Source organism: Streptomyces sp. CAI-85 (genome assembly GCF_013363615.1).
Taxonomy (GTDB): Bacteria; Actinomycetota; Actinomycetes; order Streptomycetales; family Streptomycetaceae; genus Streptomyces; species Streptomyces antibioticus_B.
This window is the reverse complement of sequence record NZ_JAANNX010000014.1, coordinates 1-113,633: the sequence shown is the minus strand read 5'-3', so window position 1 is coordinate 113,633 and position 113,633 is coordinate 1. Positions and strand designations below refer to the sequence as shown.

General features: G+C 72.6%; 99 protein-coding genes, 1 other RNA gene, 1 pseudogene and 1 riboswitch. Of the genes and pseudogenes, 63 read left to right on the top strand and 38 right to left on the bottom strand.

What is annotated here, in order from left to right; genetic code table 11:
- Nucleotides 1–38: 38 nt before the first annotated feature.
- On the bottom strand, nt 39–1,313 hold the full coding sequence (locus G6W55_RS18570) for an extracellular solute-binding protein (protein ID WP_175521965.1): 1,275 nt from the start codon (nt 1,311–1,313) through the stop codon (nt 39–41).
- Nucleotides 1,314–1,707: 394 nt separating this feature from the next.
- Here G6W55_RS18570 and G6W55_RS18565 point away from each other — a divergent pair, with 394 nt between their 5' ends.
- Complete coding sequence (locus G6W55_RS18565) at nt 1,708–2,742, top strand: LacI family DNA-binding transcriptional regulator (protein ID WP_175521964.1); 1,035 nt, start codon at nt 1,708–1,710, stop codon at nt 2,740–2,742.
- Between the two features lie 131 nt (nt 2,743–2,873).
- A complete protein-coding gene (locus G6W55_RS18560) occupies nt 2,874–3,722 on the top strand; it encodes a phosphatase PAP2 family protein (RefSeq protein ID WP_175521963.1) in 849 nt (282 codons plus the stop codon).
- Between the two features lie 25 nt (nt 3,723–3,747).
- On the opposite strand, the gene G6W55_RS18555 is transcribed toward G6W55_RS18560, so the two are convergent.
- Nucleotides 3,748–6,774 carry a bifunctional [glutamine synthetase] adenylyltransferase/[glutamine synthetase]-adenylyl-L-tyrosine phosphorylase gene (locus tag G6W55_RS18555; protein ID WP_175521962.1) on the bottom strand — a complete coding sequence of 1,009 codons (3,027 nt, stop codon included), beginning with the start codon at nt 6,772–6,774 and terminating at the stop codon, nt 3,748–3,750.
- Between the two features lie 242 nt (nt 6,775–7,016).
- Between G6W55_RS18555 and G6W55_RS18550 the strand changes: the two genes are divergently transcribed.
- Nucleotides 7,017–7,457, top strand: a complete 441-nt coding sequence (locus tag G6W55_RS18550) for a VOC family protein (RefSeq protein WP_175521961.1) — start codon at nt 7,017–7,019, stop codon at nt 7,455–7,457.
- Between the two features lie 52 nt (nt 7,458–7,509).
- Here G6W55_RS18550 and glnA read toward each other — a convergent pair whose 3' ends face one another.
- Nucleotides 7,510–8,871 carry a type I glutamate--ammonia ligase gene (gene glnA / locus G6W55_RS18545; protein ID WP_030794319.1) on the bottom strand — a complete coding sequence of 454 codons (1,362 nt, stop codon included), beginning with the start codon at nt 8,869–8,871 and terminating at the stop codon, nt 7,510–7,512.
- A gap of 320 nt (nt 8,872–9,191) precedes the next feature.
- Here glnA and G6W55_RS18540 point away from each other — a divergent pair, with 320 nt between their 5' ends.
- Entirely contained in the window at nt 9,192–10,385 is a 1,194-nt protein-coding gene (locus tag G6W55_RS18540) for a globin domain-containing protein (protein WP_175521960.1), read from the top strand.
- A gap of 531 nt (nt 10,386–10,916) precedes the next feature.
- On the opposite strand, the gene G6W55_RS18535 is transcribed toward G6W55_RS18540, so the two are convergent.
- Nucleotides 10,917–11,351, bottom strand: a complete 435-nt coding sequence (locus G6W55_RS18535) for an Rrf2 family transcriptional regulator (RefSeq protein WP_175521959.1) — start codon at nt 11,349–11,351, stop codon at nt 10,917–10,919.
- A gap of 173 nt (nt 11,352–11,524) precedes the next feature.
- Between G6W55_RS18535 and G6W55_RS18530 the strand changes: the two genes are divergently transcribed.
- The 4 genes from G6W55_RS18530 to G6W55_RS18515 all read left to right on the top strand — a co-directional run bounded on the left by G6W55_RS18530 (nt 11,525) and on the right by G6W55_RS18515 (nt 17,041).
- Nucleotides 11,525–12,187, top strand: coding sequence for a DUF3105 domain-containing protein (locus G6W55_RS18530; RefSeq protein ID WP_175521958.1), 663 nt, complete (start codon nt 11,525–11,527; stop codon nt 12,185–12,187).
- Nucleotides 12,184–12,804, top strand: a complete 621-nt coding sequence (locus G6W55_RS18525) for a DUF305 domain-containing protein (protein WP_175521957.1) — start codon at nt 12,184–12,186, stop codon at nt 12,802–12,804. The genes G6W55_RS18530 and G6W55_RS18525 overlap by 4 nt, the downstream gene beginning before the upstream one ends.
- 167 nt (nt 12,805–12,971) lie before the next feature.
- The gene (locus G6W55_RS18520) at nt 12,972–14,915 is read left to right on the top strand and encodes a protease pro-enzyme activation domain-containing protein (RefSeq protein WP_175521956.1); all 1,944 of its coding nucleotides are present in this window, start codon (nt 12,972–12,974) and stop codon (nt 14,913–14,915) included.
- A gap of 86 nt (nt 14,916–15,001) precedes the next feature.
- Entirely contained in the window at nt 15,002–17,041 is a 2,040-nt protein-coding gene (locus tag G6W55_RS18515) for an NAD(+) synthase (RefSeq protein WP_175521955.1), read from the top strand.
- A gap of 279 nt (nt 17,042–17,320) precedes the next feature.
- Here the strand turns inward: G6W55_RS18515 and G6W55_RS18510 are convergent, their stop codons facing one another.
- The 4 genes from G6W55_RS18510 to G6W55_RS18495 all read right to left on the bottom strand — a co-directional run bounded on the left by G6W55_RS18510 (nt 17,321) and on the right by G6W55_RS18495 (nt 22,228).
- Complete coding sequence (locus G6W55_RS18510; protein WP_175521954.1) at nt 17,321–18,550, bottom strand: MFS transporter; 1,230 nt, start codon at nt 18,548–18,550, stop codon at nt 17,321–17,323.
- 75 nt (nt 18,551–18,625) lie between these two features.
- Nucleotides 18,626–19,693, bottom strand: a complete 1,068-nt coding sequence (locus G6W55_RS18505; protein WP_175521953.1) for an endonuclease/exonuclease/phosphatase family protein — start codon at nt 19,691–19,693, stop codon at nt 18,626–18,628.
- Between the two features lie 178 nt (nt 19,694–19,871).
- A complete protein-coding gene (locus G6W55_RS18500; protein ID WP_309243757.1) occupies nt 19,872–20,501 on the bottom strand; it encodes a TetR/AcrR family transcriptional regulator in 630 nt (209 codons plus the stop codon).
- A 122-nt stretch (nt 20,502–20,623) separates the two neighbouring features.
- Nucleotides 20,624–22,228: an MFS transporter gene (locus G6W55_RS18495; RefSeq protein ID WP_175521951.1), complete on the bottom strand. Its 1,605-nt coding sequence runs from the start codon at nt 22,226–22,228 to the stop codon at nt 20,624–20,626.
- Between the two features lie 198 nt (nt 22,229–22,426).
- On the opposite strand from G6W55_RS18495, the gene panB reads away from it, so the two are divergent.
- The 3 genes from panB (at nt 22,427) to G6W55_RS18480 (ending at nt 25,397) form a co-directional block, all read left to right on the top strand.
- Nucleotides 22,427–23,302, top strand: a complete 876-nt coding sequence (gene panB / locus G6W55_RS18490) for a 3-methyl-2-oxobutanoate hydroxymethyltransferase (RefSeq protein ID WP_175521950.1) — start codon at nt 22,427–22,429, stop codon at nt 23,300–23,302.
- Between the two features lie 221 nt (nt 23,303–23,523).
- Nucleotides 23,524–24,549 carry an ATP-binding cassette domain-containing protein gene (locus G6W55_RS18485; protein WP_078633262.1) on the top strand — a complete coding sequence of 342 codons (1,026 nt, stop codon included), beginning with the start codon at nt 23,524–23,526 and terminating at the stop codon, nt 24,547–24,549.
- Nucleotides 24,546–25,397: an ABC transporter permease gene (locus G6W55_RS18480; protein ID WP_254876326.1), complete on the top strand. Its 852-nt coding sequence runs from the start codon at nt 24,546–24,548 to the stop codon at nt 25,395–25,397. The genes G6W55_RS18485 and G6W55_RS18480 overlap by 4 nt, the downstream gene beginning before the upstream one ends.
- 30 nt (nt 25,398–25,427) lie before the next feature.
- Here G6W55_RS18480 and G6W55_RS18475 read toward each other — a convergent pair whose 3' ends face one another.
- Nucleotides 25,428–29,699 (bottom strand): BTAD domain-containing putative transcriptional regulator, encoded by a 4,272-nt coding sequence (locus G6W55_RS18475; protein WP_175521949.1) that lies wholly within the window; start codon nt 29,697–29,699, stop codon nt 25,428–25,430.
- Between the two features lie 205 nt (nt 29,700–29,904).
- Between G6W55_RS18475 and G6W55_RS18470 the strand changes: the two genes are divergently transcribed.
- Nucleotides 29,905–30,705: a site-2 protease family protein gene (locus G6W55_RS18470; protein WP_175521948.1), complete on the top strand. Its 801-nt coding sequence runs from the start codon at nt 29,905–29,907 to the stop codon at nt 30,703–30,705.
- Here G6W55_RS18470 and G6W55_RS18465 read toward each other — a convergent pair.
- Both G6W55_RS18465 and npdG read right to left on the bottom strand, forming a co-directional pair.
- Entirely contained in the window at nt 30,695–30,874 is a 180-nt protein-coding gene (locus G6W55_RS18465) for a hypothetical protein (RefSeq protein WP_175521947.1), read from the bottom strand. The two genes, G6W55_RS18470 and G6W55_RS18465, sit on opposite strands and share 11 nt — an antisense overlap.
- Nucleotides 30,875–30,951: 77 nt before the next feature.
- Nucleotides 30,952–31,668, bottom strand: coding sequence for an NADPH-dependent F420 reductase (gene npdG, locus G6W55_RS18460; protein ID WP_175521946.1), 717 nt, complete (start codon nt 31,666–31,668; stop codon nt 30,952–30,954).
- A gap of 103 nt (nt 31,669–31,771) precedes the next feature.
- Between npdG and G6W55_RS18455 the strand changes: the two genes are divergently transcribed.
- Nucleotides 31,772–32,368: a hypothetical protein gene (locus G6W55_RS18455; protein WP_175521945.1), complete on the top strand. Its 597-nt coding sequence runs from the start codon at nt 31,772–31,774 to the stop codon at nt 32,366–32,368.
- 832 nt (nt 32,369–33,200) lie between these two features.
- Here G6W55_RS18455 and G6W55_RS18450 read toward each other — a convergent pair.
- On the bottom strand, nt 33,201–33,431 hold the full coding sequence (locus G6W55_RS18450; RefSeq protein WP_030794251.1) for a hypothetical protein: 231 nt from the start codon (nt 33,429–33,431) through the stop codon (nt 33,201–33,203).
- Nucleotides 33,432–33,490: 59 nt separating this feature from the next.
- Here G6W55_RS18450 and map point away from each other — a divergent pair, with 59 nt between their 5' ends.
- Both map and G6W55_RS18440 read left to right on the top strand, forming a co-directional pair.
- Entirely contained in the window at nt 33,491–34,348 is an 858-nt protein-coding gene (gene map, locus G6W55_RS18445; protein WP_175521944.1) for a type I methionyl aminopeptidase, read from the top strand.
- Nucleotides 34,349–34,503: 155 nt separating this feature from the next.
- Nucleotides 34,504–35,151 carry a heme oxygenase (biliverdin-producing) gene (locus tag G6W55_RS18440; RefSeq protein ID WP_175521943.1) on the top strand — a complete coding sequence of 216 codons (648 nt, stop codon included), beginning with the start codon at nt 34,504–34,506 and terminating at the stop codon, nt 35,149–35,151.
- On the opposite strand, the gene G6W55_RS18435 is transcribed toward G6W55_RS18440, so the two are convergent.
- A complete protein-coding gene (locus G6W55_RS18435) occupies nt 35,152–35,796 on the bottom strand; it encodes a PhzF family phenazine biosynthesis protein (RefSeq protein ID WP_175521942.1) in 645 nt (214 codons plus the stop codon).
- A gap of 65 nt (nt 35,797–35,861) precedes the next feature.
- Here G6W55_RS18435 and G6W55_RS18430 point away from each other — a divergent pair, with 65 nt between their 5' ends.
- The 6 genes from G6W55_RS18430 (at nt 35,862) to G6W55_RS18405 (ending at nt 42,537) form a co-directional block, all read left to right on the top strand.
- Nucleotides 35,862–36,947 carry an iron ABC transporter permease gene (locus G6W55_RS18430; RefSeq protein ID WP_175521941.1) on the top strand — a complete coding sequence of 362 codons (1,086 nt, stop codon included), beginning with the start codon at nt 35,862–35,864 and terminating at the stop codon, nt 36,945–36,947.
- Between the two features lie 262 nt (nt 36,948–37,209).
- Nucleotides 37,210–38,040 (top strand): heme ABC transporter ATP-binding protein, encoded by an 831-nt coding sequence (locus tag G6W55_RS18425; RefSeq protein WP_175521940.1) that lies wholly within the window; start codon nt 37,210–37,212, stop codon nt 38,038–38,040.
- Between the two features lie 188 nt (nt 38,041–38,228).
- The gene (gene efeO, locus G6W55_RS18420) at nt 38,229–39,380 is read left to right on the top strand and encodes an iron uptake system protein EfeO (protein ID WP_175521939.1); all 1,152 of its coding nucleotides are present in this window, start codon (nt 38,229–38,231) and stop codon (nt 39,378–39,380) included.
- A 48-nt stretch (nt 39,381–39,428) separates the two neighbouring features.
- Complete coding sequence (gene efeB, locus G6W55_RS18415) at nt 39,429–40,676, top strand: iron uptake transporter deferrochelatase/peroxidase subunit (RefSeq protein ID WP_175521938.1); 1,248 nt, start codon at nt 39,429–39,431, stop codon at nt 40,674–40,676.
- A gap of 3 nt (nt 40,677–40,679) precedes the next feature.
- Nucleotides 40,680–41,579 (top strand): iron uptake transporter permease EfeU, encoded by a 900-nt coding sequence (gene efeU, locus G6W55_RS18410; protein WP_175521937.1) that lies wholly within the window; start codon nt 40,680–40,682, stop codon nt 41,577–41,579.
- Nucleotides 41,512–42,537: a hypothetical protein gene (locus G6W55_RS18405; RefSeq protein ID WP_175521936.1), complete on the top strand. Its 1,026-nt coding sequence runs from the start codon at nt 41,512–41,514 to the stop codon at nt 42,535–42,537. The genes efeU and G6W55_RS18405 overlap by 68 nt, the downstream gene beginning before the upstream one ends.
- Nucleotides 42,538–42,559: 22 nt before the next feature.
- Here the strand turns inward: G6W55_RS18405 and G6W55_RS18400 are convergent, their stop codons facing one another.
- The 3 genes from G6W55_RS18400 to G6W55_RS18390 all read right to left on the bottom strand — a co-directional run bounded on the left by G6W55_RS18400 (nt 42,560) and on the right by G6W55_RS18390 (nt 45,584).
- A complete protein-coding gene (locus G6W55_RS18400) occupies nt 42,560–43,351 on the bottom strand; it encodes a bifunctional DNA primase/polymerase (protein WP_175521935.1) in 792 nt (263 codons plus the stop codon).
- Between the two features lie 154 nt (nt 43,352–43,505).
- Complete coding sequence (locus G6W55_RS18395; RefSeq protein WP_175521934.1) at nt 43,506–44,117, bottom strand: TetR/AcrR family transcriptional regulator; 612 nt, start codon at nt 44,115–44,117, stop codon at nt 43,506–43,508.
- 465 nt (nt 44,118–44,582) lie between these two features.
- Nucleotides 44,583–45,584: a Gfo/Idh/MocA family protein gene (locus tag G6W55_RS18390; protein WP_175521933.1), complete on the bottom strand. Its 1,002-nt coding sequence runs from the start codon at nt 45,582–45,584 to the stop codon at nt 44,583–44,585.
- A gap of 95 nt (nt 45,585–45,679) precedes the next feature.
- Between G6W55_RS18390 and G6W55_RS18385 the strand changes: the two genes are divergently transcribed.
- The 6 genes from G6W55_RS18385 (at nt 45,680) to G6W55_RS18360 (ending at nt 52,599) form a co-directional block, all read left to right on the top strand.
- Nucleotides 45,680–46,963: a multidrug effflux MFS transporter gene (locus tag G6W55_RS18385; protein WP_175521932.1), complete on the top strand. Its 1,284-nt coding sequence runs from the start codon at nt 45,680–45,682 to the stop codon at nt 46,961–46,963.
- A gap of 56 nt (nt 46,964–47,019) precedes the next feature.
- Nucleotides 47,020–48,084 carry a serine hydrolase domain-containing protein gene (locus G6W55_RS18380; protein WP_244368991.1) on the top strand — a complete coding sequence of 355 codons (1,065 nt, stop codon included), beginning with the start codon at nt 47,020–47,022 and terminating at the stop codon, nt 48,082–48,084.
- Nucleotides 48,085–48,151: 67 nt separating this feature from the next.
- The gene (locus G6W55_RS18375) at nt 48,152–49,141 is read left to right on the top strand and encodes a small ribosomal subunit Rsm22 family protein (protein WP_175521930.1); all 990 of its coding nucleotides are present in this window, start codon (nt 48,152–48,154) and stop codon (nt 49,139–49,141) included.
- A 28-nt stretch (nt 49,142–49,169) separates the two neighbouring features.
- Entirely contained in the window at nt 49,170–49,931 is a 762-nt protein-coding gene (locus G6W55_RS18370) for an SDR family oxidoreductase (protein WP_175521929.1), read from the top strand.
- Nucleotides 49,932–50,350: 419 nt separating this feature from the next.
- The gene (locus G6W55_RS18365) at nt 50,351–51,823 is read left to right on the top strand and encodes an ABC transporter permease (RefSeq protein WP_175521928.1); all 1,473 of its coding nucleotides are present in this window, start codon (nt 50,351–50,353) and stop codon (nt 51,821–51,823) included.
- A gap of 56 nt (nt 51,824–51,879) precedes the next feature.
- Nucleotides 51,880–52,599 carry an ABC transporter ATP-binding protein gene (locus G6W55_RS18360; protein ID WP_175521927.1) on the top strand — a complete coding sequence of 240 codons (720 nt, stop codon included), beginning with the start codon at nt 51,880–51,882 and terminating at the stop codon, nt 52,597–52,599.
- Between the two features lie 6 nt (nt 52,600–52,605).
- Here G6W55_RS18360 and G6W55_RS18355 read toward each other — a convergent pair whose 3' ends face one another.
- Nucleotides 52,606–52,932 carry a nuclear transport factor 2 family protein gene (locus G6W55_RS18355; RefSeq protein WP_175521926.1) on the bottom strand — a complete coding sequence of 109 codons (327 nt, stop codon included), beginning with the start codon at nt 52,930–52,932 and terminating at the stop codon, nt 52,606–52,608.
- Between the two features lie 126 nt (nt 52,933–53,058).
- Here G6W55_RS18355 and G6W55_RS18350 point away from each other — a divergent pair, with 126 nt between their 5' ends.
- On the top strand, nt 53,059–53,601 hold the full coding sequence (locus tag G6W55_RS18350; RefSeq protein WP_175521925.1) for a DoxX family protein: 543 nt from the start codon (nt 53,059–53,061) through the stop codon (nt 53,599–53,601).
- Nucleotides 53,602–53,705: 104 nt separating this feature from the next.
- Nucleotides 53,706–54,041: a MazG-like family protein gene (locus G6W55_RS18345; protein WP_175521924.1), complete on the top strand. Its 336-nt coding sequence runs from the start codon at nt 53,706–53,708 to the stop codon at nt 54,039–54,041.
- Between the two features lie 440 nt (nt 54,042–54,481).
- On the opposite strand, the gene G6W55_RS18340 is transcribed toward G6W55_RS18345, so the two are convergent.
- The 3 genes from G6W55_RS18340 to G6W55_RS18330 form a co-directional block, all read right to left on the bottom strand.
- The gene (locus G6W55_RS18340; RefSeq protein WP_175521923.1) at nt 54,482–55,213 is read right to left on the bottom strand and encodes a hypothetical protein; all 732 of its coding nucleotides are present in this window, start codon (nt 55,211–55,213) and stop codon (nt 54,482–54,484) included.
- A gap of 78 nt (nt 55,214–55,291) precedes the next feature.
- Nucleotides 55,292–56,290 carry a hypothetical protein gene (locus G6W55_RS18335; RefSeq protein ID WP_254876325.1) on the bottom strand — a complete coding sequence of 333 codons (999 nt, stop codon included), beginning with the start codon at nt 56,288–56,290 and terminating at the stop codon, nt 55,292–55,294.
- 488 nt (nt 56,291–56,778) lie between these two features.
- The gene (locus tag G6W55_RS18330) at nt 56,779–57,000 is read right to left on the bottom strand and encodes a DUF397 domain-containing protein (protein WP_175521921.1); all 222 of its coding nucleotides are present in this window, start codon (nt 56,998–57,000) and stop codon (nt 56,779–56,781) included.
- A gap of 141 nt (nt 57,001–57,141) precedes the next feature.
- Between G6W55_RS18330 and G6W55_RS18325 the strand changes: the two genes are divergently transcribed.
- The 12 genes from G6W55_RS18325 (at nt 57,142) to G6W55_RS18270 (ending at nt 71,097) form a co-directional block, all read left to right on the top strand.
- Nucleotides 57,142–57,501 (top strand): ATP-binding protein, encoded by a 360-nt coding sequence (locus G6W55_RS18325; protein ID WP_175522003.1) that lies wholly within the window; start codon nt 57,142–57,144, stop codon nt 57,499–57,501.
- Nucleotides 57,502–57,522: 21 nt separating this feature from the next.
- Nucleotides 57,523–57,921 carry a hypothetical protein gene (locus G6W55_RS18320; RefSeq protein ID WP_175521920.1) on the top strand — a complete coding sequence of 133 codons (399 nt, stop codon included), beginning with the start codon at nt 57,523–57,525 and terminating at the stop codon, nt 57,919–57,921.
- Nucleotides 57,922–58,341: 420 nt separating this feature from the next.
- Nucleotides 58,342–58,674, top strand: coding sequence for a hypothetical protein (locus G6W55_RS18315; protein WP_175521919.1), 333 nt, complete (start codon nt 58,342–58,344; stop codon nt 58,672–58,674).
- Between the two features lie 66 nt (nt 58,675–58,740).
- A complete protein-coding gene (locus G6W55_RS18310; protein ID WP_175521918.1) occupies nt 58,741–59,052 on the top strand; it encodes a pore-forming ESAT-6 family protein in 312 nt (103 codons plus the stop codon).
- 56 nt (nt 59,053–59,108) lie between these two features.
- Nucleotides 59,109–59,501, top strand: a complete 393-nt coding sequence (locus G6W55_RS18305; protein ID WP_254876324.1) for a DUF6507 family protein — start codon at nt 59,109–59,111, stop codon at nt 59,499–59,501.
- A complete protein-coding gene (locus G6W55_RS18300) occupies nt 59,498–61,930 on the top strand; it encodes a hypothetical protein (protein WP_175521916.1) in 2,433 nt (810 codons plus the stop codon). Before G6W55_RS18305 ends, G6W55_RS18300 begins: the two co-directional genes overlap by 4 nt.
- Nucleotides 61,927–62,778 carry an immunity 49 family protein gene (locus tag G6W55_RS18295; RefSeq protein ID WP_175521915.1) on the top strand — a complete coding sequence of 284 codons (852 nt, stop codon included), beginning with the start codon at nt 61,927–61,929 and terminating at the stop codon, nt 62,776–62,778. The genes G6W55_RS18300 and G6W55_RS18295 overlap by 4 nt, the downstream gene beginning before the upstream one ends.
- 54 nt (nt 62,779–62,832) lie before the next feature.
- The gene (locus tag G6W55_RS38755; RefSeq protein ID WP_309243756.1) at nt 62,833–63,150 is read left to right on the top strand and encodes a hypothetical protein; all 318 of its coding nucleotides are present in this window, start codon (nt 62,833–62,835) and stop codon (nt 63,148–63,150) included.
- Nucleotides 63,151–63,181: 31 nt separating this feature from the next.
- Nucleotides 63,182–64,546, top strand: coding sequence for a type VII secretion integral membrane protein EccD (gene eccD / locus G6W55_RS18285; RefSeq protein WP_175521913.1), 1,365 nt, complete (start codon nt 63,182–63,184; stop codon nt 64,544–64,546).
- Between the two features lie 22 nt (nt 64,547–64,568).
- The gene (locus tag G6W55_RS18280) at nt 64,569–65,720 is read left to right on the top strand and encodes a hypothetical protein (protein WP_175521912.1); all 1,152 of its coding nucleotides are present in this window, start codon (nt 64,569–64,571) and stop codon (nt 65,718–65,720) included.
- On the top strand, nt 65,717–69,694 hold the full coding sequence (gene eccCb / locus G6W55_RS18275) for a type VII secretion protein EccCb (RefSeq protein WP_175521911.1): 3,978 nt from the start codon (nt 65,717–65,719) through the stop codon (nt 69,692–69,694). Before G6W55_RS18280 ends, eccCb begins: the two co-directional genes overlap by 4 nt.
- Nucleotides 69,691–71,097, top strand: coding sequence for a DUF6177 family protein (locus tag G6W55_RS18270; protein ID WP_175521910.1), 1,407 nt, complete (start codon nt 69,691–69,693; stop codon nt 71,095–71,097). The genes eccCb and G6W55_RS18270 overlap by 4 nt, the downstream gene beginning before the upstream one ends.
- 102 nt (nt 71,098–71,199) lie before the next feature.
- Here the strand turns inward: G6W55_RS18270 and rnpB are convergent.
- The 3 genes from rnpB to G6W55_RS18255 form a co-directional block, all read right to left on the bottom strand.
- An RNA gene (gene rnpB, locus G6W55_RS18265) (RNase P RNA component class A) lies at nt 71,200–71,601 on the bottom strand.
- A 68-nt stretch (nt 71,602–71,669) separates the two neighbouring features.
- Complete coding sequence (locus G6W55_RS18260) at nt 71,670–72,602, bottom strand: DMT family transporter (RefSeq protein ID WP_175521909.1); 933 nt, start codon at nt 72,600–72,602, stop codon at nt 71,670–71,672.
- Nucleotides 72,603–72,621: 19 nt separating this feature from the next.
- Entirely contained in the window at nt 72,622–73,533 is a 912-nt protein-coding gene (locus G6W55_RS18255) for an AraC family transcriptional regulator (RefSeq protein WP_175521908.1), read from the bottom strand.
- 119 nt (nt 73,534–73,652) lie between these two features.
- On the opposite strand from G6W55_RS18255, the gene G6W55_RS18250 reads away from it, so the two are divergent.
- Nucleotides 73,653–74,405, top strand: coding sequence for a MerR family transcriptional regulator (locus G6W55_RS18250; RefSeq protein ID WP_175521907.1), 753 nt, complete (start codon nt 73,653–73,655; stop codon nt 74,403–74,405).
- A gap of 136 nt (nt 74,406–74,541) precedes the next feature.
- Here G6W55_RS18250 and G6W55_RS18245 read toward each other — a convergent pair whose 3' ends face one another.
- Entirely contained in the window at nt 74,542–75,975 is a 1,434-nt protein-coding gene (locus G6W55_RS18245; RefSeq protein ID WP_175521906.1) for an RNB domain-containing ribonuclease, read from the bottom strand.
- Nucleotides 75,976–76,128: 153 nt separating this feature from the next.
- Here G6W55_RS18245 and yaaA point away from each other — a divergent pair, with 153 nt between their 5' ends.
- Together yaaA and eda are read left to right on the top strand one after the other, a co-directional pair.
- On the top strand, nt 76,129–76,911 hold the full coding sequence (gene yaaA, locus G6W55_RS18240) for a peroxide stress protein YaaA (RefSeq protein WP_175521905.1): 783 nt from the start codon (nt 76,129–76,131) through the stop codon (nt 76,909–76,911).
- Between the two features lie 80 nt (nt 76,912–76,991).
- Nucleotides 76,992–77,711, top strand: a complete 720-nt coding sequence (gene eda, locus G6W55_RS18235; RefSeq protein WP_175521904.1) for a bifunctional 4-hydroxy-2-oxoglutarate aldolase/2-dehydro-3-deoxy-phosphogluconate aldolase — start codon at nt 76,992–76,994, stop codon at nt 77,709–77,711.
- Here eda and G6W55_RS18230 read toward each other — a convergent pair.
- The 3 genes from G6W55_RS18230 to G6W55_RS18220 are packed head-to-tail and all read right to left on the bottom strand — an operon-like array spanning nt 77,683 to nt 80,663.
- Nucleotides 77,683–79,029 (bottom strand): bifunctional RNase H/acid phosphatase, encoded by a 1,347-nt coding sequence (locus G6W55_RS18230; protein WP_175521903.1) that lies wholly within the window; start codon nt 79,027–79,029, stop codon nt 77,683–77,685. The genes eda and G6W55_RS18230 overlap by 29 nt on opposite strands.
- 12 nt (nt 79,030–79,041) lie before the next feature.
- Nucleotides 79,042–79,785 (bottom strand): zinc ribbon domain-containing protein, encoded by a 744-nt coding sequence (locus tag G6W55_RS18225; RefSeq protein WP_175522002.1) that lies wholly within the window; start codon nt 79,783–79,785, stop codon nt 79,042–79,044.
- On the bottom strand, nt 79,782–80,663 hold the full coding sequence (locus G6W55_RS18220) for a Nif3-like dinuclear metal center hexameric protein (protein WP_175521902.1): 882 nt from the start codon (nt 80,661–80,663) through the stop codon (nt 79,782–79,784). The genes G6W55_RS18225 and G6W55_RS18220 overlap by 4 nt, the downstream gene beginning before the upstream one ends.
- Before the next feature lie 745 nt (nt 80,664–81,408).
- On the opposite strand from G6W55_RS18220, the gene G6W55_RS18215 reads away from it, so the two are divergent.
- Nucleotides 81,409–82,518, top strand: coding sequence for a hypothetical protein (locus G6W55_RS18215; RefSeq protein ID WP_175522001.1), 1,110 nt, complete (start codon nt 81,409–81,411; stop codon nt 82,516–82,518).
- Nucleotides 82,519–82,883: 365 nt separating this feature from the next.
- Here G6W55_RS18215 and G6W55_RS18210 read toward each other — a convergent pair whose 3' ends face one another.
- The 3 genes from G6W55_RS18210 to G6W55_RS18200 form a co-directional block, all read right to left on the bottom strand.
- Nucleotides 82,884–83,858, bottom strand: a complete 975-nt coding sequence (locus G6W55_RS18210) for a 3-oxoacyl-ACP reductase (protein WP_309243755.1) — start codon at nt 83,856–83,858, stop codon at nt 82,884–82,886.
- A gap of 21 nt (nt 83,859–83,879) precedes the next feature.
- Nucleotides 83,880–84,956, bottom strand: coding sequence for a Zn-dependent alcohol dehydrogenase (locus G6W55_RS18205; RefSeq protein WP_078633311.1), 1,077 nt, complete (start codon nt 84,954–84,956; stop codon nt 83,880–83,882).
- Between the two features lie 143 nt (nt 84,957–85,099).
- The gene (locus G6W55_RS18200) at nt 85,100–85,957 is read right to left on the bottom strand and encodes a MaoC/PaaZ C-terminal domain-containing protein (RefSeq protein ID WP_175521900.1); all 858 of its coding nucleotides are present in this window, start codon (nt 85,955–85,957) and stop codon (nt 85,100–85,102) included.
- 336 nt (nt 85,958–86,293) lie between these two features.
- Between G6W55_RS18200 and G6W55_RS18195 the strand changes: the two are divergent.
- Both G6W55_RS18195 and G6W55_RS18190 read left to right on the top strand, forming a co-directional pair.
- Nucleotides 86,294–87,622 (top strand): annotated as a pseudogene (locus tag G6W55_RS18195) (sensor histidine kinase); the annotation flags it as partial.
- Nucleotides 87,623–88,314: 692 nt separating this feature from the next.
- Complete coding sequence (locus tag G6W55_RS18190) at nt 88,315–88,947, top strand: response regulator transcription factor (protein ID WP_175522000.1); 633 nt, start codon at nt 88,315–88,317, stop codon at nt 88,945–88,947.
- Nucleotides 88,948–88,983: 36 nt separating this feature from the next.
- Here the strand turns inward: G6W55_RS18190 and G6W55_RS18185 are convergent, their stop codons facing one another.
- Both G6W55_RS18185 and G6W55_RS18180 read right to left on the bottom strand, forming a co-directional pair.
- On the bottom strand, nt 88,984–89,634 hold the full coding sequence (locus G6W55_RS18185) for a class I SAM-dependent methyltransferase (protein ID WP_030797945.1): 651 nt from the start codon (nt 89,632–89,634) through the stop codon (nt 88,984–88,986).
- A gap of 134 nt (nt 89,635–89,768) precedes the next feature.
- The gene (locus G6W55_RS18180; RefSeq protein ID WP_244368958.1) at nt 89,769–91,295 is read right to left on the bottom strand and encodes an MFS transporter; all 1,527 of its coding nucleotides are present in this window, start codon (nt 91,293–91,295) and stop codon (nt 89,769–89,771) included.
- Nucleotides 91,296–91,543: 248 nt separating this feature from the next.
- Between G6W55_RS18180 and G6W55_RS18175 the strand changes: the two genes are divergently transcribed.
- The 7 genes from G6W55_RS18175 to G6W55_RS18145 all read left to right on the top strand — a co-directional run bounded on the left by G6W55_RS18175 (nt 91,544) and on the right by G6W55_RS18145 (nt 98,021).
- The gene (locus G6W55_RS18175) at nt 91,544–93,118 is read left to right on the top strand and encodes an MFS transporter (protein WP_175521899.1); all 1,575 of its coding nucleotides are present in this window, start codon (nt 91,544–91,546) and stop codon (nt 93,116–93,118) included.
- Between the two features lie 37 nt (nt 93,119–93,155).
- Nucleotides 93,156–93,698 (top strand): SigE family RNA polymerase sigma factor, encoded by a 543-nt coding sequence (locus G6W55_RS18170; protein WP_175521898.1) that lies wholly within the window; start codon nt 93,156–93,158, stop codon nt 93,696–93,698.
- The gene (locus G6W55_RS18165; RefSeq protein WP_175521897.1) at nt 93,698–94,528 is read left to right on the top strand and encodes a hypothetical protein; all 831 of its coding nucleotides are present in this window, start codon (nt 93,698–93,700) and stop codon (nt 94,526–94,528) included. The genes G6W55_RS18170 and G6W55_RS18165 overlap by 1 nt, the downstream gene beginning before the upstream one ends.
- Nucleotides 94,529–94,538: 10 nt before the next feature.
- Nucleotides 94,539–95,531 carry an N-acetylmuramoyl-L-alanine amidase gene (locus G6W55_RS18160; protein WP_175521896.1) on the top strand — a complete coding sequence of 331 codons (993 nt, stop codon included), beginning with the start codon at nt 94,539–94,541 and terminating at the stop codon, nt 95,529–95,531.
- A gap of 193 nt (nt 95,532–95,724) precedes the next feature.
- Nucleotides 95,725–96,537, top strand: a complete 813-nt coding sequence (locus G6W55_RS18155; protein WP_175521895.1) for a DUF5336 domain-containing protein — start codon at nt 95,725–95,727, stop codon at nt 96,535–96,537.
- A gap of 112 nt (nt 96,538–96,649) precedes the next feature.
- The gene (locus G6W55_RS18150; RefSeq protein ID WP_175521894.1) at nt 96,650–97,663 is read left to right on the top strand and encodes an LLM class F420-dependent oxidoreductase; all 1,014 of its coding nucleotides are present in this window, start codon (nt 96,650–96,652) and stop codon (nt 97,661–97,663) included.
- A gap of 64 nt (nt 97,664–97,727) precedes the next feature.
- Nucleotides 97,728–98,021 (top strand): hypothetical protein, encoded by a 294-nt coding sequence (locus tag G6W55_RS18145; protein ID WP_175521893.1) that lies wholly within the window; start codon nt 97,728–97,730, stop codon nt 98,019–98,021.
- A 112-nt stretch (nt 98,022–98,133) separates the two neighbouring features.
- Here G6W55_RS18145 and G6W55_RS18140 read toward each other — a convergent pair whose 3' ends face one another.
- The 3 genes from G6W55_RS18140 to G6W55_RS18130 are packed head-to-tail and all read right to left on the bottom strand — an operon-like array spanning nt 98,134 to nt 101,320.
- Nucleotides 98,134–99,204 carry a prenyltransferase gene (locus G6W55_RS18140; protein WP_078633319.1) on the bottom strand — a complete coding sequence of 357 codons (1,071 nt, stop codon included), beginning with the start codon at nt 99,202–99,204 and terminating at the stop codon, nt 98,134–98,136.
- Nucleotides 99,201–99,935 carry a class I SAM-dependent methyltransferase gene (locus G6W55_RS18135; protein ID WP_078633320.1) on the bottom strand — a complete coding sequence of 245 codons (735 nt, stop codon included), beginning with the start codon at nt 99,933–99,935 and terminating at the stop codon, nt 99,201–99,203. The genes G6W55_RS18140 and G6W55_RS18135 overlap by 4 nt, the downstream gene beginning before the upstream one ends.
- Nucleotides 99,929–101,320, bottom strand: coding sequence for a glycosyltransferase family 4 protein (locus G6W55_RS18130; RefSeq protein WP_309243754.1), 1,392 nt, complete (start codon nt 101,318–101,320; stop codon nt 99,929–99,931). The genes G6W55_RS18135 and G6W55_RS18130 overlap by 7 nt, the downstream gene beginning before the upstream one ends.
- A 209-nt stretch (nt 101,321–101,529) precedes the next feature.
- Here G6W55_RS18130 and G6W55_RS18125 point away from each other — a divergent pair, with 209 nt between their 5' ends.
- Nucleotides 101,530–102,210 carry a TetR family transcriptional regulator gene (locus G6W55_RS18125; RefSeq protein WP_175521892.1) on the top strand — a complete coding sequence of 227 codons (681 nt, stop codon included), beginning with the start codon at nt 101,530–101,532 and terminating at the stop codon, nt 102,208–102,210.
- 15 nt (nt 102,211–102,225) lie between these two features.
- Here G6W55_RS18125 and G6W55_RS18120 read toward each other — a convergent pair whose 3' ends face one another.
- The gene (locus tag G6W55_RS18120; protein WP_085208814.1) at nt 102,226–102,498 is read right to left on the bottom strand and encodes a ferredoxin; all 273 of its coding nucleotides are present in this window, start codon (nt 102,496–102,498) and stop codon (nt 102,226–102,228) included.
- Nucleotides 102,499–102,501: 3 nt separating this feature from the next.
- A complete protein-coding gene (locus G6W55_RS18115; protein ID WP_175521891.1) occupies nt 102,502–103,959 on the bottom strand; it encodes an aldehyde dehydrogenase in 1,458 nt (485 codons plus the stop codon).
- Between the two features lie 152 nt (nt 103,960–104,111).
- On the opposite strand from G6W55_RS18115, the gene G6W55_RS18110 reads away from it, so the two are divergent.
- From G6W55_RS18110 to G6W55_RS18100, 3 genes are all read left to right on the top strand, one after another.
- Nucleotides 104,112–104,303, top strand: coding sequence for a hypothetical protein (locus tag G6W55_RS18110; RefSeq protein WP_175521890.1), 192 nt, complete (start codon nt 104,112–104,114; stop codon nt 104,301–104,303).
- A gap of 135 nt (nt 104,304–104,438) precedes the next feature.
- Nucleotides 104,439–105,482 carry an MBL fold metallo-hydrolase gene (locus G6W55_RS18105; protein ID WP_175521889.1) on the top strand — a complete coding sequence of 348 codons (1,044 nt, stop codon included), beginning with the start codon at nt 104,439–104,441 and terminating at the stop codon, nt 105,480–105,482.
- A 158-nt stretch (nt 105,483–105,640) separates the two neighbouring features.
- A complete protein-coding gene (locus G6W55_RS18100) occupies nt 105,641–106,144 on the top strand; it encodes a nuclear transport factor 2 family protein (protein WP_175521888.1) in 504 nt (167 codons plus the stop codon).
- Here G6W55_RS18100 and G6W55_RS18095 read toward each other — a convergent pair.
- Nucleotides 106,141–106,872 carry a phosphotransferase gene (locus G6W55_RS18095; RefSeq protein ID WP_175521887.1) on the bottom strand — a complete coding sequence of 244 codons (732 nt, stop codon included), beginning with the start codon at nt 106,870–106,872 and terminating at the stop codon, nt 106,141–106,143. The genes G6W55_RS18100 and G6W55_RS18095 overlap by 4 nt on opposite strands.
- A 100-nt stretch (nt 106,873–106,972) precedes the next feature.
- Nucleotides 106,973–107,036: riboswitch (cobalamin riboswitch) on the top strand.
- Between the two features lie 137 nt (nt 107,037–107,173).
- On the opposite strand from G6W55_RS18095, the gene G6W55_RS18090 reads away from it, so the two are divergent.
- From G6W55_RS18090 to G6W55_RS18070, 5 genes are all read left to right on the top strand, one after another.
- On the top strand, nt 107,174–108,430 hold the full coding sequence (locus tag G6W55_RS18090) for a prenyltransferase/squalene oxidase repeat-containing protein (RefSeq protein WP_175521886.1): 1,257 nt from the start codon (nt 107,174–107,176) through the stop codon (nt 108,428–108,430).
- 68 nt (nt 108,431–108,498) lie between these two features.
- Nucleotides 108,499–109,116 (top strand): SCO2322 family protein, encoded by a 618-nt coding sequence (locus tag G6W55_RS18085; protein ID WP_175521999.1) that lies wholly within the window; start codon nt 108,499–108,501, stop codon nt 109,114–109,116.
- Nucleotides 109,109–110,266 carry an energy-coupling factor transporter transmembrane component T gene (locus G6W55_RS18080; protein ID WP_175521885.1) on the top strand — a complete coding sequence of 386 codons (1,158 nt, stop codon included), beginning with the start codon at nt 109,109–109,111 and terminating at the stop codon, nt 110,264–110,266. Before G6W55_RS18085 ends, G6W55_RS18080 begins: the two co-directional genes overlap by 8 nt.
- On the top strand, nt 110,263–112,512 hold the full coding sequence (locus G6W55_RS38745; protein ID WP_175521884.1) for an ATP-binding cassette domain-containing protein: 2,250 nt from the start codon (nt 110,263–110,265) through the stop codon (nt 112,510–112,512). Before G6W55_RS18080 ends, G6W55_RS38745 begins: the two co-directional genes overlap by 4 nt.
- Nucleotides 112,509–113,309, top strand: a complete 801-nt coding sequence (locus tag G6W55_RS18070; RefSeq protein WP_037877226.1) for an ECF transporter S component — start codon at nt 112,509–112,511, stop codon at nt 113,307–113,309. The genes G6W55_RS38745 and G6W55_RS18070 overlap by 4 nt, the downstream gene beginning before the upstream one ends.
- Nucleotides 113,310–113,633: the final 324 nt, after the last annotated feature.

The window sequence follows — 113,633 nt, the reverse complement described above, 5'->3', positions numbered from 1 at the left end:
CCCCCCATGATCAGGGAGATCCGACGGCCACACCGGGCTTACTTGCTGAAGTCCGGCACCAGCTTGGCGATGGACGTCTCAGCGGTGCTCAGGCCCTTGTCGAGGGAGACCTTGCCGCCCGCGATCTTGGGCAGTTCGGTGTCCAGCGGACCCCACAGGGAGCTGTACTCGGGCAGCGCGGGGCGCGGCTGCGCGGCGGCCAGGACGGTGCCGTAGCCGGCGATGCCCGGGTCGGCCTTGACGGCGTCGGTGTAGGCGTCGTCACGGGTCGGCAGGGTGGAGTTCTTCTGCGCGATCGTGGCCTGGGACTTCGCGGAGGTCATGAAGTTGACGAACTTCAGCGCGGCGGCCTGGTGGGCCTTGTCCGAGCCGGCGTAGACCGAGAGGTTGTGGCCGCCGGTCGGGGCGCCCGCCTTGCCGGAGGAGCCGGCCGGGACGGTGGCGATGCCGAGGTTGTTCTTGTCGGCGAAGGCCGAGCCCTTGTAGAAGTTCGTGATCTCCCAGGGACCCTGGATGATCGCGGCGACCTTGCCGTTGACGAACGCGTCCTGGATGTGGGCGTAGGCGTCGGCGGTGGTGTCGGCCTTGTGCAGGCCCTTGCCGTCGAAGAGCTCCAGCCAGGTGCCGTACGCCTTCTGGGCCTCGGGCGAGTTGACCGTGATCTTCTTGGCGTCGGCGTCGACGGTGTCGGTGCCCTCGCCGTAGAGGAAGGACTGGGCGTAGTAGGCCTGGGTCGAGCCCCAGTAGCCGTCGACGCCCGTCTTCGCCTTGATGGTGGCGGCGGCGGACTTCAGGTCCTCCCAGGTCTTCGGGGCCTCGGCGATGCCGGCCTTCTCGAAGAGCGCCTTGTTGTAGACGAGCGCGAGGGTGTCGGTGACGATCGGCACGCCGTACGTCTTGCCCTCGTACTTCGCCTGCTCGATCAGGTTGGACTTGAACTTGTCCTGGTCGGCGAGGGCCTCGGTGCCGTCCAGCGGCAGGAAGTAGCCCTTCTTGGCGAAGGCGGGCGTCCAGCCGACCTCGGAGCGCAGGATGTCCGGGGCGCCGGAGGCACCGGCGGCCGTGTCGAACTTGTTCTGCGCCTGGTCGAACGGGACGTTGACGTACTTGACCTTGACGTCCTTGTTGGCGGCCTCGAACTCCTTGACCAGAGCCTGGTAGGTCGGCGCCTCATTCGTGGCGTTGGAGGTGTCCCACCAGGTGATGGTCACCGGGCCGTCAGACTTGTCACTGCCGCTGTCGTCTCCGCCGCAGGCCGTCGCCGCGAGGGCGAGGGACGCCACCAGCGCAGTGGCCGCTATGCCACGCCGCATGAGTTTCTCCTTGAGGGTGAAAGCCCGTATAGCTACAGGAGACGGCCCCGTCCGCCGTTCCTGTCGACTTGTGCCGACTGCGCCGTTGCCGCCGCCGGGCGACGTGAACGTAACAGCCATGTAAGCGTTGCGAAAGACCTTGCAGAAAAAAAGTGAAAGACGTCTCCGGTGTTACCCGCGCGTGACCGGAAGGCGACCGCCATGAGACGCTTGTTTACGCCCGTCGAACACGGGGGGACGGCCTGTGCAAGACTCTGCAAGCTCTTGCCATCACTTTCATGAGGGATCACGAGGGAGCGCGATGACACAGCAGACCGGGCGCGGCAGGCCGAAGAATCGTCCACGGCGCCCGATTGGTGTGCAAGGCGAGACCTGGCCGGTACAGTCCACCCCTGTGACCACACGGCTTGCCGACATCGCCGCCCAGGCGGGGGTGAGCGAAGCGACCGTCAGCCGCGTCCTCAACGGCAAGCCTGGCGTCGCCGCCACCACCCGTCAGTCCGTGCTCGCCGCGCTGGACGTCCTCGGGTACGAGCGCCCCGTCCGTCTGCGCCAGCGCAGCGCGGGCCTCGTCGGGCTCATCACGCCCGAGCTGGAGAACCCGATATTCCCCGCCCTGGCGCAGGTGATCGGGCAGGCGCTGACCCGCCAGGGCTATACGCCGGTCCTCGCCACCCAGACCCCGGGCGGCTCCACGGAGGACGAGCTGACCGAGATGCTGGTGGACCGCGGGGTCGCCGGCATCATCTACGTCTCCGGGCTGCACGCGGACACCACCGCCGACATGCAGCGCTACGAGCAGCTCCGCGCGCAGGGCGTCCCCTTCGTCCTCGTCGACGGCTTCTCCCCCAAGGTCCAGGCGCCGTTCATCTCCCCGGACGACCGCGCCGCGATGACCCTGGCGGTGACCCACCTCTCCTCGCTGGGCCACACCCGGATCGGCCTCGCGCTGGGTCCGAAGCGGTTCGTGCCGGTGCAGCGCAAGATCGAGGGCTTCGTGCGCACCATGCAGGAGCAGCTCGGGCTGAGCGCGGAGGTGATCGAGTCCGAGCTGGTCCAGCACTCGCTGTACACGCTGGAGGGCGGCCAGGCGGCCACCAACGCGCTCATCGACCGCGGCTGCACGGCGATCGTGTGCGCCAGCGACATGATGGCGCTCGGCGCGATAAGGGCGGCCCGGCAGCGCGACCTCGACGTCCCGCGGGACATCTCGGTCGTGGGCTTCGACGACTCCCCGCTGATCGCCTTCACCGACCCGCCGCTGACCACCGTCCGCAAGCCGGTCCCGGCGATGGGCCAGGCCGCGGTGCGCACCCTGCTGGAGGAGATCGGCGGTACTCCGGCCCCGCACAGCGAGTTCGTGTTCATGCCCGAACTGGTGGTGCGCGGTTCGACCGCTTCGGCCCCCGGGGACCGAAATCGTCCCTGAGGCGGAGAAGCGGGGCTTTCCTCCCCACCGCCGGTAGGAGACGATGGACTCCACCCGGTGGAGAACGTGCGGGGTGAACCCGCCCGGGGGATGATCGGGGGGAGATGGCTTTTCTGGCAAACTCTGTGCCTATGGGTGAGCAGACGGTGACGCCGAGGGAAGGCCGTGACCAGGTCGTTCGGCCCGCCGTCACGGCCGGGGCGGACGTTTCTCCACAGCCCCGCCCTCGTCGGCTGGACCGGCTGCGGACCCCGCGTCGGCCGCGTCTGTGGTTCGAGATCCTGCTGATCGCGGTCAGTTACTGGACGTACTCCCTGATCCGCAACGCGGTCCCGGAGCAGCGCACCGCCGCGCTCGACAACGCCGACTGGCTCTGGCGGACGGAGCACCGTCTCGGGCTCGCCTTCGAGGAGTCCGTCAACCACGCCGTGAACTCGGTGACCTGGCTGATCGTCGGCATGAACTACTACTACGCGACCCTGCACTTCGTGGTGACGCTGGGTGTCCTGGTGTGGCTCTTCCGCAGCCATCCGGGCCGGTACGCGGCCACCCGGCTCGTCCTGTTCGCGACGACGGCGGTGGCCCTGCTCGGCTACTACCTCTATCCCCTCGCGCCACCCCGTCTGATGAACGGCGGCGACTTCGTCGACACCGTGATGGTCCACCAGACCTGGGGCTCGATGGCCTCGGGCGATCTGAAACACATGTCGAACCAGTACGCCGCGATGCCGTCCATGCACATCGGCTGGTCCGTGTGGTGCGGCCTGACGATCTTCGCGCTGGCGAGTCTGCCGTGGGTGCGGATCCTGGGCCTGCTGTATCCGGTGGCGACGCTGGTGGTCATCGTGGCCACGGCCAACCACTTCTGGCTGGACGCGGTGGGCGGGCTGCTGTGCCTCGCCTTCGGCTTCGCGGTGGCGCGGCTGTGGTACGGGGTGCAGCCGTACGCGTTGCCGCGGACGGTGCCGGAGAAAACGTAGGTCTCTGTGGGGGGGGCCGCTGGTGTCACCCTCCGTAGAACAGCTCGTCCACGACTCCCCGGGCCAGCCGGGCCGTCCGCCGGTATCCGTCGAGCAGTTCGCCGACGTGTCCGGGGCCGTATCCCAGATAGCGGCCCACCGCCGCCAGCTCCCGGCTCTCGGAGGGGAACGTGTCCCCCGCCCGCCCGCGCACCAGCATCACCGCGTTGCGCACGCGGGTGGCCAGCACCCACGCCTCGTCCAGCGTGGCCGCGTCCTCCTCGGAGATCAGCCCGGCCGTCCGCGCCGAGGCCAGCGCCTCACGGGTGCGGGTGGTGCGCAGTCCCGGCTCCGCCGCCCCGTGCCGGAGCTGGAGGAGCTGCACGGTCCACTCGACGTCGGACAGTCCGCCCGGCCCGAGCTTGGTGTGCAGCTTGGGGTCGGCGCCGCGCGGCATCCGCTCGGACTCCATCCGCGCCTTCAGCCGCCGGATCTCCCGTACGGCCTCCTCGCCGAGCCCGTCCGCCGGGTACCGCAGCGGGTCGATCAACTCGATGAACCGGCGCCCCAGCTCCTCGTCCCCGGCGACCGCCTCGGCCCGCAGCAGCGCCTGCGACTCCCACCCGAGCGACCATCGCCGGTAGTAGGCCGCGTACGAGTTCAGGGTCCGCACCAGCGGCCCGGACTTACCCTCGGGCCGCAGGTCCGCGTCGATCAGCAGCGGTGGGTCGGCGCTCGGGATCTGGAGCAGCCGCCGCATCTCGCTGACGACCCGGTTCGCCGCCTGCGCGGCCTCCCGCTCGTCCACACCGTCGCGCGGTTCATGGACGAAGAGCACGTCCGCGTCGGAGCCGTAGCCCAGCTCGTGGCCCCCGAAGCGGCCCATGGCGATCACGGCGAACCGGGTGGGCAGCGTGTCCCCCCAGCCGTCGCGCACCACGGCGCGCAGGGTGCCGGCGAGGGTCGCCGCGGTCAGGTCGGACACGGCGGCGCCCACCCGGTCCACCAGCGCGCCCTGGTCGGCCTCGGCGGGCCGCGCCTCGGTCCCGTAGGAGCCGACGATGTCCCCGGCGGCCGTGCGGAACAGTTCGCGGCGGCGCACCCCGCGGACCGCGGTGACGGCCTTCTCCACGCTCTCGGCCCGGCCGACGGCGGCGAGGATCTCCTGTTCGAGCTGGGCGCGGCCGCGCGGCTGGAGCCCGCCGCCGCCACGGGTGCCGCCGTCACCGCCGCCGTCGCCGTCGCCGAGGAGGGCGACCGCCTCGGGGGCGCGCAGCAGCAGATCGGGGGCGAGGCGGCCGGCCGAGAGCACCCGGGCGAGGTTCTCCGCGGCGGCGCCCTCGTCCCTCAACAGCCGTAGATACCAAGGGGTCTTGCCGAGGGCGTCGGAGACCTTGCGGAAGTTGAGCAGTCCGGCGTCCGGATCGGCCGAGTCGGCGAACCAGCCCAACAGCACGGGCAGCAGGGTGCGTTGGATGGCGGCCTTGCGGGTGACGCCGGAGGCGAGCGCCTCCAGGTGGCGCAGCGCGGAGGCGGGGTCGGCGTATCCGAGGGCGACGAGCCGTTCCCGGGCCGCCTTCGCGCTCAACCGTGCTTCGCCGGGGGCGAGTTGGGCGACGGCATCCAGCAGGGGCCGGTAGAAGATCTTCTCGTGCAGGCGTCGTACGACGGCCGCGTGCCGTTTCCACTCGCGGTTCAGCTCGGTGATCGGATCGGCCCGCAGGCCCAACGACCGTCCCAGGCGCCGCTGGTCCTCCTCGGCGACGGGCACGAGATGCGTGCGCCGCAGCCGGTAGAGCTGGATGCGGTGCTCCATGGAGCGCAGGAAGCGGTAGGCGTCGTCGAGCTGGACGGCGTCGACCCGGCCCACGTATCCGCCGGCGGCGAGCGCCTGGAGGGCCTTCAGGGTGGTGCCGCTGCGCAGCGAGGCGTCCGCGCGGCCGTGCACCAACTGGAGGAGCTGTACGGCGAATTCGACGTCCCGCAGGCCGCCGGGGCCGAGCTTCAGCTCCCGTTCGATCTCGGAGACGGGGATGTTCTCCACCACCCGGCGGCGCATCTTCTGCACGTCGGCGACGAAGTTCTCCCGCTCGGCGGCCTGCCAGACCAGCGGCTCCACCGCCTCGACGTACGCGGCGCCCAGCTCCAGGTCGCCGGCCACCGGCCGCGCCTTGAGCAGCGCCTGGAACTCCCAGGTCTTGGCCCAGCGCTGGTAGTAGGCGAGATGGCTGCTGAGCGTGCGCACGAGCGGGCCGTTGCGTCCCTCGGGCCGCAGATTGGCGTCGACGGGCCAGATGGAGCCCTCGACGGTGGTCTCCGAGCAGATCCGCATCATGTGCGAGGCCAGTTTGGTGGCGGCGCGCAGGGCCTTGCCCTCGTCGGCGCCGTCGGCGGGCTCGGCGACGAAGATGACGTCGACGTCGGACACGTAGTTGAGTTCATGGCCGCCGCACTTGCCCATGGCGACGACGGCGAGCCGGCACAGCGCGGCGTCGTCCGGGGCGGCCGCGGCGGCCAGCCGGAGCGCGGCGCGCAGGGTCGCGGTGGCGAGGTCGGCCAGTTCGGCGGCGGTGTCGGCGACGTCGGTGGTACCGCACACGTCCCGGGCCGCGATGGACAGCAGGCAGCGCCGGTAGGCGACCCGCAGCGCGACCGGGTCGTCGGCCTCGGCGAGCCCCCGCTCGAACTCCTCCACCCCGGGGTGGAGGTCCCGGGGCTCGTACATGACGAGCGCCTCCCAGTCGCGGGGGTGGCGGGCCAGATGATCGGCGAGCGCGGCAGACGCCCCGAGGACGCCGAGCAGCCGGTCGCGCAGGGGCTTGGCCGCTATCAGCGTGTCGAGCAGCTCACGGCGTGCGGTGGCGGGGCCGGGCTGGGCCTCCAGGAGCCGTACGAGTCCGTGCAGCGCGAGATCGGGGTCGGCGGTGGCGCCCAGCGCCTCCAGCAGGAAGGGGTCGTCGCGGACCAGGGACAGCTCGGGCCCGTCGAGGAGGCGCTCGGCGGCCGAGGGATCGGTGAAGCCGTGCCGCAGCAGCCGTGTGAAGGTACTGCTCCTGCGCCCCGGAGCCATCATCCCCGGCCTCCCGTCGGCCCATCGGATCAAGGTCGTACTGACCGAGCCTAACCGGAGTACGGGGGTGCGGCTCCTGAGCGGGTGCCGAGGAGTTCACCGGGGCGGGTCGCTTCCATGCGGTGGCGCGCCGCCGGGTTTTCCGCTTCGGTGGGTCGGTAGGTTCGACGGATCGAGCACATTCGGCACACTCAGCAGATTCCGACAGATTCAGCAGGTTCGGAGACGACCGGGAGGACCGGCACATGCTCTACACGCTCGAAGTGATCCCGCTGCCCGTGAGCGACATCGACCGGGCGCGGGACTTCTACCGCGACCGGGTCGGTTTCCATGTGGACATCGACCAGGAGGTCATGCCGGGCATGCGCATCGTCCAGCTCACGCCCCCGGGCTCCGGCTGTTCGATCGCGCTCGGCGACACGATCTGGGACGCGATGGACGGCCCCCGTCCGGCCCCCGGCTCCTACCAGGGCCTGCAACTCTGCGTCACCGACATCAAGGCGGCCCACGCCGAACTGCTCGAACGCGGCCTGGAGGTCTCCGAGCCGGTCCAGTACACCCCGGACGACGGCGCCACCTTCATGTACTTCAAGGACCCCGACGGCAACGGCTGGGCCATCCAGGAATACCGCCGCCGCGCGACAGAACCCCTCCACCAGCTACTGGCGGACCTCGCGGCAAAGTGAACGACCCGGGCCGTCACGTCCCCCACGGGGGGGGTGACGGCCCGGCCGCGCGCTACAGCACCGGCAGGTTCTTCCGCAGTTCGAAGGCGGTCACCTCGGAGCGGTACTCCTCCCACTCGCTGCGCTTGTTGCGGAGGAAGAAGTCGAAGACGTGTTCGCCGAGGGTCTCGGCGACGAGGTCGCTGCGTTCCATGAGGGTGAGGGCCTCGCCGAGGTTCTGCGGGAGGGGCTCGATGCCCATCGCGCGGCGCTCGGCGTCGGAGAGGGCCCAGACGTCGTCCTCGGCGCCCGGGGGAAGCTCGTAGCCCTCCTCGACGCCCTTGAGGCCGGCGGCGAGGAGCATGGCGTAGGCCAGGTAGGGGTTGGCGCCGGAGTCGAGGGAGCGGACCTCGATACGGGCCGAGCCGGTCTTGCCGGGCTTGTACATCGGGACGCGGACCAGGGCCGAGCGGTTGTTGTGGCCCCAGCAGATGTACGAGGGGGCCTCGCCGCCGGCGCCCGCGGTGCGCTCGGAGCCGCCCCAGATGCGCTTGTAGGAGTTGACCCACTGGTTGGTGACGGCCGAGATCTCCGCGGCGTGCTTGAGCAGGCCCGCGATGAAGGACCGGCCGACCTTGGAGAGCTGGTACTCCGAGCCCGACTCGTAGAACGCGTTGCGGTCGCCCTCGAAGAGGGAGAGGTGGGTGTGCATGCCGGAGCCGGGGTGCTCGGAGAACGGCTTGGGCATGAAGGTCGCCTGGACCCCCTGCTCCAGCGCGACCTGCTTCATGACCAGCCGGAACGTCATGATGTTGTCGGCGGTGGAGAGCGCGTCGGCGTAGCGCAGGTCGATCTCCTGCTGGCCGGGGGCGCCCTCGTGGTGGGAGAACTCGACCGAGATGCCCATGGACTCCAGCATGGTGATCGCCTGGCGGCGGAAGTCCATGCCGACGTTGTGCGGGGTGTGGTCGAAGTAGCCGGAGTTGTCGGCGGGGGTGGGGCGGGAGCCGTCGACCGGCTTGTCCTTCAGCAGGAAGAACTCGATCTCGGGGTGGGTGTAGAAGGTGAAGCCCAGGTCGGAGGCGCGGGCCAGGGCGCGCTTGAGGACGTAGCGCGGGTCCGCGAAGGACGGGGAGCCGTCCGGCATGAGGATGTCGCAGAACATGCGGGCGGTGCCGGGGGCCTCGGCCCGCCAGGGCAGGACCTGGAAGGTGGACGGGTCCGGCTTGGCGATCATGTCGGACTCGTAGACACGGGCGAAGCCCTCGATCGCGGAGCCGTCGAAACCGATGCCCTCGTCGAACGCCTGTTCAAGCTCGGCCGGGGCCACGGCGACGGACTTCAGGAAGCCCAGCACGTCCGTGAACCACAGGCGTACGAACCGGATGTCGCGCTCCTCCAACGTCCGGAGCACGAACTCCTGCTGCTTGTCCATCTTCCGCTTCCCCATCCTTGCTGGTCAGGCCGCCTGCTTCCCGTCCCACGGAGAGGCGGTCGGGCACCTGAGCATCCCACCACAACACCGTTTCGTGCGCGTTGCGGACCATGATCGCCTCGGCGACCCCGGCCTGAACACCTCGCATCCGGCCGTGTACGGCTCTGCGCCCATCTTGCCTGCTCGGACCGACATCCGTAATGCCCGCCCCCCTCCGTCTCGTTCTCGCCCACTAAATTTGCATCTCAGATGCAAGTTTTATTAGCGTGCCGCCCAGTCGAACGTCGGCCCGAGTGCGCCGACGAGCCTGAGGAGGCACGATGCTGTCCGAGCAGTCCGCAGCCACCGTCCGCGCCACGCTGCCCGCCGTGGGCGCGGCCATCGGCGAGATCACCGAGCGCTTCTACGCCGGTCTCTTCGCCGCCCACCCCGAGCTGCTGCGGGACCTCTTCAACCGCGGCAACCAGGCCGCCGGCACCCAGCGGCAGGCCCTGGCCGGGTCCATCGCCGCGTTCGCCGTCCACCTCCTCGACCACCCGGACACCCGCCCCGACGCGATGCTCGGCCGCATCGCCCACAAACACGCCTCCCTGGGCATCACGCCCGAGCAGTACGGCGTCGTGCACGAGCACCTCTTCGCCGCCATCGCCGACGTCCTCGGCGAGGCGGTCACCCCCGAGGTCGCGGCCGCCTGGACGGAGGTCTATTGGCTGATGGCCAACGCCCTCGTCGCGATCGAGCGGCGGCTCTACGAGGAGAGCGGCGGCCCGCGCTGGCGGACCTGGCAGGTCGTGGAACGCGTCCCGGAGACCGCGAACGTCGTCACCCTGCGGCTGCGCCCGCTCGACGGCGACCCCCGCCCGGTGGGTGACTTCCGGGCCGGGCAGTACGTCTCCGTACGCGTCGAACTCCCCGACGGCGCCCGCCAGTCACGCCAGTACAGCCTGTCCGCGGCGCCGGGCTCGGACGTACGGCAGATCAGCGTCAAGCGGATCCCCGGCGACGCGGCGACACCGGCGGGCGAGGTCTCGCAGCACCTGCACACGCGCGTGCGGGTCGGCGACGAACTCCAGCTCTCCGAGCCCTACGGCGACCTCGTCCTCGACGACTCCGACGGCGCGCCGCTGCTGCTGGCCTCGGCGGGCATCGGTGTCACGCCGATCGTCGCGATGCTGGCCCACCTCGCGGACCGCGGCCACGGCGCCCCGGTGACCGTCGTGCACGCCGACCGCTCCCCCGCCGACCACGCCCTGCGCGCCGACCACGAGGCGTACGCGTCGAAGCTCCCGGAGGCGTCCGTCCACCTCTGGTACGAGCGCGAGGCCCCGGAGGGCGCGGCAACGGGCCTCGCCGACCTCACCGACGTACCGGTACGGCCCGGCACACGCGCGTACCTGTGCGGCCCGCTGCCCTTCATGCGCGCGGTCCGCGCCCAGCTCCTCACCAAGGGCGTCGCCCCGTCCGACATCCACTACGAGGTCTTCGGCCCTGACTTGTGGCTGGCCTCGGCCTGAACGACGCCGGCGCGCCCGGCACACCGCCGCGTCAGACGGGATTCGGGGCGCCCTGAAGGTTCGGGATGCCCAGGAGGAGGGGGCCGAGCCAGGGCGGGGCGGGCAGGGCTGAGGGGCGCCGAGGCAGGCCGGGCAGGCGTGGGCCGAGGCGCGGCAGGCGGGGCCGAGGCAAGGGCGGGGCCGAGGCGCGACGGCGCACGTCCCTGCGCGCGGGCGCGCGGGCGCCGCCGCCCCGAGTTCACCGCCCACCCCGTCCGCACGTCCCTGCGCGCGGGCGCGCGGGGCCGGGCAGGGGGCAGGGCTGCACGGGGGCGCCGGGCCGAGCGGCACCACACGGGCCGCCGGCAGCGCAGGGCCGCCCGATCCGCCCCGCGTCCGGGGGGACGCGTCTGGCTCCGCCGGGGCCGCCCGATCCGCCCCGCGTCGGGGGCGGACGCGTCTGGCTCCGCCGGGGCCGCCCGATCCGCCCTGCGTCGGGGCGCGCCCAGTGTTGCCGGGGCGGCGCGCGAAGCGGCTCGCCCGTCCCCGGGGTCAGGGGAGTTTGGGGATCCCCAGGAGGAGCGGGCCCGTCGGGGCGGCCGCGATGTCGGTGACCGTGAGCGGGTCCAGGGTGGCGAAGAACGCCTCCTGGGCCCGGCGCAGGGCTCCGCGCAGGCGGCAGGCGGAGTTCAGGGGGCAGGGGGTGGGGCCCTCGCAGTCGACCACGTCGCCGTCGCCCTCGAAGGTGCGGACGATGCCGCCCACGGAGGCCGTACGCCCCTTCTCGGTCAGGGCGAGGCCGCCGCCCCGGCCCCGGCGGGCGTCCAGCAGACCCAGGTGCTGGAGCTCGGCGACGACCTTGGCGGTGTGCGTGTAGGGGACCTCCATCGCGGCGGCCACGTCCCGGGTCGTGGGCGTGGTCCCGTCCGCCACCGCGAGCCGCATGAGGACGCGCAGGGCCAGGTCGGTGGATCGCAGCAGCCGCATGGGAGAAGCGTAGATAATACGCATCTGCCCTTCAAATTTGGCCAGGACGACGGCCTTGGCTGTGACCCGCCTACGACTTCCCCATCTCCCCCATTACGATCAGCTAACCCGAAGACCCCGAACGTCCCGACCGTCCCGACCGTTCCGCCCCTTTCCCCAGAAGGACAGGCCCCATGGGTTCCGCCGACCGGACCAGCAGTGCGGCGCGCAAGGCGCGCATAGAGGAGATGCGACGGGCCGAGAAGGCCCGTGAGCGGCGCAACCGGATCCTCGTGATCACCGGCAGTGCCGTCGCCGTGGCCGCGCTCGTCGCCGGCGGCGTGTTCGTCGTGAAGTCGCAGTCGGACGACAAGTCCACCGCGGCCGACGGCAAGACCGCGGGGAAGTTCGTCACCGGCGCGGACGGGGTGAAGACCTGGAAGGGCACGCTGGGCCGCACCCATGTCACCAAGACCGTGGACTACCCGGTGGAACCCCCGGTCGGCGGCGACCACGACCGCGCCTGGATGAACTGCAACGGCGACGTCTACACCGAGCCCCTGAACAACATGAACGCCGTGCACTCCCTGGAGCACGGCGCGGTCTGGGTGACGTACACCGACAAGGCCCCCGAGGCGGACGTCGAGGCACTCGCGGCGAAGGTGAAGAAGACGCCGTACACGCTGATGAGCCCGGACGACGGGCAGGCCGATCCGATCATGCTGACCGCGTGGGGGCACCAGCGGACGGTGACCGGGGCCGACGACCCGGCCGTGGACGCGTTCTTCGAGAAGTTCGTGCAGGGCGAGCAGACGCCCGAGATGGGCGCGACCTGCACGGGCGGTCTGCCGCAGTGAGGTACGCGGGCGTCGCCGTGGCCGTGGCGGGGGTGCTGGTCGCGGCCGGGGCGGTCACGTACTCCGTCGCCGAGGACGGCCGGCCGGGCACCGAACCGCCCGCCGCCGACTCGGCCGACGCCGGGTTCGCCCGGGACATGGCGGTCCACCACCAGCAGGCCGTGGAGATGGCGTACGTCGTGCGCGACCGCACGGACGACGAGGACGTCCGCCGGCTCGCCTACGACATCGCGCAGACGCAGGCCAACCAGCGCGGCATGATGCTGGGTTGGCTCGATCTGTGGGGGCTGCCGAAGGTGTCGTCCGACGGGCCCATGAGCTGGATGGGCATGGCCGGGATGGCCGGCGGCGAGGACGGCGCGCTGATGCCCGGCATGGCGACCGACGCCGAGATGAAGAAGCTCGGCACGCTCAACGGCAAGCAGGCGGAGGTGTTCTTCCTCCAGTTGATGACGGACCATCACAAGGGCGGCGTCCACATGGCCCAGGGGTGCGTCGAGAAGTGCACGGTCGGTGTGGAGAAGCGGCTCGCGCAGGGGATGGTCGAGGCGCAGGAGTCCGAAATCCTGCTGATGACGGACATGTTGAAGGAGCGGGGCGCCGCGCCGAGGCCGTGAGCCAGGCCAAGGCTCGGTGACGGATCATCAGTTCACCATTCCTAGAAGTTACTTGGCGGCCTCTTGAGGTCCCCATTCCCCTGACATGAACGGTTCAGGGCCAGAGTGGCCGGGGCGAGTGATCCACTCGCCCCGAATCACTCACAGGCCGAATCACAGGGGGCCCTATGAGATCCAACCGTGCCGCGCTGCGCGCCTCGGTGAGCATGGCGGCGACACTGCCCATGATCGCCGGGACGCTGGCGCTCGGCATACCCGCGGCGCACGCCGCGGACGGCCCGGCCCGGGACACGCTGGCCGGGACCCGGCCGGCGTGGGCCACGGCCGCGGCGGACCGGGGCGCGACCGCGGACGGCGCCCAGGTGCGGGCCCGGGTCTACCTCGCGGGCCGGGACGCCACCGGTCTCGCCGCGTACGCCAGGGCGGTCTCCGACCCGGGGTCCGCCGCGTACGGGAAGTACCTCTCCGCGCGCCAGGCACAGGCCCGTTTCGGTGCCACCGCGGCCCAGGTGGCGGCGGTGAAATCCTGGCTGACGGCGGCCGGTCTGAAGGTCACCGCCACGACGACGCACTATGTGTCCGTGAGCGGTGATGTGACCTCCGCCGAGCGGGCGTTCGGCACCCAGCTCCACAACTACACCAAGGGCGGCCGGACTTACCGCGCCCCCGCCAAGACCGCCTCCGCACCGGCGAGTCTCGACGGCGCCGTCCTCACCGTCACCGGTCTGGACAACGCCCCGCACAAGGCCGCCTCCAAGGACCAACTCCCGCCGCCGGACGCGGTGTTCAAGAACGCCGGGCCGTTCTCGTCGTACTACGGCTCCAGCGTGGCGCGGACGCTGCCGTCCGCGTACGGCGCGAAGATCCCGTACGCCGTGCGGGGGTACACCGGCAAGCAGCTCCGCGCCGCCTACGGTGCCGGCAAGCGCACCGGCAAGGGCGTGCGCATCGCGATCACCGACGCGTACGCCTCGCCGACGATCGCCTTCGACGCGGCCACCTACGCCAAGGCGCACGGCGACAAGGCGTGGAAGACCGGTCAGCTCACCCAGGTGCTGCCCTCGCAGTACACCAGGACCGAGGAGTGCGGGGCGGCCGGCTGGTACGGCGAGGAGACCCTCGACGTCGAGGCCGTGCACGCGGTCGCGCCCGACGCGAGCGTCACGTACGTGGGCGGCGCCTCCTGCTACGACGACGATCTGCTCGACGCGCTGAGCAAGATCGTCGACCGGCATCTGGCCGACATCGTCTCCAACTCCTGGGGCGACATCGAGGCCAACCAGACGCCGGATCTCGCGGCCGCCTACGACCAGGTCTTCCAGTTCGGCGCGGTCGAGGGCATCGGCTTCTACTTCTCCTCCGGCGACGACGGCGACGAGGTCGCGGCCACCGGCACCAAGCAGGTCGACACCCCGGCGAACTCGGCGTGGGTGACGGCGGTCGGCGGCACCTCGCTGGCGGTCGGCAAGGGCGACAGGTACCTCTGGGAGACCGGCTGGGGCACCGAGAAGGCGTCGCTGTCGGACGACGGGAAGAGCTGGACCGGCTTCCCCGGCGCGTTCACCTCCGGTGCGGGCGGCGGCACCAGCAGGACGGTTCCGGCGCCGTACTACCAGAAGGGGGTCGTCCCCAAGGCGCTGGCCACGGCCAACGGCGCGGCCGGCAACCGGGTCGTGCCGGACATCGCGGCGATCGCCGACCCCAACACCGGGTTCCGGGTGGGCCAGACCCAGACCTTCCCGGACGGGGTCCAGCGGTACTCCGAGTACCGCATCGGCGGCACCTCGCTGGCCGCGCCGGTCATCGCGGCCGTCCAGGCGCTGGCGCAGGAGGCGCGCGGCGGCAGGGCGATCGGCTTCGCCAACCCGGCGATCTACGCCAAGGCCGGCTCGCGGGTCTACCACGACGTCACGGACCGTCCGACGCACGCGCCCGGCCTGGCGGTCGCCCGCGTCGACTTCGCCAACGGCGTCGACGCATCCGAGGGCCTGCTGACCTCCGTCCGGAGCCTCGGCAAGGACAGTTCGCTGTCCGCGGTGAAGGGATACGACGACGTCACGGGCGTGGGGACGCCGGGGAACGGCTATGTCGAGTCGTACCGGCGGCGCTGAGCCGTAGAGCCAGGTGGGAGGGGGCGTGGGGGTGCGCGGCAGCCCCGCGCCCCCCATCGCGTCGCTCTGACGATTACAATGGCCTCGTGCCTTCGTCGAACTTCTGGTCGGTCTATCAGCACGGCTTCGCGCGCGTCGCCGCCTGCACCGGTCACACCGTCATCGCCGATCCGCCCGCCAACGCCGAGGCGGTCCTGCGCCAGGCGCGCCGGTGCGCCGAGGAGGGGGTGGCCGTCGCCGTCTTCCCGGAGCTGGGGCTGTGCGGCTACTCCATCGAGGACCTGCTGCTCCAGGACGCCCTCCTGGACGACGTCGAGTCGGCGCTGCGGGAGGTCGTGACCGGCTCGGCGGACCTGCTGCCGGTGCTGGTCGTCGGCGCCCCGCTGCGGCACCGCAACCGGCTCTACAACTGCGCGGTGATCGTGCACCGCGGCCGGATCCTCGGGGTCGTGCCCAAGTCGTACCCGCCGAACTACCGGGAGTTCTACGAGCGCCGGCAGATCGGCGACGGTGCCGACGAGCGCGGCGGGTCGATCCGGGTCGGCGGTACGTCCGTGCCGTTCGGGGTGGATCTGCTGTTCGCCGCGGACGACGTGCCCGGTCTCGTGCTGCACGCCGAGATCTGCGAGGACATGTGGGTGCCGGTGCCGCCCAGCGCGGAGGCGGCGCTCGCCGGGGCGACCGTCCTGGTCAACCTGTCCGGCAGTCCGATCACCGTCGGCCGTGCCGAGGACCGCAAGCTGCTGTGCCGTTCGGCGTCCTCGCGCTGTCTCGCGGCGTACGTGTACGCGGCGGCCGGGCTGGGCGAGTCGACGACCGACCTGTCCTGGGACGGGCAGGCCATGATCTACGAGAACGGCGCGCTGCTGGCGGAGACCGAGCGTTTCCCGCTGGACGACGAGCGTGCGGTGGCCGACGTGGACCTAGACCTGCTGCGGCAGGAGCGGATGCGGATGGGCACGTTCGACGACAACCGCCGTACGCACAAGGCGCGCACCGACGACTTCCGGACCGTGTCCTTCGAACTCGCCCCGCCCTCCACCGATCTGGGGCTGCGGCGCCGCCTCGAACGCTTCCCGTTCGTGCCGGCGGACGCCGCGCGGCTCGCCCAGGACTGCTTCGAGGCGTACAACATCCAGGTCGAGGGTCTTCAGCAGCGGCTGGCGGCGATCGGCGGCCCCAAGGTGGTCATCGGGGTGTCCGGCGGGCTGGACTCCACGCACGCGCTGATCGTCGCCGCACGGGCGATGGACCGGGCGGGGCGGCCGCGCAGCGACATCCTGGCCTGGACGCTGCCCGGCTTCGCCACCAGCGACCACACCAAGGGCAACGCCCACAAGCTGATGAACTCCCTCGGGGTCACCGCGGCCGAGCTGGACATCACACCGACCGCGCGCCTGATGCTCCAGGAGATGGGCCACCCCTTCGCCTCCGGCGAGCCTGTGTACGACGTCACCTTCGAGAACGTCCAGGCCGGGCTGCGCACCGACTATCTCTTCCGGCTCGCCAACCAGCGGGGCGGGATCGTGCTCGGCACGGGGGATCTGTCCGAGCTGGCGCTCGGGTGGTCGACGTACGGCGTGGGCGACCAGATGAGCCACTACAACGTCAACTCCGGTGTGCCGAAGACGCTGATGCAGCATCTGATCCGGTGGGTCATCAGCAGCGGGCAGTTCGACGCGGAGACCGGGCGGACGCTGGCGGCGATCCTCGACACGGAGATCAGTCCCGAGCTGGTGCCGGGTGAGGAGATGCAGTCCACGGAGTCGCGGATCGGGCCGTACGCCCTGCACGACTTCACGCTCTTCCATGTGCTGCGCTACGGGTTCCGGCCGTCGAAGATCGCGTTCCTGGCCTGGCACGCGTGGCACGACCCGAAGTCCGGCGCGTGGCCGCCGAACTTCCCCGAGGGGGAGCGGGTGGCGTACGACCTGCCGGAGATCCGACGCTGGCTGGAGGTCTTCTGCCGCCGCTTCTTCGCGTTCGCCCAGTTCAAACGCTCCGCGATGCCGAACGGGCCGAAGGTGTCGGCGGGGGGTTCGCTGTCCCCCCGGGGAGACTGGCGCGCACCGTCGGACAGCTCGGCGGAGGCGTGGCTGCGGGATTTGGAGCGGGTCGAGGTGTGAGGGGCTGGGGGGTGTGGGTGGGGTGCGGGTCCGGTGGGGGCGAATCGCGCAGTTCCCCGCGCCCCTAAATCGCTGGGCTGCGCCCAGACCATAGGCCCGTGGGGTCCGGGGAGCTGATCGCGCCCTTCCGCCCTGCCCACCCAGGGGCGCGGGGAACTGCGCGACAAGCCCCCACGGACCCGCACATAGCCACGGGGTTGGGGCCTGGGCGCAGCCCGGCCTTCAGGGGCGCGGGGAGCTGCGCGATCAGCCACCGCCGGGCCCGCACATGCCCATCCGTCAGGCCTGTGGCTGGTGCTGCGCCGTCGACGGGACGTGTGTCGCGATGATGCGGTCGGGTGTCGCCCCGGGCGGAGTCGCTCCGCGGCGGTCCACGACGTACGCCGCCGTGGCCACCCCCACCCCCAGCAGAGCCAGCGCCGCGCCCGCCAGGGCCGGGGACGTCGCGCCCAGCCCCGCCGCGAGGGCGAGGCCGCCGATCCAGGCGCCGCCCGCGTTGGCGAGGTTGAAGGCGGCCTGGTTGGCGGAGGAGGCCAAGGACGGGCCTGCCGTGGCGCGTTCCATGACCATGAGGTTGAGCGGGCTGCCCGCGACGAACGCCGCGACGCCGAGGAGGACGACCGCGAGCGCGCCGCCCGGCTGGGTGCGCATCAGCAGCGGGAAGAGGGCGAGTACCGCCGCCAGTGACAGAAGCCCGCCGAACAGCGTCGCGCGCATCGCGTGGTCGGCGAGGCGGCCGCCCAGCAGGTTGCCGACCGTCGCGCCGACGCCGAACAGGGCGAGCAGCAGCGTCACGCTGGAGTCGGCGTACCCGGCGGCGTCCGTCAGCATCGGCGCGATGTAGCTGTACGCCGAGAAGAGCGCGCCGAAGCCCGCGACCGTCGTGCCCAGGGCCAGCCAGACCGGGAGGGAGCGCAGGGCGGTCAGTTCGCCGCGGAGTCCGCCGGGGGCGGCCGCGCCCGGCAGGGTACGGGGGATCAGCAGGGCGAGCGAGACGATCGCCGCGACGCCGATCACGCTGACGCCGAGGAACGCGGCCCGCCAGCCGAGGTGCTGGCCCACGAGCGTGGCGGCGGGGACGCCCGCGATGTTGGCGACGGTCAGGCCGAGGAACATCAGCGACACCGAGCGTGCCTTGCGTTCCGGCGCCACCAGGTTGGTGGCCACGACCGCGCCCACGCCGAAGAACGCGCCGTGCGGCAGACCGCTGAGGAAGCGGGCCGCGAGCAGCCAGCCGTGGTCGGGGGCCAGCGCCGACAGGGCGTTGCCGGCCACGAACAGGCCCATCAGCGCCATCAGGACCGTACGGCGGGACCGCCGTGCCGTCACCGCGGCCAGCACCGGGGCGCCGATGACGACGCCGAGCGCGTACGCGGAGACGAGGTGTCCGGCGGTGGGGATCGAGGTGTGCAGGTCCGCCGCGACGTCGGGCAGCAGGCCCATCATCACGAACTCGGTGGTGCCGATGCCGAAGGCGCCCACGGCGAGGGCGAGCAGGGCCAGAGGCATGAGGGGCTCAGCATTCGGGTCGAGGGTCCCCCAGCATATGTTCACTGACGAAACAAACTCGGCCCGAGCCCTCGTTCAGGAGTCCGTTGTGGCGACTTTCACACGCGCCGCGACCGGCAGATGGTCACTGGTCGTCTGCGGCAGGGTCCACGAGGTGACCGGCTCCACGCCCTTCACCATGATCTGGTCGATCCGCGCCATCGGGAACGACGCCGGCCAACTGAACCCGAAGCCGTGCCCCGCCGCGCCCTGCGTGGAACGCATCTGGGACGTCACGGCGTTGAGCGAGCGGTCGTTCATCGTGCCGTTGAGGTCGCCGAGCAGCACCACCTGGTCGATCCGCTCGTCGGCGATGGCCTCGCCCAGCGCGTCCGCGCTCTTGTCCCGCTGACGGGCGGTGAAGCCGGCCTGGAGCTTGACCCGGACCGAGGGCAGATGCGCGACGTAGAAGGCGACGTCGCCCTCGGGCGTGGCCGCCGTGGCCCGCATCGCGCGCGTCCAGCCGAGCTTGATGTCGACGGGCTTCACGCCGCTCAGCGGGTACTTGCTCCACAGCCCCACCGTGCCCTGCACCGAGTGGTACCGGTACGTCGTCGCGAGCGCCTTCTCGTACACCGGCACGGCCGACGCGGTGAGTTCCTCCAGCGCCACCACGTCCGCGCCGGACGCGGCCACGTCCCGGGCGGTGCCGGACGGGTCGGGGTTGTCGGCGTTGACGTTGTGCGTGGCGACGGTGAGGTCCCCGCCGCCGCCGGTCTTCTCGGTGAGCAGCCCGCCGAAGAGGTTCAGCCACACCACCGCGGGCAGCACGACCGCGATCAGCGCCGTCGCCGACCTGCGCACCAGCGCGAGCACCAGCAGCAGCGGGATGAAGAGCCCGATCCAGGGCAGGAACGTCTCGGTCAGGGAGCCGAGGTTGCCGAACCGGTTGGGGATACGGGAGTGCACCAGCATCACCAGCGAGAACAGCAGCGCGAGCGCGGCGAGCACCAGTCCGCGCCGCCAGATCCGCGGGTCGCCGCGCCAGCCCGCCGACAGCCGGGCGGCCAGGTCCCCCACCAGGCGCCGGAGCCGGGCTCTCCGGCGCTCGGGTCCCGAGCCGCCGTCGCCGTCCGTCTCCGTCATGTACGCCTGCTGCGCCATACCGTCGCCTCACTGCCTGCCGTGCACACCGTACGTCCTCCGCGGGTACGACCCTAGGGGATGAACGGCTCGGTTCTCGCCGTCGCGTGACGGCCGTACGGGCACGAGGACGAAGGGCGCGGCGCAGGGGGTTCCGGCCCCGGCGGGGAAAGGGTGCTCTGTGACGCAACGCGCACATTCAGGCCGTTCCCTCGGCGGGACCCAGCCCTTCGAGGAGTGTGTCGACGATCCGTTCGGCGAGCCGGTCGTCGGTGAGGTCGGCGTCGGGGCGCAGCACGCTGCGCACCAGCATGGGGCCGACGAAGATGTCGTTGAGCAGTTCCAGGTCGACGTCGGCGCGCAGTTCGCCGTTCTCCCGGCCGCGGCGCAGGACTTCGAGGCCCATCCTGCGCCGGGGCGCTATCACCGAACTGTCGTACGCCGCCCAGATCTTGGGGCTGGACTTCATCTGGGCGTGGACGTTGTGCAGGATCGCCGAGGAGCGGTTGGCGAGGCCGCGCACCCGCAGGGCCTCCAGCAGGACGACGAGGTCGTCGCGCAGGGAGGTGCCGGGGAGTTCGGGGTCGTCGGGCTCGGCGGCGCGCAGGACGTCGACGAAGAGTTCCTCCTTGCCGCTCCAGCGCCGGTAGATGGTGGCCTTGCCGACGCCGGCGGTGCGGGCGATGCGCTCGATGGAGATCTCGGCGAGCGGGACGCCGTCCTCGAGGAGCTTCATCGTGCCCTCGATGATGGCCCGTTCCACGGCCTCGCTGCGGGGCCGGCCCCGGGTGGGCGGCTCCGCGGCGGTTCCACGGTCGGCGAGGCTCACGTCCATCGGTCCTTTCGTCGGTCGGCGCGGCACACCGGCCGTCGCGCCGTCGTCCCCTGGTGTGATTGTCGCCCGGCCGCCGCCGCGGCTCCACGCCGGCCGGCGGCCTTCGTCGGCTCCGGCTACGACTCCACGCGCGCCAGCGCCTCCTCCTCCCCCGCGTCGCCGGTGTCCCCGGCGGCCTCCGGGCCGGCCTTGGGGCGGCCCGGCAGGAACAGGGCGACGACGACCGCGCCGACCAGCGCGATCGCGGCGCCCCAGACGGCGGTGATGTGCATGGCGTGCAGGAACGCGTCGTCGGCGGGCCCGACGAGGGCCTTGCCCCGGTCGCCGAGCTTCGCCGCGACGCCGAGGGTGGCCTCGATGGACTCGCCCGCGGTGTCCCGCAGGCCGGGCGGCAGACCGCCGAGCTTGTCCTCGATGCCGTTGCGGTAGGCGGTGGAGAGCACCGAGCCGAGGACGGCGATGCCGAGCGCGCCGCCGACCTGGCGGAAGGTGTTGCTGAGCGCGGAGGCGGAGCCGGCCTTCTCGCGGGGCAGCGCCTGCATGATGACGACGCTGGTCGGGGTCATGACGTGGGCCATGCCGGCGCCCATGGCGAAGAAGACGATCTCCAGGACCCACAGCGGGGTGTCCTGGTCGAACAGGGCGAACGCCAGCAGGCTCGCGGCCAGCACCAGCATCGCGACCGTGGTCGTGGCCCGGACGCCGATCCGGTCGACGACCAGCCGGGCCCGCGGCGCGAAGATCATCTGCGCGACGGCCAGCGGCAGCAGGAGCAGACCGGTCTCCAGCGGTGAGTAGCCGCGCACGCTCTGGGTGTAGAAGACCGAGAAGAACGTCACGCCCATCAGCGCGAAGAAGACCAGGGTGATGACGGCCATGGCGGCCGAGAACACCTTGTTCTTGAAGTAGGTGACGTCGATGGACGGATGGTCGCTGCGCGCCTCGAAGATGACGAACGCGGCGAGCACCGCGAGACCGGCGCCGATGGTCAGCAGCACGGTCGGGTCGGTGAAGTCGGCCAGCTCGCCGCCCTTGATGATGCCGTAGACCAGCAGGACCAAGCCGACGACGGACAGGACGACGCCGATCGGGTCGATCCGGCCGGGCTTCGGGTCGCGGGAGTCGGGGACCAGCCAGATCATCAGCGCGATGGCGATGAGCACGATCGGGACGTTGACCAGGAAGACCGAGCCCCACCAGAAGTGGTCCAGGAGCAGACCGCCGGTGATCGGGCCGATCGCGATGGCGATGCCCACGCCGCCCGCCCAGACGCCGATCGCCTTGGGCTGCTCCTCGCGCTCGAAGACGTTCATCAGGACGGCGAGGGTGGCCGGCATGACGAACGCGGCGCCGACGGCCATCAGCGCGCGGAAGGCGATGAGCTGGGCCGGGGAGCCGGACTCGGCGGCGAGCGCGGAGCCGATGCCGAAGACGACCAGGCCGCCGAGGAGCACCTTCTTGCGGCCGAGGCGGTCGCCGAGCAGACCGGCGGAGAACAGCAGGCCCGCGAAGACGAGGGTGTAGGAGTTTATGGCCCACTCCAGCTCGCTCTGCGTGGCGCCGAGGCCGATGGGAGCCGGGGTGGAGATCGTCTTGATGGCGACGTTCAGGATCGAGTTGTCCAGCACCACGATCAGCAGGCTCAGCATCAGCACACCGAGGATGGCCCAGCGGCGCCGGTGCACCTCTTCCGGGATCCGGTGGACGGCAGGAGTAGTCATGACCACGAGCCTAGGCCACTTCCGATACGGAACCGTCTCGTATCGGAATCCTTTACGGAGACCTTACCCGGGTGGGTGCACCGGGGCGAGACCTTGGCCACAGGGGGCGGTCTGGTCCCCCGTGGCACGAGGTGCCACCATGGGAGGTGGTCCGGGGACGCCGTGAGGGCGCCTCGAGATGACGAAGGAGCCGTTGCCATGACGCAGCTTTCGGCTGCCCAGACTGCACCGCAGACACCCACCGACGGCAGCAAGGCGCTGTACGGGGGGAAGGGCACACGCCGTATCACCGTCCGGGACATCGCCCTCGCCAAGGAGCGCGGCGAGAAGTGGCCCATGCTCACCGCCTACGACGCGATGACCGCGTCCGTGTTCGACGAGTCCGGGATCCCGGTCATGCTCGTCGGCGACTCGGCGGGCAACTGCCATCTGGGGTACGAGACGACCGTCCCCGTCACCCTCGACGAGATGACCATGCTCGCGGCGGCCGTCGTACGCGGCACTCAGCGTGCCCTGATCGTCGGCGACCTGCCGTTCGGCTCCTACCAGGAGGGCCCGGTGCAGGCGCTGCGCTCGGCGACCCGGCTGGTCAAGGAGGCCGGGGTCGGCGCCGTGAAGCTGGAGGGCGGGGAGCGCTCGCACCGCCAGATCGAGCTGCTCGTCGAGTCCGGGATCCCGGTCATGGCCCACATCGGTCTGACCCCGCAGTCCGTGAACGCGATGGGCTACCGCGTGCAGGGGCGGGGCGAGGAGGCGGCCGCGCAGCTTCTGCGGGACGCGAAGGCCGTGCAGGACGCGGGCGCGTTCGCGGTGGTCCTGGAGCTGGTGCCGGCCGAGCTGGCCGCCGAGGTCACCCGGGTGCTGCACATCCCGACGGTCGGGATCGGCGCCGGGCCGGAGACGGACGCGCAGGTGCTGGTGTGGACCGACATGCTCGGTCTGACCGGCGGGCGGGTCCCGAAGTTCGTCAAGCAGTACGCCGACCTGCGCCGGGTCATGGGCGACGCGGCGAAGGCGTTCGCCGAGGACGTCGTCGGCGGCACGTTCCCGCTGGACGAGCACTCCGTCCACTGAGCCGTACCCCGATGGTGCGCTGAACCGTGTCCAGACGGTCCACTGAGCCATTTTCCGCGCACAGGGCAGCCCGCCGATCTTCCCCCGTCGGCGGGCTGCCGCGCGTTCCGGGCCTTTTCGGATCGTGTCGGTGATCTGTCGGCGGGATGTCGGTGATCTGTAGGCGGGGCTGTCGGCGGGATGTCGGTGGTTTGTCGGCGGGGCCCCGCATCGTTGTCGGCATGAAGCGAATCGACACGAACCCCAGTGGCGCCGGAAGCGCCGTGACCGTTCGGGGGCTGGTCAAGCACTACGGCGAGACCAGGGCACTGGACGGTGTCGACCTCGATGTGCGGGAGGGCACCGTGATGGGCGTGCTCGGCCCGAACGGCGCCGGCAAGACCACCCTGGTGCGCATCCTGTCCACCCTCCTCGCCCCCACCTCCGGCCAGGCCACCGTCGTCGGCTACGACGTCGTACGCCAGCCCCGCCAGCTCCGCCGGGTGATCGGTCTGACCGGGCAGTACGCCTCCGTCGACGAGAAGCTCCCCGGCTGGGAGAACCTGTACCTCATCGGGCGGCTGCTCGATCTGTCCCGCAAGGACGCGCGGGCCCGCGCCGACGAGCTGCTGGAGCGGTTCTCGCTGACCGAGGCGGCCCGTCGTCCCGCCGGCACCTACTCCGGCGGTATGCGGCGCCGGCTCGACCTCGCCGCCTCGATGATCGGCCGGCCCGCCGTGCTGTTCCTGGACGAGCCGACCACCGGCCTCGACCCCCGCACCCGCAACGAGGTGTGGAACGAGGTCAAGGCGATGGTCGGGGACGGCGTGACCGTCCTGCTGACCACCCAGTACATGGAGGAGGCCGAGCAGCTCGCCTCCGAGCTGACCGTCGTGGACCGCGGCCGGGTCATCGCCAAGGGCGGCATCGAGGAGCTGAAGGCGAAGGTCGGCGGCCGCACCCTGCGCATCCGCCCCGCGGACCCGCTCCAGCTCCGTCCGCTGGCCCGCGCGCTGGACGACCTCGGCATCACGGGCCTGGCCGCCACCGTCGTGGACACCGAGCGGGCCTCGGTGCTGGTGCCGGTGCTCAGCGACGAGCAGTTGACGGCCGTCGTCGGCGCGGTCACCGCGCGCGGCATCACGCTGTCCTCCCTCACCACCGAACTGCCCAGCCTGGACGAGGTGTTCCTGTCGCTGACCGGCCACCGCGCGAGCGGTCCGCAGGACACCGTCCCCTCCGAGACCCGCGAGGAGGTCGCCGTATGAGCGCCCCCACGATCACCCCCGAGAGCGCCCCCGCGGCCACCGGCACCGAGACCGCCGGTTTCGCCGACTCGCGCATCCCGCTGCGCAGCCATCTGCGCCACACCGGCGCGCTGATCCGCCGCAATCTGCTGTGGATACGGCAGGACCCGGAGTCGATGTTCGACGCCGTGCTGTTCCCGGTGATCTTCACCCTGCTGTTCGTGTACGTCTTCGGCGGCTCCATCGGGCAGTCGCTGGGCGGCGGCCAGGAGGCGTACGTGCAGTACGTCGTGCCCGGTCTGCTGGCCATGATGGGGATGAACATGGCCCAGGGCGTGGGCACCGGCTTCAACACCGACTTCAACTCCGGTGTGATGGACCGGTTCCGGTCGCTGCCGATCGGGCGCGGCTCGGTGCTGTTCGCCAAGATCGTGGTCGAGCTGATGCGCATGCTGGTCGCCTGCGTGATCCTCATGATCGTGGGCGTGCTGGTGGGCTTCGACATCACCCACTGGCCGGGGCTGTTCGCCGCCGTGGGTCTGGCGACCGTGTTCGGCTCGGCGCTGATGTGGGTGTTCCTCACCCTCGGTGTGACGATGAAGAACGCGCAGTCGGTGCAGGCGATGGGCTTCCTGGTGCTGATGCCGCTCCAGTTCGGCTCGTCGATCTTCGCGCCGACCGCGTCGATGCCGGGCTGGCTCCAGAACTTCACCGAGTACAACCCGCTGTCCTCGCTCGCCGACGCGGCGCGCGGACTGATGGTGGGCGGTCCGGTCGCGCACGGTCTGTGGGTGACCCTGGCCTGGTCGGTGGGGCTCACCGCGGTGATGGCGCCGGTCGCGATCCACAAGTTCCGCACCAAGACCTGAGTGTCCGGGGCCGGTTGTGCCCTTCCGCGCTCACACCAGGGCGGCGGCCTCGTCGTACGAGAGGCCGCCGCCCTCGGCGTACGCGGCGTCGAACGCCGTCTCGCCGAGCGCGGTCCTGGCCCGCTCGGTGGCCAGCCGGTGCGCCTCGCGCTCCAGCCGTACGGCGACGTGGTGGGGCGGGAGCAGGGTGTCGGCGGTGCCCAGGCAGCGGGCGGCGTCCACGGCCCGGCGGCCGCCGTCGGCACCGGCGAGGGCGGCCGCGGCGATGACGAGGTAGAAGGCGCGCATGTGCGGGGCGATGGTCATGGACAGCTTGTCGGCCGCCCGTTCCAGGGCCTTGCGGACGGCGGCCAGCGCGCTGTCGTAGCGGCCGTCGAGGACATCCAGCCATGCCTCGGCGCCGAGGATGAAGGCGTCGAAGACGACGAAGTGCGCGATGCCGAACTCCTCGCGCAGCAGCAGGAGTTGTTCGCGGGCCTCGGTCAGGCGGCCGTTGAGGCCGAGGCTGCCGGCGAGGAAGAGCCGGGCGATCGGCATCGCCTCGTTGGCCATGCCCCACCGGCTGTCGATGACGTCGCGCAGCAGCCGCTCGCCCCGCTCGGTCTCCCCCGCCTCCAGCAGCGCGCTGCCCAGCCGGGCGCCGAGGACCGCCAACTGGTGGCGGGCGCCGAGGTGTTCGGCGTGGTCCATGGCCGCCTGATAGTCGACGGCGGCCTCCCGGTAGGCGCCGAGCCGCTCGCTCGCCTCGGCCCGCGCCGAGTACGCCTCGGCGGCGCCCCAGGAGTCGCCCAGCCGGCCGAAGATCTCCAGGGCCTCGTCGGCGTCCCGGCCCGCGTCCCCGGCCCAGTCGGAGCGGTTGGCGAGGAGGTTGGCGCGCATCTGGAGGCAGGTGGCCAGCTCGTGCTCGTAGCCCGGAGTGGCGCGGCAGGTCTCGACGTTGGCGTCCACGATGACGCGGATGCGGTCCATGTCGCCGGTCAGCATCACGGCGTAGAACCAGAGCAGGCCGGGGGCGCGGCAGGTCTGCGGGAGGCCGGGGGCGTAGGTCTCGCCGACGACCCGCAGTTTGTTCTGCGCGGCCGGGTTGTCCCAGGCTTCCAACTCCATGTCCATACAGGCGAGATGGGAGAGGTGGACACCGCGGCGGGCCTCTTGGAGCACCTCGCCGGTCAGCGGCGGCGGGGTGGCGATGACGGGCTCGCGCACGGGGGCGGCGGGGCGGACCGGGTCGGTGAACGGGTCGGGCCCCAGCTCCATCACCGCGCGGGACCAGTTGCGGGCCTCGATGCGCAGATCGCGCATCTGCCAGTAGCCGACCAGGGACAGCGCGAGCACCAGCGCCTCCTGCTCGTCGCGGGCGTCGACGGCCCGGCGGAGCGCGGTGCGCAGGTTCTCGTACTCGGCCTGGAAGCGTTCGATGGCCTCCAGTTGCCGGGAGCCGCGCAGCAACGGCTCGGTGGTGCGGGCGAGTTCGCGGTAGTACGTGAGATGGGCGCGCTCGGCGGCGGGCCGGTGGCCGCGTTCGTCGAGCCGTTCGGCGGCGTACTCGGCGACGGTCTCCAGGAGCCGGTAGCGCATGGCGCCGTCGGCCGCGGGGGCGGCGACGACCAGGGACTTGTCGACCAGGGAGGCGAGGGAGGAGAGCGGGTCGAGGGCGTCGCCGCCGCCGCAGACCGCCTCGACGGCGGCGAGGTCGCAGCCGCGGGCGAAGACCGACAGCCGGGCCAGGACGTCGCGTTCGTCCTCGTCGAGCAGGTCCCAGGACCAGTCGACCACCGCGCGCAGCGTCTGCTGGCGGGGCAGGACGGTACGGCTGCCGGAGGTGAGGAGGCGGAAACGGTCGTCCAGCCGGTCGGCGATCTGCCGCGGGGTCAGTATCCGCAGCCGGGCGGCGGCCAGTTCGATGGCGAGCGGCAGTCCGTCGAGCCGCCGGCAGATCTCGGCGCACGCCTCCGGGTCGTCGCCGGTGCGGAAGCCCGGCCGGGCGGCGGCGCCCCGGTCGGCGAGCAGCCGCAGCGCGACCGGTTCCGGCAGCGGCTCCACGGGCCGCACCAACTCGCCCGGCACGCCGAGGGGTTCGCGGCTGGTGGCGAGGACGACGAGACCCGGGCAACGCTCCAGCAGCCGGGCGACGAGCCGTGCGGCGGCCTCGATGACATGCTCGCAGTTGTCGAGGACGATCAGCATGCGGCGGCGCGCGCAGTGCTCCACGAGCCGTTCCACGGGGTCGTCGTGGCGCTCGGCCACCGCCCGCATCTCCTCGGCACCGGCGCCGTACAGCACGGTCTCACGCGCTCCGACGGCGGTCAGGACGGCCTGCGGCACGGCGTCCGGGTCGGACACGGGGGCCAGCTCGGCGAGCCACACCCCGTCCCGCAGATGCCGCCGCACAGCCTCACCGACCTCCTGCGACAGCCGCGTCTTACCCGCCCCACCGGGCCCGAGCAACGTGACGAGCCGGGCCCCGGCCAGATCCCCCTGAATCACCTCGATATCGACCTCCCGCCCCACGAAGGAAGTGAGCCGGGCACGGAGATTGCCGGGGGCGGAGGCACCGTCCAGGGGCGCCCCGGCGGGGGCGGCACCGCCCGCAACCACGCCCGGCGCATCGGGTGGTAGGGCCACCGCAACGGGGGGCTCTGTGGGGCCGGGGTGGAGACCGGGGCCGGGGCCAGGTCCGGGGCCGGTGCCCCAGCCGGGACCAGGCTCGGGACCGTAGCCGGTACCAGTGCCGGAGTCCGAGCCGGGGGCAGGGGCGGCGGAGCCGGGACCTGTGCCCCAGCCGGGACCGGGGCTGGACCCCTGTCCGGGGCCGAGGCCAGAACCGGAACCGGACTCGGGACCGTAGCCGGAGCCTGGGCCGGTGCCAGTGCCTGGGCGGGAGCCTGGACCGGTTTCGGTGCCGGAACCAGTGCCAGTTCCGGAACCGGAGCTGGAGCGGAAGCCGGAACCCGGGCCGGTGCCCAAGCCCGGGTGGGTGTCCGAGCCCGGGACAGGCGCGGCGGAGCCGGGACCGGGACCGGAGTCTGGACCGGAACCGGGACTGAAACCGGAACCGGAGCCGAGGCCGGAACCAGAGCCTGGACCGGTGCCAGTGTCGGAGCCGGAGTCGGCTCCGGAGCTGGAGCCTGGGCCGGTGCCGAAGCCCGGGTCGGTGTCCGAGCCGGGACCGGAGTCAGACCCGTAGCTGGGCCCGCGGCCGGAACCGGGACCAAAGCCAGAACCGGAACCGGTGCCAGTGCCGGAGCCGAAGCGCGGGCCCGTGTGCGAGCCGGGGGCAGGTGCGGCCGAGCCGCGGCCGGAACCGGTTTCTCGGCGGGAACCGGAGCCTGGACCGGTGCCGAAGCGCGTGTCCGAGCCCGGGGCTTGAGCGGCCGAGCTGCGGCCGGAGCCGGTGCCGGCGCTGGCGCCGGGGCCGGTGCCAGTCCCGGGGCCAGCTCCGAAGCGTGGGTCCCTGTCCGGGCCGGAGGCAGGTGCGGCCGGGTCGGGGTCGGGGGTGTCCGGGGCTGTCCACCGGTGTGGGCGGGTCGGTGCTGTGGGCCGGGTCGTGCGCCACTCGGCCCGTGGGGGTTCCTCCGGGTTGAGGAGTTCTGCGTGCAGGGTGCGGAGGGCGGGGCCGGGGTCGGAGCCCAGGCGGTCGGCTAGCAGGCGGCGGACCTCGTCGTAGGCGGCCAGGGCCTCGGCGGGGCGGCCGGTGTCGCGTAGGGCGCGCAGTCGTAGGGTCTGGAGCGGCTCGTCCAGGGGGTGGGCGTCGCACAGGGCGGTGAGTTCGGGGAGCGACTGCGCGGCGTGGCCGAGGGCGAGCGCCGCAGTGTGCCGGGCCCGCAGGGCGTCCAGGCGACGCGTCTCGTGGCGGGCCGCCTCCGCCGTGCGGTCGGGCAGGTCGGCGAGGGCCGGGCCCTGCCAGAGGGCGAGCGCGTCGTCGAGGAGGCCGGCCGCCTTGGCGGGGTCGCCGTCGGCGAGGGCTCGCAGTCCGTCCGCGGTGAGCCGTTCGAAACGGTGCAGGTCGACCGCGTCGGGCCCGGCGGTGAGCCGGTAGCCGCCGGCCGTGGAGTCCACGGCGTCCGGGCCCAGCGCCCGGCGCAGCCGTCCGACCAGGGCCTGGAGCGCGCCCGTGGCGTCGGCGGGCGGGTCGCCGGCCCACACCTCGTCCACCAGCGTGCCGGCGGGCACGGTGCGTCCGGCCCGCAGCGCCAGCACGGTCAGCAGGGCACGCAGCCGCGCCCCGCCGACGGCGACGGGTGTGCCGTCCGGGCGGAGCGCCTGGGTGGTGCCGAGGATGCGGTAGCGCACGGGGTCCATTCTGTCCGGTGGCGTGGCGGGCGGTCACGGGGATCCGCCGGTGGGCGGCGGTTCGGTGCGGCGCGGTGCGGATCGGTGCGGTGCCGGCCGGTTCCCCAGCCTTGCATGGAACCCCGGGGGCACCGCGAGACGTTTTCCCGGTGCGCCCGGTGCCCGGTACGGTCGGGCCGTTCGGAGCGTGCGCACGAGTCCCCGGGGGAGCCCCATGACCACCGCCATCACCCGCCGCGGCGAGCGACGGATCAGTCCCGTCTTCCTCGGGATCCTGGCCGTCACGGCGGTCACCGGCTGGGCGACCTGGACCGGCTTCGCCGAGCAGCCCGGGGTCGCCGTGTTCCTGTTCGTGACGGCCGCCTGGATCGTCTCGCTCTGTCTGCACGAGTACGCGCACGCGCGCACCGCCCTGCACAGCGGGGACATCTCGGTGGGCGCGAAGGGGTACCTCACGCTGAACCCGCTGAAGTACACGCACGCGCTGCTGAGCATCGTGCTGCCCGTGGTGTTCGTGATCATGGGCGGGATCGGTCTGCCGGGCGGCGCGGTGTTCATCGAGCGCGGGCGGATCAGGGGCCGCTGGCGGCAGAGCCTGGTCTCGGCGGCGGGCCCGCTGACGAACGTGCTGTTCGCGGCGGTGTGCACGGCCCCGTTCTGGCTGGACGCGCTGGACGGCGTACCGCGCGACTTCCGGTACGCGCTCGCGTTCCTCGCGCTGCTCCAGGTGACGGCGGCGCTGCTGAACTTCCTGCCGGTGCCGGGGCTGGACGGCTACGGCGTGATCGAGCCCTGGCTGTCGTACTCGGTACGCCGCCAGGTGGCACCGTTCGCGCCGTTCGGACTGCTGTTCGTGTTCGCGCTGCTGATGGTGCCTGCGGTGAACCGGGAGTTCTTCCAGGCGATCTACGCGCTCCTCGACGGCCTGGGCGTGGACGACGTGAACCGCTACTGCGGCGAGAACCTCTACCGGTTCTGGGAGGAGTCGAACGAGTACTGCGCGGTCATCCGGTGACGGACTTCCGGGCCTTCTCGCGCTTGAGGTAGTACCAGGTCATGTTGGACGACAGCCCCGCCAGCAGCACCCATACGATCCCCAGGAAGCTGCCCCGCGCGAAGGAGATCACGGCGGCGGCCACGGCGAGGAGACAGACGACGAGGGTGAAGAGGGCGAGGCGGGGCATGGGGGTCTCTCCTGTCGGTCCTGCCTGCTGGGGACACCGGGTGGTGCCGTCCCAGTGTCCCCCATCCGCCCGTCCGCTCAGACGTCGGTGACGCGCAGGCCCGCGTGCGCCTTGTAGCGGCGGTTGACGGAGATCAGGTTGGCGACCAGGGACTCCACCTGGTGGGCGTTGCGCAGCCGGCCCGCGAAGACGCCGCGCATGCCGGGGATACGGCCGGCGAGCGCCTGCACGATCTCGACGTCCGCGCGCTCCTCGCCGAGCACCATCACATCGGTGTCGATCGCGTCGATCTCCGGGTCCTGGAGCAGGACCGCCGAGAGGTGGTGGAAGGCGGCGGTGACCCGGGAGCCGGGGAGCAGGGCGGCGGCCTGCTGGGCGGCGCTGCCCTCCTCCGGCTTGAGGGCGTAGGCGCCCTGCTTGTCGAAGCCGAGCGGGTTGACGCAGTCGACGACGATCTTGCCGGTGAGTTCCTCGCGCAGCGACTCCAGCGTCTTGCCGTGCCCGTCCCACGGTACGGCGACGATGACGAGGTCGCTGCGGCGGGCGGTCTCGGCGTTGTCGGCGCCCTCGACCCCGTGACCGATCTCCTCGGCGGCGGCCTGCGCGCGGTCGGCGGCCCGCGAGCCGATGATCACCTTCTGGCCGGCCTTGGCGAGGCGGTAGGCGAGCCCCTTGCCCTGCGGGCCGGTGCCGCCGAGCACGCCGACGACCAGTCCGGAGACGTCGGGCAGGTCCCAGGGGTCCTTGGCGGGGGCCTTCGCGGGAGCGTTCTGTGCACTGTCGGTAGAGGTCATGGGCCGACTTTACGTGGGGCACGCGGGGCCGCTTTCGCCGTGCCGGGTGAAGGTGCGGCGAACCGCCCACGGGCGGTGTCCGATTGGGGCAGGATGCGGCGGCATGGACGCCGTACGGGTCGCGCTGCTGCGCGAGGTGCTCGCCGGGACCGAGTGGCTGGGGGCCACCCGCGGGTTCGCCGCGGTGCTGCGGGGCTCGGTGGTCTCGCACGGGGGCGGGCTGCTGCTGGTGGGCACGGCGGAGTACGAGCCGTGGCATCTCGCGGCGCATCTGGTGGACGAGGCGGCCTGGTCCGGTACGCCGGAACTGGCGCCGACCCTGGTACGCCATCACGCGCGCCCCTCGGACCCGCCGCATCTGGCGGTGGGCCTGGGGCGGATCGGCGCGGCCCGGCGCGGGGAGACCCTGCTGGTGGCCTCACCGGCCGCGGACGCGCCGCTCCTGGACCGGGTGGCGGACGCCCGCCGCGCCGGTGTGACGGTCCTCGCCCTCGGCCCGCCCGAGCCCGACCTGACGTCCCTGGCCCACGAGTCGCTCCCGGTACCGGACGGCTCGGAACTGGACCTGGACACGGTCCAGCACCTGGTCAGCGCGGCCACAGGCGAGAACCCCCACCCCGGCCGCCCCCACCACACCCTACGCACCCGCCTGGCCGCCCTGGCCGAATCCCTGACGGCCCCACCACCACCGCCCTGGTAACAGGCCGGGACGGCCGACACGGGGGCCGGGCGGGCGCCCCCTCGACGACGGGGACTCAGCCCCTGCCGGCGTCCACCGCCGTCGGCGAAGCGGCCGACGGGAACCCCACAGCCCAGCCACGCACCGCGCCGGACGCCCCCCGGCGGGACTCCCCCTGTCCGGGCCCCCGCCCCACCGGCGAGGCGGCCGACGGAACCCCCACAACCCAGCCACGCACCGCGCCGGGCCCCTGGCGGAGCTCAGCCCCTGCCCGGGGCCACCACCCGCCGATGAAGCAGCCGGCGAGTAGCCCAGAACCCGGCCGGGCGCCGCGCCACACGCCCCCCGGAGGGGCTCAGTACACGTCCGGGCCAGGCCACGCCCACCGGCCACTGCCTGGCAGCCGCACCGCCCTGGCGGACTCACCGCGCCCCCAAGCCAAGGGGCGGCGGGGGCTCAGCCCCCGTCGGCGAGGCGGCCGGTGGAAACCCCGCAGTCCGGCCGGGCACCCCCGGAGGGGCTCGGTGCCCGTCCGGGCCAGGCCGCGCCCGCCAGCCGCTGCCCGGCAGCCGCACCGGCCTGGCGGACTCGCCGCGCCCCAGGCAAGGGGCTAGTACCCGGCGGGGACTCAGCCCCTGCTGGAGTCCACCGCCCACCGACGAGGCGGCCGACGGGAACCCCACGGCCCAGCTATACGCGCGCCGGACTCCCCGGTGGGGCTCAGCCTGTGGTGGGGCCGCTGCCTGCCGACGAAGCGGTCGGCGAGAACCCCACAGTCCGACCGTGCGCCGCACCCCGCGCCCCCGGCGGGGGCTCACCGCCCTGGCGGGCTCGCCTCGCCCCCGGCAAGGGGCTAGTCCTCCTCCTGGGTGCCCGTCGGGGTGTCGTGCCACTTGGGGTCGTTCTCCCACTGGAGGTTGCGTTCGCGGGCGGTGTCCATCGCGTGCTGGGCCTCCTCGCGGGACGCGTAGGGGCCGAAGCGGTCCTTGCCGGGGCAGTCCGGACCCTCCTCCACCTTCTTGTGCTCCAGGCAGTAGAACCACTCGCCCGGCTTTCCCGTGACGCGCTTCTTGAACAGCGGCATGACCTGCTCCTCTCGCCACCCCACATGTTCCCCCACCGCCGCTCGATAGACTCGCCGGCATGTCTGGCCAGTCGCTGCTCGTTCCAGGGGAGCTGTCCCCCACCCGTTCCGTGCCCGGAAACATCCGCCGTCCCGAGTACGTGGGCAAGCCCGCGCCGACGCCGTACACCGGACCGGAGGTGCAGACGCCCGAGACGATCGAGGCGATGCGTCGCGCCGGGCGGATCGCGGCGCGCGCCATGGCGGAGGCCGCGAAGCTGATCGCGCCGGGGGTGACCACCGACGAGCTGGACAAGGCGGCGCACGCGTACATGTGCGACCACGGCGCCTACCCCTCCACGCTCGGCTACCGCGGTTTCCCCAAGTCGCTGTGCACGAGCGTCAACGAGGTGATCTGCCACGGCATCCCGGACTCGACGGTGCTGCGGGACGGCGACATCGTCAACCTGGACGTGACCGCGTACATCGGCGGAGTGCACGGCGACAACAACGCCACGTATCTCGTGGGGGACGTCGACGACGAGAGCCGGCTGCTGGTCGAGCGGACCCGGGAGTCCCTGGACCGGGCGATCAAGGCCGTCAAGCCGGGCCGCCAGATCAACATCATCGGGCGGGTCATCGAGTCGTACGCCAAGCGCTTCGGATACGGCGTGGTGCGGGACTTCACCGGTCACGGCATCAACTCGTCGTTCCACTCGGGCCTGATCATCCCGCACTACGACAGCCCGCACGCGACGACCGTCATCCAGCCCGGGATGACGTTCACGATCGAGCCGATGCTGACGCTGGGTACGCACGAGTACGACATGTGGGACGACGGCTGGACCGTGGTGACCAAGGACCGCAGGCGGACCGCCCAGTTCGAGCACACGCTGGTGGTGACGGACACGGGCGCGGAGATCCTCACGCTGCCCTGACCCCGCTCCCGTGCCGCGAGAAGGCCCGCTCTCCCCCGGAGGGCGGGTCTTTCGGCGTCCGGGTACGTTTTTACCGACCGCTTGTCGGAAAGGTTACCGACAGAAGGTCGGCAAGGCATTGACTTAGGTAAGCCTAACCATAGAAAATCTGCCCCATGGACTCGTTCTCGACACTCATCCGCACCGCGTCCCACGAACAGCACGTGGAGGCGGAGACCTCGACGTTCATGAGCGACCTGCTCGGCGGCAAACTCGGCGTGGACGCGTACGCGCGCTACACCGAGCAGCTCTGGTTCGTGTACGAGGCGCTGGAGGCCGGCGCCGGCCCGCTGGCGTCGGACCCGGTGGCGGGCCCCTTCATACAGCCCCGGCTGTACCGGCTGCCCGCGCTGGAACGGGACCTGGCCCATCTGCGGGGCCCCGACTGGCGCGCGGGCCTGTCGGCGCTGCCCGCCACCCGGGTCTACGCCGACCGGGTGCGCGAGTGCGCCGAGCAGTGGCCGGCCGGCTACATCGCCCACCACTACACCCGCTACCTCGGCGACCTCTCCGGCGGCCAGATCATCCGCGACAAGGCGGAGAGGACCTGGGGGTTCGAGAAGAAGGGCGACGGCGTCCGCTTCTACGTCTTCGAGGAGATCGGCAACCCGGCCGCGTTCAAGCGCGACTACCGCGAACTGCTCGACGGGGTACGGGCGGACGACCTGGAGAAGCAGCGGATCGTGACCGAGTGCAAGCGCGCCTTCGCGCTGAACACGGCCGTCTTCCGGGCGCTGGGCGAGGAGTTCCCGCTCTCCGCGTGATCAGCGTTCCAGAAAAACGCGGCCGCCGATCTCCACCCATCCGTACGGCTGCGGGGCGGTGAGGATCTGGGAGCCGGCGCCCTGGGTGATGTTCAGGGCGCGGCCCAGTTGCTCGGTGAGCAGCAGGGCGGCCGCGCCGGTCGCCTCGTCCTCCTCGACGCCGTCGTCACGGCCGGGGAAGCCACGCGCGCGGATCCGGCCGGCCGGCTCGTCCTCCCACGCCCAGGCGTAGATCCACTCGCCGGGCGGCGGCACCGCCAGGTCGTCGACCTCGGCGGCGCTGCCGTACTGGCGCAGGGTGCGCGGCGGGGCCCACTCCGCCCGCGCCTCGATCCAACTGAACTCGCCGTCCAGCCGGACGCCGACCACCCCGGCCGGGGTGACCAGTTCGGGCACGTCGAGCAGCCAGGCCGTGCCCACGCAGGGGTGGCCGGCGAAGGGCAGCCGCAGGGTGGGCGTGTAGATGTCGATGACGCCCCGCTCGGGGTCGTCGACGAACACCGTCTCGCTGAAGCCGAGCTTCGCCGCGAACTCCTGGCGGTCCCGGCGGTCGGGCAGGACCGAACCGTCGCGGACCACGGCCAGTTCGTTGCCGTAGCCCCGGTTCGGCGCGCAGAACACGCGGAGCACGTCGTAATCAGTCACCCGGGCATTGAAACACCGCCCGCCCACCTGTCTTGATGTAGGTAAGCCTCACCTAAGGTTCCCTCATGACCGTCCTGGACAAGCAAGTCGATTCCGTGGCCCGTGCGACGGTGCCCCGCGGCTCGCGCGGCACCGCCTGGCTGCTCACCGCCGGGCTGGTGGTGGCGCTGGCCGTGCTGGTGCCGGTGGCCGGTGCGCTGGGCGCGTATCCGATCCCGGTCGGGGACGTGCTGTCCTCGGTGCAGCACCGGATCGGGCTGGGCGGCGGCGAGCTGGACCGGGTCGCCGAGTCGGTGCTGTGGAACGTGCGCTTCCCGCGGATCGTGCTCGCGCTGCTGGTGGGGGCGTCGCTGGGGTGTGCGGGGGCGCTCATGCAGGGCGTGTTCGGCAATCCGCTCGCCGAGCCGGGGGTCATCGGGATCTCCTCGGGCGCGGCGGTGGGGGCGGTCGCCTCGATCGCGTTCGGCTTCACGTTCCTCGGGAACTGGAGCGTGCCCGCGTTCGCGTTTCTCAGCGGGCTCGGGACGGTGCTGCTCGTGTACGTGCTGTCGCGGTCCGGGGGGCGGTCGGAGGTGGTGACGCTGATCCTCACCGGGATCGCCGTCAACGCCTTCGCGGGGGCGCTGATCGGGCTGTGCCTGTTCTTCGCGGACGCGGCGGCGATCCAGCAGATCACCTTCTGGCAGCTCGGGTCGCTCTCCCAGGCGACCTGGCCCAAGGTGCTCGCGGTGCTGCCGTGCGCGGTGATCGGGCTCGGGCTGGCGCCGCTGTACTCCCGGCGGCTGGACCTGCTGGCGCTCGGGGAGCGGCCGGCGCGGCATCTGGGGGTCGAGGTGGAGCGGCTGCGGATCGTGCTGATCCTGGTGATCGCTCTGCTGACGGCGGCGGCGGTGAGCGTGTCCGGGATCATCAGCTTCGTGGGGCTGGTCATCCCGCATCTGCTGCGGATGGCGGCGGGGCCCGGGCATCGGTTCCTGGTGCCGGGGAGTGCGTTGCTGGGGGCGCTGGTGCTGCTCACGGCGGATCTGGTGGCGCGGACGGTTGCCGTTCCGGCGGAGTTGCCGCTGGGGGTTCTCACGGCGCTGCTGGGGAGCCCGTTCTTCTTCTGGCTGCTGCGGAGGACGCGGCGGCGGCAGGGGGGTTGGGCGTGAGTGTTCGCCGTGCGGCGGGCGGTCCGGCGGCGGGTGCGGGTGCGTCGTGGCTCGTCGCGCAGTTCCCCGCGCCCCTAGGGGGCCTGCGGCCCCCAAACCCCCGGCGCGACCCCGCGGTTCGGGCTGCCGGGGGCGGACGGACGGCGGGTGCGGGTGCGTCGTGGCTGGTCGCGCAGTTCCCCGCGCCCCTGGGGGGCGGGCCCTTCGGGCCCTGCACCCCGTCTGCCGGTGTTTCCCTTCCCCTCTTTTCAGGAGCCGTTGTATGAGAGTTCTTCGTGGTCGGGCCGTGCCTCCCGAGGTCGTTGCCCGGGGGGAGGTCGTCGCTGAGGCCGATGGGGTGTGGGTGCGGCTCGGGGGGCGGGACGTGTTGTGCGGGGTCGATGTGCGGGTGCGGGCCGGGGAGGTGCTCGCGCTGGTCGGGCCCAACGGGGCCGGGAAGTCCACGCTGCTCGCCGCGCTCGCCGCCGATCTGCCCGCCGCGGCCGGCACCGTGCGGATCCACGGGCGGCCCGCCGCGGGGTGGTCCGCGCCGGAACTCGCCCTGCGGCGGGCCGTGTTGCCACAGGCGGCGGTGTTGTCGTTCCCGTTCACCGTGGCGGACGTGGTCCGGATGGGCCGGGCGCCGCACGACTCCTCGCCCGCCGAGGACGAGGCGGTGATCGCCGAGGCGATGGCGGCGACCGAGGTGACCCGCTTCGCCGCACGGCCGTTCTCCGCGCTGAGCGGCGGCGAGCGGGCCCGGGTGGCGCTCGCCCGGGTGCTCGCCCAGCGCGCGCCGCTGCTCCTGCTGGACGAGCCGACCGCCGCGCTCGACCTCAAGCACCAGGAGCTGGTGCTGCGGCTGTGCCGGGAACGGGCCCGGGAGGGCGACGCGGTCGTGGTCGTCCTGCACGATCTGGGGCTCGCGGCCGCCTACGCGCACCGGGTCGCCGTCCTGCACGAGGGACGGGTCGCGGCGGACGGGCCGCCGGCCGAAGTGTTCACCGGGGGGCTGCTGTCGGAGGTGTACGACCAACCGGTGGAGGTGCTTCCGCACCCGCGGACCGGAGCGCTTCTGGTGACCCCCGAACGGGACCTCGAACGGAACCTTTGAAGTTCCTTTGACCCGCCCTTGGGGTCCGCTTTCGGTCACCGTGATCCGGTCGTTCCCATACGGGTGTCTATGAGAGCTGAATCACTGCACGGCAGGGTACTTCGCAGGTAAGGCTTGGATAAGTTAGGTAAGCCTCACTCACCCCGGGTGGGCCCTGTCACTCGATTTTCAGCCAGCCGGGAGCGCGCATGCGAGCCGCCAGACTGTCCGCCGTCACCGCCGTCGCCGTCGTGTCGGCCCTCACCGCCGTCACCGGCTGCACCGAGAAGAGCGACGCGAAAAGCGGCGACCGGGTGATCACGGTGACCGCGACCGACAGTGAGTGTCAGACCTCGGCGAAGGAGATCTCCGCCGGACACGTCGAACTGGCCATCGAGAACAAGGGTTCCAAGGTCACCGAGGTCTACATCCTCTTCCCGGACGACCGGGTCGTCACCGAGCGCGAGAACATCGGCCCCGGCACCAAGCAGCGGGTCACCGCCGAGGTGAAGGCCGGTTCCTACCAGATCGCCTGCAAGCCCGGCATGAAGGGCGACGGCATCCGCCAGGACCTCAAGGTCACCGGCGGCAAGGTCGCCGCCCGCGACCCGCGCCTCGACGCGGCCGTCGCCGCCTACCGCAAGTACGCGCAGGAGCAGGCCGACGCCACCCTGCCGCTCGCCAAGACCTTCGCCGAGGCGGTCAAGGCCGGTGACCTGGAGGCCGCCAAGAAGGCGTACGCGCCCTCCCGGATCGGCTGGGAGCGCACCGAGCCGGTCGCCGAGTCCTTCGGTGACATCGACCCGAAGGTCGACGTCCGCGCGGACGGTCTGGAGGAGGGCCAGGACCCGGCCACCGACTGGACCGGCTGGCACCGGCTGGAGAAGTCCCTCTGGCAGGACAAGAAGATCACCGACCGGGACAAGCAGCTCGCCGACCAGCTCATCACCGACCTGACCGACTGGCAGAACCGGGTCGGCAAGGCCGAGATCACCCCGACCTCCATGGCCAACGGCGCCAAGGAGCTGCTCGACGAGGTCGCCACCGGCAAGGTCACCGGCGAGGAGGAGCGCTACTCGCACACCGACCTGGTCGACTTCAAGGCCAACGTCGAGGGCGCGCAGAAGTCGTACGAGCTGCTCAAGCCGGTCGCGAAGGAGAACGACGCGGCCCTGGTCACCGAGCTGGACAAGCAGTTCGCCGCGCTGAACACGCTGCTGGACAAGTACCGCCCGAACACGACGTCGTACGAGTTCACCTCCTACGACAAGGTCGGCGCCGCGGACCGCAAGGAGCTGTCGGACGCGGTCAACGCGCTCGCGGAGCCGCTGTCGAAGCTCGCCGCCGCCGTCGCGAAGTAGCGCGGGACGGGGACGAGAAGCGGCGAAGTACGGCAAGGGGTAAGTGACATGACGCAGAGTCAGGGCGACGGGCCGTCCCGGCGGGCGCTGATCGGCTGGGGCGGTGCCGGGCTCGCGCTCGGTGCCGCCGCGGCGGGCGGCGCGGTCGCGGTGACCCGCGGCGGCGAGGACTCCGGTCCCTCCGACGCCGGGGCGGGCGGCGCCGTCGCCTTCCACGGCCCGCACCAGGCCGGGATCGCCACCCCGGTCCAGGACCGGCTGCACTTCGCCGCGTTCGACGTGACGACCACCGATCGTGCCGCGTTCGTACGGCTGTTGAAGGACTGGACGGACGCGGCCCGGCGGATGGCGGCCGGAAAGGCCGTCGGGGAGGGCGCGTTCGGCGGTCTGCCCGAGGCGCCGCCGGACGACACCGGCGAGGCGCTGGGTCTCAAGCCGTCCCGGCTGACGCTGACGGTGGGCTTCGGACCGTCCCTGTTCAAGAAGTTCGGGCTGGACGCGCGGCGGCCGGACGCGCTGATCGACCTGCCCCGGTTCGCCGGGGACGCGCTCGACGCGGCCCGCTCCGACGGCGATCTGTGCGTCCAGGCGTGCGCGGACGATCCGCAGGTCGCCGTGCACGCGATCCGCAACCTGGCCAGGATCGGCATGGGCAAGGTCGTCATCCGCTGGTCGCAGCTCGGCTTCGGCAAGACCTCGTCCACGACGCCCGACGCGCAGACCCCGCGCAATCTCATGGGCTTCAAGGACGGCACCCGCAACATCGCGGGCACCGAGACCGGCCGGCTGGAGAAGTTCGTGTGGGTCGGCGAGAAGGACGGCCCCGCGTGGATGACCGGCGGCTCGTACCTGGTCGCCCGGCGGATCCGGATGCACATCGAGACCTGGGACCGCACCTCGCTCCAGGAGCAGGAGGACATCTTCGGCCGGGACAAGGGCGAGGGCGCCCCGGTCGGCAAGGCGAAGGAACGCGACGAGCCGTTCCTGAAGGCCATGCTGCCCGACGCGCACGTCCGGCTCGCCCACCCCGACTCCAACGGCGGCGCCACCCTCCTGCGGCGCGGCTACTCCTTCACCGACGGCACCGACGGCCTCGGCAGGCTGGAGGCGGGGCTGTTCTTCCTGGCCTACCAGCGCGATGTGCGCGAGGGGTTCGTGCGTGTGCAGCGCAACCTCGCCACCGACGCGCTCAACGAGTACATCCAGCACGTGGGTTCGGCGGTCTTCGCGATCCCGCCCGGCGTCCGCGACCAGGACGACTGGTGGGGCCGGACGCTGTTCTCCGAGGAGGCGTAGCCCGTGTTCTCCAACTACCTGATCGGACTGCGGGAGGGCCTGGAGGCCTCGCTCGTCGTCTGCATCCTCATCGCCTACCTGGTCAAGACCGACCGCAGGGACGCCCTGAAGCCCGTGTGGGGCGGTATCGCCATCGCGGTGCTGCTCGCGCTGGGCTTCGGCTCCGTCCTCGAATTCGGCTCCCAGGAACTGACGTTCAAGGCGCAGGAGGCGCTCGGCGGTTCGCTGTCGATCCTCGCGGTCGGCCTGGTGACGTGGATGGTGTTCTGGATGCGGCGCACCGCCCGGCATCTGAAGTCCGAACTCCACGGCAGGCTGGACGCGGCCCTCGCGATGGGCACCGGCGCGCTGGTGGCCACCGCCTTCCTCGCCGTCGGCCGGGAGGGGCTGGAGACCGCGCTGTTCGTGTGGGCGTCCGTGCACGCGGCCGGCGACGGCACCCCGCGCCCGCTGATCGGGGTGGCGCTGGGCCTGGCCACGGCGGTGCTGCTGGGCTGGCTGTTCTACCGCGGCGCCCTGCGGATCAACCTGGCGAAGTTCTTCACCTGGACGGGCGGCATGCTCGTCGTCGTGGCCGCGGGCGTGCTGGCGTACGGCGTCCACGACCTCCAGGAGGCCGACTGGGTGCCGGGGCTGACGGACAAGGCGTTCGACGTCAGCGGCACGATCCCGCCCGACAGTTGGTACGGGACGCTGCTGAAGGGCGTGTTCAACTTCCAGCCCGACCCGACCGTCGTCCAGGTCACGGTGTGGCTGCTGTACCTGGTCCCGACACTCGCCCTGTTCCTCGCCCCGGTAGGGTTCGGCTCCGGGAAGGGGAAGGTGAAGACACCTGATGAGGCACGTGGAGACGCATCCGGGGAGCAGGGGGCGGCGCGGCCCTCGGACACTCCGCGGCCGTGACCGGGGCGCGCTGCTGGCCGTCTCGGCGGCCGCCGTCCTGTCGTTGACGGCGAGCGGGTGCGTGGTGGTCCACGGGGAGCGCGAGGTGCTGCCGTCGGCGACCCGGGCCGAGGCGGCGAAGGCGCTGGAGCAGTTCACCGCCGCGTACAACAAGGCGGACGCGGCGTACGACGGTTCGCTCGACGCCGAGCACACCACCGGCGCGCTCGGGGCGATCGACGCGGCGCGGCTGAAGGCCGGGAAGGCCAACAACCCCGGCGGCAACCCCCAGCACACGCCGCTGGTGCTGTCGGACGTGACGTACACGATCCCCAAGAAGGCGGGCTGGCCGCGCTGGTTCGTCGCCGACGCCAAGTCCAACAAGGGCGGTTCGGCGCGCTGGGTGCTGGTGTTCACCCGCGACGACCTGTCCGAGCCGTGGCAGGCGGCCTATCTGACGCTGGTGGCGCCGGGCGCGCTGCCGGAGTTCAGCGAGGACGCGGACGGCTGGGCGCAGGACGTGCCCGCCGACGCCCCCGAACTCGCCGTTCCGCCGCGGGACATGAGCAAGGAGTACGCCACTTATCTCAAGTCGGGCGGCGACACGTTCAAGGACGGCGCGTACACCACGACGCTGCGGACCACCCGGGCGAAGAACTCCACGAAGCCGGGGCTGGTGCAGCAGTACATCGACGAGTCGCTGACCGAGGGCGACTTCGCGCCGCTGGCGCTGCGCACGGCGGACGGCGGGGCGCTGGTGTTCTTCTCCACGCACCACTACGTCAAGCAGACGGCCGCGGCGGGGGCGTCGGTGCCGGCCCCGAACCAGAGCGTGCGGGCGCTGACGACCGGGGAGATCAAGCAGTCGCTGACGATGGAGTTCGTCGCGAACGGCATCGCGCTGGACCCGGCGACGGTGGGCGGCGAGGTGACGGTCCTGAGCCGGCTGGAAGGGCTCACGGGCGCGAAGGGCGAGTAGCAGGGGGCCTCGGCCCGGCTTCTCAGCGGCGGCTGGGCCAGGAGGGGCCGGTGGCGTGGTCCTGGTCGTGCCCCTGCTCGGCCGCGTGCCGTGCGCAGGCGTCGGTGAGGGACTCCAGGAGGGTCAGGGGCTCGGGGAAGGGGTGCTCGGGGCCGCGTACCCAGCGCACCTGGCGGTCGCCGTCGCCGCCGGGGAGCCGGGCCGGGGGGACGAGGACGTAGGAGCCCCGGCAGTGCCAGCGCAGGCCGGGGTGCTCGTCCATGGTCTCGGGGTGGCAGTCCAGCTCGCAGGGCCACCACTCGTCCTCGTCCTCGGGGGTGCCCCGGGTGAGGGTGAAGAACAGCATGCGGCCGTCGTCGCTCTCGGCGACCGGGCCGACCTCGACACCGGCGGCGAGCATCCGCTCCAGGGCCTCGCGGCCGGCCTCCACGGGTACGTCCAGGACGTCGTGGGTCATGCCGGTGGCGGTGATGAAGTTGGCCGCCGGCTGGTGGCGGGCCCAGCGCTCGATCTGGGCGCGGTCGGTGGTGGACTGCGTCTGCCAGGCGAACGACACCGGGTGCCGGGCGGGGGTCGGACAGCCGACCCGGTCGCAGGAGCAGCCGTAGCCGGCGGCCGGGTGGGCGGCGGGCGCCAGCGGCAGTCCGGCCTCGGCGGCGGCGAGGAGCAGGGTCACACGGTCGTCCTCGGCGACGGTCCCGGCCGGGTCGCCGCCGCGCAGCCACCGGGTGAGTCTGCCGCGCAGACCGCCGTGGCCGCTCGGACCGCTCGGGCCGTTGCTCGGGTCTTTCGGGCCGCCGAACTCCGCGCTCATCTGTCCCCTCGGTCCCCTCTTGTCCCTCGTCCCGCCGTGATGCGGCCAGCATGCCTCATCGTCCCACCTTCCTGCGCATCGGGGGTGGGGAGCACCCAATCGGGGCAGGTGGGACGGAACACTCAGGCGGGACGGGATCGGGTCCCCGACCGGGTCACCGGGGAGCCAGCCCGTGCAGCGCGTAGTCGACGAGGGTGTCCGTGTACTCGTAGGAGATCGGCCCGGTGTGCTGGAGCCAGCGCTGGGCGAGCGGGGAGATGAAGAACTCCAGGGCGATCCGCGGATCGATGCCGGCACGGACCTGGCCGACCTCCTGGGCGGCGCGCAGCCGGTCGACGTAGAGCTGGATGTTCGGTTCCATCAGCGCGGCGGTGAATCTGCGTCCGGCCTCGGCGTCGACCAGGCCCTCGGCGGCCAGGGCCCGCGCGGGCGCGTCGAACCGGGGGTCGGTCATCTGGTCGACGGTGGCCCGCAGCACGCCCTTGATGTCGGCGGCGAGGTCCCCGGTGTCCGGGATCGCGTACGGCTCCGCCGCGGGCGCGGCGGCGAGATCGAGGAACGCCTCCAGCAGCACGTCGGCCTTGGACCCCCACCACCGGTAGATGGTCTGCTTCCCGACCCCGGCCCGCGCGGCGATCCCCTCGATGGTGGTCCGCGGATACCCCACCTCCCCCACGAGAGCGAGCGCGGCGTCATAGATGGCCCGCCGCGACCTCTCACTACGACGCGCGCTATCGGGTACGGCCTTGACCGGCTTGGTGACCATGGGACGACGGTACCAAGCGAATGAGACGGGGCGTCTCGCGTGGGGGTGGTTGTCCGGGCGGTGAGGGTGCGATGTCGCGCACGATGCGTGGTCCGGCGTGGGAGGCGTGTCGCGGGGGCGGCGCCTCGGAGCTCGCGGGCCGGTCCGGCGGGGCTGGCTCGGTTGACTCGGATGGATCGGGCGCCCCCGGGTGAGCGCGACCGGGCACGCGGCAAGGCGCCCCGGCCGCTGGCCGGTGCGGGCCGGACCAGCCGCAACGCGGGGCCGGTCCGGCGGAGCGAAGCAGACGACGGGGTCGGGCCGGGCCGGAAAGGATCAGCGGGCTCAGGTCCGCTTGTCTGCCCCCCCCGGGGCCCAGGTCGGCTCGTTCGGGCGCGGCACGGCGGCTAGGCAGGCTCAGGTGAGCCCGGGCTGTCCGGCAGCACCGCCGGGGGCCTCAGGCCGGGCGGCGGCGTCCGCCGGACCTCAGGCCGGTTCGCCCGGGTAGTGGACGCCTGTCTGGTGGCGGGCCGTGTCGAGGGTGCGCAGGACGGCGAGGGTGCCGTTCAGGGGGACGAGGGGGGACTCCGTCTCGCCGGCACGGAGGGCTCGCATGACCTCGTGGGCCTCGTGGCGCAGGGTGGTGCGGGGGCCGTCGGAGGGGTCGGCGGTGAACTCCTCGGGGTCGTGGCCGGTGCGGTGCAGGACGAAGCGGTCGGGGTGGAAGAAGCCGGCCGGGATGTCGATACGGCCGCGCGAACCGGTGACGGAGGCGGTCGTGCCCGTGCCGCCGGTCACCGAGCAGTGCAGGGCGGCCAGCGCGCCGGAGTCCCAGGACAGGGCGAGCGCGGTCTGGAGGTCGACGCCCTCGGCGGAGAGCACGGCCTGCGCGGAGATCCGGTCCGGCTCGCCGAGCAGCAGATGGGCGAAGGACACCGGGTAGACGCCCAGGTCGAGCAGCGCGCCGCCGCCCTGCGCGGGGTCGCGCAGCCGGTGCGAGGGCGGGAAGGGGCCCTCCAGACCGAAGTCGGCCTGGACGGTGCGGACCTCGCCGATGGCACCGTCGTCGATCAGGGCCTTGAGGCGGCGGACGACCGGGTTGCAGTACATCCACATCGCCTCCATCAGGAAGCGGCCCTCCTGCCGGGCCAGCGCGACGAGTTCCTCGGCCTCGCGCACGTTCAGCGTGAACGGCTTCTCGCACAGCACGGCCCGCCCCGCCTTGAGACAGAGCCCGGCGGCGGCCCGGTGCGCGGAGTGCGGGGTGGCGACGTAGACGACATCGATGTCCGGGTCCTCGGCCAGCGCCTCCCAGCCGCCGTACGCGCGGGGTATCCCGAACCGTTCGGCGAACGCCCGCGCGGAGGTCTCGGTGCGCGAGGCGACCGCGACGACCTCCGCGTCCGGCAGGTCGACCAGGTCCGCCGTGAACGCGGCGGCGATCCCGCCGGTCGCCAGGATCCCCCACCGCACCGTGTCCGTCGTCATGTCCCGCCCGTCCTCCCGCCCGTACCAGCACGCTGTCCGAGCTGAGAGCATAGGTGCCGCTGATGTCGGAGAGGGAGACAGGGAGGGGCGAGCGGATGCCCGAGGGCGGTGGGGTGATACCCGGGGCGACCCGTGCGGCCGTGGCGCCGCCGGCGCGTGCCGTACGGCGGACGGGGCTGCTGGTCACCCTGATCCTGGGCGGTCTGACCGCCACTCCCCCGCTGTCGATGGACATGTACCTCCCGGCGCTCCCGGAGGTCACCCGCCATCTGCACGCCCCCGCCGCGACCGTCCAGCTCACCCTGACCGCCTGTCTGGCCGGGATGGCGCTGGGCCAGCTCGTGGTCGGCCCGATGAGCGACCGGTGGGGGCGACGGCGGCCGCTGCTCGCCGGGCTGCTGGTGTACGTCCTGGCCACCGCCCTGTGCGCCCTCGCCCCGACCGTCGAGCTGCTCGTCGCGTGCCGGCTGGTGCAGGGCCTCGCGGGCGCCGCCGGCATCGTGATCGCGCGGGCCGTCGTCCGTGATCTCTACGACGGTGTGGCCATGGCCCGCTTCTTCTCCACCCTCATGCTGATCTCCGGCGTCGCGCCCGTCGTGGCCCCGCTGATCGGCGCGCAGATCCTCCGCGCGACGGACTGGCGGGGCGTGTTCGTGGTGCTCACCGCGGTGGGGCTGGCGCTGGCCGTCCTGGTGTGGGCGCGGCTGCCGGAGACCCTGGACGCCGGGGAGCGGCACGCGGGCGGGTTCGGGGAGACGCTGCGCGCGATGCGCCGTCTGCTGTCCGACGCCCGGTTCACCGGGTACATGCTGACCGGCGGTTTCTCCTTCGCGGCGCTCTTCGCGTACATCTCGGCCTCGCCGTTCGTGGTGCAGGAGATCTACGGCGCCTCCCCGCAGACGTTCGGCCTGCTGTTCGGCGCGAACTCGGTGGGCCTGGTCGTGGTCGGGCAGATCAACGGCAAGGTGCTGGTGGGCCGGGTCCGGCTCGACCGGGTGCTGGCGGGGGGCCTGACCGTGGTGGCGCTGGCCGCGGCGGCGCTGCTGCTGATGTCGGCGGGGGTGTTCGGCGAGGTCGGGCTGGCGCCGGTGGCGGCCGCGCTGTTCGTGCTGATGTCCGCGATGGGCGTGACGCTGCCCAACGCCCAGACGCTCGCCCTGATGCGGGTGCGGCACTCGGCCGGGTCCGCCTCCGCGCTCCTCGGCACGTCGTCGTTCCTCATCGGCGCGATCGCCTCGCCGATCGTCGGGATCGCCGGGGAGCGCACCGCCGTTCCGATGGCCGTGGTCCAACTGGTGGCCGCACTGGTGGCGCTGGCCTTCTTCGTGGTTATGTGCCGTCCCTGGACAGCGTCGGGGGCGGAAGGAGAAGGGAACTGAGCGCACCGAAACTACGGGTCGACACCCCGGAACGGGCCGGGCTCGACCCCGAGGAAATGCGCCTCCTGGTGCGCGACGTGACGGACCTGACGACCGGCGACCGGCCCTGGGCGCCCGGCGCCGTGGTGGTGGCCGGGCGCGGCCCGGTGATCGCCGTGCGCGAGGCGGTGGGCTGGGCCGTGCGGTACGCGGCCTACGACCCGGAGGCCGACGCCGGGGTGGAGCTGCCGAAGGAGGAGTGGGTGCCGATGACCGTCGACACCCCGTTCGACCTGGCGTCCCTGACCAAGCTGTTCACGTCCGTCGCGGCGGTGCAGCAGATCGAGCGCGGCACGCTCGGCATCGACGCGCGGATCGGCGCGTACCTGCCGGACTTCCGGGCCGCGGCGGCCGCCGGCATCACCGTACGGCAGCTCCTCACCCACACCTCCGGACTCCGCCCCGAGCTGCCGCTGTACACGTACGCGGACGACACGGAACGCCTGGACGCGCTGCGCGCGGAGGCACCGGTGTCCGCCCCGGGCACCTACCGGTACTCGGACCTGAACATGCTCCTGCTCCAGCAGCTCCTGGAACGCCTCACGGGCCGCACCCTGGACGTCCTGGTGCACGACGGCATCACCCGGCCGCTCGGTATGACGGCCACCGACTTCGGGCCCTGCCCCGGCGCGGCGGCCACCGAGGACCAGCGGCGGCCGTGGGCCAAGGCGGACCGGGGGATGCTGCGGGGCGAGGTGCACGACGAGAACGCCTGGGCGCTGGGCGGCGTCGCCGGACACGCGGGCCTGTTCTCCACCGGCCGCGACCTCGCGGTGTTCTGCCGCACCCTCCTCGCCGGCGGCTCCTACGGCCCCGCCCGCATCCTCGGCCCCGACTTCGTGGAACTCCTCCTGACCGCCCCGGGCCTCGGTTTCGCGGTGGACCAGCCGTGGTTCATGGGCGAACTCGCGGGCGAGGGCGCGGCGGGCCACACGGGCTTCACGGGAACGTCCCTGGTCCTCGACCCGGCCACGGACACCTACCTCATCCTCCTGTCCAACACGGTCCACCCGGTCCGCAGGGCCCCGGACAGCGCCCCACGGGCGTTGGCGGGGACCCGGATGGCGATGGCGGTGCGGTGAGGGCTGCGTCGGAGGGCGGTGCCGCCGTCGGCGTCGAGCCGGGGTGCGGGCCTCGTAAAATCGCCAGGTGAACGTCTCCCTCTCCGTCGCCGAGATTCTGCGTGCCGCTCTGGCGGAGTTGCTCGACGGGCTGCCGTCGCGGCAGGCCGCACAGGCCGTCGAGCGGCTCATCGCCAACTACCGGGGGGCGACGCCGACCGACGCCCCGATCCTGCGCGACCGGGCCGACGTCGCCGCGTACGCCGCGTACCGGATGCCGGCGACCTTCGAGGCGGTGCGGGCGGCGCTGGAGGCGTTCGCGGACGCGGTGCCGGAGTGGACCCCGGGCAGCCACGTGGACGTGGGCGGCGGCACCGGCGCGGCGACCTGGGCGGCCGGTGCGACCTGGCCGGGGACGCGCCCCGTGACCGTCCTGGACTGGGCGGAACCCGCGCTGGCCCTCGGCCGGGAGATCGCCGCCGCGAACCCGGCCCTGGCGGACGTCCGCTGGCAGCGGGCCCGGATCGGCTCGGCCCTGACCCTGGAGAGCACCGACCTGGTGACCGTCTCCTACGTGCTCAACGAACTCACCGCCCCCGACCGCGCCGCCCTCGTCGACGCGGCGGCGGCCGCCGCGCGGGCCGTGGTGATCGTGGAGCCCGGCACCCCCGACGGATACGCCCGGATCATCGAGGCCCGCGACCGGCTGATCGCGGCCGGCTTCCGGATCGCCGCGCCCTGTCCGCACAGCGCGGCCTGCCCGATCGTGCCCGGCACGGACTGGTGCCACTTCTCGGCGCGGGTCAGCCGTTCGTCCCTGCACCGGCAGGTCAAGGGCGGTTCCCTGCCGTACGAGGACGAGAAGTTCTCCTACGTCGCGGCCGCCCGCTTCCCCGTCTCCCCCGCCGCGTCCCGTGTGGTGCGGCGGCCGCAGATCCGCAAGGGCCAGGTCCTGCTCGACCTGTGCGAGGCCGGCGAACGGCTGGAGCGGACGACGGTGACGAAGAAGCACGGTCTCCTCTACCGGGCGGCCCGGGACGCGGACTGGGGCGACGCCTGGCCGCCGAACTCCCCCTGAGGACCGGGCCGGTTCTACGCTGCGGCCCATGGACGCCTCACAGAGCATGAAGGTCGCGGTGATCACCGGCGCGGGTTCCGGCATCGGCCGCGCCGTGGCCGCCGAACTGCTGCGCACGGGCTGGTCGGTGGCGCTCGCGGGCCGGCGCACCGGGCCCCTGGAGGAGACGGCCGCGATCGCGCCCGACGGCGCGTGTCTCGTCGTACGGACGGACGTCTCACAACCCGACGAGGTCACCGCGCTCTTCACCGCCGTACGCGACCGGTTCGGGCGGCTGGACCTGCTGTTCAACAACGCCGGGACGTTCGGCCCCGGCGGCGTGCCCTTCGAGGAACTCCCCTACGACGCCTGGCGGCACGTGGTGGACACCAACCTCAACGGGGCGTTCCTGTGCGCGCAGGCGGCGTTCCGGCAGATGAAGGAGCAGGATCCGCGCGGCGGACGCATCATCAACAACGGCTCCGTCTCCGCCCACACCCCCCGCCCGCACTCGGCGCCGTACACCGCGACCAAGCACGCCCTGACCGGCCTCACCAAGGCCCTCTCCCTGGACGGGCGGGCGTACGGCATCGCGGTCGGGCAGATCGACATCGGCAACGCGGCCACCGGGATGACGGCCGGGATGCGGACCGGCGCGCTCCAGGCCAACGGCGAGATCGCACCGGAGCCGGTGATGGACGTCGCCGATGTGGCGCGCACGGTACGGCACATGGCGGAGCTGCCGTTGGAGGCGAACGTGCAGTTCGCGACGGTGCTGGCGACGGGGATGCCGTACGTCGGCCGGGGCTGAACCGGACCCGTCCCGCGCCCACAGGTCGTCAACTGCTCAACCTGCACAACCGGAATTTTCCCATCCGCACCATTGCAGCCGGTAGCGGACTTATGCTCAACTCTCTCCACAAGAACTTCACACTTGGAGTGGAAGCGCCCGCTCAGCCCCGCTGAACGGACCACCGGGCCACCGGACCACACCGAGGGGGGAGGGGCAGCCGTCCCACGGCACCGGGTGGGGGTGGACCTCGCCGGGACCGCAAGGAACCGGGGGGTACGCACCGGGACCGTGGGACGGCTGCCGCACACACCGGCACGTCACCACGGTGACGTTCACATTCTCAGTTCGCACACATCCCTTACCCAGTCCTCCTCAAAGGTTCGTCCCTAGTTTTGGGCCGCGCCCACAGCGGGCGCCAAGAACCTTCGAGGAACGGGATGTTTGGCATCTATCTCAAGCGCGAGCTGGGCCGGCGCAAGAAGGCGGCCCTGGTCATCGCACTGGGTCTGGCGCTCGGTATCGCCCTGGTCATCACCGTCAACTCGGTGTCGGCCGGTATGACACAGGCGCAGGACAAGGTCCTCCAGTCGCTGTACGGCCTCGGCACCGACATGACCGTGACCAAGGCCCGCACGGCCCCCACGGGCGACAGCTCCGGCGGCCCGAGGTTCGAGTTCGACGCCTCCGCGGAGGACGACGACACCGAGCAGAGTTCCGACCGGGTGATGACCCAGGGCGGCCAGACCCTCAAGTCCTCGCTGGTGACGCAGGTCGCCGAGCAGCAGGGCGTGGCGAACGCGGTCGGCGCCCTCACCCTCAACGTCACCAAGGTCGACGGCTCCTTCACCCAGGGCCGCGCGGAAAGCTCGACCAGCGGCAGCGGCAGCAGCGGAAACGGCGGCCCCGGCGGAGGCGGCTCCTCCGCACCCCCGCAGGTGCAGGGCGGCGGCGCCTCCTTCGACGTGAACTCGTACTCCGTCGCCGGCGTCGACGTCACCGACCAGGACCTCGGCCCGCTGGCCGGCTCGAAGATCACCTCCGGCAAGACCTTCACCTCCGCGCAGACCAACGCGAAGGTCGCGGTCGTCTCCAAGTCGTACGCCAAGGAGAACGAGTACAAGGTCGGTTCGAAGCTGAAGATCTCCGGCACCACGTACAAGGTCATCGGCATCGCGACGCCCGACAGCAGCGAGTCCACCACCGACGTCTACCTGCCGCTGAAGCAGGCGCAGACCCTCGCCGACGCCAAGAACAAGGTCACCACGATCTACGTCAAGGCGACCGACTCCCAGCAGATCGACACCGTCAAGGCGACCATCCAGAAGAACATCTCCGGTACGACGGTGACGACCTCCGCCGACCTCGCCGAGACCGTCTCCGGCTCCCTGTCCACCGCCTCGAACCTCGCCACCAGCGTCGGCAAGTGGCTGTCGATCGCCGTGCTCGCCGCCGCGTTCCTGGTGGCCGCGCTGCTCACCTCCTCCGCGGTGTCCCGCCGGGTGCGCGAGTTCGGCACGCTGAAGGCGCTGGGCTGGCCGAGCCGCCGGGTGACCCGGCAGGTCGTCGGCGAGTCCATGGTCAACGGCCTGCTCGGCGGCGCCCTCGGCATCGCCCTCGGCCTGGCGGCCGCCTACACGGTGACCGCGATCAGCCCCACCCTCACGGCCCAGCTCGGCAACACCGGTGGCGGGGGCGGTATGGGCGGTGGCCCCGGCGGGGGCGGCGGTCCGGGCGGCGGCGGTCAGTCGACGTCCGGCGCCATGGAGATCGCCCTCTCCGCGCCGGTCTCCGTCACCACCATCGCCCTCGCGGTCGGCCTCGCGGTGGCCGGCGGTCTGATCGCCGGTGCGATGGGCGGCTGGCGGGCGTCCCGGATGCGCCCGGCGGACGCGCTGCGCAGCGTGTCGTAGCACTCCACTTGCCCCGCGTCTTTTACCCCACCTCTCCACTCTCCACGGAGTCCCCTATGTACAGACTGACCGGCGTCACCAAGCGCTACACGCGCGGCAAGGAGACCGTCGAGGCGCTGCGCGGCGTCGACCTGACCATCGAGGACGGTGACCAGCTCGTCATCCAGGGCCCCACCGGCGGCGGCAAGTCGACCCTGCTCCAGATGATCGGCGGCCTGGACCGCCCCACCGAGGGCAGCGTCGAGCTGGACGGAGTCGATCTGGCCCGGATCGGCGAGGCGAAGCTGACCCGGCTGCGCGCCGAGAAGATCGGCATCATCTTCCAGTCGTTCAACCTCATCCCGACGCTCACCGCGCAGGAGAACGTCGAGACCGCCCTCGTCCCGCTCGGTGTGAAGCCCGCGGAACGGCGCGAGCGGGCGGCGGAGGCGCTGCGTTCGGTGGGCCTGGGCGAGCGTCTGGGACACGCCCCGTCCGAACTCTCCGGCGGCCAGCAGCAGCGCGTCGCGATCGCCCGCGCGCTGGTGAAGAAGCCGAAGGTGCTCCTCGCCGACGAGCCCACCGGCAACCTCGACGAGGGCACGCGGGACGACATCATGGGCCTGCTGGAGGGCCTGTGGCACGAGTACCGGCTGACGTTCGTCATGGTCACGCACGACTCGTCGATCGCCCGGCGGGCCCCGCGGCTGGCCACCATCGAGGCGGGCCGGATCACCCTGACCGAGCAGGGGCGGCAGCCGTACGCGGAGCATGGCACGGCGCACCACCAGTATTGACCGTGACTACGCCTGCCCGGTCTCGAACCGGGAGATGTGCCCGTCGTCCGTGATGTCGAAGTGCCACCGGGTCCGCATCTCGCCCCAGGTGTCGTTGCGGTAGTCCACGACCAGGTCGCGGCCGGCGTTGGACTCCTTGACGACGTCCATGTGGCCCCGGGAGGCGAAGATCTCCCGGTCGATCCACTGGGTGAGGTCACGGTCGGAACCGTCGTCCGACATGGTCGCGTCCGGGGTCAGCAGCTCTCTGAAGCCGTTCTCGTCATGGGCGTTGACGGCACTGACGAAGGCCCGGACGGCCGGGTCGGTGAGTTTTCCGGTCTGGATCGTCATACGGGCCAGCGTCACACCGCGCCCCGGCGCCCGCCACCCGAACGGCGTCCAGAAGGGGCTGGTCCGGTGCGGGGAGTGGGACGGTGGGGACACGTGGGGGGTCCGTACCTCTGCCAGGGAGTCACCGTGACCTGTTACGACCGACGTGATCTGGGCCTGCTGCTGCTCCGGCTGGGCGCCGGGGGCGTACTGGCCGCGCACGGCACACAGAAGCTGTTCGGCTGGTTCGGCGGACACGGGCTTGAGGGGACCGGCCAGTTCATGGAGTCCGTCGGCTACGCCCCCGGCAAGGCCAGCGCCACCGCGGCGGGCCTCGCGGAGGCGGGCGGCGGCGTGCTGTTGGCGCTGGGCCTGGCGACCCCTGCGGCGGGCGCGGCGGCGGCCGGCGCGATGGCGGGCGCCTCCGCGGTCCACGCCCCCAACGGCTTCTTCAACCAGGGCGGCGGCTACGAGTACGCCGCCACCCTGGGCCTGACCGCCGCCGGCCTCGCCATCACGGGCCCGGGCCGCCTCTCCCTCGACCACGCCCTCGGCCACACGGTCAACCAGAACTGGATGGTCCCGACCGCCCTCGGCGTGACGGCGGCGGTCACGGCAGCGGTGGTGGGCATGCGCAACCGGCGCCTGCGGAAGCGGGAGGAGGGGGAGCAGGAGGCGTTGTTCGACTGAGGTGGGCGGGCGGGCGAGGAAGGGTGAGGAAGGGTGAGGGGGTGACTGAAGGTGGGGGCGAGGAAGGGTAAGGGGGTGTCAGCCGGTCATGGCAGGCTGCCCCCATGACCGCCACCACCCCCACGCCTGAGGCCCTCTGGCCGACCATCGACGCCCTGTGGACCTGGCTGGAGTCCGACCAGCCGATCTCCGGCCGCGAGGGCCTACTGCTGCGCGTACTGAAACTCTCGGAGGAGGTCGGCGAGGTCGCCCAGGCGGTCATCGGCGCCACCGGCCAGAACCCCCGCAAGGGCACGACCCACACCTGGGACGACGTCCAGTCCGAACTCTGCGACACGGCGATCACGGCCCTGGTGGCCCTCCGCACGCTGACGCCGGAGCCGGAGAGGGTGTTCACGGAGCACTTGGCTCGGGTGGCGGAGCGCTCGCTGAACCGCTAACTGCTAACCGCTGACCGCTGAGAGCGGACCCGGCGCCGCACCCGGACGTGACGGAGCCCGGGAGTCGTATCCAGCTCCCGGGCCCCTGGGGATGCCACCCAATGGCGCACGCCGGCGGCGTTTAAGAGGACGGATCAGTCATCAGGCCGTCGTGTTCTTCCTTTGAACTACCGCACCGTGCAGAGGTGCAGGCGAGAGTCGAACTCGCATCCGACGGCGTTCGTCCGTCCCCGGTCGCACCGGCGATCGGCGGCGATGCTGAAGCTTGAGCGAGAGTCTGAGATTGACGGCGCGGATCCTTCTGCGGCTCCGCGCCTTTCAGGCTGAACGTCAGTTTCAGCTTGCGCCCGTCGCGAGGACCGGTCCTCAGTCCGGCCCCCGCTGTTGCGCACCCCCGCGCTCGCACGCGGGGGCGATCATATGGGCCACCGCGCCCGGCGTCAGCCGAACAGGTAGCCGAACACCGCTTCCCCGGCCCGACGGTCGGTGACCTCGGCGCCGTTGGCCTCCTCGCGGGCGAACTTGACCGCCTGCTGAAGCTTCTCGACCCGCTCCACCAGCTCGTTCACCCGCCGCGCCGGAAGCGCCCCGGAGAACTTGACGGTCGTCCAGTACCCGATCGGCACGTCCTCGTAGTACACCTCGACCTGCGCTGGGTGCTTCTCGGTGGCCTCGGCCTTGACGTGGTTACGCGGCACCTTCTTGGTGCGGATCGTGCGGACCGCGTCCGTCTTCCACCAGTCCGTGGACGGGTCGAGGGACCAGGACTCGGCGGCGTCGAGCGTGGGCAGCTTCTTCACGAAGGCGTGCAGCTCGGTGAGTTGCTTCTCCAGGAAGAGCAGATAGGCGACCGGGACCTCGGTGAGGATCGTCCGCCCGTCGACGGTGACGTCCGCGCAGGCCGTGCGGTTGGCCCAGTCCTTGGTCGCGGTCACGTCGAACAGCCGGGTGAGCGAGGCGGACATCTCCCGCAGCACGTCCTCGGCCTGCACCTGCACGCGCGTGGACTCGGGCGGCAGTTGCTCGCCCTCCTCGTCCTTGGGCTGATAGGTGCGCGAGATCCCGGCGAGCAGCGCGGGCTTCTGCACCTTGTGGTGCGCGGCGGTGACGTCCTGGAGCGACTTGCTCTTGACGCCCTTCTCAACGGCGATGATCTGGTTCAGCTTTGCCACTTGGTCCCCCTTGGAAAACACCAGGACCGTAACGCAGGGCATCGAACGCCCGCACGCGAATTTCGTGTGGGCCCGGCGCTAACTCACTTTGGAGCATGTCGACTTACCCGACTTGGCGGGCGACAACCACACCTGCGCGGCCGGCACCTTCAGTGGCTTCCCGGCCACGGGGTCCCACAGGACGGCGGTCTCCCCGGATACACCGAACAGCAGATAGGTCGCTGCTGGCCGCAGCCGTGGCCCCGCCCCCGACAGGTCGCCGTCGGGGACGACGGGCCGGACACACGTCCACTCCGGCGCGACACCGAAGTACGACGGCGGATCGTCACCGCGTTCGGCGGCCGCGACAGTCCGGTTCACGGCCGTCTCGGCGGAGTTCCACGCCTGGATCCCCGCCCCGAGGAGCATCGCGAGGAAGAGCGCGATGTTCAGGAGGACGTTGGTGCCGTCGCCCGGGGTGGCGTACCGGTGGTGCCGGTGTTTGGCGAACCCCCACCAGGCGGGGACCACCATGACCAGGCTCAGCATCACCAGGAGTTTCACCGCGGCCACGGCCTGCCAGACGGGCGGGACACCGAGGTCGTCCGGGGTGAGCCCGAGGCCGTGGGCGTACAGGGCGTGCAGGACGGATCCCGCGGCGACGAACGCGGACACGGCCAGTGTCACCACCAGCGGCACCGCCCAGGCGACCCACTCCCCCCAGGTCCACTGCCGCACGAGCAGCCAGAGCCCGGCGAGGACGGCACACACGGCGGCGGTCATGAGGGTCTGCCCGGGGCTCCACGCCTCGCCGAGCAGCCCCGCCCCCAGCCCGGCGAACGCCACCAGGCACAGCACAGCGGCCCCGACCCCGACGAACCGCCGGTCCGCCCCTCCTAGGTGCCACCCGGTCCGTACGGCCCCGGCCGCGCCGACGAGGGCAAGGGGTATCAAGAACCACCAGGCGGAGGGCCGCGCGGCGAACGCCAGAGCAACGGCCCCGGCCGCGAGGACGGCCCACAGCACCAGCCGGATCACCCGCCCCTCGACCTGCTCCTCCCCCTGATACGGCGCAGCCTCACGCCACCGCCCGTCCAACGGCCTGACCGCATGCTCCCGACCCCCGGCCCCACCCACCCGCGCGAGCCGCAACGCCTGCCGAGGCCCGCCGGAAACGAACACCCCGACGTCGTGCCGCCCCAACACCATCCCGACACGAGCGAGCCGACGACGCGCCCCGGACACCCGGACGACCCTCCAGTACGGATACAACTCCCGATCTCTGGCGAGGTGTTCAGCTCTCCGGACATACCCCTCCAGCCGAGCCCCACGCAACGCCTTCCGCACCCGATCGGCGGCACCCCGATCACACTCCTTGGCCACACCAAAGAGCCGAACCTCTATCTCGTACACCCGGCTGTCAGGATCACCCTCCACAGCAGCCCCCAACGGCCCTTCCCCCGCGGCATGAGCGCCCCGCACGGGCCAACCAAGCCGCCCAAAAACCCGCTCGGCCTCCCCCCAGTCATGCTCCCCACCACACACCTCGACGAACACCCGAACCCGCTGGTCGTACCGCACCTGCGTCACGCCCGAACGTCCCACCCCTTCACCGCAGCGACGAACAACGCCCAGCCGCCCGAGGAGAAGACCAAGGCAGGGCTTTGAGGCGACTTGGAGTCCCGGACGGGAACACCGGCGGGGTAACCGTCGAGCACCTCCACACAACTCCCGCCCTCAGGACCGCTGTAGGACGACTTGCGCCAAGCGAGCGGCGCGGCATTGTCCGGGACGGTGTGCTCAGTCACGGCTTCCGTAGTCCTCTGCTATCGCCCACATCATGCCCAACGACTCCTTCAGCGACAGTGCGTCGGTCAGTGCCAGAGCGTAGACGCCCTGCAATCGTGTAACCACGGCAGGCGCTCAACTCCACCCGCCGAGGTGCGCGCCTGGCTCGCCTGCTCGTGGAACAGCAGTTGGAGGACTGGGGCCTTCCCCACACCTCCCCGGTCACCCGAGCCGCCGTCGCCGTCACCGCTGAACTCGCCGCGAACGCCGCCACCCATGGCCGTACCCCCGGTCGCGACTTCGAATTACGCCTCTCCCTCACCGCGGCCCACGCCCGTGTAGAGGTGAGCGACACCCGCCCGGACCGACTTCCGCCGTCGCCCGATGCCCCGCTTGCGCCACCCGACACCGCGACAACCGGCCGCGGTCTGCTCCTCGTCGACGCCTTCGCCACCCGCTGGGGCTGCGAGCAACGCACCCAACTCGTCAAGACCGTCTGGGCCGAGGTCGATCGGTGTTGAACCGGGCCGGATACTTCTGTGGTGATCGAGCACACCCTGCGGTCGAACTTCGTCTTCGCCCCCCCGGACGACCCGACCGCGTGGCAGGCCAGTACCGAGAGCTTTGGGGATGCGCTGACGCGGGACTTTCCCGACGCCTTCCTGGAGATCAACACCTCCGCGCTGCGCGATGTACCCGTCGTCGTCCTGGACTTCGAGCTCGAGGTGTCGCCGGACGTCTTCGTCGCGGGGAAGGCCGCCATGCCCGCCCCGGACTACGCCCACGTCAGCCTCGTCGACGTGACCGCACACACGGCGGCCCTGTTCGCCCGGTGGCTGCGTGACTCGTACGCGCCCTCCCCGGACACTGTGCGTTTCCTGAGCAGCTTCGTCATGGAGAACGGGGACGAGACGCCCTGGTCCCCTCCCGGCGACGCGTGACGCCACGGAGATCGAGACCGTCCTGCTCAGCCACCTGGCCACGGCCGCACCCGAATGTCGATGAACGCCGGGTTTCTGTGCACGAAGACCTCTCGCTGCCGGGCTGCGTCGGCATTGCATCTGCACGGTGCAACTCTCCACTGTTCGCAGGTGAGTTGCTCGACACCGATGACGTCTGCGTCGATACGGCGTACGTGCGCCACCGGATGCGTCGGGCCGGATCGCCGGCGACGGCGCGCAGAGGAAGCGCAATCGCGACCGTACATGAGCAGGATCACGCCCGAGGGCCCCTCCCCGCGTTGCGCCTGCAACACATGATGCGAGAGCATGTTCGATGTTCTGCACGTCGCGTGTGACACGCGAGGGCACCGTGGCGATCGAGCGAACCGCAGGACTCAACACACTTACGGGGGTGGGTGAATGAAGTTCGACGTGGGGTCGACGACCCTGTCGGATCTGGGAAAGAGCACCGCCGGGTCCGGTGAGGACCTGGGCACACTGATCACGTGGCTGATCCAGGCGGCGGAGCCGCTGGAGGGGAAGTTCAACGGGGCGGGCAAGGCCGCGTTCGACACCTTCAAGATCCACGCCGATGAGATCACGGACGCGTTGAACGGTTCACTGAGCGCGATCCTGGGCGGCCAGTCGGGCATGGACTCCGCATTCGGCACCGGTGACGTGGAGTTGGAGGACAACGCCACCCAGAACATGGGTGCCGCCAACTTCGACGCGGCCCGCTTCGGAGCACGCTGACCGCACGAGCGCGCACCCGCTCGTCCGCCCGAATCACCTTCATCGTCCTTCCAGGGGAACTTGACCATGCCTCAGAACCAGGACCGCCGTTCCTACGACACCGGCGCCTCCGGCGAAGTCCAGATCAGCCTGCAAAGCGTCATCGGCCAGTTGGAGCGCGTGCTGACCGACCGTGAGCGCGCGGTGAAGGCCGCGATGGCCGACTTCGCCGCGGACGGCGTCGCCGACGAGTACCACGGCAAGGAGATGCGCTGGCACCGCGCCGCCGGCGAGGTCCGCGAGATCATCCGGCTGGTGCGCACGACGATGGAACAGAACGACGGGACCGCGCAGTCGACCCTGGCCAGGGCGAAGGCGGCCGTCGACAACATCGGCTGACACCCGGCGGGCGGCAACAGCAGGAGCAACGGGGAGAGGGAAGCGGGGGCTGACGCATGCCGAGGTGGGACATATCTCCGTCCGGGGTCGGAAGTGTGGTCTCGAACGTCGCGGAGGTCATGAGAGTCCTGGACGACATCGTCCAGGCGTACGCCAAGGACGTGGAGGGCGCGGCCGGCGCGGCCGGGACGCTCGCGCCCGGCGGGGCGACCGGGGAGCACAAGGGGCAGACCGGCCTGGTGGCCGCCGCCCTCGCGGAGTTCATCGAGGGCACGGCCGACGAGTTGCGGTTCGTCGGCACACGCGTCGGCAAGACGGTCAACGGCGCGGTGGAGGCCACCGTCGCGTACCGGGAGGGCGACCTGGAGATGGCGGCCGAGGTGCAGCGGCGGGCGTCCGGGGTCGTCATGCCGGACATGCCGGCCGGCTGGAAGGCGGGCCGTCTGTGATTCAGCCGGAGTCCATTCCGCTGTTCACCGGCGATCTCGGCCAGTTGGAGCAGCACACCGGCGCGCTGCGGGTCGACGCGGACGGCGTCCGCCAGGCCGGCGCGGAGGCCCACCGCCGGTTCCAGGGGCTGTCGGCCTTCTACGAGGCACCGGAGGCGGAGACGCTGTTCGCTTCCACCGCGCCGGCACGTGATGGCGCCGACGCCTTCGCGGACAAGGTCGCCACGGTCGCGGACGCCTTGTCGACGTACGCGACCGAAGTCGCGCCGATCATCGCGCGGTTGGAGCATCTGCACAGCACGGCGACCGCGTTCGTGGCGGGGCTCAGGACGCCCGGCGGGGAGTTCGACGAGAACTGGACCGACGACGCGGACAAGGTCAGGGAGCACCAAGGGCTGATGCATGACGTGAACGTGGCGCAGGCCGCGTTCACGGCCGCCGAGATCGCCTGCAACAACAAGATCACCGCACTGGTGGGCGGCACCCAGTACGTGATGAGCACCGGCGCCAAGCAGTTCAGGCCGCGCGGTACGGAACTCTACGGTTACAGCGCCGAGGTACTGGACCAGGCCGAGGAACTCCCCTGGGGTACGCCGGTCACCCAGTCCCACGACTGGTGGGACCTGAACGACCTCGGCTACTACACCAAGAGCTTCGTCTGGGACGGGTTCATCGTCGACAACGTCTGGGGCACCGTCGACGGCCTCGCGACCCTGGTCGGCGTCCACGGCTCGGACAAGGCGGGACAGGCATGGGAAGGCGTGGTGCGGGCGATCGTCGGGGCCGAGACCTATCTCATGGAGTCCGGCGGCCAGAAGCCCACCGGCGTCTTCGCGACCGACTTCGCCCAGGAAAGCAAGGCGTACGCCAAGGAGTTCGGCAAGTCCTTCGTCGCCTGGGACATGTGGAAGGAAAACCCGGCCCGCGCGGCCGCCACTGTCGTCTTCAACGGCCTCACCTTGGGCGCCGGCCCGCTCAAGATCGCATCTGCGGGCAAGGCCGGCGCCGCCGCCAAGGTCGCCGCCACGATCGCGAAGGTCGGCGACGCGATCGACCCGATCAGCGCCACGGTCAAGGCGACAGGACACGCCATACCCACCATCGCCCAGGTGACGGAGAACCTGCGCGGCGTGCACAACGTCCCCGACCTGCGCGCCCCGCACAGCGTCCTCGAACTCTCCGACGGTTCCCGACTCGTCATCGAGGACGGCAAGTTCATCGCCTACGACAAACACGGCGACCTGGTCGGCGAGGCGCCGAGGCAGGAGCACTCCCTCGCCGAAGGGACCGCACCGGCGAGGGAACGGGAGTTCGCCGATGCCGGCGCGGTGTCGCGGGCATCGGGGGAGGCGTCCGGTGGGTCCGGGAGTACCCACGCCGCCGGTTCCGAGCCGTCCGGTCCGGGCGGCGCCGGGACGGTCGGCGACGGTCATGTCAGGTCCGGCTCCGGCGGCAGCGGTCCGAGCGGTGCGACCGGCCCGGACGGCGGCCTCCCCGGTCGGCACGCGCAGGTCCCGCGCCCCGACTTCATGCGGGACGGGGTCAACCCGTACGGACCCCGCGGAACGCTCACGCGGGAGCAGATCGAGGAGATCCAGGTCTACCGGGCCAACCACGAGCCCGGGTACCTCAGGCAGCACTACCGGAAGAACGGCACGCGCCTGGACCTGGCGCTCCACGACGAGAGCGGGTACACGCCGCCCCAGCTCACGCGGTTGTCGGAGAACGGTCCGTGGGTTCGCGTCAAGGACGTTCCCGAACCTCCCACGCCTCATTACTACGACGCCGACTACATCCGCGTGGGCGCGGACACCGTGACGAGTCCGGACAGGCTCCGGGTTCTCCAGGACTCAACGTGGAATCGTCATGCCGCTGTTCAGTACGACAACCTCGTCGCGGACTGGAAGGCGGAAACGGGCAAGGCCCACGAGCTTCACGGGACCGTCGACACGGCCGCGCAGTGGGGGGAGGCCAAGGGGGCGTACAAGGAATCGCATACGGCGATGGGAGAGGCCACCGAGACGTTCGGCGAGACGGTCGCCGAATACCACTACATAGCCGAGAATTACCCGGACTTCGAGAAGCAGACGTTGCTGGGACCGAAGAACGGCAACGACCAGTTCGACCAGGTATGGAAGCATGAGGACGGTCGAATAGTAGTGATCGAGGCCAAGAGCAGCCCCGGTACCGAGCTGGGCCGACGAACCCTTCCAGGCGGTAAGCAGGTCTCCCAGGGCAGCAGGGAGTATTTCGACGACATCCTGATCGCCATGGAAAGACGAGGCGAATACGATCTCGTCGACGACCTGGAAAAGGCGCTCGCCCAGAATCGGCTGGAGTACGTCGTCGTCAAGGGTGAGAGAAACGCCGGAACGTACACTGGTTACCGATATCGACGGTTCGACATTACTAGAGGGACTCTTCCATGACCGTACAGTTTCCCCGGCACGGACTCCCCGTGGAAGTCGACGCAGATCGGCTCAGCGAGCGGGTGGCCAGGCGAATCAACCGGCTGGAGGAGTCCGCGAGCGGGATCGACTTCGCCTTCAGCACCGCCGTCATGGCGTTGCGTGCTCACTGTGTGAACGACCCGCGAGCAGCCAAGGCCGAGACCTGGGAAGCCACAGTCACCGCAATGCAGTTGGGCTCCGCACTGTTTGCCGTGACCGGCACGAGCGAGGGGTCCGTCGAGTGCCGTATCAACGGCAAGGTGCGCAGCCTTCCGGCCATCGGCCCGCTTCCGACCGCCGACGCCGGTAACTGGCTCACCGCCTTCTGGCTGGCGGTCGTCTGCCGCGAACCCCGGCGCATGACACAGCTGTGCGAGATCCCGCTGGAGCGCCTGCGGTCGCCGGAGGGGCAGTACGACGAGTACATCTACCACTGGGTCGACACACTCCAGACGTACTGGCTTCGGCAGCCCGGGCTGGTCGAGAAGCTCACCACCACACTCCAGATGTCGCATCCCAACGTGGCCCGTGTCACCCCCCGCGACCTGCTCGACGGCGTCCTGTATCCGCCGATCCACCTCTTCTCCCGCCTGATCTCGAACGACTGGGACGGCTTCGCCGCGGGCCTGATCGAGGCACTGAAGCTGCACCAGGCGTACTGGACCCTGACCGAGGAACGGGCCGCGGACATCGACGGCAGCATCGCGCTGGGCCCGCTGGCGATGGCCTGCTGGGCCTTCGACGGGAAGGTCGCCCTCGGCGTGGAGTCGGACTACCTCCCCGAGCACCTCGTCGAGCACAGCTGGCTCGGCGAGTTCCCGACCTGACGCCGGCATGGACTCGGATGCTGAATTCTCTGCAAGGACAGGTGACCGAAAACCGTGACAGCCCAGGACTACGACGACCAGCTGCTGGAGTCGGTATCGGTACGCCGCCGCCGGTTGCGGGACGCTCTGCTGTTCGGTGCGCAGCGTCAACGACGCTCGCTCGACGAGCGGTTGGGGAAGGTGCTCGCCGGTGTGGTGATCGCGGCGGTGGTGTGCGCGGGGTGTGTGGGGTGGTCGTTCGTGTCGCATCGGGTCATCGGGAAGAGCCCGTACGGAGCGTCCGTACCGTCGTCCCGGCCCTCCGGATCGCCGTCGCCGCAGCCGTCCGGATCGCCCTCGTCCTCGCCCTCCGTGGCCTCTTCCACCCGGTGATAGGTTCGAACGCGTGATACCCACGGGGACTTTGAGCCGCTCGGCGACCGGCAACCGTACGGTGCTCAGCCGGGTCACCTTGGTGGGCGAGCGGCGCCGGGTCGACCTCGTGCTGCCCTCACAGGAGCCGGTCGGGGTTCTTCTGCCCGAGATCATGCGGCTGTTGGACGACCGCGTGGGCTCGCGCCCCGAGATGCGGCATCTGCTCACCGCGGACGGTTCCGCGCTGGCGCACGACGCTTCGTTGGAGTCGGCGGGCGTGCCGGACGGGGCCGTGCTGCGGCTGGTACGCGTGGAGGACGCCCCGTCGGCCCCGGTCGTGCATGACGTGAGCGACGAGGTCGCCGACGATCTCGACGTACGGGCGTGGCGGTGGCGACCCGCGGTGCGCAGGATCGTCGCCGGGCTCGCCACGGTGTTCTGGGCGGTGACCGCCGGGATCGTGGCGCGCCGCGAGTTCGATCCGTCGGCGGTCGGTGCCGGGCTGCTCGCCGTCGCCGGCGTGGGTGCGCTCGGCGGGGTGCTGTGCGGGCGCGCGCGGCGGCCGGGGCTTGCCACCACGTTGATCGTCACCGCCGGTGCGACGGCCGTTCTCGGTTCCTGGACCTGCGCCGACGCCTACGACTGGTCCGGCGCGCTGCGGCTGGCGGGGCTCGCGGTGTCCGCCACCGTCGCGTTGTTGCTCGCCGGATGGTGCACGCCGCTGGGACGCGGGGCGCTGATCGGGGCCGGCGCGGTCGGCGGATGCCTGGTGTTGTGGGAATCGGCCGTCGCCCTTCAGGGCGGGGCCGGGAGCCCGACCGGGCAGGCCCGGGTCGGCGCGCTGCTCGCCGTCGTCTGCGTCGTCGCGCTGGGTGTGCTGCCGCGGCTCGCGCTGATGGCATCGGGGCTGTCCGGACTGGACGACCGCCGATCGGGCGGAGCGTCGGTGAGCCGGTACCAGGTGGCCACCGCCCTGGCGGCCACCCATCGCGGGCTGGCGATCGCGACCGCCGTGCTGGCCGGTTCCGCGGCCGCCGCCGGGATTCTGGTGCTGCGCTCGGTGTCGGTGTGGACGGTGCTGCTCGGTGTCGTCGTCATGGTGGCGCTCGGGCTGCGGGCGCGAGCGTTTCCGCTCACCGCCGAGATCGTGGTGCTGCTCGTCGCCGCGTCCGTCGTCGCGGTGCGGCTCGTCGTGGTGTGGCTGGAACGGACCGCGGCGGCCGGGCCCGTCGTCGCAGTCGCCCTGCTCGCGGTCGTCCCCCTCGTGGTGCTGAGCGTGGAGCCCGCCGAGCATGTGCGGGTGAGACTGCGGCGGGTCGGCGATGTCCTGGAGTCGGTGTCCGTGATCGCCATGCTTCCGCTCGTCATCGGCGTGTTCGGGGTGTACGGGCGACTGCTGGGCACCTTCGCGTAGGCGCGGGAACGTGGGGATCGGCATGACCGGAGGAGGAGACTGGCAGCGCGACCTGCTGCGCGAGCTGGCCGCCGACGACGACCCCGGTCACACGTCGATCCGGTCTTCCGCAGCCGAGCCCGACGCACTCCCGCCGTCGCCCGCACGAGCGTCTTCGCCCTCACGAGCGGAAGCAGAAGCGGTCCCGGTTCCCGAGCCGTCCCCCACCGCCCGTCCGGTACCGCGCCAGATGCACAGCCCGGCCGTGTCCGCTCCGCCCCCCGAATCCCTCCCCACTGTCGACCCTCGCCTCGCCATCGCCCTCGGCAGCCCCCGGCACGGCGATTCCCTCAGCCGACGCACCGGGCGCACGCTGCGCCGGCTGACCGCCGCCGCCGGCCAGGACGTCGTCGAACAGACCCGCTTCGCCCAAGAGCTCCAGCAACCGGTCACGACCGGCCGGGTGATCGCGGTGACCTCGATCCGCGGCGGGGTCGGCAAGTCCACGGTGTCCGCCCTGTTGGGCCGCACGTTCAACCATTACCGGCACGACCCGGTGCTCACCCTGGAGGCGGACGCCGCCCTGGGCACCCTGCCGGTGCGGATGGGCGCGAACACCGTGCGCTGGTCCTGCGCCGACCTCGCCCGGATCCTCACCCCCACCATGCAACTGACTGATGTCACCGGCTACTTGGTACCTGTGACCGACGGCGGCTGGCTGCTGCCCGCAGGCCAGGGCAGGGTGGGCGCTCCGCTGGACACGCGTACCTACTTGACGGTGACGACGGCGCTCCGGCGCTATTTCTCGGTGACGGTCGTGGACTGCGAGACGCTGCCCGGCGAGGTGGCCCGCACCGCGATGGACACCGCCCACGCGCGGGTCGTGGTGGCGCCCATGACCGCGGAGGGTGTGCACGGCACCCGGCAAGTTCTCGACTGGCTCGGCCGGTTGCCGCATTCCGCCCTGGCCTCCACGGTCGTGGCGCTCAGCGCCGCCTCGCCCGACACCACGCTGGACGCGAAGACGGCCGCCGCCCACCTCCGTGAGCCCGGCGTGCCCGTGGTCCCGCTGCCCTACGACCGTCATCTCGCCCAAGGAGGCCCCATCCACACCGCCATGCTGGGCCGAGCCACCCGCGATGCGGCCGTCCGTCTGGCGGCCGAAGTGATGCAGTCGGCGGTTCGCGTCCGGTGACCCGGCAGATCGTCCATCGGCCCGCACGATCCACCCGCCCGCTCGTCCCGGCCGAGCCGCGCACCATCGAGGCGCCCCCGAACCTGCCCGAGGGCAAGATCGGCAACGCGGCGACCGCGCTGCTGCCCATGGCCGGCGTCCTCAGCTCGGTCGTGCTGATGACGGTCGTCCGCAACAGCCGTTTCGCCGCGATCGGCGCGGTCGTGCTCGTCGTGGCGCTCCTCGGCGCGGTGGCGCTGTTCCTGTCCCAGCGGGGCAGGGCCCAGCGCACGCGGCGCGTCCAGCGGGAGCGATATCTGGAGTATCTGGAGGAGCAGCGCGAGGAACTGGGCGCGGTCGAACGGGAACGCAGGCAACGGTCGAAGCTGCTCAATCCTCCGCCGGAGGCTCTGTACGACCTGGTACGCGATCCCGCCCGGCTGTGGGAGCGGCGACGGCAGGATGCCGACTTCCTGCGGGTGCGGGCCGGCACCGGGGAGATGCCGGCGCAGGAGCCGGCCATCGGTCTGAACAGTACGGGCGGGGTGCTGACCCCACCGGATCCGTTCATGCTCAACGAGGCCCGCGCCCTGCGGAACCGTTTCAGCACGGCCATCGACTTCCCGCTCACCGTGCCGCTGGACCGGGCCGGGAACGTCAGCGTCGTCGGCGACCGCGACGGTGTCCTCCGCGTCGCCCGCGCACTCCTGCTGCACACGGCCGTGACCCACGCGCCGGACGACGTCGCCGTCGCTGTCGCCACGGCCGACGAGTCCGAGTGGACGTGGGCGAAGTGGCTGCCCCATGTCCTCGACACCCAGGTGTACGACGGTCCCGTCGCCGCCCGCCGGATCGCACCGGACCCGGCCGGACTGTCCCGGCTGTGCGCCCCCGAACTGCGCCGGCGCGCCGGGTACGCGGCCGAGGTGCGCCGTGGTCTGTCCGGCCGGGGCACGGATGCCCTGCGCCTGATGTCGCGCATGCTCGTGATCAGCGACACCTACGGCGACACCGCGGCCGAACTGCCGCGTCCCGACTCGGCGATCGGCCTGCCGGACATGGGCGTCACGGTGCTGCACCTGCTTCAGCGGCAAGTGCACGAGCCCGACCAGGTCGGTGTGCGCATCACCGTCGACGGCGACCGGATCGTCGTCGACGACCTGCGCACCCCGAACGCGCCCACGGCGCACGGGATCTCCGATCCGGTGACCGTCCCCGGCGCGGAGAGCATCGCCCGTATGCTGGCCCCGCTTCGGCTCTCTGCGGAGTCCGCGGCCGAGGGCACGCCGGTGTCCGGCCCGGTCGCCTTCCCCGCCCTGCTCGGGATCGACGACCCGGCCGCCCTCGACCTGGCGCGGCTGTGGGCCCCGCGCGGTGAGCGCGACTTCCTGCGCGTCCCCATCGGACTCACCGACCGCCACGAACCGGTGCTGCTGGACCTCAAGGAGTCCTCTCAGCTCGGCATGGGCCCGCACGGGCTGTGCGTGGGCGCCACCGGCTCCGGCAAGAGCGAACTGCTGCGCACCCTCGTCCTCGCACTCGCGGTCACGCACTCCCCACAGGACCTGGCACTGGTCCTGATCGACTACAAGGGCGGTGCCACCTTCGCCCCGTTCGCCGAACTCCCGCACGTGGCCGGGGTGATCACCAACCTGGAGAACCAGGCCGGGCTCGTCGAACGCGTCCACTCCAGCCTGGCCGGCGAGGTCAAACGCCGCCAGCAGGTCCTCAAGGACGCCGGGAACATCGCCGACATCGGCCAGTACTCCATGCTGCGTGCCACGACCCGCCCCGACCTCGAGCCCCTTCCGCATCTGTTCGTCGTCATCGACGAGTTCGGCGAACTCATCACCGCCAAACCGGACTTCATCGACCTGTTCCTGTCCATCGGCCGCATCGGCCGGTCCATCGGCGTCCATCTGCTGCTGTCCAGCCAGCGCATCGAGGGCGGCAGACTCAAGGGCCTGGACACCTACTTGTCCTACCGTCTCGGCCTGCGCACCTTCTCCGCCGACGAGTCGCGCACCGTCCTGGACACCACCGACGCCTTCAATCTGCCGCCGTTGCCCGGCTTCGGCTATCTCAAGGTCGACACGTCCACGTACGAGCGGTTCAAGGCCGGGTACGTCTCCGGCGCCCACCACGGCCCCGTTGCGCGCGAGGAGCGGGACGACACCCCGCACGCCCGGCCGTATCCGACGTACCACACCCCTGACGAAACCGAGGCGGTGGCCGAGCCCGCCGCCACCAAGCGCGAGACCGGGCCGAGCGTCATGTCCGTGATGGTCGGCCAACTCGCCACCGCCGCACCCCCGGTACACCGGATCTGGCTGCCGCCGCTGCCCGACGCCATCACCCTGGACACAGCCGCGGGCCCCCTCCGGGCCGGTACGGACGGTCTCCGCCTCACCCACGGCCGAGGCCCGCTGCACATCCCGCTCGGCACTCTCGACGACCCGGCCCGGCAAAGGCAGCAGCCATGGCTGCTGGACCTGACCACGGCCGGCGGACACGCGGCGGTCATCGGCGGCCCGCAGTCCGGCAAGACCACTCTGTTGCGCACCCTCGCCCTGTCGCTGGCCCTCACCCACACCCCGTACGACGTCGCCGTGTACGGCCTCGACCTGGTCGGCGGCGGCCTGTCCGTGCTGGCCGGGCTGCCGCACGTCGGCGGCATCGCCGGCCGCGCCGACCACGAACGCGCCGCCCGCACCGTCGCCGAGGTGCGCGCCATGCTCGCCCGGCGCGAGGAGGCGTACCGCGAGCTGGGCATCGACTCCGTCGACCAGCTGCGCCGGCTGCGTGCCCAGGGCGAGCTCCCGGACCTGGGCGCCACCGACATCGTGCTGCTCATCGACGGATTCGGCGCTCTGCGCGAGGAGTTCGCCGATCTCGACGACGCGGTGGCCGACCTGCTCAGACGCGGCGGCGGCTACGGCGTCCACGTCGTGGCGGGCATGCTGCGCTGGAACGACGTCCGCATCGCCACCCAGTCGATGTTCGGCACCCGCATCGAGCTGCGCCTGAACGACCCGGCCGACTCCTCCGTCGACCGAAAGCTCTCCGAGACCCTCACCGCCGACACCCCCGGCCGAGCGCTGACCGACGGCAAGCTGTTCGCGCAGGTGGCCCTGCCCCGGATCGACAACCACCCGGCGACGGACGATCTGGGCCCGGCCCTGGAGCGTACGACCCGCACCGTCCGCGCCTCCTGGCACGGTGAACTCGCCCCGCCCGTAAGGGTTCTGCCCACCCGCCTCGCCGTCACCGAACTCCCCACCCCGGCAGCGGAGCCGACGCGGACACCGGTCGGCGTCGACCAGGACACCCTCTCGCCCGTGATGCTCGACCTCTTCGGCGCCGACCAGCACCTGCTGATCCTCGGCGACAACGAATGCGGCAAGACCAACCTGCTGAAGCTGATCGCCACCCGGCTCGTCGAGCGCTACGGGGACGAGGAACTCGTCTTCGGCGTCTTCGACCCGCGCCGCGGCCTGCGCGGCACGATCCCCGAGCCCTACCGCGGCGGCTACGCCCACAACGCCAAGCTCGCCGCCGCCCTGTCCACCGGCATCGCCGCGGAGCTGAAAAAGCGTCTGCCGGAGACGGCCGACCCGGATGCGCCGCTGACCGCCGAGCCCGCCTTCACCGGGCCGCGGATCGTCATCCTCGTCGACGACTACGACATCCTCACCACGGCCGGGCAGCAACCGCTGACGCCCTTCCTGCCGTACCTCTCCTCCGCCCAGGACATCGGCCTGCACTTCGTCCTCGCCCGCCGGACCGCCGGCGCCTCCCGTGCCCTGTACGAGCCGCTGCTGACCGCCCTGCGCGAGACAGGCGCCACCACTCTCCTCATGAGCGGAGAGCGCACCGAGGGCCAGCTCTTCCCCGGCCTGTACGCCACCCACCAGCCACCCGGCCGAGGCACCCTCGTCCGCCGCGCCCGCCCCCACCAGCTGATCCAGACCGCCCTCACCGACGAGGCCCCGTGACCAAGGACGTCATCGCCCTCACCCCCGAGATGCCGGACCTGCCCACCCTCCTCGCGGGCCTCTACGCCGGCGGCCCCGACCTCGGCGTGAACACCACCGCCGACGGCGCCGTCGTCCAGCTCTGCGCCCCCGACGGCCGCCCCCTGGTCTCGGTGGAGGCACCCATCCTCGTCCAGGTCCCGGGTGAGATCGCCCGTCTGCTGGGTGGCACGGTCGGGGAAGGGCCGGTGTGGTGGACCGAGGCCCGCGCCTCCACCGCCGTCGCCGAGGCCGAACGACTGGCCGGCTCCTTCGTCGGACGCCTGGCCACCGTCCTCGGCGGCACGGTCTGGCCCCCGGAGGCCGCCACCACGGACGTGGTGCCCCTCACCACCGACGTCCCGGCGATCCCGGTCCCGGCGACCGGCACCCCCGCAGTGGACGTCCTCACCACCACCACGGCCGTGGTCCTCCAGGACCGCCCCCTGGTCGCCATGACCAGCTGGCTCTCCGACGCCCTGCGCACCGCGACCGCCACCGACCGTGCCCTTCAGATCGTCACTCCGCCCACCACCCGACTCACCCTCCCCACCCGCACCGCCCTGCGCGGCCTGCCCAACCGCTGGGTCGTCCAGGACCCCGAACACGGCTGCTACGACGGCCTGTCCGGCGCCGTGCTCCACTGGGAGAACGGCACCTTCACCCCCGTACGCGACCAGGACGGGACGGCCTCCGTGGCCGAGGCGTTCAGGACGGCCTCCGAGACCGGTGAACGCCAGCTTCTCCTCACCCTGCGCACCCGACGGCCCGCAGCCACGGACCTCGTCCTCGGCCGCGCCCTGGAGACCGCCTTCCGGCATCTGACCGGCTCCGCACCAGCGGGCTGGAGCACCGCCGAACCGGTCAATCTCCCCTGGTCCACCCGCCAGTTGACCGACCTGGCCCGCGCCCGTGCGCCCCGCCCCAGCTGGCTGATCGCCGTCGGGCACCCCGACCGGCCCGCTCTCGCCACCCTCCGCGTGCTCCGGACGACGGCCGGCGTCGAAGAGGACATCACCCTCGCGCTCGGCTACGGCGAGAACGAGACGCCGCCTCTGCGGACCATCGAGGTTCTCGCGGCCGAACTCGACGCCGAGCACGGTCTCGTCACGCTGCTCACGGCCCTGCGAGCCGCCCGCCGCGACCTCACCGTCCCCCCACGGCTCGAACCCCCTCCGATCCCCGTGGCCTTCACGCTCGGCCACGAAGAGGCCCGGCGCATAGGCCGTCCGCCCCGCGCCGAGCAACCACCCCTCGGCCTCACCCCCACACGACTCGGCCCCCCGGCCGAACCGGCCCTCCACTACTCCCTGGGGGATGGAACCGACCCCAGCTCCTGGTCCACCTTCCAACGCCTCACCCGACACCTCAAGCGGCAGGCATGACCGCCGGCCGTCTTCCGGCCGAAGCGGCCGCCGACATGCACACGGGAAAGGGCCTCCGACACAGGCCGGAGGCCCTTTCCAAGGCAAAGCCGCAGGTGGCGGCAGACGAGTCAGGCTATACGCCGGGTTCTGTCGCCCGAGCGCCTTGCGGCGGTCGGGGAGACGGCCATCCATCTAGGGCCGGTGTTGCCACCGGCCTCGTGCGGTCTACCCGGGGACTCGGGCGGGCAGCCCTCGAACGTCTCCGCAGGAGCGCCGGGGCGCTCCCTTTTGACCTTGCTCCGGGTGGGGTTTACCTAGCTGCCCAGGTCACCCTGGGCACTGGTGGTCTCTTACACCACCGTTTCACCCTTACCGAGGACCGAGGTCCCCGGCGGTTTGTTTTCTGTGGCACTGTCCCGCGGGTCACCCCGGGTGGCCGTTAGCCACCACCCTGCCCTGTGGAGCCCGGACGTTCCTCGGGAAGCCCCCTGAGGGACTTCACGCGGCCGTCCGCCCGGCTCGTCTGCCGTGTCGACCATGGTACCGGGCGCGTGCCCCTCCCACGGCCCCCCATCTCCCCACGGCCCGTGTCACCCCGTCCGTGCCTCGTCAGGGGTCGCGCAGGCATCCGGGGCTGGCGTCAGGGGTGTGCGGGGCTTGCGGGGGCGAGGGGTCGTCGTTGCCAGGACCGAGCCTGCCAGGATCAGGGCGAAGGCCGCCAGGATGCCTGCCGTCAGGGGCTCGTTCAGGAACAGGGCGCCTGCCGCGACCGCGACCGCCGGGTTGACGTACGTGATGACCGTCGAACGCGTGGGGCCGATCTCCTTGATCAGTTCGAGGAAGGCGACGAAGGCCACCGCCGTGCAGACCACGCCGAGGGCGGCGAGGGCCGCCAGGACGGAGGGGGCGGGGGTCTGGGCGGGCCAGGTGGCGGCGGCCGAGGGGGCGTAGACCACGGCTGCCAGGAGCAGGCAGGGGACGATGAGCTGGAGCGTGGGTACGTCCTTCAGGCGGCGGGCCGCGATCAACGGCGCCGTGGCGTAGCCGACGACCGTCACGAACACCTCCGCCAGCGAGCGGGCGTCCCCGCCGGTGAGGTGCGGCAGGGTCAGGACGGCCACGCCGCCCAGGCCGAGGGCCAGGCCCACGATCCGCCGTACGCCGAGCGCCTCCGTGTCGCCGAGGAGCCGGGCCGCCAGGACGCCGACGATCGGGACGCCCGCGATCAGCAGGCCCGCCGTCGAGCTGGAGAGGTGGCGTTCGGCGTCGGTCAGGGTGAACCACGGGCCGATGATCTCGATGCACGCGAAGGCCAGCATGGGCGCCCAGTGCGCCCGCACGGTGCGTACCAGGCCGCCCTGGCGGATCGCGAAGGGGAGCAGGAGCAGGGCGCCCAGCGCACAGCGCGTGAACACCACCATGGACGTGGAGAGGTCGGCGTCCACCGCCACCTTGATCAGCAGGTAGGGGATGCCCCAGACCACTCCCATCAGGGAGAACAGGAACCAGCCGCGTGCAGTCATACGACGAGTGTCGGGCCGGTCAGCGCCCCGGGTCTTGAACGCTGTTGCGGTACGTCGCCGGCGTCACCGCCAGGACCTTCCGGAACCAGCGGGTCAGATGCGCCTGGTCCGCGAACCCCACCAGCGAGGCGACCTCGGCGGGGCGCAGCCCCGACTCCAGCAGCACCCGCGCGCGGGCCACGCGGTGCTGGGCCAGCCAGGCGTACGGCGGGATCCCCATCGTCGTACGGAAGGCGCGCAGCAGTTGGTAGCGGGACAGGCCCAGGTCCGCGGCGAGGTCGGCGAGGGCGGGCGGGGCGAGGAGTTCGTCGGCGAGGCGGTCACGGACCGTGAGGGCGATGCCGCGGGCGCCGGGGACGGGGTCGTCGGCGGCGGGGCGGGCGGTGGAGTGGCGGCGGGCCAGGGCGGTGAGCAGCCAGGGCAGCCGGGACTCGGCCTCCAGCGGGTCGGGGCAGGTGCTGAGGTCGGTGTGGGCGGCGCGGAGCGCGGCGGCGAGTTCCGGGTCGTCGATCAGCGGCTCGCGGAAGTGCGGCGGGCCGCCGAGCGTGCCCTCGGTGAGCAGGGCCGGGCCCGCGTACAGGGCACGGTAGGCGTAGCCGTCGGTGTCGTTGGCGGGGCCGCCGGTGTGCATCTCGCCGGGGGCGAGGACGACGATCGCGCCGGGGCCGTTGTGGATGCGGTCGCCGCGGTAGTCGATGACCTCCGCGCCGCCGACGCAGACGCCGACCGTGTACTCGTCGTGGGCGTGCGGGGCGTAGACGTGCCGGTCGAAGCAGGCGGTCAGCAGGTCGAGCGGCGGCCCGCAGCGGCCCAGCCGGGCCCGGGTCCACGACGCCTGTTCACGGTCCGTGCGGCCCGGCGTGCGCTTGTCCTCCGTGCGGCCCGACGCCTGCCCACGGCCCGTGCCGCCTCCACCGCCCGCACCCGTCATCGTCCGCCCTCCGTCGCGCGTCCTCGCGGGTTCAACACCGTGGGCCTCAGGTTTCATGCCCCGGCCCGCACGATCGTCACCCTTGACCCCTCCCCGACGTCAGCCTTTCTACTGGTGCCATGCGGATCGGAGAACTCGCCGAGGCCGTCGGCGTGACCACGCGGACCGTCCGGCACTACCACCATCTGGGGCTGCTGCCCGAGCCCGAGCGGCGTGCCAACGGGTACCGCGACTACTCGCTGCGGCACGCCGTCGTCCTCGCCCGGATCCGGCGGCTGACCGAGCTGGGTCTCGGCCTGGCGGAGGTGCGGGACGTGCTCGCGGACGACGCCGGCAAGGATCTCGTGGAGGTGCTGACCGAACTGGACGCGGATCTCGTCCGGCAGGAGGCGGCGATCCGGGCGCGCCGGGCCCGGCTGCGGGCGCTGCTGGCGGCGGAGGAGCTGCCCGCCGAGGGGCCGGTGTCGCCGGAGCTGACCGCTCTGTTCGCGCGGACCTCGGCCGAGCTGTCCGACTCGCCCATGGCCGCCCGGGACCGCGAGGTGCTCGCGCTGATCGACACGGCTGCGGCGCCCGCGGAACGGGAGCGGCTGCTGACGGCGGTCGGCGCGATCGTGGCCTCGCCGGAGGCGGTGGCCCGCGCCAACGAGGCGTACGCGCTGCTGGACGCGCTCGCCGACGCCGACCCGGCCGACCCCCGGGTGGAGACGGCCGCCCGCCGGCTCGCCGAGTGCACCCCGCGTGAACTGCTCCCCGATCCGCCCGCGTTCGACCACGACCACAGCTTCCTGCGGGCGCTGTACGCCGACTTCGCCCCGGCCCAGGCGGAGGCGATCCGCCGGGCGCTGCGCCTCCTCATGGAGGGGACGTGAGAACGGCCGCCGTCCTCGCCCGGCACGAACTCCGGCTGCTGGTCAGCCTGTTGCGCTGGCTCGCCCGGCGGCCGGACAGCGGCGGCGGCCGTGCGTTCGGGTACGCCTCGAACTCACCGCGCGCCGGCCGACGCCGTCACGCGGGTACGAAGCGGATCCTCGGTACGGTCGGATCGGCCTCGGTGAGGCGGACGCGGAGACGTTCGCCGAGGGGCAGGGGGGCGCCGTCGATGCGGCCGATGACCGCCGGGGACTCCAACTGGACGGTGCCGACGCCCGGTCGGCGTTCGTCGACGTCGACGACGCAGCCGTCGAACTCCTCGCCCACCCGGTCGCCGAGCAGCGCCGCCTCCACCGTGTCGACGCAGGCCCGTTCGACCGCGGCCGCGCGCCGCCCGCCCTCGGCCATCTCCCCCGGCAGGGCGTCCAGCGCGCCGAGCACCCAGTCGGGCGGGGTCTCGCCGGCGACGGCGGCCAGGCACAGCTCGGTGGTGTAGCGGTCGGCGAGCCGGCGCAGCGGGGCCGTGCAGTGGGTGTACGGGGCGGCGACGGCGGCGTGGGTGGTGATCGCGGGGAGCCGGCCGTCCCGGAAGACGGTGTAGCCGGCGCCGCGCAGCAGGGTCGTGCACTCCTGAAGGAAGGCCGCGTGCCGGGGTTCGCGCGGGTCGAGGGAGCGGATGAGGGTGGCGTACGAGACATGGTGCGGCCAGTCGATGCGCAGCGCGTGCGCGGTGTTCCGCAGCCGGCCGACGGCGCCGTCGGGGGCGGCGGGCAGGGTGCGCAGGACGCCGGTGCCGGAGGCCAGCATCAGATCGGCGGCGGCCATCCCGGTGAGCAGGGAGAGCTGGGCGTTCCAGCCCTCGGCGGGCAGCGGGGCGCGGTAGTCGAGCCGGTAGGTGTGGTCGTGCTCCACGACCTCCTGCTCGGGCACGTTCAGCGAGATCCCGCCGCGCGCCTCCTCCCGCAGCTCCCGCAGCCGTCCGACGGTGGCGAGGAGCCGCAGCGGTTCCTCAGCCGTCCCGTCGTCGATCCGCCGCTGTACGCCCGCGTAGTCGAGCTTGGCGCGGCTGCGGACGAGCGCGCGGTGGACGTCGACGGCGACGGTGGCGCCGTCCGCGTCCAGGTCGACGGTCCACAGCGCGGCGGGCCGGTCCCGGCCGGGCAGCAGGCTGGCGGCGCCCTCGCTGAGCACGGCCGGGTGCAGCGGGACCTTGCCGTCGGGGAAGTAGAGGGTCGTCACCCGCCGGTGCGCCTCGGCGTCCACCGGGCCTCCGGGTACGACGAAGGCGGCGACGTCCGCGACGGCGTACCGGACGCGGTAGCCGGTGCCCCTCCGGGACAGGTGCAGCGCCTGGTCGAGGTCGGTGGCGGTGGGCGGGTCGACGGTGACGAAGGGGATGTCGGTCGCGTCGCGTTCCGGCAGGGCGGGCGCCCTGGCGGCGCGTTCCGCCTCGGCCAGCACGCCGAGCGGGAAGGCGAGGGGCACGCCGAGTCCGGAGCGCAGCGCGGCGAGGGCGGCCCGCAGGGGCGCCTCGGGGGCACCGGTCACGCGGAGGGGGCGGCGGGGCATAGGGCGAGCGTAGGGCGCGGGCGGGGCGGGGGCACGCCGTACGCTGTCCCGTGCCCCGGTCCGCTGTCCCGCTCCGCCCCGGTCGCCGTCCTGGAGTGCTGTCCTTCGTGCTCCGGTCCGCCGTCCCGGAGCCTGTCCGTAAGGAGATTGCGCGTGCTCGTCCTGCTGCCCCCGTCCGAAGGCAAGGCCGCCTCGGGTCGCGGTGCCCCGTTGAAGCCCGAGTCCCTGTCGCTGCCGGGGCTGGCCGCCGCGCGCGAGGCGGTGCTCGACGAGCTGGTCGAGCTGTGCGCGGGCGACGAGGACAAGGCGCGCGAGGTGCTCGGGCTGAGCGAGGGGCTGCGCGGCGAGGTCGGCAAGAACGCCGCCCTGCGCACGGCGGGCGCGCGTCCGGCCGGCGAGATCTACACGGGTGTCCTGTACGACGCCCTGGGCCTGGCCTCCCTGGACGCGGCCGCGAAGAGGCGGGCCGCCCGCTCGCTGCTGGTGTTCTCGGGGCTGTGGGGCGCCGTCCGGGTGACGGACCGCATCCCGTCGTACCGCTGCTCGATGGGGGTGCGGCTGCCCGGGCTCGGGGCGTTGGGCGCGCACTGGCGGGCGCCGATGGCGGCCGTGCTGCCGGAGGCGGCCGGGGACGGGCTGGTCCTGGACCTGCGGTCGGCGGCGTACGCGGCGGCGTGGAAGCCGAAGGGCGGGACGGCCGGGCGTACGGCGACCGTGCGGGTGCTGCACGCGCCGACCCGGAAGGTCGTCAGCCACTTCAACAAGGCGACCAAGGGGCGGATCGTACGGAGCCTGCTGACGGCCGGGATCGCGCCGAAGGGCCCGGCGGAGCTGGTGGAGGCGCTCCGGGACCTCCGGTACGTGGTGGAGGCGGAGCCGCCGGCGCGGGCGGGGACGGCGTGGTCGGTGGACGTGTTGGTGGACGAGGTGCACTGACGGCCTGCCCGGAGAACGATGTGTTGCAGCATGCGCAATGAGCTTTGCGCATGCTGCGGGCCGCGGGCAGGATGACGCGCATGGCCTCTCCCCCGCACTCCTCCGCCCCGGGCGCCTCCGTGCTGGATCTCGCGCCCGTGCTGCCCGTGGTGGTCGTCCGGGACGCCGACGACGCCGTACCGCTGGCGCGGGCGCTGGTGGCGGGCGGGCTGCCCGCGATCGAGGTGACGCTGCGGACCCCGGCCGCCCTGGACGCCGTGCGGCGGATCTGCGCCGAGGTGCCGGAGGCGGTGGTCGGCGCCGGGACGGTCGTCACGCCGGAGCAGGTGACGGCGTGTGTGGCGGCGGGCGCGCGGTTCCTGGTGAGCCCGGGCTGGACGGACGGGCTGCTGGCGGCGCTGCGGGCGTCCGGGGTGCCGTTCCTGCCGGGGGTGTCGACCGCCACGGAGGTACTGGCGCTGCTGGAGCGCGGGGTGCGCGAGATGAAGTTCTTCCCGGCCCAGGCGGCGGGCGGCACCGCCTATCTGCGCTCCCTCGCCGGGCCCCTGCCCCAGGCCCGCTTCTGCCCGACCGGCGGGGTCGGCCCGGACAACGCGCCCGAGTACCTCTCCCTGCCCAACGTCGGCTGTGTCGGCGGCAGTTGGATGGTCCCGGCGGAGGCGGTGGCGGCGCGGGACTGGGCGCGGATCGAGGCGCTGGCGCGGGGTGCCGCCGCGCTCGCCGGGACATCCACCGAAACGTCCGCCAAAACGCCCGCCGGGACGTCCGCCGTCAGGGCCGCAAGTGGGACGTGTCGTTGAACAGCCGGACGCTGGCGTTGCCGTCGGCGTAGTACGCCACCGCCGACAGCGAGGCCGCCGACAGCTCCATCCGGAACAGCGACTCCGGCGGGGCGCCCAGGGCCAGCCGCACCAGGGTCTTGATCGGGGTCACATGGGTGACGAGCAGGACCGTGCGGCCCGCGTAGGCCGCGGTCAGCTTGTCGCGGGTGGCGGAGATCCGGGCCGCGGTGGCCGCGAAGCTCTCGCCGCCGCCGGTGGGTTCGGCCTCCGGGTCGGCGAGCCAGCGGTTCAGGTCCTCGGGGTGGCGCTCGCGGACCTCGCCGAACGTCAGCCCCTCCCAGGCGCCGAAGTCCGTCTCGATCAGCCCCTCCTCGACGACGACCTCCAGACCGAGCCGGGCGGCGACGGCCCCGGCGGTCTCCCGGGTCCGGGCCAGCGGGGAGGCGAGGATGTGCTGCACGGTCCCGCGCCGGGCCAGCGCGGCGGCGACCCGTTCGGCCTGCTCCCGGCCGACGGCGGAGAGGGACGGGTCGCTGCCGCCCCGCCCGGAGAACCGCTTCTGCGGGGTGAGGGGCGTCTCGCCGTGCCGCAGCAGTACGAAGGTGGCGGGGGCGCCGAGATCGGGGGCGGAGGCCCAGCCGACGGAGGGGCGGGTCTCGGGGGACGTCGGCGGGGTGGCGGCGAGGGTGCGGGCGGCGCGGGCATCGGCCTCGCCCGCACCGGTCGTGGCCTCGGCGTCGGCCGTGGCGGCCGTGTCCTCCGTGTCGCGGGCCCGCGCCAGCGCCTCGCGGGCCTTCGCGGCACCGGCCGTGGCGTCGCCGGGCGGACCGGACGGCTCGGGCAGGGCTCGGGAGGCCCGCGATCCGGCCGATCCCGACCCTGCCGCGTCCAGGGCGGCCCGCGACGCCCCCGCGTCCCACTGCTCGCCCCGCTTGCCGGCGTCCATGGCCTCGTTGGCCAGCCGGTCGGCGTGCTTGTTGCGCTCGCGCGGGATCCACTCGTAGCTGACCTGGCCGGCCGGCAGGATCCGGGCGGCCTCCGCGGCGAGCGGCTTCATGTCGGGGTGCTTGATCTTCCAGCGCCCCGACATCTGCTCGACGACGAGCTTGGAGTCCATGCGCACCCGTACGGTCGCCGCCGGGTCCAGCTCGCGCGCGGCCCGCAGACCGGCCAGCAACCCCCGGTACTCGGCGACGTTGTTGGTGGCCACACCGATGAACTCGGCGCGTTCCGCGAGGGTTTCGCCCGTCGCCGCGTCGATCACCACACTGCCGTAGCCCGCGGGTCCCGGATTGCCCCGTGACCCGCCGTCGGCCTCGACGATGAACTCCCGCACGCCGCAGACCCCTTACAGACCGGATTCCGACGTACGCACCAGGATCCGGCGGCAGTTCTCACACCGTACGACGGTGTCGCGCGCGGCCTGGCGGATCTCGTTCAGCTCGGTGATGGCCAGCTCCTGGCGGCAGCCCTGGCAGGTGCGGGCGTACAGCTTGGCCGCGCCGATGCCGCCCTGCTGCTCGCGCAGCTTGTCGTAGAGCTTGAGCAGGTCGGCGGGGACGGACCCGGCGACGACCTCGCGCTCCTTGGTGACGGTGGCGGCCTCGCCGTCGATCTCCTCGAAGGAGGCGTCACGGCGGGCGGTGGCGTCGTCGATCTTGCCCTGGACGGCGCCGACCCGCTCGGTCAGCTCGGCGACGCGCTCCTGCGCGGACTCGCGGCGCTCCATGACCTCCAGGACGACGTCCTCCAGGTCGCCCTGGCGCTTGGCGAGGGAGACGATCTCCTTCTGGAGGTTCTCCAGGTCCTTGGGGGAGGTGACGGCACCGGAGTCCAGGCGCTGCTGGTCGCGGGCGGCGCGCTGGCGCACCTGGTCCACGTCCTGCTCGGCCTTGGTCTGCTCGCGGGCGGTGTCGCTCTCCTCGGTCTGGGCGGCGACGAGGAGGTCGCGCAGTTGGGTCAGATCCTTGGTCAGCGCCTCGATCTCGGCGTGCTCGGGCAGCGACCTGCGCTTGTGCGCGAGCTGCTGGAGCCGGACGTCGAGGGCCTGGACGTCGAGGAGTCGGATCTGGTCGGCAGGCTCGGCGTTCAGTTGGGGGCTCCCTGAGCGGTAGTCGTGGCGGTGGCCACGGTGCTTGAGGTGGTGACGGACGCCGCGTGGGCGGTCCAGGGGTCGGTGACCGTGCGGGAGACGTGGACCCGGAGGCCCCATCCGTTGCGGTCGGAGATCTCGTCGAGCTGGCTTGCGGCCAGCTCGCACCAGGGCCATTCGGTGGCCCAGTGCGCCGCGTCGAGCAGCGCGAGAGGACTGTGGGCGCGGGCCTCGGACACCGGGTGGTGCCGCAGGTCCGCGGTGAGGAAGGCGTCGACACCGGCCGCGCGGACCCGGTCGAAGAGGCTGTCGCCGGAGCCGCCACTGACGGCGACGGTCCGTACGGGGGCGTCCGGGTCGCCGGCCACGCGGATGCCCTGGGCGGTGGCGGGCAGCCGTTCGGCGGCGCGGGCGGCCAGCTCGCGGACGGTGAGCGGATGGTCCAGCTCGCAGATCCGGCCGAGGCCGCGGCGTCCGTCGGGGTCGCTCGGGTCGGGCACCAGGGGGCCCACGACGCGCAGGTCGAGGGCGCCGGCGAGGGCGTCGCTCACGCCCGGGTCGGCGGTGTCGGCGTTGGTGTGGGCGACGTGGAGCGCGATGTCGTTCTTGATGAGGGTGTGCACCACGCGGCCCTTGAAGGTGGAGGCCGCGACGGTCGTGGTCCCGCGCAGATACAGCGGGTGGTGGGTGACCAGCAGGTCGGCGCCGAGGCGTACGGCCTCGTCGACGATCTCCTGGACCGGGTCCACGGCGAACAGCACCCGGGTGACGTCCTGACCGGGCTCCCCCACGACGGTTCCGACCGCGTCCCATGCCTCGGCCCGCTCGGGGGGCCACAGGTTCTCGAGCGCGGCGATGACTTCAGACAGACGGGGCACGGGGAAAGGCTACCTGGCCGCGTATGGGGTCCCCTACAGATGCGGCCCGGCTGGGGCGGTGGGGGCCCGGCGGAGGCACAGGCCCGGCGCCGACCTCAGGCGAATCGCTTCTGCACCACTCGTACGAGCGAAGTGGCCCGGCGCCCGCGCCCTCGCCCCGCCCCCGAAAACTAGCTTCGTCGCCGGAGGTGACCGAACCATGACGACCTGTGCGATCGAACCCACCGCGACGGACGGAGCGGACGGGACGGGGGCGATGCCCGAGACGACGGCGCCGGAGACGGCGTTGGGGGCGGGGGATGTGGGTGTCGGGGGCCCGGGTGGGGGCGAGGACGGCGAACCTGCCCGCGGGGACGAGGGTGACGTCGGTGGAGGCGACGCGTGTGCGCCCGGCGGCGACGGGGAGCTTGCCCTCGGGGGTGGCGATGAGCGCTACGCCCGCGGGGGCGACGGGGACGATGCGTGGGACGGGGAGCTTGCCGACGACGGCAAGGGCGGGGGCGGGGGCGGTGAGGACGGCACCGGCCGGGCTGACAGCCACGCGGTGGACCTCGGTCCGGTCAGCGCGCTCTGGGCGTACGTCCATGGCGCCGACAGCACAGCGGGGCACACCCCTGCGGTCGGCGGCGACGAGGCCGTCATCCCGGAGGACGACAGCCACGCGGACGGCGTCGGTCCGGCGGACGGTGTCCGGGACGACCGTGCGAACGGCTCCGGTCCGGCGGACGGCGTCCGGGGCGGCCGTATCGACGCTCGTGTCGCCGACGAGCGCACGGTCCTCCCGGACGCCCCCTGCGTGATCACCGCCGACGGCACCTACGCCGCCCGGCTCGCGCGCGACCCCCGTTCCGACGCCTGGTTCCCCGAACGGTGGACGTTGGGCGGGCCCGAGCCGTACGCCGTGCCGTTGCCCGTGCATCAGCCGGAGGAGCCGGGGACGGAGGTGCAGCCGATGACCGACGGGCGGGTGCTGGTGCGCCGGGTCACGCAGGGGCGGCACGCCTTCTCCCTGCTGTATCCGACCGGCCCCGGCACCGGCGAACTGCCGCTCGGTGCCGTGGAGTGCCCCGACGACGACACCCGGCTCCGGCTGCTCCCGCCCGCGCCGTGCGGACAGCGGGCCTACGCCCTGGCCGCCGGCCGGTACTCCACCGCCGTATGGCTCGTCGCGGGCGGCAGTTTCGGGCCCGAGCACGTGGCCGAGATCCCGGGCCGCTGCTCCGGCGGCGTCTGGCTGGACCGCACCGGCCGGATGCTCGCGCTGGACCGTGAGGTGGCCGGCCGCACCAAGTCACTGGTGGTGGACCTGGAACGCGGCGGCGAGGTCACGCCGTTGCTCCAGATCACCGCCGGCAGCGACGACCGTCTGCTGCTCGCCGACGTGGACAGCGGGCTGCTCCTCATCTCTTCCGACGCCCCCTCCCCCGGCACGCCCCGGCTGGGCTGGGGTGTCCTCGGCAGCACCCTGCCGGTGCGTTTCCCGGAGTCCCTGCGGCTGCCCGGCTGCACCCTCACGCCGTTCGCGATCCAGCCGGGACAGGTCCTGCTCCCGGAACTGTGCGCGGTGGCGCTGCGCATCGACGGCCCCTACGGCACCTGGGTCGGAAGCTGGCGCCCCGCGGAACGCCGCCTTCACCAACTCGCCGCACCTGACGGCTGGTTGGCGGGAAGCGGCCGCTGGACACCGGACGGCGTGCTGCGTCTGCCGTACGCCACCGAGACCGAACCCTGCGGCGTGGCGCACCTGAGCCCACCGATCGCGCCGCCACCGGACGAGCGTCCCCCCGTCACCACGCCCGCGGCCCGCCCCGTCCCCCTGCAACAGGCGCCGCTCGATCGACTTGTAACGAAGTAGCTGCGGTTGGCGTGGCCGCCTGGATTCGCCCCGTGGTGCGCCGGATAAAATCTTCCGGCGAAATAAAGATCATGTTGACGGGGTGAACTCAACCGATGAGCGACGCAAGCATCACGCAGCCGCCGTCCGCCGACTCCCAGGAGACGGCAGGGCACGGCCGACACCGGGGCCCGGTCTCGTCGTCCCACGACGGCGAGTCGGCGGCCCCTCGCGGCCGGCACCGTAAGCCGGCTGAGGAAACGGCCGAAGCGGCTGCCTGACAGTACGCCGAAGGGGCTCCGCCCGTCCACAGGACGGACGGAGCCCCTTCGCACATCCAGATCGCACATCCGGAACACATATGCGGACCGGGTCGCACCCGTGGGTCACACCGCCCCGCGCCGCAACCCCAGCACCTCCGCCGCAGCGAACGTCTCCCCGTCCGGCCGTTCCGCGAAGTGCGCGCCCAGCGTCGCGTCCAGCTCCTCGAAGCCGAAGACGTCCCCCTTGCAGTCGAACTGCGCCCGCACGCGCGGCCGTTCGACGACGGCGACCATCCCGCCGTGCACCACGAGCACCTGTCCGTTGATGCGCGCGGCGGCCGGTGACGCCAAGTAGCCGACGAGCGGGGCGACATGCTCGGGGGCGAGCGGGTCGAGCCCCTCGGCGGGGGGTCCGACGCCGGCGAAGACGTCCTCCGTCATCCGGGTCCGGGCGCGCGGACAGATCGCGTTGACGGTGACGCCGTACCGGGCGAGCGCGAGGGCCGTGGAGGTGGTCAGGCCGACGATCCCCCCTTTGGCGGCGGCGTAGTTGGGCTGTCCGGCCGAGCCCGCGAGGAACGCCTCCGAGGACGTGTTCACGATCCGCCCGTACACCGGACCGCCCGCCGCCTTGGACCGCTCGCGCCAGTGCGCGGCGGCGAACCGGGTGAGATTGAAATGGCCCTTGAGATGGACCCGGATCACCGCGTCCCACTCCTCCTCCGCCATGGAGAAGACCATCCGGTCGCGCAGGATGCCGGCGTTGTTGACGACGACGTCCAGCGTCCCGAACGTGTCGATCGCCAGGCCGACCAGCTCACGGGCCTCACGGAAGTCGGACACGTCCCCGGTGTGGACGAGCGCGGTGCCGCCGGCGGCCCGGATCTCCTCGGCGACCGTCTCGGCGGGCCCGGCGGACGACTCGCCGGAGCCGTCACGGCCGGATCGCCCGTAGTCGTTGACGACGACGGCCGCGCCCAGCCGGGCCAGTTCCAGCGCCTCCGCCCGGCCGAGGCCGCGCCCGGCCCCGGTGACGACGGCACAACGCCCCGCGAGCGGGCCCTCGTTCACCTCTCCATGCGGTCTCTCGGTCGGCACTGCCATATGATCCGCCGCCCCTCAGATCTCGATGCAGGTCCGCAGCGCGGTCCCGGTACGCATCTGGTCCAGCGCCTCGTTGATCTCGGCGAGCGGCACCCGGTGCGTGATCAGGCCCTCCAGGTCGATCCGGCCCGCCCGCCACAGAGCGATGGTCCGCTCGTAGGAACGCAGCACGTCACCGCCGCCGTACATCGAGGGCAGGATCCGCTTCTCGTCGAAGAACAGCTCGAACATGTTGAGTTGGAGGTGGTCGTCCATGGCGCCCGCGCCGACAACGACCAGGGTGCCGCCGCGCCGGGTGGTGTCGTAGGCGGTGCGGGCGGTGGCGGAGCGGCCGACGACCTCGAAGACGTAGTCGAAGCCCTCGCCGCCGGTGATCTGCTGCTTGGCGTCGGGCAGTTGGTCGGGCGAGACGGCCCGCGTGGCGCCGAAGCCGAGCGCGGCCTCGCGGCGGGAGGCGACCGGGTCGACGGCGACGATCTCGGCGGCGCCCTTGAGCCGCGCGCCCTGGATCGCGGAGATGCCGACCCCGCCGCAGCCGATGACGGCGACCGACGAACCCGCTTCCACGTCCGCGGTGTTGAGCGCGGCACCGAGGCCGGTCGTCACCCCGCAGCCGATCAGCGCGGCGATGTCGAAGGGCACGTCGTCGGGGATCGGGACGGCGCAGCCCGCGTCGACCACGACCTCCTCGGCGAAGGTGCCGGTCCCGGCGAAGCCGAACACATCGCCGCCGGGGCGGCGGAAGTTGGGGGTGCCCGCGTTCATGAACCCGGCCAGGCACAGTTCGGTCTGGCCGCGCCGGCAGGCGGGACACGCGCCGCAGGCGGGCAGCCAGCAGACGACGACCCGGTCGCCCGGCTTCACCCGGGTGACGCCCTCGCCGACCTCCAGGATCTCGCCGGCGCCCTCGTGGCCCGGCACGAAGGGCGCGGGCTGCGGCAGCACCCCGCCCATCGCCGACAGGTCCGAGTGACACAGGCCGGTGGCCCGGATCCGGACCCTGACCCGGCCCGGACCGAAGCCGACCGCCTCGACGTCGTCGAGGACCTCCAGTTTGTCCTGGCCGATCTCGTGCAGTACGGCTGCGCGCATGGTGCGGCTCCCTCGGGTCATCCAGGGTTCAGGCGGGGGTGAGGCAGGGCTGAGGCAGGGTTCGGGCGGGTCGTCCACGGTGCAGGCGGGTCGTCCAGGGCTCAGACGGGGATGAGGCAGGGTTCAGGCAGGTCGTCCAGGGTTCAGGAGTGTGCGACGACCGTGTCGGCGAGGACGGGCGCGTCGTCACGCTCGACCGCGCTCACGGCCACCCGCACCTCGCCCTCCCCCCGCCACAGCCGGATGCGCAGGGTCTCGCCGGGGAACACGACCCCGGCGAAGCGGGTGGCGTACGACCGCACCCGGGTGACGTCCCCGTCGAGCAGCGTGTCCACGACCGCCTTCAGGGTGATCCCGTAGGTGCACAGGCCGTGCAGGATGGGCCGGTCGAAACCGGCGAGCTTGGCGAACTCGGGGTCGGCGTGCAGCGGGTTGTAGTCGCCGGAGAGGCGGTACAGGAGGGCCTGGTCCTCGCGGACCGCGCGTTCGACGACCTTGTCGGGCGCGCCGGCGGACGGTTCGAGACGGGCCGACGGCCCCCGGTCGCCGCCCCAGCCGCCCTCTCCTCGTACGAAGATCTGGGCGTCGTTGGTCCACAGCGGCCCGTCCGCGTCGGCGACCTCGGTGCGCATGACGAGCACGGCCGCCTTGCCCTTGTCGTACACGGCGGCGATCCGGCCGGTGGCGGTCGCGCGGCCGCGCACCGGCAGCGGGCGGTGGATCTCCAGCCGCTGTCCGCCGTGCAGGACCCGGGCGAGATCGACGTCGACGCCGGGCATGGACAGCCCGCTGATCACGCCGGGCGAGCCGGAACCGGCGACGGTGGCGAAGCTGGGCAGGACGTGCAGCCGGGACTCCAGCGTGTAGCGCAGCTCGTCGGGGTCGGTGGCGGGGACGCCCGCGCCGATGCCGAGGTGGTAGAGCTGGACGTCCTTGTGGTCCCAGGAGATCTCGCCGGTCCGGGGTTCGGCGGCGAGCGCCTTGGCTGCGTCGATGGGCATGGGGCTCCTGACGGTGGCGGTACAGGGTGTGAGACCTCGATACGGCCGTCCGCACCGTCGGCCGCACCGAGGTCGTCACGGGGCCGCGGAACCCGTCCGGTTCTAGAACGCGTTCCAGTGCGGCGATCCTCTGTATAGCCGAGGCCCCCGCAGTTGTGAAGGCTCCTGACGGCATGTCAGATACGGCCGGCCGCGGGCCGTCGTCGGCGGGGCGATCGACCCATGACATTTGTCCCGGCGGACCGATGACATGCGGCCCTGCCGGACGGCGGGCGGGGAACGTAGCGTCGAAGAGGTAGGAGCGGGCGGAAGGACCGAACGGACGGGGGAAGGCACATGACGAGGACGAAGAGCGCGACGAGGACACCGAAGGCGGCGGGGACACCGAGGGCGACGGCTCAGTGGCGGCGGACGCTGGCATGCCGGTGGGCTGCCTGGCGGGCGCGCCACCGGGACGGGGAGGGCCAGGACCGTTGCGCGAACGGCGAGGACTGCGGTCCGGACGCCTTCGGCGAGCCGCCGGGTCCCCCGCCGACGCCCCTGGCACTGCTGCCCTGGCTGCTCCTGGGCCTGGGCTCCTTCTCGAACCTCTTCCAGGGCGAGACACCCAACCCGCTGCTCGGCGGCCTCGGGCTGCTGATCTTCAACTCCTGCTACATCTACGTCGCCGTGCGCTCCTTCGTGAAGGAGAAGCGCGAGGCCCGCTCCACGCGGGTGGCGCTGCTGATCATGACCCTGGTGACCTGCGGCCTCGCCGGGGGTTACGGCGGCACGTGGCTGCTGTTCTTCCCGCTGCTCGGCCTGGCCGCGGGCGCCGCCCTGCGCGGTCCCCGGCTGCGGGAGACCAGCGTGGGGCTGGGTCTGCTCGCCGGGGCGGTCGCCGTTCCGCATGACGGCTGGGGCGGCCTGGCGATCGCCTACGCCACGGGGATCTCCACGGTGGTGACGGCCGTGATCCTGACCCTGGCGGAGGCGGTGCGGGAGCTGCGCGCGGCCCGGGAGGAGCTGGCCCGGCGGGCGGTGGAGAAGGAGCGGCTGCGGTTCTCGCGGGACCTGCACGATCTGCTCGGGCACACGCTGTCGGTGATCGTGGTGAAGTCGGAGGCGGCGAGACGGCTGGCGCCGGGCGACCTGGACGCGGCCCTCGCGCAGATCACGGACATCGAGTCGGTGGGCCGGCAGGCGCTGACCGAGATCCGCGAGGCGGTCACCGGCTACCGCGAGGGCAGCCTCCCCACCGAACTGGACCGGGCCCGCTCGGCGCTCACCGCGGCGGGCGTGGAGCCCGCGGTCAGCCAGTCGGGCCCACCCGTGGCACCCGAGACGGCTGCCCTGCTCGGCTGGGTGGTCCGAGAAGCGGTCACCAACGTGGTCCGCCACAGCGCCGCCACCCACTGCACGATCACGGTGACAGGCACCCCGGACCGGGTCCGTTTGACGGTGACGGACGACGGACGGGGCGCCGACCAAGGGGCGGTGGGGGACGGCCTCGGCGCGGGAGGTGGCGGGGGTGCCGCCGGGCGCGGCAGTGCGGGCGCCGGCCAAGACGGGGCCCGGGTCCTGGGCCGGGGTGCCGCCGGGGGCGGTCGTGAGGGCGCCGACGCCGACCAGGACGAGGCCCGAGTCCTGGGCGAGGGTGCCACCGGGGGCGACGGTACAGGCACCGGCCACGGCGAAGCCCACGTCCGGGCCCGGGGCACCGCCGAGGGCGGCCGTGACGGCGCCGACGCCGACCAAGACGAGGCCCGAGTCCTGGGCGACGGTGCCACCGGGGGCGCCGGTACAGGCACCGGCCAGGGCGAGGCCCAGGTCAGGGCCCGGGGCACCGCCGGGGGCGGCCGTGCGGGCGCCGGTCAGGGCGAGGCCCAGTCCCTGGACTCGGGTGTTGGCCGCACCACGGCCGCTGTCCACCACTCGGCCAGTGGTCACGGGGCGGGAAGCGACCGGAGCACCGTCGATGAACAGGGTGCGGGCCGGCACCTAGGCACCGGCGGCCGATCCGGCGCGGACGCTTATCCGGGCCCGAGCGGTCAGCCGGACCGAGGCCGTCTCCCAGGCACAGGCGATCACCCGAACCGAGGCGGTCACCTGGACCCGGGCAATCACCCGAACTCCCACCTGCTCAGCCCCGGCGGGCGCCGCGGTACCGGGCTCACCGGACTGCGGGAGCGGCTCGCGGTGGCCGGAGGTTCGTTGACGGCGGGGCCGGGGGCGCGGGGTGGCTTCACGGTGACGGCGGAGCTGCCCGCAGAGCTGCCCGTGGAGGCGGCGCCCGCTCCGACGGCGTACGCCGTGCCGGAGTCCGCGCAGGCGGTGCCGCCCGTCCCGGCCGGACCTACGCTTGGCCCGTGAACGAGATGCCCGGTGACCACCGACCCGCCAAGTCCATCAGGGTGCTGCTGGCGGAGGACCAGGGGATGATGCGCGGCGCGCTGGCCCTGCTGCTCGGGATGGAGCCGGACATCGAGGTCGTCGCCCAGGTGGGCACGGGGGACGAGATCGTGGACGCGGCCCTGCTCCACCGTCCCGACGTCGCCCTCCTCGACATCGAGCTGCCCGGCATCAGCGGTCTGGAGGCCGCCGCCGAGCTGCGCGACCAGGCGCCCGACTGCCGGGTGCTGATCCTCACCACCTTCGGCCGGCCCGGCTATCTGCGGCGGGCCATGGAGGCGGGGGCGGCCGGTTTCCTGGTGAAGGACGGTCCCGTGGAGGAGCTGGCGGCGGCGATCCGCAAGGTGCTGACGGGCCAGACGGTCGTCGATCCGGCGCTCGCCGCGGCCGCCCTCGGCGCGGGCCCGAACCCGCTCACCGCCCGCGAGCGCGACGTACTGAAGGCGTCGGTGGACGGCGCGACGGTCGCGGACATCGCCGGACGGCTGCACCTGTCCGAGTCCACGGTCCGCAACTACCTCTCGTCCGCGATCGGCAAGACGGCCACCCGCAACCGTATGGAGGCGATGCGGGAGGCCCGCCGCCAGGGCTGGCTGTAGCGACAGGCCCGCTCCGGGGGAGAAAGGCCCGGCGTCCTAGAAGCCCGCCCCCGTGCGCCGCAGCACCCGCAGGGAACCGGTGTCGGAGATCTCCTCGAAGGCGCCGGAGGCGAGGGCGCGCAGGTACACGCGGTAGGGGGCCTGGCCGGTGAACTCGTCGGCCGGGTCCGGGAACACGTCGTGGATCAGGAGGAGGCCGCCCTCGGCGACATGGGGCGCCCAGCCCTCGTAGTCGGCGGTGGCGTGCTCGTCGGTGTGACCGCCGTCGATGAAGACGAGGCCCAGCGGGGTGCCCCAGATCTTCGCCACCTGCGGCGAGCGGCCGACGACGGCGACGACGTGCTCCTCCAGGCCGGCCCGGTGCAGGGTGCGGCGGAAGGTGGGCAGCGTGTCCATCAGGCCGATCTCGGGGTCGACGGTCTCGGGGTCGTGGTAGTCCCAGCCCGGCTGCTGCTCCTCGCTGCCCCGGTGGTGGTCGACGGTGAGCGCGGTGACACCGGAGGCGCGGGCCGCGTCGGCGAGCAGGATCGTGGAGCGCCCGCAGTAGGTGCCCACCTCCAGCAACGGCAGCCCGAGCCGGCCCGCCTCCACGGCGGCGGCGTACAGGGCGAGCCCCTCGTCCGCGGGCATGAACCCCTTGGCGGCCTCGAACGCGGCAAGGATCTCGGGCTTCGGTGCCGCGGTCATGGGGGCCTGCCTTCCAACACGACTGGTGGGTGTACGGCCGCCCATGCTGCCGTACGCCCGGCCGACGGCACGACAGGGGGTGCGGGAAGCTCCGTCACAGCCCGCAGCCCGCACCCCCAAGGGGCCCTGACGGACTAACCCCGCAGTACCTCACCCCGCACGACGGCCTCACTCCGCACCGTCTCCCCCCGCAGCGCCTCCTCCGCGCGCTCCAGGTTGGCGTCCTCCTCGCTGCTGGCGCGCAGGTGGGATTCGTTCGACGGGCGCTGCTGCCGGGGCAGGAGCAGGGCCAGCACCAGGCCGACGGCGACGGCGGCCGTGGCGATCAGGAAGGAGACCCGGAAGCCGTGCATGGTCGGGACGGCGACGCCGTTGACGTCGTTCGCGGTGTTGGCGAGGACCATGCCGATCACGGCGCTGGAGACGGAGGTGCCGATGGACCGCATCAGGGTGTTGAGGCCGTTGGCCGCACCGGTCTCCGAGGCGGGGACGGCGCCGATGATCAGGGCGGGCAGCGAGGAGTAGGCGAGTCCGATGCCGGCGCCCAGGACGATCGCGATGACCAGGCTCTGCCAGGCGGCGTCCATCAGGCCGAGGCCGGCGCCGTAGCCGATCCCGATGATCAGCATGCCGAGGATCAGGGTGACCTTGGGGCCGTACTTGGCGGACAGCCGGGCGTAGACGGGCGCGGTGACCATCATCGTCAGGCCGAGCGGGGCGACCAGCAGACCGGCGACGACCATCGACTGGCCGAGGCCGTAGCCGGTGCTCTTGGGGAGCTGGAGGAGCTGGGGCAGGACGAGGGAGACGACGTAGAAGCTGACGCCGACCATGATCGAGGCGAGGTTGGTGAAGAGGACGGCGGGGCGGGCGGTGGTGCGCAGGTCGACGAGGGGTGCCGGGGTGCGCAGTTCGTAGACGCCCCACAGCAGGAGCACCGCGGCGGACGCGCCGAACAGGCCGAGGGTGGTGCCGGAGGTCCAGCCCCAGGCGCTGCCCTTGGTGATCGGCAGGAGGAAGAGGACCAGGCCGGCGGAGAGGCCGAGGGCGCCCGGCAGGTCGAAGGTGCCCTTGGCGCGGGCCGGGGACTCGGGGACGGCGAGCAGGGTGAGGCCGATGGCGAGGACGCCGAGGGCGGCGGCGCCGTAGAACAGGGCGTGCCAGTCGGTGTGCTGGGCGACCAGGGCCGCCGCGGGCAGGGCGAGGCCGCCGCCGACGCCGATGGAGGAGCTCATCAGGGCCATCGCGGAGCCGAGCCGTTCGCGGGGCAGCATGTCGCGCATCAGGCCGATGCCGAGCGGTATCGCGCCCATGGCGAAGCCCTGGAGGGTACGGCCGACGATCATCGGCAGCAGTGCGCTGGTCACGGCGCTCACCAGGGCGCCGACGACCATCACGGCCAGGCTGAGGATCAGCAGACGGCGCTTGCCGTAGAGGTCGCCGAGGCGGCCCATGATCGGGGTGGCGACGGCCCCGGAGAGCAGGGTGGAGGTCAGGACCCAGGTGGCGTCGCCGGGCGAGGTGTCCAGCAGTTGCGGCAGGTCCTTGATGACCGGGACCAGCAGGGTCTGCATCACCGCGACCACGATGCCCGCGAAGGCGAGCACGGGGACGACGGCTCCGCTCGCCCGGCGGGTGGGCCGGTCGGTCGTGTGCGTCATGAAGGGGGCCTCCGGGGCGGCGCGGGAAGAGCTGCGCGTCAGGGGGTGATCAGGGTGCGGTCAGGGAGTGCGGTCAGGGATACATGGAGACCGAACCTGTATGCATGGGCAACTATTCCGGTCCTTCGGCGCCCTAACAATTTCTTTAGCTTCTCTTGGGAATCGGGCGTGCTCCCCAGGTCCGGACGCACCCCTCCTCCTGACCTAGGCCCAAATCCCGATGCAAGGGGCGCCGCCGGGTTGAGACCATGACGCCCATGCCGGAATCCGACGACACTCCTCGCCCCCGCCCCCGCCCCCACAGATCCGCCCGCTTTCCCGGGCCCGGCCGCGGCGCTCCCGCTCCCGCCGCCTGGCTGGTCGTGGCGCTGGCGTGCGCCGGTCAGTTCCTCGTCGTGCTGGACGTGTCCGTCGTCAACGTGGCCCTGCCCTCGATGCGGGCCGACCTGGACCTGAGCCCGTCCGGCCTCCAGTGGGTGGTGAACGCGTACGCCATCGCCTTCGCCGGTTTCATGCTGCTCGGCGGCCGCGCCGGCGACCTCTACGGCCGCAAGCGGATGTTCCTGACCGGGCTCGCCCTGTTCACCCTGGCCTCGCTGGCCGGCGGGCTCGCCCAGGACGACTGGCAACTGCTGCTCGCGCGGGCCGTGCAGGGGCTGGGCGCGGCGGTGCTGGCGCCGTCGACGCTGACGATCGTCACCTCGGCCGTGGCGGAGGGCGCGGCCCGGGCCCGCGCGATCGCCACCTGGACGGCGGTCGGCGCAGGCGGCGGCGCGGCGGGCGGGCTCGTCGGCGGGGTGCTGGTGGACGTCCTGTCCTGGCGCTGGGTGCTGCTGATCAACGTGCCGGTGGGGGCCGTCGTCCTGGCCGGGGCCGTGTGGTGGCTGCGCGAGAGCCGCGCCGGTGACGGCCGCCGGCTGGATCTGCCGGGCGCGCTGCTGGTCACGGCCGGGCTGGCCACGCTGGCGTACGGCATCTCCCAGACGGAGGCCGAGGGCTGGACGGCCCCGGCCACCCTGGTGCCGCTGGCGGCCGGGCTCGCGCTGATCGGGCTGTTCCTCGCCGTGGAGGCCCGGACGACGGCCCCGCTGATGCCGCTCGGACTGCTGCGGCGGCGGGCGGTGTCGGGGGCGAACGCGGCGATGTTCCTGTCCGGCTCGGCGATGTTCGCCATGTGGTTCTTCATGACGCTGTACGCGCAGAACGCCCTCGGCTACACCCCGCTGGAGGCCGGTCTCGCGCTGGTGCCCAGCTCGCTGGCCGTCGTCCTCGGCTCCAAGCTCGCGCCGCGCCTGATGCGGACGGCCGGGGCGCGCGCGGTGGCGGCGCTGGGCACGCTGGTCGCGGCGACCGGCTTCGGCTGGCAGTCGACGATGCGGATCGACGACCCGTACGTCACCGGGATCATGCTGCCGGGTGTGCTGATGATGCTGGGCGCCGGCCTGGCGACGACCCCGCTCGCGGCGCTGGCCACCTCGGGGGCGGCGCCCGGCGAGGCCGGTCTGGTCTCGGGCCTCGTCAACACCTCCCGCACGATGGGCGGCTCGCTGGGCCTGGCGGTCCTGTCGACCATCGCCGCCTCCCGGACCGGCGGACGGGCCACGCCGGAGGCGCTGACGGAGGGGTACGCGCTGGCGTTCCGCACGGGTACCGGGGTGCTGCTCGCCGGGGTCGTCCTGACCCTGCTCTGGCTGCCTCGCACGGCCACGGCCCCCGTCGTCGCGGAAGCGGGGACGGACACGGACGCGGAGACGGTCACAGGCACGGGCACGGACTCCCGGGCGGCCTCGGAAAAAGTCTCCGGAACGAGGCAACGATCCTGACCCCTCGCGGCCTCCTTTGAACATCTAGGAGGTGCGCATGGGGGACCGCAAACAGTCGGGGAACGAGGCGTTCCAGGCTTTCGTCATCGGCCGCTGGCCACGGCTGATCCGGACGGCATTTCTCCTCACGGGGGAGCAGCACGCCGCGGAGGACCTGGCCCAGACGACGCTCGAACAGGTCTATGTGGCCTGGAACCGCGTCGCCGCGGCCGACGAACCGGACGCGTATGTCCGGCGCGTGATGATCAACACGCACAGTCGCAGGTACCGCAAGAAACTCCGGGAGTTCCTGGCGCCGAGGGGCGAGGACCCGGGCCTGGCGCACGAGATCGCGGACACCGGTGACCGCATCGCCCAGGCCGACGACCGGCACACCCTGCTCAAGGCGCTGGCCGAGCTGCCGCCGCGGCAGCGGGAGGCGGTGGTCCTGCGGTACTGGGAGGACCTGACCGAGTCGCAGACGGCCCAGGCGATGGGCTGTTCGATCGGCGCGGTGAAGAGCAACGCGGCCAAGGGGATCGCGAAACTGCGCGCCATACCGGGACTGGCGGAGACGGTGACGTACGGGGGGCGGAAGTGATGAGCGCGGACCGGGAGAACCACGACATGACACGGCACGACATCGCCCTCCTGCTGGCCGACGCCGCGGACGAGGTGGAGATCGGTATAGCCCCCACCCAGGCCCTGATCCGCGGCGGCCGCCGCCGCAAGGCCCGGCGCTGGGCGGTGGCGGCCGCCGCGGCCCTGGTGGTGGCCGGCTCGACGGGAGCGCTGGCCGTCACGGGCCTGTCGGGCGACGAGGACCGGACGCTGCCGGCGGTCCTGCCCACGGTCCCGGAGACGCCGAACGCGGTCGAGCCCCAGGGCGGCATCCTGGCGACCGGCACCGACGAAGGCCGGCGGTGGACGGTCTCCATCGACTCGTGGCGCGCCCCGAAGGACACGGCGGACGCTCGGTCCGCGCTGGACGCGATGGCGGGATACGGCGACTACCCCGCCGACGTCCGCACGGAGGCCGACCTGGTGGGCAAGATCGCGTACTTCGTGTACCACACCACGAACAACGCCGTCGGGGAGGACAGTCGGTCCACACTGATCGCGCAGAACCTGGTGCCCGAGGGCGACACCCTGTCGGGCACCGATGTGGAGGCCGCCGCCGTCCCCCTCTTCCCCGAGGACGGCTCCCAGCGCCTTGTGGTCGGCCATGTGGCCAAGACCGCTCAGCAGGTCACCTGCTCCTGGAAGGACGGCACGACCACCACCGTGGAACGGGCCGTGTCCGACGAGATCAACGACAAAGAGACGGTGATCCGGGACCCGAAGGGCTCCCCGTACTCCTGGTTCGTCTGCCTCGCCCCCCGGGGCACCGCCTACCAGTCGGTGGAGGTGACCGGACAGACCTCCCGCTAGGGTGGCGGGCGTGTCGTACACAGGCCCGCCCCTCGATCCGTTCGACCCCTTCGGTGCTCCGCGGCCCCGGCGCTCGCCGCTGCGCCGCGGGCTGACGGTGGCGCTCGCCGTGCTCGTGCCGGGCGCGCTGGTGGGCTGGCTGGCGTACGCCACGTTCGGCCCGGACGGCGAGGGCGACGGGTCCGGCTCGGCCGGGGCCGCCACGGGATCGACGAGCGCGCCGCGCTGGCCGAACCCCGGCAACGGCAAGTCCGGCCTCGCGGCACCGTCCGGTTCCGGTACCGAGACGGACGAGACCACCCCGTCGGACCCCGCGTCCTCCGGTGACGGCTCGCTCGCCGGCAAGGTCGTCGTCATCGACCCGGGGCACAACCCGACCAACGTCGAGCACACGGCCGAGATCAACCGCACGGTCGACATCGGCACCCACTCCAAGGAGTGCGACACCACGGGGACGTCCACCAACTCGGGTTACAGCGAGGCCCGGTTCACGCTGGACGTGGCGCACCGGCTGCGGACGCTGCTGCAACAGCAGGGCGCCACCGTGAAACTGACCCAGGACGCCGACCGGCCCTACGGCCCGTGCGTGGACGAGCGGGCCCGGATCGGGAACGCGGCGCACGCCGACGCGGTGGTCTCGATCCACGCGGACGGATCGGGGGCGGGCAACCGCGGGTTCCATGTGATCCTGCCGGGCTCGGTGCGGGCGGGTGCCGCCGACACCCGTGCCATCGTGGGCCCGTCGAAGGATCTCGGGAAGCTGATCGCGGCCGACTTCGCGGAGGCGACGGGTACTTCCCCGTCCAACTACATCGGCGGCGGTACCGGTCTCGTCACACGTGAGGACCTGGGCGGTCTCAATCTGTCAACGGTTCCGAAGGTGTTCATCGAGTGCGGCAACATGCGCGATAGCAAGGACGCGGCACTGCTGACCAGTGGTGCCTGGCGGCAGAAGGCGGCGCAGGGGATCTCTGAGGGAATCGTGAGTTTCCTGCGCGGGTAGTGGTCAGCGCCCTGATCCGGGCGGACATACCGATCGTGCGGACGATAGTGTCGCCCATACGATGAGGGGCCACCCCCGCGCTTCACACAGGGGCCCGAGGGCGACAGGGTGACAGCGACGCCTCCAGCGACGCGTCTGTGCCGACGCGTAGTGATGACGTACTGATGACGAGACGACTGACGAAGGACCTGAAGTGAATATCCGCTCCCTCACTCGAGGCGACGGCGTGGTGATCGGAGCAGCGGTATTGCTGTTCATCGCGTCGTTCCTCGACAACTACTCGTACGACGGCGACAACGGTCTCGACATGCCCAGCCTCTGGTCGAGCGGACCGGTCCTGCTCGGTGTCGTACTGGCGGGACTGATCGGCGCGGCCCTCATCGTCGTCGCCCGGGGGCTGCCGCAGCCCCGTAAGGTCGCCGGCCTGGAACTGGGCCCGTTCGGCGTCGCGTTCACGCTGTTCGCGGCGTGGAGCGCGCTGGGCAACGTCATCGACCCGGTGGGCGGCCTGGACAACATCGGCAACGGCTTCGGCTCGGGCGGTCCCGACGCCGGTGTGGGCCTGATCCTCGCCCTGGTGGCCACGCTGATCATGGCGGGCGCCGCCATCGCCACCCCCCTGGTCCCCGCTCTCCAGGCCGGTCTGATCCCGGCCCCGTCGCCGGCCGCGCCGCAGCCCTACGGGGCGCAGCCGCCCGCCGGTTACGGCTACCCGGGTGCGCCGCAGCCGGGCGGGTTCGGCGGCGGTCAGCCGCAGGGGCAGCCGCCGTTCGGCGGTCAGCCGGGTCCGGCGCAGCCGCCGGCGCCGGACTTCTCGCCGTTCTGGTTCGCCGTTCCGGTGGCGCGCCCGCTGTTCGGGGAGGACGGCGGGGCGGCTCCGATCGCGGAGCTGGCGCCGGGCACCTGGTACCTCGCGGTCGAGCAGGGCGCCCAGGGTCTCATCGCGCAGACCCAGGACGGCCGTCGCGGTGTCCTGCGGGACACCTCGGGCATCCAGCGCGGCTGAGCAACCCCGCGCGGATCACGCGGACTCACGGCCCCTCGCCCTTCCGGGCGGGGGGCCGTTGTCGTACAGTCGCAGCCACCCCACCCATCTGACGGACCGTCAGGAGGCAGTGATGCGGCTTGGTCTGGCGCTCGGCTACTGGGGCCGCGGCCCCGACCCCCGTCATCTGGAGCTGGCGCGGGAGGCGGAGCGGCTCGGGTACGACTCGGTGTGGACGGCGGAGTCCTGGGGCTCGGACGCCTTCACCCCGCTCACCTGGATCGCCGCGCACACCACTCGGATCGGGCTGGGCACGGCGGTCGCGCAGATGGCGGCCCGCTCCCCCACCACCACGGCGATGCACGCCCTCACCCTGGACCATCTCTCCGGCGGGCGGATGACGCTCGGGCTCGGGCTGTCCGGCCCGCAGGTGGTCGAAGGCTGGTACGGGCGGCCGTTCCCGAAGTCGCCGCTGACCGCGACGCGCGAGTACGTGGACGTCGTACGGCAGGTGCTGCGGCGGGAGGCGCCGGTGGAGCTGGGCGAGGGGCGGTTCCATCCGCTGCCCTACCGGGGTGCCGACGCGACCGGTCTCGGCCGCCCGCTGCGGTCGATCACCCATCCGCTGCGGTCCGGGCTGCCCGTGCTGCTGGGGGCCGAGGGGCCGCGGAACGTGGCACAGACGGTGCGGATCGCGGACGGCTGGCTGCCGTTGTACTGGTCACCGAGCCGGCCGGACGCGTACGGGCCTGGGCTCGCGAGTCTGCCGCCGGGGTTCCGGGTGGCGCCGATGGCCCGCGTGCGGGTCTGCGACGACCTCGCCGAAGGGCTGCTGGCCGTCAAGACCATGCTCGGCTTCTACATCGGCGGCATGGGCCACGCCACCCGCAACTTCCACGCCGACCTGATGGCACGCATGGGGTACGAGGAGGAGGCCCGGCGGATCCAGGAACTGTTCCTGGCCGGCCGGCGCGAGGAGGCGGTGCTGGCCGTGCCGGACGCGTTCGCCGACGAGATCTCGCTGATCGGGCCGCGCGAACGGATCGCGGAGCGGCTGGAGTCGTGGCGCAAGGGCCCGGTGACGGACCTGCTGGCGCTGGCCCCGGACCCGCACACCCTGCGCGTGCTGGCGGAGCTGAACTCCTGACCGAAGGCCAGCACTTGGATTCGGCACTTGGTTTCAGCCGGGCGGGAGCGGCAACCCGACCCGTATGTCCCCTCGCTATCGCAACGGAGCGAACCAGGCCGGGACGGTCATCGCCGTCGTGGCCGATGTCATGGCCCTCATCCTGGGCCTCTGGATCCTCATGTACCTGCTGGACGCGAACCGCGGCAACGACTTCGTGCAGTTCGTGCACGACGTGGCCCGCTGGCTCGCCGGCTGGTCGCACGACCTGTTCACCTTCGACGAGGCATGGGCCAGGGTCGTGGCCGGCTACGGCCTGGCGGCGGTGGTCTACCTGTTCATAGGCCACGCCATAGCCAACAGGGTCCACCGCCACTAGCCCCACTTGTCAGGAGCGCCGCCCCACCCCACCCAGGGGCGCGGGGAACTGCGCGACCGGCCACGACGCACCCGCACGGGCCCTCCGGCCGTATCCCCCGAACCGCCGGAGGCTACCCGCAGCAGTCCGGATCCAGCCCCACCGGCAGCCGCTCCCCCCCGAACACCGCACACGTGGCCTCGTGGCCACCCAGCGCGGCGACGGCCAGGAGCAGCGAGCCCGCCGTCCAGGTCGTCAGTTCGCGGGGCCAGATCGCGTCGTCGTCGAAGACGTAGCCCGTCCAGTAGAGGCCGGACTCGTCGTCGCGCAGGTGCTGGATGGACTGGAGGATCTCCAGCGCCCGGTCGGACTCCCCCATCGCCCAGAGGGCGAGGGCGAGTTCGGCCGACTCGCCGCCCGTGACCCACGGGTTGGGCACGACGCACCGCACCCCGAGTCCGGGCACGACGAACCGCTCCCAGTCGCCCTCGATACGGGACTTGGCCTCGGCGCCCGTCAACGCCCCGCCGAGGACCGGGTAGTACCAGTCCATGGAGTAGCGGTCCTTGTCCAGGAACCGTTCGGGGTGGCTGCGGATCGCGTGCCGCAGCGCGCCCGCGGCCAGCTCCCAGTCCGGCTGCGGCTCCTCGCGCTGTTCGGCGATGGCGAGCGCACAGCGCAGCGCCTGGTGGATCGAGGAGGAGCCGGTGAGGAGGGCGTCCGCGGTGGGCGTGCCGTCGTCGTCACGGCGCCAGCCGATCTGGCCGCCGGGCTGCTGGAGCCGCAGGACGTACTCGACGGCCGCGTAGACGGCCGGCCACATGCGGTCCAGGAAGGTGTCGTCGCCGGTGGAGAGGTAGTGGTGCCAGACGCCGACGGCGAGGTAGGCGACGAAGTTCGTCTCGCGTCCCCGGTCGGTGACGTCGGCGAAGTCGCCGTCGCGGTAGGCGGCGTACCAGGAGCCGTCGTCGTTCTGGTGCCGGGCGAGCCAGGTGTAGGCCCGCTCGGCGGCCTCGTGCTCGCCCGCCGCGTCCAGCGCCATCGCGGCCTCGGTGTGGTCCCACGGGTCGAGGTGGTGGCCCCGGAACCAGGGGATCGCGCCGTCCTCCCGCTGCACGGCGAGGATGCCGGCGACGGTCGCGGCGGCCTGCTCGGCGGTGAGGACCCCGGGCAGGACGAGGTGTTCTGTCCGGGGGGTGGTCACTTGGCCGCCACCCGGGGCAGGTGCGGCTTGGTGGCGTAGGCGACGAAGCTCTTGCCGATCAGCGGGTTGAGCGCCTGTTCGGCGACCCGGGTGGCCAGCGGCTTCTTCATGATGTCCCAGACCAGCAGCTTGTGGTACGCGCGCACCGGCAGTGCCTTGTCGTTGTCGACGCCGAACGCGCACTTGAGCCACCAGTACGGCGAGTGCAGCGCGTGCGCGTGATGGGTGCCGTACGGCCGCAGGCCCGCCTCGCGGATCTTCCCCAGCAGCTCGTCCGCCCTGTAGATGCGGATGTGGCCGCCCTCGACCTCGTGGTAGGCGTCGGAGAGGGCCCAGCAGACCTTCTCGGGGCCGTAGCGCGGGACGGTGATGGCGATGCGGCCGCCGGGCTTGAGGACCCGGACCATCTCGGCGAGCACGCCCTTGTCGTCGGGGATGTGCTCCATGACCTCGGAGATGATGACGACGTCGAAGGACTCGTCGGGGAAGGGCAGCGCGAGCGCGTCGCCCTCCATGGCGGTGGCGGTGGCGCCCTCGGGGGCCTCGCCGGCCTCCTTCATCGCCGCGAACCACTTGGCGACCTCGCGGATCTCGTCGCCGTTCTGGTCGAGGGCCACGACCTGGGCGCCGCGCCGGTAGCACTCGAAGGCGTGCCGGCCGGCCCCGCAGCCGAGATCGAGGACCCGGTCCCCCGGGGCGAGCGGGAACCGGGAGAAGTCGACGGTCAGCACGTGGCCCTGCTTTCGCGATCGGATACAACGTCAACATCTTCGCGGGCCGGGTGCGCCGGTCCGGCGCCGCCCCCCGGCCGGGCCGCCGCGGCGATGGCCTCGCGGTAGCGGACGACGGTGCCCTCGGCGGCCTTGGCCCAGGTGAACCGCTCCAGCACGCGCCGTCGTCCGGCGGCGCCGAGCCGGGCGCGCAGCGCGGGGTCGCCGAGCAGCCGGGCCAGCGCGGCGGCCAGCGCTCCGGCGTCGCCGGGCGGTACGGCGAGGCAGGTCTCCCCGTCGGCTCCGGCGACCTCGGGGATCGCGCCGCCGGTGGTGGCGACCAGGGGGGTGCCGGTGGCCATGGCCTCGGCGGCCGGCAGCGAGAAGCCCTCGTAGAGGGAGGGCACGCAGGCGACCTCCGCCGAGCGCACCAGGTCGACCAGTTCGGCGTCCGAGATGCCCTTGACGAACTCGACGGCGCCTTCGAGGCCGTAGCGCTCGACCGCCTGGGCGACGGGCCCCTCCTCGGGACGCTTGCCGACGACGACGAGGTGGGCGTGCGGGTGCTCGGCGCGCGTCTTGGCCAGCGCCTCGACGAGGAAGACCAGGCCCTTGAGCGGGACGTCGGCGCTGGACGTCGTCACGATCCGGCCCGGGACGACGGGCACCGACGGATCGGGCGCGAACAGGTCGGTGTCGGCGCCGATGTGGACGACGTGGACACGGTCGTCGCGGACGCCGAGGTGGTCGACGATCTCCTGGCGGGAGGTGCCGGAGACGGTGAGCACGGACGGCAGCCGGCGCGCGACCCGCTTCTGCATCCGGGTGAACGCGTACCAGCGGCGCACGGAGTAGCGGCGCTGCCAGCCGTCGGCGGCGTCCAGCTCCAACTGCCGGTCGACGGTGATGGGGTGGTGGATGGTGGTGACGAGCGGGGCGCCGACGTCGCCCAACAGACCGTAGCCGAGCGTCTGGTTGTCGTGCACGACGTCGAACTGTCCGCGCCGGGCGCGCAGATGGCGGCGGGCGCGCAGGGAGAAGGTCAGCGGTTCGGGGAAGCCGCCGGTCCACATCGTCGCCACTTCGAGGGCGTCGATCCAGTCCCGGTACTCGCCGCGCGCGGGGGTGCGGAACGGGTCGGGCTGGCGGTAGAGGTCGAGGCTGGGCAGCTCAGTCAGGGACAGCCGGTCGTCGTGGCCCTCGTCGAGCACCGGATACGGCTGGGAGCCGATGACCTCGACGCGGTGTCCGAGGCGGGCCAGCTCGCGCGAGAGGTGCCGTACGTAGACGCCCTGGCCCCCGCAGAACGGGTTCCCCTTATAGGTGAGGAGCGCGATGTCGAGCGGTCGCTCGCCGTCCGCGGCGAGGTCATGCCGGGACCCCGCCTGACTGGCCTCAGCGGTCACTCCGGGCCCCCTTCTGCCTGCATTGTCCCGCGAGACTACGACGGGACGCTAATCTAGAACAAGTTTCAGACTTGATCGTTCGGGAGGCTCTGAATCTACCGGCAGGTAGGGACGCGGTGAGCAGTGGATCAGGTGATTCACGCCACGGCGGGCCGTGCCCTTCCGCTGTGTGATCACCGGCCCTCACCGACTGTCACGGAACAGGACCCATGCCTGCGGAAGACAGCACCCAGCGCCCCGCCACCGCTCCCTCCCCCGCGCCCGCCGCCACCCCCTCCCCGGCTCTCGGCGCCACCCGGTCCGGGGGCCCCTCCCCGCTCACCGAGCGGCAGGAGGCCCGCCGGCGGCGGATCCTGCACGCGAGCGCCCAGCTCGCCAGCCGGGGCGGTTTCGACGCGGTGCAGATGCGGGAGGTCGCCGAGTCCTCCCAGGTCGCGCTGGGCACGCTCTACCGCTACTTCCCCTCCAAGGTGCATCTCCTGGTCGCCACCATGCAGGACCAACTGGAGCACATGCACGGCACGTTGCGCCGCAAGCCGCCGACCGGCGAACGGGCGGCGGAGCGGGTCGCGGAGACGCTGATGCGCGCCTTCCGCGCCCTCCAGCGCGAACCGCATCTCGCCGACGCGATGGTCCGCGCGCTGACCTTCGCCGACCGCAGCGTCTCGCCCGAGGTCGACCAGGTCTCCCGGCAGACGACGGCGATCATCCTGGACGCGATGGGCCTGGAGGACCCGACGCCCGAGCAGCTCTCCGCCGTCCGCGTCATCGAGCACACCTGGCACTCGGCCCTGATCACCTGGCTCTCGGGGCGCGCCTCGATCGCGCAGGTCCGCGTGGACATCGAGACGGTGTGCCGCCTGATCGACGTGACGGACCCGGAGAAGTGACCGGTACCCGCCCTTCTACTCCTCCGGCGGGAACACGGGCTCGCCGCTCCCCGCCAGCGTCACCATGATCGCCTCCACCGGGCAGCCCTCGGCCGCCGCCAGCACCTGTTCGCTGGCGTCGGTGTCGGGGGCGACCGGGCGGGACTGACGGGCGCTGTCGAGGCGGAACCCGTCCGGGGCGTGATGGAGACACTGGGCGGAGCCGATGCACAGGGAGCGGTCGACCTCGACGTGCCAGCGGTCGCCCGCCCCCACGCCCGGCTGCTCGCGCAGGGGAGTCGCCCCCATGGGTCAGCCCTCCCAGCCCGCCGGGAGGTGGATCATCTTGTGCTCCAGGTACTCGGAGTACCCCTCGGGCCCGAACTCCCGCCCCAGACCGGAGTTCTTGTAGCCGCCGAACGGACCGAGCATGTCGAGACTGAAGGTGTTGACGGAGTACGTCCCGGTACGGACCCGGCGGGCCACGTCGACGCCGTGGGCCACGTCGGCCGTCCAGACGCTGCCGCTCAGCCCGTAGTCGGAGTCGTTGGCGATCTTCAGCGCCTCGTCCTCGTCGCCGTAGGGCAGGAGGCAGATCACCGGGCCGAAGATCTCCTCGCGGGCGATGCGCATGGAGTTGTCGACGTCGCCGAAGAGGGTGGGTTCGACGTACCAGCCGCGTTCCAGGCCGGGCGGACGGCCGCCGCCCGTGAGGATCTTGGCGCCCTCCTCCTGGCCGATGCGGATGTAGTCGAGGCTGCGGCGCCGCTGCCGTTCGGCGACCAGGGGGCCGACCTGGGTGGCGGGGTCCAGCGGGTCGCCGACCACGAGCGCGCTCGCCGCCGCGGCGAAGGCGTCGGCGAACTCGTCGTAGCGGGAGCGCGGGAGCAGGATGCGGGTCTGGGCGACGCACGCCTGGCCGTTGTTCATCCAGGCCGCGGAGACGATGTTGGGTACGGCCGTGGCGAGGTCCGCGTCCGGCAGGACGACGGCCGCCGACTTGCCGCCCAGCTCCAGGGTGACGCGGGTGAGGTTGCGGGCGGCGACCTCCATGACCCGCTTGCCGGCCGCGACCGAGCCGGTGAAGGAGACCTTGTCGACGCCGGGGTGCCCGACCAGGTACTCACTGACCTCGCGGTCGGCCGGGAGCACCGACAGCACGCCCTCGGGCAGCCCGGCCTCGCGGGCGATGTCGGCGAGGATGTAGGCGTCCAGGGGCGATTCGGGCGACGGCTTGAGGATCACGGTGCAGCCGGTGAGCAGCGCGGGGGCGAGCTTGGCGGCGGCGACGAACTGCGGGACGTTCCAGGGGACGACGGCCGCGACCACGCCCACGGGCTCGCGCCGCACGAGGATCTTCCCGAGGACACCGTCGCGCCGCTCCTCGTACGGGAACCCCTCCGCGACCTTGATCGCCGAGTCCCACACCATCATCGCGCCGAGGGCCTGGGCGAGGACGCTCCAGGAGTACGGGGAGCCGTTCTCGGAGGAGATCACCCGGGCGATCTCCTCGTGCCGCACGGCGATCGCGTCCTTGATCCGCCCGACGACGGCGATCCGCTCACCGAGGGACAGCCGGGGCCAGGGCCCTTCGTCGAAGGCCCGCCGCGCGACGGCCACGGCCCGGTCCACGTCCCCCTCGGAGGCATGCGGCACCCGCCCGATGACCTCCTCGGTATGCGGCGAGACCACCTCGATCACACCCTCACCCAGGGGTTCGGCCGGCTTCCCCCCGATGACCAACTGTCCGTGTTCCACGAGCTCGGCCATGTCCACTGCCTTCGCTTCTGACGGTGTTTCAGAACTGATACCAGTTCTAGTTCAAGGAGTCCACGGGTGGAGCGGGAATGCCCCTGACCAGGCGATCAGGGACAGGCGGAGCACATGGGCTCCCGGCCGACGCCTTCGAGTAGGGTCCGGCCATGAACGAGACCGATCCGTCGACGGAAGCCAGGAAGGGCCGAGTGCCCCTGTGGCTGGACCCGGACGACCTGCGCCGACTGGCCACCCACTGCTGCTGCCCCGCGGACGCCTCCGCCGAGGAGAAGGCCCACTGCGACCGGCTCCGCTTCCGCGCCAGCGCGGCACTCCACAAGCACGGGCATTCCCGCTGACCCGGGAAGCCCGCGGGCCACCAGGAGGCGTCCCGCCCGACTCCGACTGGCGTTCCTGCGGGGCAAGTTAGGCATCGAACCCGGTATCGGTCGACTCGGGCACCCATTGGAACTCGTTCTCGTTATAGTGGGCGGATGGTGAGCAGTCGGGGTCAGGTCCGGGCGTACGACCATGGTGGTGGGGTGCGTTCGCTGCGGGTGCCCATTCCGGACAATCCCCTTGGGTTCACCCTCGTGTACGTCGTCGAGACCGACCGCGGGCCCGTGCTGGTCGACACCGGGTGGGACGATCCGGGGGCCTGGGATGTCCTGGCCGACGGGCTCGAAGCGTGTGGTGCGGGTGGTGTCGGTGAGGTGTACGGCGTCGTCATCACCCACCACCACCCCGATCACCACGGGCTCTCCGGCAAGGTGCGGGAAGCCTCCGGGGCCTGGGTGGCGATGCATGCCGCCGACGCCTCCATCGTGCGGCGCACCCGGGAGACCCGCCCCGAGCACTGGTACACGTACATGGCCGACAAGCTCGCCGCCGCCGGTGCCCCCGAGGAACACATCGCGCCGCTGCGCAAGGCCCGCCGTGCCCTGCCCGGGTTCGCCCCCGCCCTGCCCGACCGCGAGATCGTCCCCGGTGAACTGCTCGACCTGCCCGGACGCCGGCTGCGTGCCATCTGGACCCCCGGACACACCCCCGGCCATGTCTGCCTCCACCTGGAGGAGGAGCACCCGGGTGGACTGCCGGGCCATGGGCGGCTGTTCTCCGGAGACCATGTGCTGCCCGAGATCACCCCGCACATCGGCCTGTACGAGGACCCCGACGACGCCACCGTCACCGACCCGCTCGGCGACTACCTCGACTCCCTCGAACGGGTCGGCCGCCTCGCCCCCGCCGAGGTCCTCCCGGCCCACCAGCACCCGTTCACCGACGCCCCGGCCCGGGTCAGGGACCTGCTCGCGCACCACGAGGACCGGCTCACCGGACTGCTCGCCCTGCTCTCCACCCCCCTCACCCCCTGGCAGCTCGCCGAGCGCATGGAGTGGAACCGGCCCTGGGAGCAGATCCCCTACGGGTCGAGGAACATCGCGGTCTCGGAGGCCGAGGCCCATCTGCGGCGGCTGGTGAAACTGGGGCGCGCGGAGGCGGTGACGGGTGGCGAACCGGTGACGTACGTGGCGGTCTGACCGACGGTCCGGCACGGATGCCGTCAGCGTTCACACGGCCGATCCACCGAGTTCACGCCCGCGCCGTACGGTGCCCGCAGAACACCCCGAACCGCACCCCACGACACCCCGCAGCACACCGCCTCGCACCCGTTCCGGCACCCCTGGTGGCATCGCCCATGGACCCGATCGAGCAGCTCCTCGCCGAACGCGCCTGCCGGCGCCTGCTCCTCGACCTCGTCCGGAGCCTGGACCTCGATGAACCCGCCTCCGTGGCCGAGCTGTTCACCGAGGACGGCACCTGGACCTGGCCCGAGGGCGACCGGCGGATCACCGGCCGCGCCGCGCTGCGCGCCCACTTCGGCTCCCGCCCCGCCGCCGAACGGCACACCCGCAGCCGCTCCCTGATGTCGTCCGTGCACGTCGAGGTGACCTCCCCGGACACCGCGACGGCGACCTCGTACTTCACGACCTTCCGGGTCGAACACGACCGTACGGCCGCCGTCGGCGCCGGACCCCGCAACGACCCCCGCCGCGGCGAACCCCCCGCCCCGCCCGCCGCCGAACCCGACGTCCGCATCGGCCACTACGAGGACACCCTCCGCCGTACCCCCGACGGCACCTGGCTGCTCGCGGCCCGCACCCTCTTCCTCCCCCGCGGCGGACCGGCGCCGCTCCTCTAGAGCCCGGCCACCGACCGCACCAACTCCCCAGCCGTGCCCAGGAGTTCGATCTCCTCCCGGCTCATCGTCGGATTCGCCGCCCGCCGCCGCAGCGCCTCCACCAGACCGTCCTCCGTCAGCCCTGCCTCCTTCAGCCCTCCCTCAGTCGGCCCTCCCTCCGTGCGCGCGGACGGATCCGCGAGCAGCGCCGCCAGCATCACGCCCGCCGGTGCGGCGAACGGCCCCGCGGAGACGGCGACCTGCGCGAGGATCACCGCCGACATGCCCCAGTCGAGACCCGGTTCACCCTCCGTCGCCTCGGCCCAGTCGATGACCCGGGGACCGTCCACCGAGAGGATGACGTTCTCCGGGTGGAGATCGAGATGCAGGACGTGCGCGTCGGCCGAGGTCAGCCCCGGCACGGCGTGCAGCTCACGCAGCAACCGGGCGAGGAGCGCGCCCGCCTCCACCGGGTCCAGCGCACCGGCCGCGAACGCCTCCACCATCGTCGGCCCGTCCACCCGCTCCATCACCAGATCGGTGGGCGCACCGGGGGACGGCCGTACGGCGGGCGCCGGATACCCGTGCGCGCGGACGTGCGCCATCAGCGCCCCCTCCGCCGCCGCGTCCCCGTACCCCTCACGGTCGCGGCGCAGCACCCACGCCTCGTCGAGCTCGTACACGTCGGCCGTACGGCCCGAACCGAGCAGTCTGCCCGGGGCGCCCGGCCCCCTCCCCGTCGCACTCATGCGCCGAAACCTACGCCCGGACCGCCCCACCGCACAGCCGCCCCTCAGCCTCCCGGCTACCTGCGGGTAGAGTGACCGCGTCGTATCACGCTCGTACGGGGGGAAGCCGGTGCAATTCCGGCGCTGACCCGCAACCGTGAAGCCACCCCGTGGCCAGCCGGACCGCCTCGTACGGGATCGTGACCGGCTCATGCGCGTCGGCGAGCCCGCCGTCGCGCGGCACCGTCGAGGAATGCGGAGCCGAGCCGCCGGGGTGTCCCGTGCTGCCCGGCTCCCCGACCGGGAGAGGCACCCGCCGATCATGAAGTACCGTCACCGCGCAGCGGCCCTGGCCGCCACCGCCGTCGTGCTCGCGGGCGCCGGCCCGGCCGCCGCCGCAAGCTCGTCGCCGGCCCCGTCGCCCACCCCGTCGGTGGCCATACCCGACGGCCTCTACGGCACGACCGACCCGACCTACGACGGCGTGTGGCGCCAGTCGCTGGCCCTGCTGGCGCAGGAGTCGGTGGGCGTGACCCCGGCCGACAAGGCAGTGGCGTGGCTGGCGGGCCAGCAGTGCGCGAACGGCGCGTTCGCCGCGTTCCGCGCCGAGGCCGGCGCCGGCAAGCCCTGCGACGCCAAGCTGATGGTGGACACCAACAGCACGGCCGCCGCGACCCAGGCGCTGGCCGCCCTCGGCGGCCACGACGCCGAGGTCCGCAAGGCCGTGACCTGGCTGAAGTCCGTCCAGAACGCCGACGGCGGCTGGGGCTACACCCCCGGCGGCGCCAGCGACGCGAACTCCACCTCGGTCGTCGTCGGCGCCCTCGCACAGGGCGGCGAGACCGTGCCGAACCTGCGCAAGGACGGCAAGTCCCCGTACGACGCCCTGCACGCGCTCGCCCTGCCGTGCGACGGGAAGGACGCGGGCGCGTTCGCCTACCAGCCCGGCAAGAAGGGCGAGTTGGCGGCCAACGCGGACGCGACCGCGGCGGCCGTGCTCGGCCTGCTGGGCGAGCCGCTGACCGGCAGCCGCCAGGACGACTCCGCCTCCCCCGCCGCCTGCACGGCCTTCGACGCCTCCAAGGAGCCCGAGAAGGGCGCCGCGAACGGCGCCGGCTGGCTCGCCGAGGCCATGGCGAAGGACGGCCACCTCACGTCCGCGCTGCCCGGCGCCGAGGACCAGCCCGACTACGGCAACACCGCCGACGCGATCGTCGCCCTGTCCTCGTCCGGCCTGAACGACCAGGCCGAGGCGCCCCTGCGCTGGCTGGAGGGCAACTTCGCGCAGTGGGCGAAGGACAGCGGTCCGGCCGCCTACGCCCAGCTCGTCTTCGTCGCGAACGCGACCCGGGGCGCCGACGCCCGGGACTTCGGCGGACAGGACCTGGTCGAGCTGCTGAACGCGACGGGCCCGGCCCCGAAGGCCGTGGAGAAGAAGGACCAGAGCACGGCGTCCGCCGAAAAGAAGGACGACGACAAGGGGCTGAACGCCGCCTACACCATCGGCGGCGGTCTCCTCGTCGGCGCGGCCATCGGCTTCGTCCTCATGGTCCGCGGCCGGAAGCGGCGCCAGTCGTGACACCCGGGCGATCCCTTCACACCGACGGCCGTCACGCCGACGGCCGCCGCGCCGCCGCCACGCGCGTCCTGCTCCTGGCGCTGACGCTGCTGCTCCTGGTCCCCGCCCAGGCGCAGGCGGCCGGTTACCGGTACTGGTCCTTCTGGGACCGGTCCGGCGACCGCTGGGTCTACGCCACCCAGGGTCCGTCCACCGCGCGCCCCGCCGACGGCGACGTCCAGGGCTTCCGGTTCGCGGTCAGCGCGGACTCCTCCGACGCGGACCAGCCGCGCGGCGCGGCGTCGTTCGACGCGATCTGCGCGCGGACGCCCGCGAAGGACGGCACGAAGCGGATCGCCCTGGTCATCGACTTCGGTACGGCGGCGGACGCCCCGTCCGGCGAGACCCCGCCCGCCGCCCGCTCGGCCTGTGCCCGGGTCTCCCCCGACGCGACCACGGCCGAGGCCCTCGCCTCGGTCGCCAAGCCCCTGCGCTACGACACCTCCGCCATGCTCTGCGCGATCGCGGGCTACCCCCGGACGGGCTGCGGCGAGCAGGTGTCGTCGTCCGACGGCACCCCCACCGCCAAGGGCGAACAGCAGAACGACGACTCCGGCCCGTCCGTGGGCCTGATCGCGGGCGGCGCGGTGGTCGCCGTGCTGGCCGGCGCGGCGGTCTGGCAGGCACGGCGGCGGAGGAATGGCTGACGACGGCCGCCCCGGCGGCGGGGCGGTGCGCCGGAAGTCCACGCTCAGGGGGCCGGTGCGCCGGGAGCCGGTGCGGGCGCAGGGCACCCCCCTGCACCCCGCCGCCTGGTGGGTGTGGGCGCTGGCGCTCGGCACCGCCGCCACCCGCACCACCAACCCGCTCCTCCTCGCCCTGCTCCTGGCCACCTCGGCGTACGTCGTCACGGCCTGCCGCCCGCAGACGCCCTGGGCGCGCTCCTACTCGGCGTTCCTGAAGCTGGCCCTCGCCGTCCTCGTCATCCGGCTGGTCTTCGTCGTCGCGCTGGGCTCCCCGGTCCCCGGCACGCATGTGATCGTGACGCTGCCCGAGGTCCCGCTCCCGGACTGGGCGCAGGGCATCCGGCTGGGCGGCGCGGTGACCGCCGAGGGGGTCCTGTTCTCCCTCTACGACGGTCTGCGCCTCGCCACGCTGCTGGTCTGCGTGGGCTCCGCGAACGCCCTCGCCAGCCCGTCCCGCCTGCTCAAGACGCTGCCCGGCGCGCTGTACGAGACGGGCGTGGCGGTGGTCGTGGCGCTCACCTTCGCGCCGAACCTGATCGCCGACGTCCAGCGGCTGCGGGCCGCGCGCCGGCTGCGGGGGCGTCCGGACCGCGGGGTGCGCGGCCTCCTCCAAGTCGGCCTGCCGGTCCTGGAGGGCGCGTTGGAGCGTTCCGTCGCCCTCGCCGCCGCGATGGACGCGCGCGGGTACGGCCGTACCGCCGACGTCCCCGCCCCGGTCCGCCGTACGACGACCGCGCTCACCCTGGGCGGACTGCTCGGCATCTGCGCGGGCACGTACGGCCTGCTCACGGCGGCCGGGGCGGACTACGGTCTGCCGCTCCTCCTGGCCGGGGTCACGGCGGCGCTGGCCGGGCTGCGGCTGGGCGGCCGCCGCTCGCCCCGCACCCGTTACCGTCCGGACCGCTGGACGCCGCGTGCCTGTCTGGTCGCCGGGTCCGGTGTGGCGGTGGCCGCGCTGCTGACGGTCGCGTCCGGCACCGATCCGGAGGCCCTGCACCCGGGGGTCGTCCCGCTGACGGCGCCCACGCTGCCCGTGTGGCCCGCGGCGGCCGTACTCCTCGGGCTGCTGCCCGCGTTCCTCGCCCCCGCGCCTTCCAAGGAGCCGTCGTGATCCGCTTCGAGAACGTCTCCGTGACGTACGACGGCGCCTCCGAGCCGACCGTGCACGGCGTCGACCTCACCATCCCCGAGGGTGAACTCGTCCTGCTCGCGGGGCCGTCGGGGGTCGGCAAGTCGACCCTGCTGGGCACGGTGTCGGGGCTGGTGCCGCACTTCACGGGCGGCACGCTGCGCGGCCGGGTGACCGTCGCCGGGCGGGACACCCGCACCCACAAGCCGCGTGAACTCTCCGACGTCGTGGGCACGGTGGGGCAGGACCCGCTGTCCCACTTCGTGACCGACACGGTCGAGGAGGAGCTGGCCTACGGCATGGAGTCGCTGGGGCTGGCCCCGGAGGTGATGCGCCGCCGCGTCGAGGAGACCCTCGACCTGCTCGGCCTCGCCGCCCTGCGCGACCGCCCCATCGCCACGCTCTCCGGCGGCCAGCAGCAGCGCGTCGCGATCGGCTCGGTGCTCACCCCGCACCCCCGCGTCCTGGTCCTCGACGAACCGACCTCCGCCCTGGACCCGGCGGCCGCGGAAGAGGTCCTCGCCGTCCTCCTCCGCCTGGTCCACGACCTCGGTACGACGGTCCTGCTCGCGGAACACCGCCTGGAACGCGTCCTCCAGTACGCCGACCAGGTGGCCCTCCTCCCCTCCCCCGGCACACCCCCGCTCCTGGGCACCCCGGCGGACATGATGGCCGTCTCCCCGGTCTACCCCCCGGTGGTCGCCCTGGGCCGCCTGGCCCACTGGACCCCGCTCCCCCTCACAGTCCGCGACGCCCGCCGCCGCGCCACGGATCTCCGGGAACGCCTGGCTGTCCTGACCCCGACCGGCGGGAAGCCCCAGGCAGCCCCTACGACGGCCGACACCCGGACCACTCCCACGGCTCCGGCGACCGGCACGGGCCCGGCGACCACCGCAGACGCGACGACCGACGCGGATCCCACGTGCACAGCCGACCGAGCAACCACCGCAGCCCCGGCAACCGCCGACAGCCCGACCACCCCCGCAGACCCGGCAACCGCCGACGGTCCGGCCACCGCCACCGCCTCGGCGACGGCCGACGGTCCGGCCAACGCCACAGACCCGGCAACCGGCGAGGACCCAGCGAGCACCGCGAGCCCGGCCATCGCCGCAGACCCGACGAACGCCAGCGGTCCAGCCACCCCCGCAAGCCCGGCGAGCAAGCCCACCCGAGCCGCCGCCGTCCCGACCACCACCGCCGCCCCCGCCCCAGCCACCGACATCGACCCGGCAAGCGGCGGCACCCCTGCCACCGTCACCGCCACCGCCACCGCCACTGCCGCCGACCCCGCCTCCGGCGGCGAAGCCATCGAGCCTGCGCCGTCCGCCATCGTGTCTCCGTCCCCTGCGCCCGCGACCCGCCCCGTCGCCGCGCCCCGGTGGCGCCTCTTCGGGAAGCTCGCCGGTGGCGGCCGGGACGGCAGCCGGGCCAGGACCCCCGGGCAGCCGCCGACACCCGCCCCGACAGACCCCGCACCCCCCGCCGCCGAGATCCGCGCCCTCTCCGTCCGCCGAGGCCACGTCCAGGCGCTGCGCCGCATCGGGCTCACCCTCGTCGCCGGGGAGACCGTGGCGCTCATGGGACGGAACGGGGCCGGGAAGTCCACCCTGCTCTCCACCCTGGTGGGGCTCGTCGAGCCGTCCGCCGGGACCGTCGAGGTCGGCGGGGTCACCCCGCACCGCACCTCGCCCCGGGACCTGGTCCGCCGGGTCGGTCTCGTCCCGCAGGAACCCCGTGACCTGCTGTACGCCGACACCGTCGCCGGCGAGTGCGCGGCCGCCGACCGGGACGCGCAGGCGGAACCCGGCACCTGCCGTGCCCTGGTCTCCGAACTCCTCCCCGGCATCGCGGACGACGTCCACCCTCGCGACCTCTCCGAGGGCCAGCGCCTCACCCTCGCGCTCGCCGTCGTCCTGACCGCCCGCCCGCCACTCCTCCTCCTCGACGAACCGACCCGCGGCCTCGACTACGCGGCCAAGGCCCGCCTGGTCGCCGTACTGCGGGAACTGGCCGCGGCAGGACACGCGATCGTCCTGGCCACGCACGACGTGGAACTCGCCGCCGAGCTGGCCCACCGGGTCGTCCTGCTCGCCGAGGGCGAGGTGATCGCCGACGGACCGACCGCGGAGGTCGTCGTGTCGTCCCCCTCCTTCGCCCCGCAGGTCACGAAGATCCTCGCCCCGCAGGAGTGGCTCACCGTCGCCCAGGTGCGGGAGGCCCTCGCATGAGCGCCGTACGGCTCGGCCCCCGCTCCCTGCTCTCCCTGGCCCTGGTCAGCGCGGTCGGGGTGATCGCGTTCACGTGGCCGTTCCTCGCCCCGCCCGCCTCCACCCTGAACGCCCACGCCCAGGACGCCCCCTGGCTCTTCGCGGGCCTGCTGGTGCTCCTCGTCGCGGTGGTCGCGGCGACGATCTCCGAGTCCGGCCTCGGCGCGAAGGCGGTCGCCATGCTGGGCGTGCTGGCCGCGACGGGCGCCGCCCTGCGGCCGATCGGCGCGGGCACGGCCGGTATCGAGCCCATGTTCTTCCTGATGGTGCTGAGCGGCCGCGTCCTCGGCCCGGGCTTCGGCTTCGTCCTCGGCTCGGTGACGATGTTCGCGTCCGCCCTGCTCACCGGCGGTGTGGGCCCCTGGATGCCGTTCCAGATGCTGGCGATGGGCTGGTTCACGATGGGCGCGGGCCTGCTGCCCGGCCGGTCGGGCCTGCGCGGCCGTACCGAACTCGTCCTGCTCGCCGCGTACGGCTTCCTCGCCGCCTTCGCCTACGGCACGGCGATGAACATGGCGGGCTGGCCCTTCATGGGGACGCTGGCCTCCCACATCGCCTTCGACCCGGACGCGGCGGTCCCCGCGAACCTGGCCCGGTTCATCGCGTACTGCGTGGCGACCTCGCTGGGCTGGGACCTGGGCCGGGCACTGGTGACGGTCGTCCTCACCCTGACCCTCGGCCCGTACGTGCTCAAGGCGCTACGCAGAGCGACCCGGCGGGCGGCGTTCGAGACCGCGGTCACGTTCGAGGACCGCTGACCGGTGAAGCACCCCACATGACCCACATCACCTACGATCCACCCTAGTGGGACATAACGGACGCCATGGGCATGCCATAACCGCCCCTGACCTGCACATTGAGAGCCAGCTCACACGGACACCCGCACCGGCGAATACGACCACAACTAGCAAAGAGGGTCATTGCGGACGCCTGTCCGGGGTGCTTATCTGGACAACGTCGCACGGCGCCGACAAGCCCACGGGCCTCGGCGCCGACGCATGCACGGTGGATTCACCTTGCACTGCGGGCGACTGCCACGTCCCCGAAGAAAAAGGTTCTCTGTGTCCGTCTCCGTCATCCGC

What these genes read in the sequence shown, in the direction of transcription:
- G6W55_RS18365 (WP_175521928.1), top strand. Translation starts at nt 50,351, where the DNA reads ATGTTTGGCATCTATCTCAAGCGCGAGCTGGGCCGGCGCAAGAAGGCG.
- G6W55_RS18165 (WP_175521897.1), top strand. Translation starts at nt 93,698, where the DNA reads ATGAGCGCGGACCGGGAGAACCACGACATGACACGGCACGACATCGCC.
- G6W55_RS18430 (WP_175521941.1), top strand. Translation starts at nt 35,862, where the DNA reads ATGACCGTCCTGGACAAGCAAGTCGATTCCGTGGCCCGTGCGACGGTG.
- G6W55_RS18125 (WP_175521892.1), top strand. Translation starts at nt 101,530, where the DNA reads ATGCCTGCGGAAGACAGCACCCAGCGCCCCGCCACCGCTCCCTCCCCC.
- G6W55_RS18120 (WP_085208814.1), bottom strand. Translation starts at nt 102,498, where the DNA reads ATGGGGGCGACTCCCCTGCGCGAGCAGCCGGGCGTGGGGGCGGGCGAC.
- G6W55_RS18180 (WP_244368958.1), bottom strand. Translation starts at nt 91,295, where the DNA reads ATGACGCACACGACCGACCGGCCCACCCGCCGGGCGAGCGGAGCCGTC.
- G6W55_RS18510 (WP_175521954.1), bottom strand. Translation starts at nt 18,550, where the DNA reads ATGCCTCTGGCCCTGCTCGCCCTCGCCGTGGGCGCCTTCGGCATCGGC.
- glnA (WP_030794319.1), bottom strand. Translation starts at nt 8,871, where the DNA reads ATGGACAAGCAGCAGGAGTTCGTGCTCCGGACGTTGGAGGAGCGCGAC.
- G6W55_RS18250 (WP_175521907.1), top strand. Translation starts at nt 73,653, where the DNA reads ATGCGGATCGGAGAACTCGCCGAGGCCGTCGGCGTGACCACGCGGACC.
- G6W55_RS18560 (WP_175521963.1), top strand. Translation starts at nt 2,874, where the DNA reads ATGGGTGAGCAGACGGTGACGCCGAGGGAAGGCCGTGACCAGGTCGTT.
- map (WP_175521944.1), top strand. Translation starts at nt 33,491, where the DNA reads ATGTCTGGCCAGTCGCTGCTCGTTCCAGGGGAGCTGTCCCCCACCCGT.
- G6W55_RS18145 (WP_175521893.1), top strand. Translation starts at nt 97,728, where the DNA reads ATGTCCCCTCGCTATCGCAACGGAGCGAACCAGGCCGGGACGGTCATC.
- G6W55_RS18355 (WP_175521926.1), bottom strand. Translation starts at nt 52,932, where the DNA reads ATGACGATCCAGACCGGAAAACTCACCGACCCGGCCGTCCGGGCCTTC.
- G6W55_RS18315 (WP_175521919.1), top strand. Translation starts at nt 58,342, where the DNA reads ATGAAGTTCGACGTGGGGTCGACGACCCTGTCGGATCTGGGAAAGAGC.
- G6W55_RS18295 (WP_175521915.1), top strand. Translation starts at nt 61,927, where the DNA reads ATGACCGTACAGTTTCCCCGGCACGGACTCCCCGTGGAAGTCGACGCA.
- G6W55_RS18190 (WP_175522000.1), top strand. Translation starts at nt 88,315, where the DNA reads ATGCCCGGTGACCACCGACCCGCCAAGTCCATCAGGGTGCTGCTGGCG.
- G6W55_RS18245 (WP_175521906.1), bottom strand. Translation starts at nt 75,975, where the DNA reads ATGCCCCGCCGCCCCCTCCGCGTGACCGGTGCCCCCGAGGCGCCCCTG.
- G6W55_RS18480 (WP_254876326.1), top strand. Translation starts at nt 24,546, where the DNA reads ATGAGCGCCCCCACGATCACCCCCGAGAGCGCCCCCGCGGCCACCGGC.
- G6W55_RS18360 (WP_175521927.1), top strand. Translation starts at nt 51,880, where the DNA reads ATGTACAGACTGACCGGCGTCACCAAGCGCTACACGCGCGGCAAGGAG.
- G6W55_RS18450 (WP_030794251.1), bottom strand. Translation starts at nt 33,431, where the DNA reads ATGCCGCTGTTCAAGAAGCGCGTCACGGGAAAGCCGGGCGAGTGGTTC.
- G6W55_RS18110 (WP_175521890.1), top strand. Translation starts at nt 104,112, where the DNA reads ATGAACGAGACCGATCCGTCGACGGAAGCCAGGAAGGGCCGAGTGCCC.
- G6W55_RS18555 (WP_175521962.1), bottom strand. Translation starts at nt 6,774, where the DNA reads ATGATGGCTCCGGGGCGCAGGAGCAGTACCTTCACACGGCTGCTGCGG.
- G6W55_RS18505 (WP_175521953.1), bottom strand. Translation starts at nt 19,693, where the DNA reads ATGGCGCAGCAGGCGTACATGACGGAGACGGACGGCGACGGCGGCTCG.
- G6W55_RS18185 (WP_030797945.1), bottom strand. Translation starts at nt 89,634, where the DNA reads ATGACCGCGGCACCGAAGCCCGAGATCCTTGCCGCGTTCGAGGCCGCC.
- G6W55_RS18550 (WP_175521961.1), top strand. Translation starts at nt 7,017, where the DNA reads ATGCTCTACACGCTCGAAGTGATCCCGCTGCCCGTGAGCGACATCGAC.
- panB (WP_175521950.1), top strand. Translation starts at nt 22,427, where the DNA reads ATGACGCAGCTTTCGGCTGCCCAGACTGCACCGCAGACACCCACCGAC.
- G6W55_RS18095 (WP_175521887.1), bottom strand. Translation starts at nt 106,872, where the DNA reads ATGAGTGCGACGGGGAGGGGGCCGGGCGCCCCGGGCAGACTGCTCGGT.
- G6W55_RS18390 (WP_175521933.1), bottom strand. Translation starts at nt 45,584, where the DNA reads ATGACGACGGACACGGTGCGGTGGGGGATCCTGGCGACCGGCGGGATC.
- G6W55_RS18400 (WP_175521935.1), bottom strand. Translation starts at nt 43,351, where the DNA reads ATGAGCGCGGAGTTCGGCGGCCCGAAAGACCCGAGCAACGGCCCGAGC.
- G6W55_RS18440 (WP_175521943.1), top strand. Translation starts at nt 34,504, where the DNA reads ATGGACTCGTTCTCGACACTCATCCGCACCGCGTCCCACGAACAGCAC.
- G6W55_RS18305 (WP_254876324.1), top strand. Translation starts at nt 59,109, where the DNA reads ATGCCGAGGTGGGACATATCTCCGTCCGGGGTCGGAAGTGTGGTCTCG.
- G6W55_RS18090 (WP_175521886.1), top strand. Translation starts at nt 107,174, where the DNA reads ATGAAGTACCGTCACCGCGCAGCGGCCCTGGCCGCCACCGCCGTCGTG.
- G6W55_RS18405 (WP_175521936.1), top strand. Translation starts at nt 41,512, where the DNA reads ATGAGGCACGTGGAGACGCATCCGGGGAGCAGGGGGCGGCGCGGCCCT.
- G6W55_RS18570 (WP_175521965.1), bottom strand. Translation starts at nt 1,313, where the DNA reads ATGCGGCGTGGCATAGCGGCCACTGCGCTGGTGGCGTCCCTCGCCCTC.
- G6W55_RS18540 (WP_175521960.1), top strand. Translation starts at nt 9,192, where the DNA reads ATGCTGTCCGAGCAGTCCGCAGCCACCGTCCGCGCCACGCTGCCCGCC.
- G6W55_RS18170 (WP_175521898.1), top strand. Translation starts at nt 93,156, where the DNA reads ATGGGGGACCGCAAACAGTCGGGGAACGAGGCGTTCCAGGCTTTCGTC.
- G6W55_RS18260 (WP_175521909.1), bottom strand. Translation starts at nt 72,602, where the DNA reads ATGACTGCACGCGGCTGGTTCCTGTTCTCCCTGATGGGAGTGGTCTGG.
- G6W55_RS18385 (WP_175521932.1), top strand. Translation starts at nt 45,680, where the DNA reads ATGCCCGAGGGCGGTGGGGTGATACCCGGGGCGACCCGTGCGGCCGTG.
- G6W55_RS18485 (WP_078633262.1), top strand. Translation starts at nt 23,524, where the DNA reads ATGAAGCGAATCGACACGAACCCCAGTGGCGCCGGAAGCGCCGTGACC.
- G6W55_RS18455 (WP_175521945.1), top strand. Translation starts at nt 31,772, where the DNA reads ATGGACGCCGTACGGGTCGCGCTGCTGCGCGAGGTGCTCGCCGGGACC.
- G6W55_RS18530 (WP_175521958.1), top strand. Translation starts at nt 11,525, where the DNA reads ATGGGTTCCGCCGACCGGACCAGCAGTGCGGCGCGCAAGGCGCGCATA.
- G6W55_RS18465 (WP_175521947.1), bottom strand. Translation starts at nt 30,874, where the DNA reads ATGCCCCGCCTCGCCCTCTTCACCCTCGTCGTCTGTCTCCTCGCCGTG.
- npdG (WP_175521946.1), bottom strand. Translation starts at nt 31,668, where the DNA reads ATGACCTCTACCGACAGTGCACAGAACGCTCCCGCGAAGGCCCCCGCC.
- G6W55_RS18470 (WP_175521948.1), top strand. Translation starts at nt 29,905, where the DNA reads ATGACCACCGCCATCACCCGCCGCGGCGAGCGACGGATCAGTCCCGTC.
- G6W55_RS18070 (WP_037877226.1), top strand. Translation starts at nt 112,509, where the DNA reads ATGAGCGCCGTACGGCTCGGCCCCCGCTCCCTGCTCTCCCTGGCCCTG.
- G6W55_RS18395 (WP_175521934.1), bottom strand. Translation starts at nt 44,117, where the DNA reads ATGGTCACCAAGCCGGTCAAGGCCGTACCCGATAGCGCGCGTCGTAGT.
- G6W55_RS18520 (WP_175521956.1), top strand. Translation starts at nt 12,972, where the DNA reads ATGAGATCCAACCGTGCCGCGCTGCGCGCCTCGGTGAGCATGGCGGCG.
- G6W55_RS18080 (WP_175521885.1), top strand. Translation starts at nt 109,109, where the DNA reads ATGGCTGACGACGGCCGCCCCGGCGGCGGGGCGGTGCGCCGGAAGTCC.
- G6W55_RS18425 (WP_175521940.1), top strand. Translation starts at nt 37,210, where the DNA reads ATGAGAGTTCTTCGTGGTCGGGCCGTGCCTCCCGAGGTCGTTGCCCGG.
- G6W55_RS18310 (WP_175521918.1), top strand. Translation starts at nt 58,741, where the DNA reads ATGCCTCAGAACCAGGACCGCCGTTCCTACGACACCGGCGCCTCCGGC.
- G6W55_RS18175 (WP_175521899.1), top strand. Translation starts at nt 91,544, where the DNA reads ATGACGCCCATGCCGGAATCCGACGACACTCCTCGCCCCCGCCCCCGC.
- G6W55_RS18100 (WP_175521888.1), top strand. Translation starts at nt 105,641, where the DNA reads ATGGACCCGATCGAGCAGCTCCTCGCCGAACGCGCCTGCCGGCGCCTG.
- efeB (WP_175521938.1), top strand. Translation starts at nt 39,429, where the DNA reads ATGACGCAGAGTCAGGGCGACGGGCCGTCCCGGCGGGCGCTGATCGGC.
- G6W55_RS18150 (WP_175521894.1), top strand. Translation starts at nt 96,650, where the DNA reads ATGCGGCTTGGTCTGGCGCTCGGCTACTGGGGCCGCGGCCCCGACCCC.
- G6W55_RS18205 (WP_078633311.1), bottom strand. Translation starts at nt 84,956, where the DNA reads ATGCGCGCAGCCGTACTGCACGAGATCGGCCAGGACAAACTGGAGGTC.
- G6W55_RS18200 (WP_175521900.1), bottom strand. Translation starts at nt 85,957, where the DNA reads ATGCCCATCGACGCAGCCAAGGCGCTCGCCGCCGAACCCCGGACCGGC.
- G6W55_RS18345 (WP_175521924.1), top strand. Translation starts at nt 53,706, where the DNA reads ATGACCGCCACCACCCCCACGCCTGAGGCCCTCTGGCCGACCATCGAC.
- G6W55_RS18280 (WP_175521912.1), top strand. Translation starts at nt 64,569, where the DNA reads ATGACCGGAGGAGGAGACTGGCAGCGCGACCTGCTGCGCGAGCTGGCC.
- efeO (WP_175521939.1), top strand. Translation starts at nt 38,229, where the DNA reads ATGCGAGCCGCCAGACTGTCCGCCGTCACCGCCGTCGCCGTCGTGTCG.
- G6W55_RS18115 (WP_175521891.1), bottom strand. Translation starts at nt 103,959, where the DNA reads ATGGCCGAGCTCGTGGAACACGGACAGTTGGTCATCGGGGGGAAGCCG.
- G6W55_RS18380 (WP_244368991.1), top strand. Translation starts at nt 47,020, where the DNA reads ATGCGCCTCCTGGTGCGCGACGTGACGGACCTGACGACCGGCGACCGG.
- eda (WP_175521904.1), top strand. Translation starts at nt 76,992, where the DNA reads ATGGCCTCTCCCCCGCACTCCTCCGCCCCGGGCGCCTCCGTGCTGGAT.
- G6W55_RS18105 (WP_175521889.1), top strand. Translation starts at nt 104,439, where the DNA reads ATGGTGAGCAGTCGGGGTCAGGTCCGGGCGTACGACCATGGTGGTGGG.
- G6W55_RS18475 (WP_175521949.1), bottom strand. Translation starts at nt 29,699, where the DNA reads ATGGACCCCGTGCGCTACCGCATCCTCGGCACCACCCAGGCGCTCCGC.
- G6W55_RS18495 (WP_175521951.1), bottom strand. Translation starts at nt 22,228, where the DNA reads ATGACTACTCCTGCCGTCCACCGGATCCCGGAAGAGGTGCACCGGCGC.
- G6W55_RS18535 (WP_175521959.1), bottom strand. Translation starts at nt 11,351, where the DNA reads ATGCGGCTGCTGCGATCCACCGACCTGGCCCTGCGCGTCCTCATGCGG.
- G6W55_RS18255 (WP_175521908.1), bottom strand. Translation starts at nt 73,533, where the DNA reads ATGACGGGTGCGGGCGGTGGAGGCGGCACGGGCCGTGGGCAGGCGTCG.
- G6W55_RS18370 (WP_175521929.1), top strand. Translation starts at nt 49,170, where the DNA reads ATGGACGCCTCACAGAGCATGAAGGTCGCGGTGATCACCGGCGCGGGT.